Origin of the sequence: Kitasatospora sp. NPDC096147 (assembly GCF_044763225.1) — a bacterium.
GTDB lineage: Bacteria > Actinomycetota > Actinomycetes > Streptomycetales > Streptomycetaceae > Kitasatospora.
The window spans coordinates 15225-98820 of sequence record NZ_JBIWFX010000016.1 but is presented as its reverse complement, the minus strand read 5'-3'; the positions used below and the strand labels follow the sequence as shown (position 1 = coordinate 98820).

64 protein-coding genes are annotated in these 83596 nt (G+C 73.7%); 50 read left to right on the top strand and 14 right to left on the bottom strand.

Annotation, left to right across the window (positions count from 1 at the left end; genetic code table 11):
- The first annotated feature begins 138 nt into the window (after nucleotides 1–138).
- Complete coding sequence (locus tag ACIRBX_RS33200) at nucleotides 139–2379, top strand: RelA/SpoT family protein (RefSeq protein WP_402302933.1); 2241 nt, start codon at nucleotides 139–141, stop codon at nucleotides 2377–2379.
- A gap of 93 nt (nucleotides 2380–2472) precedes the next feature.
- Entirely contained in the window at nucleotides 2473–3972 is a 1500-nt protein-coding gene (gene hflX / locus ACIRBX_RS33195) for a GTPase HflX (protein ID WP_402302931.1), read from the top strand.
- 265 nt (nucleotides 3973–4237) lie between these two features.
- On the opposite strand, the gene ACIRBX_RS33190 is transcribed toward hflX, so the two are convergent.
- On the bottom strand, nucleotides 4238–5362 hold the full coding sequence (locus ACIRBX_RS33190) for a trypsin-like serine peptidase (protein WP_402302928.1): 1125 nt from the start codon (nucleotides 5360–5362) through the stop codon (nucleotides 4238–4240).
- Between the two features lie 309 nt (nucleotides 5363–5671).
- Here ACIRBX_RS33190 and ACIRBX_RS33185 point away from each other — a divergent pair, with 309 nt between their 5' ends.
- From ACIRBX_RS33185 to ACIRBX_RS33165, 5 genes are read left to right on the top strand one after another with little or no spacing between them, the layout of a single operon-like run.
- Nucleotides 5672–7501, top strand: coding sequence for an IucA/IucC family protein (locus tag ACIRBX_RS33185; protein ID WP_402302925.1), 1830 nt, complete (start codon nucleotides 5672–5674; stop codon nucleotides 7499–7501).
- Complete coding sequence (locus tag ACIRBX_RS33180) at nucleotides 7393–8016, top strand: GNAT family N-acetyltransferase (RefSeq protein ID WP_402303040.1); 624 nt, start codon at nucleotides 7393–7395, stop codon at nucleotides 8014–8016. The genes ACIRBX_RS33185 and ACIRBX_RS33180 overlap by 109 nt, the downstream gene beginning before the upstream one ends.
- Before the next feature lie 44 nt (nucleotides 8017–8060).
- Complete coding sequence (locus ACIRBX_RS33175) at nucleotides 8061–9443, top strand: lysine N(6)-hydroxylase/L-ornithine N(5)-oxygenase family protein (RefSeq protein WP_402302923.1); 1383 nt, start codon at nucleotides 8061–8063, stop codon at nucleotides 9441–9443.
- 55 nt (nucleotides 9444–9498) lie between these two features.
- Nucleotides 9499–11202 carry an IucA/IucC family protein gene (locus ACIRBX_RS33170; protein WP_402303038.1) on the top strand — a complete coding sequence of 568 codons (1704 nt, stop codon included), beginning with the start codon at nucleotides 9499–9501 and terminating at the stop codon, nucleotides 11200–11202.
- Between the two features lie 12 nt (nucleotides 11203–11214).
- Nucleotides 11215–13323: an ATP-dependent DNA helicase gene (locus tag ACIRBX_RS33165; protein WP_402302921.1), complete on the top strand. Its 2109-nt coding sequence runs from the start codon at nucleotides 11215–11217 to the stop codon at nucleotides 13321–13323.
- Between the two features lie 253 nt (nucleotides 13324–13576).
- Here ACIRBX_RS33165 and lexA read toward each other — a convergent pair whose 3' ends face one another.
- Entirely contained in the window at nucleotides 13577–14314 is a 738-nt protein-coding gene (gene lexA / locus ACIRBX_RS33160) for a transcriptional repressor LexA (RefSeq protein ID WP_402303036.1), read from the bottom strand.
- Nucleotides 14315–14687: 373 nt separating this feature from the next.
- Between lexA and nrdR the strand changes: the two genes are divergently transcribed.
- The 4 genes from nrdR (at nucleotide 14688) to ACIRBX_RS33140 (ending at nucleotide 19638) form a co-directional block, all read left to right on the top strand.
- A complete protein-coding gene (nrdR, locus tag ACIRBX_RS33155; RefSeq protein WP_402302918.1) occupies nucleotides 14688–15179 on the top strand; it encodes a transcriptional regulator NrdR in 492 nt (163 codons plus the stop codon).
- 131 nt (nucleotides 15180–15310) lie between these two features.
- Nucleotides 15311–18193: a vitamin B12-dependent ribonucleotide reductase gene (locus ACIRBX_RS33150; protein WP_402302915.1), complete on the top strand. Its 2883-nt coding sequence runs from the start codon at nucleotides 15311–15313 to the stop codon at nucleotides 18191–18193.
- Between the two features lie 114 nt (nucleotides 18194–18307).
- The gene (locus tag ACIRBX_RS33145) at nucleotides 18308–18853 is read left to right on the top strand and encodes an FHA domain-containing protein (protein WP_402302912.1); all 546 of its coding nucleotides are present in this window, start codon (nucleotides 18308–18310) and stop codon (nucleotides 18851–18853) included.
- Nucleotides 18854–19218: 365 nt separating this feature from the next.
- The gene (locus tag ACIRBX_RS33140; protein WP_402302911.1) at nucleotides 19219–19638 is read left to right on the top strand and encodes a hypothetical protein; all 420 of its coding nucleotides are present in this window, start codon (nucleotides 19219–19221) and stop codon (nucleotides 19636–19638) included.
- On the opposite strand, the gene ACIRBX_RS33135 is transcribed toward ACIRBX_RS33140, so the two are convergent.
- Nucleotides 19625–20449, bottom strand: coding sequence for a helix-turn-helix domain-containing protein (locus ACIRBX_RS33135; RefSeq protein WP_402302909.1), 825 nt, complete (start codon nucleotides 20447–20449; stop codon nucleotides 19625–19627). The genes ACIRBX_RS33140 and ACIRBX_RS33135 overlap by 14 nt on opposite strands.
- A 10-nt stretch (nucleotides 20450–20459) precedes the next feature.
- Complete coding sequence (locus ACIRBX_RS33130) at nucleotides 20460–20693, bottom strand: alpha/beta fold hydrolase (RefSeq protein ID WP_402302908.1); 234 nt, start codon at nucleotides 20691–20693, stop codon at nucleotides 20460–20462.
- Between the two features lie 484 nt (nucleotides 20694–21177).
- Here ACIRBX_RS33130 and ACIRBX_RS33125 point away from each other — a divergent pair, with 484 nt between their 5' ends.
- The 15 genes from ACIRBX_RS33125 (at nucleotide 21178) to ACIRBX_RS33055 (ending at nucleotide 38378) form a co-directional block, all read left to right on the top strand.
- Nucleotides 21178–21396, top strand: coding sequence for an RNA polymerase subunit sigma-70 (locus ACIRBX_RS33125; RefSeq protein WP_402302906.1), 219 nt, complete (start codon nucleotides 21178–21180; stop codon nucleotides 21394–21396).
- A gap of 3 nt (nucleotides 21397–21399) precedes the next feature.
- Nucleotides 21400–21963 (top strand): Clp protease N-terminal domain-containing protein, encoded by a 564-nt coding sequence (locus ACIRBX_RS33120; RefSeq protein WP_402302904.1) that lies wholly within the window; start codon nucleotides 21400–21402, stop codon nucleotides 21961–21963.
- A 205-nt stretch (nucleotides 21964–22168) separates the two neighbouring features.
- Nucleotides 22169–24040, top strand: a complete 1872-nt coding sequence (locus ACIRBX_RS33115; protein WP_402302901.1) for an ATP-binding protein — start codon at nucleotides 22169–22171, stop codon at nucleotides 24038–24040.
- Nucleotides 24037–24453 (top strand): roadblock/LC7 domain-containing protein, encoded by a 417-nt coding sequence (locus tag ACIRBX_RS33110; protein ID WP_402302898.1) that lies wholly within the window; start codon nucleotides 24037–24039, stop codon nucleotides 24451–24453. The genes ACIRBX_RS33115 and ACIRBX_RS33110 overlap by 4 nt, the downstream gene beginning before the upstream one ends.
- On the top strand, nucleotides 24450–24818 hold the full coding sequence (locus ACIRBX_RS33105; RefSeq protein ID WP_402302896.1) for a DUF742 domain-containing protein: 369 nt from the start codon (nucleotides 24450–24452) through the stop codon (nucleotides 24816–24818). Before ACIRBX_RS33110 ends, ACIRBX_RS33105 begins: the two co-directional genes overlap by 4 nt.
- Nucleotides 24799–25425, top strand: a complete 627-nt coding sequence (locus ACIRBX_RS33100; RefSeq protein ID WP_402302894.1) for a GTP-binding protein — start codon at nucleotides 24799–24801, stop codon at nucleotides 25423–25425. Before ACIRBX_RS33105 ends, ACIRBX_RS33100 begins: the two co-directional genes overlap by 20 nt.
- Nucleotides 25422–26666 (top strand): cytochrome P450, encoded by a 1245-nt coding sequence (locus ACIRBX_RS33095; protein WP_402302892.1) that lies wholly within the window; start codon nucleotides 25422–25424, stop codon nucleotides 26664–26666. The genes ACIRBX_RS33100 and ACIRBX_RS33095 overlap by 4 nt, the downstream gene beginning before the upstream one ends.
- Before the next feature lie 61 nt (nucleotides 26667–26727).
- The gene (locus tag ACIRBX_RS33090) at nucleotides 26728–27933 is read left to right on the top strand and encodes a cytochrome P450 (protein ID WP_402302889.1); all 1206 of its coding nucleotides are present in this window, start codon (nucleotides 26728–26730) and stop codon (nucleotides 27931–27933) included.
- Nucleotides 27934–28179: 246 nt separating this feature from the next.
- Nucleotides 28180–29541 (top strand): ABC transporter substrate-binding protein, encoded by a 1362-nt coding sequence (locus ACIRBX_RS33085; RefSeq protein WP_402302888.1) that lies wholly within the window; start codon nucleotides 28180–28182, stop codon nucleotides 29539–29541.
- A gap of 165 nt (nucleotides 29542–29706) precedes the next feature.
- Nucleotides 29707–30705, top strand: a complete 999-nt coding sequence (locus tag ACIRBX_RS33080; RefSeq protein ID WP_402302886.1) for a carbohydrate ABC transporter permease — start codon at nucleotides 29707–29709, stop codon at nucleotides 30703–30705.
- A complete protein-coding gene (locus tag ACIRBX_RS33075; RefSeq protein WP_402302885.1) occupies nucleotides 30702–31601 on the top strand; it encodes a carbohydrate ABC transporter permease in 900 nt (299 codons plus the stop codon). The genes ACIRBX_RS33080 and ACIRBX_RS33075 overlap by 4 nt, the downstream gene beginning before the upstream one ends.
- 112 nt (nucleotides 31602–31713) lie before the next feature.
- Entirely contained in the window at nucleotides 31714–34830 is a 3117-nt protein-coding gene (locus ACIRBX_RS33070; protein WP_402302882.1) for an Ig-like domain-containing protein, read from the top strand.
- A 306-nt stretch (nucleotides 34831–35136) separates the two neighbouring features.
- On the top strand, nucleotides 35137–36654 hold the full coding sequence (locus ACIRBX_RS33065) for a DUF4153 domain-containing protein (protein ID WP_402302881.1): 1518 nt from the start codon (nucleotides 35137–35139) through the stop codon (nucleotides 36652–36654).
- Nucleotides 36655–36942: 288 nt separating this feature from the next.
- On the top strand, nucleotides 36943–37626 hold the full coding sequence (locus tag ACIRBX_RS33060) for a ribonuclease HII (RefSeq protein ID WP_402302878.1): 684 nt from the start codon (nucleotides 36943–36945) through the stop codon (nucleotides 37624–37626).
- 365 nt (nucleotides 37627–37991) lie between these two features.
- Nucleotides 37992–38378, top strand: a complete 387-nt coding sequence (locus ACIRBX_RS33055) for a hypothetical protein (RefSeq protein ID WP_402302877.1) — start codon at nucleotides 37992–37994, stop codon at nucleotides 38376–38378.
- Nucleotides 38379–38591: 213 nt separating this feature from the next.
- Here the strand turns inward: ACIRBX_RS33055 and ACIRBX_RS33050 are convergent, their stop codons facing one another.
- Nucleotides 38592–39170 carry a hypothetical protein gene (locus ACIRBX_RS33050; protein ID WP_402302876.1) on the bottom strand — a complete coding sequence of 193 codons (579 nt, stop codon included), beginning with the start codon at nucleotides 39168–39170 and terminating at the stop codon, nucleotides 38592–38594.
- Between the two features lie 403 nt (nucleotides 39171–39573).
- Nucleotides 39574–41805 carry a DEAD/DEAH box helicase gene (locus tag ACIRBX_RS33045; RefSeq protein WP_402302874.1) on the bottom strand — a complete coding sequence of 744 codons (2232 nt, stop codon included), beginning with the start codon at nucleotides 41803–41805 and terminating at the stop codon, nucleotides 39574–39576.
- A 219-nt stretch (nucleotides 41806–42024) separates the two neighbouring features.
- On the opposite strand from ACIRBX_RS33045, the gene ACIRBX_RS33040 reads away from it, so the two are divergent.
- On the top strand, nucleotides 42025–44094 hold the full coding sequence (locus ACIRBX_RS33040) for a DUF4192 family protein (RefSeq protein WP_402302872.1): 2070 nt from the start codon (nucleotides 42025–42027) through the stop codon (nucleotides 44092–44094).
- 94 nt (nucleotides 44095–44188) lie between these two features.
- Here the strand turns inward: ACIRBX_RS33040 and ACIRBX_RS33035 are convergent, their stop codons facing one another.
- Nucleotides 44189–45502, bottom strand: a complete 1314-nt coding sequence (locus ACIRBX_RS33035; RefSeq protein ID WP_402302870.1) for an alpha/beta fold hydrolase — start codon at nucleotides 45500–45502, stop codon at nucleotides 44189–44191.
- A 1377-nt stretch (nucleotides 45503–46879) separates the two neighbouring features.
- Here ACIRBX_RS33035 and ACIRBX_RS33030 point away from each other — a divergent pair.
- The 7 genes from ACIRBX_RS33030 (at nucleotide 46880) to ACIRBX_RS33000 (ending at nucleotide 57009) form a co-directional block, all read left to right on the top strand.
- The gene (locus tag ACIRBX_RS33030) at nucleotides 46880–48973 is read left to right on the top strand and encodes a glycogen debranching N-terminal domain-containing protein (protein WP_402302869.1); all 2094 of its coding nucleotides are present in this window, start codon (nucleotides 46880–46882) and stop codon (nucleotides 48971–48973) included.
- Between the two features lie 247 nt (nucleotides 48974–49220).
- Nucleotides 49221–49970, top strand: a complete 750-nt coding sequence (locus tag ACIRBX_RS33025) for an NUDIX domain-containing protein (RefSeq protein ID WP_402302866.1) — start codon at nucleotides 49221–49223, stop codon at nucleotides 49968–49970.
- A gap of 263 nt (nucleotides 49971–50233) precedes the next feature.
- Complete coding sequence (locus tag ACIRBX_RS33020) at nucleotides 50234–51697, top strand: ATP-binding cassette domain-containing protein (RefSeq protein ID WP_402302863.1); 1464 nt, start codon at nucleotides 50234–50236, stop codon at nucleotides 51695–51697.
- Nucleotides 51694–52503, top strand: coding sequence for a hypothetical protein (locus ACIRBX_RS33015; RefSeq protein ID WP_402302862.1), 810 nt, complete (start codon nucleotides 51694–51696; stop codon nucleotides 52501–52503). The genes ACIRBX_RS33020 and ACIRBX_RS33015 overlap by 4 nt, the downstream gene beginning before the upstream one ends.
- A gap of 257 nt (nucleotides 52504–52760) precedes the next feature.
- Nucleotides 52761–53630 (top strand): FadR/GntR family transcriptional regulator, encoded by an 870-nt coding sequence (locus tag ACIRBX_RS33010; RefSeq protein WP_402302860.1) that lies wholly within the window; start codon nucleotides 52761–52763, stop codon nucleotides 53628–53630.
- Nucleotides 53631–54213: 583 nt separating this feature from the next.
- Nucleotides 54214–55845, top strand: coding sequence for an RNA polymerase sigma factor (locus ACIRBX_RS33005; protein WP_402302858.1), 1632 nt, complete (start codon nucleotides 54214–54216; stop codon nucleotides 55843–55845).
- A gap of 294 nt (nucleotides 55846–56139) precedes the next feature.
- Complete coding sequence (locus ACIRBX_RS33000; RefSeq protein ID WP_402302856.1) at nucleotides 56140–57009, top strand: S1 family peptidase; 870 nt, start codon at nucleotides 56140–56142, stop codon at nucleotides 57007–57009.
- 286 nt (nucleotides 57010–57295) lie between these two features.
- Here ACIRBX_RS33000 and ACIRBX_RS32995 read toward each other — a convergent pair whose 3' ends face one another.
- Entirely contained in the window at nucleotides 57296–57529 is a 234-nt protein-coding gene (locus ACIRBX_RS32995) for a hypothetical protein (RefSeq protein WP_402302854.1), read from the bottom strand.
- 503 nt (nucleotides 57530–58032) lie between these two features.
- On the opposite strand from ACIRBX_RS32995, the gene ACIRBX_RS32990 reads away from it, so the two are divergent.
- The 3 genes from ACIRBX_RS32990 (at nucleotide 58033) to ACIRBX_RS32980 (ending at nucleotide 62296) form a co-directional block, all read left to right on the top strand.
- Nucleotides 58033–60144, top strand: coding sequence for a type IIA DNA topoisomerase subunit B (locus ACIRBX_RS32990; RefSeq protein ID WP_402302853.1), 2112 nt, complete (start codon nucleotides 58033–58035; stop codon nucleotides 60142–60144).
- Nucleotides 60145–60308: 164 nt separating this feature from the next.
- Nucleotides 60309–60695 (top strand): DUF485 domain-containing protein, encoded by a 387-nt coding sequence (locus tag ACIRBX_RS32985; RefSeq protein ID WP_402302851.1) that lies wholly within the window; start codon nucleotides 60309–60311, stop codon nucleotides 60693–60695.
- Nucleotides 60692–62296, top strand: coding sequence for a cation acetate symporter (locus tag ACIRBX_RS32980; protein ID WP_402302849.1), 1605 nt, complete (start codon nucleotides 60692–60694; stop codon nucleotides 62294–62296). The genes ACIRBX_RS32985 and ACIRBX_RS32980 overlap by 4 nt, the downstream gene beginning before the upstream one ends.
- Nucleotides 62297–62489: 193 nt before the next feature.
- On the opposite strand, the gene ACIRBX_RS32975 is transcribed toward ACIRBX_RS32980, so the two are convergent.
- Complete coding sequence (locus ACIRBX_RS32975) at nucleotides 62490–63395, bottom strand: sucrase ferredoxin (protein WP_402302848.1); 906 nt, start codon at nucleotides 63393–63395, stop codon at nucleotides 62490–62492.
- 143 nt (nucleotides 63396–63538) lie between these two features.
- On the opposite strand from ACIRBX_RS32975, the gene ACIRBX_RS32970 reads away from it, so the two are divergent.
- Genes ACIRBX_RS32970 through ACIRBX_RS32955 form a run of 4 tightly spaced genes read left to right on the top strand, consistent with a single transcriptional unit; the run spans nucleotide 63539 to nucleotide 66578 of the window.
- Nucleotides 63539–63832, top strand: coding sequence for a WXG100 family type VII secretion target (locus ACIRBX_RS32970; protein WP_402302845.1), 294 nt, complete (start codon nucleotides 63539–63541; stop codon nucleotides 63830–63832).
- Nucleotides 63832–65289 (top strand): putative T7SS-secreted protein, encoded by a 1458-nt coding sequence (locus ACIRBX_RS32965; protein ID WP_402302843.1) that lies wholly within the window; start codon nucleotides 63832–63834, stop codon nucleotides 65287–65289. The genes ACIRBX_RS32970 and ACIRBX_RS32965 overlap by 1 nt, the downstream gene beginning before the upstream one ends.
- Nucleotides 65290–65859, top strand: a complete 570-nt coding sequence (locus tag ACIRBX_RS32960; protein WP_402302842.1) for a hypothetical protein — start codon at nucleotides 65290–65292, stop codon at nucleotides 65857–65859.
- Nucleotides 65856–66578: a hypothetical protein gene (locus tag ACIRBX_RS32955; protein ID WP_402302840.1), complete on the top strand. Its 723-nt coding sequence runs from the start codon at nucleotides 65856–65858 to the stop codon at nucleotides 66576–66578. The genes ACIRBX_RS32960 and ACIRBX_RS32955 overlap by 4 nt, the downstream gene beginning before the upstream one ends.
- Before the next feature lie 99 nt (nucleotides 66579–66677).
- Here ACIRBX_RS32955 and ACIRBX_RS32950 read toward each other — a convergent pair whose 3' ends face one another.
- Nucleotides 66678–69131, bottom strand: a complete 2454-nt coding sequence (locus ACIRBX_RS32950; RefSeq protein ID WP_402302838.1) for a DNA topoisomerase (ATP-hydrolyzing) subunit A — start codon at nucleotides 69129–69131, stop codon at nucleotides 66678–66680.
- 280 nt (nucleotides 69132–69411) lie between these two features.
- Between ACIRBX_RS32950 and ACIRBX_RS32945 the strand changes: the two genes are divergently transcribed.
- From ACIRBX_RS32945 to ACIRBX_RS32935, 3 genes are all read left to right on the top strand, one after another.
- Nucleotides 69412–70746, top strand: a complete 1335-nt coding sequence (locus ACIRBX_RS32945) for a M16 family metallopeptidase (RefSeq protein WP_402302836.1) — start codon at nucleotides 69412–69414, stop codon at nucleotides 70744–70746.
- Nucleotides 70743–72128 carry a M16 family metallopeptidase gene (locus tag ACIRBX_RS32940; protein WP_402302834.1) on the top strand — a complete coding sequence of 462 codons (1386 nt, stop codon included), beginning with the start codon at nucleotides 70743–70745 and terminating at the stop codon, nucleotides 72126–72128. The genes ACIRBX_RS32945 and ACIRBX_RS32940 overlap by 4 nt, the downstream gene beginning before the upstream one ends.
- A 298-nt stretch (nucleotides 72129–72426) precedes the next feature.
- Entirely contained in the window at nucleotides 72427–73620 is a 1194-nt protein-coding gene (locus tag ACIRBX_RS32935; RefSeq protein ID WP_402302833.1) for an RtcB family protein, read from the top strand.
- Nucleotides 73621–73709: 89 nt separating this feature from the next.
- On the opposite strand, the gene ACIRBX_RS32930 is transcribed toward ACIRBX_RS32935, so the two are convergent.
- Entirely contained in the window at nucleotides 73710–74024 is a 315-nt protein-coding gene (locus ACIRBX_RS32930) for a branched-chain amino acid transporter permease (RefSeq protein WP_402302830.1), read from the bottom strand.
- Complete coding sequence (locus ACIRBX_RS32925) at nucleotides 74014–74724, bottom strand: AzlC family ABC transporter permease (RefSeq protein WP_402302829.1); 711 nt, start codon at nucleotides 74722–74724, stop codon at nucleotides 74014–74016. Before ACIRBX_RS32925 ends, ACIRBX_RS32930 begins: the two co-directional genes overlap by 11 nt.
- 80 nt (nucleotides 74725–74804) lie before the next feature.
- Here ACIRBX_RS32925 and ACIRBX_RS32920 point away from each other — a divergent pair, with 80 nt between their 5' ends.
- Nucleotides 74805–75716, top strand: coding sequence for a glutaminase (locus ACIRBX_RS32920; protein WP_402302826.1), 912 nt, complete (start codon nucleotides 74805–74807; stop codon nucleotides 75714–75716).
- Nucleotides 75717–75802: 86 nt separating this feature from the next.
- Here ACIRBX_RS32920 and ACIRBX_RS32915 read toward each other — a convergent pair whose 3' ends face one another.
- On the bottom strand, nucleotides 75803–76081 hold the full coding sequence (locus ACIRBX_RS32915; protein ID WP_380149860.1) for an HPr family phosphocarrier protein: 279 nt from the start codon (nucleotides 76079–76081) through the stop codon (nucleotides 75803–75805).
- A 225-nt stretch (nucleotides 76082–76306) separates the two neighbouring features.
- Here ACIRBX_RS32915 and ACIRBX_RS32910 point away from each other — a divergent pair, with 225 nt between their 5' ends.
- The 4 genes from ACIRBX_RS32910 to ACIRBX_RS32895 all read left to right on the top strand — a co-directional run bounded on the left by ACIRBX_RS32910 (nucleotide 76307) and on the right by ACIRBX_RS32895 (nucleotide 81669).
- Nucleotides 76307–79081, top strand: a complete 2775-nt coding sequence (locus ACIRBX_RS32910) for a GNAT family N-acetyltransferase (RefSeq protein WP_402302825.1) — start codon at nucleotides 76307–76309, stop codon at nucleotides 79079–79081.
- 94 nt (nucleotides 79082–79175) lie between these two features.
- Nucleotides 79176–79766 (top strand): DUF5998 family protein, encoded by a 591-nt coding sequence (locus tag ACIRBX_RS32905; RefSeq protein WP_402302822.1) that lies wholly within the window; start codon nucleotides 79176–79178, stop codon nucleotides 79764–79766.
- 9 nt (nucleotides 79767–79775) lie between these two features.
- On the top strand, nucleotides 79776–80945 hold the full coding sequence (locus ACIRBX_RS32900) for an alkaline phosphatase family protein (protein WP_402302819.1): 1170 nt from the start codon (nucleotides 79776–79778) through the stop codon (nucleotides 80943–80945).
- 49 nt (nucleotides 80946–80994) lie between these two features.
- A complete protein-coding gene (locus ACIRBX_RS32895; protein ID WP_402302816.1) occupies nucleotides 80995–81669 on the top strand; it encodes a thymidine kinase in 675 nt (224 codons plus the stop codon).
- A 139-nt stretch (nucleotides 81670–81808) separates the two neighbouring features.
- On the opposite strand, the gene ACIRBX_RS32890 is transcribed toward ACIRBX_RS32895, so the two are convergent.
- Entirely contained in the window at nucleotides 81809–82516 is a 708-nt protein-coding gene (locus ACIRBX_RS32890) for a VOC family protein (RefSeq protein WP_402302814.1), read from the bottom strand.
- Between the two features lie 132 nt (nucleotides 82517–82648).
- On the opposite strand from ACIRBX_RS32890, the gene ACIRBX_RS32885 reads away from it, so the two are divergent.
- Nucleotides 82649–83488, top strand: a complete 840-nt coding sequence (locus ACIRBX_RS32885; protein WP_402302812.1) for a sulfurtransferase — start codon at nucleotides 82649–82651, stop codon at nucleotides 83486–83488.
- The last annotated feature ends 108 nt before the right edge of the window (nucleotides 83489–83596 follow it).

Genomic DNA, 83596 nt, shown 5'->3' with positions numbered 1-83596 from the left:
CGTACAGCGCGGAGTGCGCTTCCCGTTTCCAGGGGCGGCGAATCCGCCCGTTCGGGTGGTGGTGGTGACGGAGCGGCGGCGGGCGGGTGCGGAACGTGCTGTGCTCGGTAGCATGGACCATCGCTGCCGGAGGTGCGGATGACCGTCGATGCCGAGGTGGGCAGGCGCGCGTTGGTGCGCCTGAACCGGGCTGCCCTGGGCCGGGCCGGGCGGGCCGCGCTGCTGGCCACCGACCGGGCGCCTCTTCCGGATGCCATCGAACCGATCGTGCAGGCGCACCGCCGTCACCACCCGGGTGCCGACCTGGCCCTGCTCGGACGGGCGTACCGCACCGCCGAGGAGAGCCACCGCGGCCAGACCCGGAAGAGCGGTGAGCCGTTCATCACCCATCCGCTCGCCGTCACCATGATCCTGGCCCAACTCGGCGCCGGCACCACCACCTTGGTGGCCTCCCTGCTGCACGACACGGTCGAGGACACCGAGGTGACGCTGGCTCAGGTCGCCGAGGAGTACGGCCCGGAGGTGGCCTACCTGGTCGACGGCGTCACCAAGTTGGAGAAGGTGGACTTCGGGGCCGCCGCCGAGGCGGAGACCTTCCGGAAGATGCTGGTGGCCACCGGCGACGACGTCCGGGTGATGGTGATCAAACTCGCCGACCGGCTGCACAACATGCGGACGATCCGTCACATGAAGCCCGCCAGCCGGATCAGGATCGCCAAGGTCACCCGCGATGTGCTCATCCCGCTCGCCGAGCGGCTCGGGATCCAGGTGCTGAAGGCGGAGTTGGAGGACATCGTGTTCGCCACGCTCCACCCGGAGGAGTACGCCCGCACCAGGACGCTGATCGCCGCGTACGAGGAGCAGCCGGACGAGCTGCTGCAGCCGTTCGCCGAGGCGCTGTCCCGGCAGTTGGCCGAGGCGCGGGTCGCCGCCGAGGTCACCGTCCGTCCCCGGCACGCCGTGTCCGTCCACCGGGTGCTGCTGAAGCGGACCGCCGCAGCCGGCCCGGACGGGCTGCCCCAGCAGCTCCAACCCGCCGACTTCGGGCGGCTGTTGGTGGTGGTGGAGGAGAACGCGGACTGCTACGCGGTGCTCGGTGAGCTGCACACCTGCTGGACCCCGCTGCCGGGCGAGTTCAAGGACTTCGTGGCGGCGCCCAAGTTCAACCTCTACCAGTCGCTGCACACGGCGGTCGCGCTGCCCGGCGGCGAGGTGGCCGAGGTGCTGGTCCGGACCCGGCGGATGCACGGGGTGGCCGAGACCGGGGTGGTCGCGCTCGGCGATCCGCACCAGGCGGGGGAGAGCGGCGAGGAGACCGACCCGGGGCGGCCGGGTTGGCTGACCAGGCTGCTGGAGTGGCAGCAGGAGACCCCGGACCCGGACACCTTCTGGTCGGCGCTCACCTCGGACCTGTCGGGCGACCGGGAGGTGACGGCGGTGACCGAGCAGGGCCAGACGCTGCACCTGCCGGCCGGGGCGACCTGCGTGGACGCCGCGTACCTGCTGGGCGAGGAGACCGGCCACCGCTGTCTGGGGGCCCGGGTGAACGGGCGGCTCGCGGCGCTGCGCACCCCGCTGGCCGACGGGGACGTGATCGCGGTGCTCACCGACGAGACCGGGGAGCCTTCGGGGCCGGCCGCCGAGTGGCTGGAGTACGCCCGGACCCAGGCGGCCCGGCTGGCCATCGAGCGCTGGCTGGCCGGGCACCCCGGGGCGGACGAGCCGCCGGCAGCCGAGCCGCCCGTGCCCGAGCCGGTGCAGCCACCGGCGCCGCCCACGGCTCCGGTCCCGGCCCCGGGCCGGGACGAGGTGGTCGTGACGGTGCCCGGCCTGCCGCAGGCGCAGGCCCGACTGGCCCGGTGCTGCACGCCGGTGCCGCCGGACGAGGTGACGGGCTACCCGATCCGGGGCGGCGCGGTGGCGGTGCACCGGACGGGCTGTCCGGCGGCCGAGCAGCTGCGGGCCGAGGGCCGGACGGCGGTGCGCCCGCGCTGGGTGCCGGGCGCCCGCCCGGCCGAGGGCTTCCGGGCCACCCTGCGGGCCGAGGCGCTGAACCGGCCCCGGCTGCTGGCCGACCTGACGGCGGCGATGTCCGCCGAGGGCGTCGGCATCGCGGCGGCCGAGGTGGAGCCCCCGCAGCAGCTGAGGGTCCGGCACACCTACACGGTGGAGCTGCCGGACGCCTCGGTGCTGCCGGTGCTGATGCGCGCGATGCTCCGGGTCTCCGGGGTCTACGACGTCTACCGGGCGGGGGTGGCCGGGCGAAATGAGGGTGACCGGGTGGCGGCGGGCGTGCGACCATCGGGGGGAATTCACGGCCGGTCCGTGGCGTTCACCGGACGTAGTGGTTCCGGTGCCGGTCACGGCCTTGAGGGGTAGCTCGATTCGCCGCGTGGTACCGGGGCGACAAACGGGGCAGACTCCTCGGTGCGCGTACCGCACCGGCCCCGCCCGATCTACCTAAGGATGAGATTGACCTCCACGTTCGACAGCCGCAACGACAACAGCGAATCCGCCCGTCGGGTCGCTGACCTCCGGGCGGACGCCCTGATGGACGAGGACCTCGCGGCGAAGGACGAGGTCTTCGACCGGTACGACGGTGAGCAGTACGACCGCAGCGAGCGCGCCGCGCTCCGCCGCGTGGCCGGCCTCTCCACCGAACTCCAGGACGTCACCGAGGTCGAGTACCGCCAGCTCCGCCTGGAGCGCGTGGTGCTCGTCGGGGTCTGGACCGACGGCACCGCCGAGGAGGCGGAGAACTCGCTGGCCGAGCTCGCCGCCCTGGCCGAGACGGCCGGCTCCGAGGTGCTCGACGGTGTGATCCAGCGCCGTGACAAGCCCGACCCGGCGACCTACATCGGCTCCGGCAAGGCGAAGGAGCTGCGCGACATCGTCGCCTTCACCGGCGCCGACACCGTGGTCTGCGACGGTGAGCTGACGCCCGGTCAGCTGATCCAGCTGGAGGACGTCGTCAAGGTGAAGGTGGTCGACCGGACCGCCCTGATCCTGGACATCTTCGCCCAGCACGCCAAGAGCCGGGAGGGCAAGGCCCAGGTCTCGCTGGCCCAGATGCAGTACATGCTGCCCCGCCTGCGCGGCTGGGGTCAGTCGCTGTCCCGGCAGATGGGTGGTGGTGGCTCCGGCTCGTCCGGTGGCGGCATGGCCACCCGTGGTCCCGGTGAGACCAAGATCGAGACCGACCGGCGCCGGATCCGCGAGAAGATGGCGAAGCTGCGCCGCGAGATCGCCGACATGAAGAAGGGCCGGGAGACCAAGCGCCAGGAGCGCCGTCGTCACCAGATCCCTTCGGTGGCCATCGCCGGCTACACCAACGCCGGCAAGTCCTCGCTGCTCAACCGGCTGACCGGGGCCGGCGTCCTGGTGGAGAACGCGCTGTTCGCCACCCTGGACCCGACCGTCCGCCGGGCCCAGACCCCGACCGGCCGGGTCTACACCCTGGCCGACACCGTCGGCTTCGTCCGGCACCTGCCGCACCACCTGGTCGAGGCGTTCCGCTCGACCATGGAGGAGGTGGCCGAGGCCGACCTGATCCTGCACGTGGTGGACGGCTCGCACCCCGAGCCGGAGACCCAGCTGGCCGCCGTCCGCGAGGTGGTGGTCTCGGTCGACGCGCAGCACGTGCCGGAGATCGTCGTCATCAACAAGGCCGACGCGGCCGATCCGTTGGTCCTCCAGCGGCTGCTGCGCCGCGAGCCGCACGCCATCGTGGTGTCGGCCCGCACCGGCCAGGGCATGGACGAGCTGCTGCAGCTGATCGACCGGGAGCTGCCGCGCCCGGCCGTCGAGGTCCGGGCGCTGGTCCCGTACACCCGGGGTGACCTGGTCTCCCGGGTGCACACCGAGGGCGAGCCGATCTCCGCCGAGCACACCGCGGAGGGCACCCTGCTGCACGCCAAGGTGGCGGCCGAGCTGGCCGCCGAGCTGGAGCGCTACGCGGTCGTCACCAGCTGACACGTCCGTACACCGAAGGGCCCCGGGCACCGTGCCCGGGGCCCTTCGGCATGCGGTGGGGTGCCCAGGGCCGGCCGCGTCCCGCGATCCGGGAGGGGCGTGCCCGGTGGGCAGAGGGAGCGTTCGGCGCTGCCGGGGCGCGAGGGGCGGACGGCATCCGGTCGGCGGCTGACCCACCGTCAGCCGGTTGCGGTTGCCGCCGTTCACCCCGCGCGGTTCCCCGCAGCTTCCAGCAGCCCGGGCGCCTGCCCGCCGCGCCCCGGCGTCAGCCCTTGCGCGAGACGTACTCCAGGGCCTGCCGGGCCACCGACTCCAGGTACGGACCGTTCAGCGCGGTGTGGGACAGGTTCCCGATCGAGGTGTTGCTGACCAGGGCGGTGCGGCCGTCCGGCATGGTGGCGAACCAGCCGCCGCCGCTGGAGCCGGCCGTCATGGTGCAGCCGATGCTGAGCATGGCCGGCCGGGTCGGGTCGAAGGACAGCCGGGCCGGACGGCCGCCGTCGCAGCGGTTCAACTCCCGTCCGTCGTAAGGCTTCGCGGAGGGGTAGCCCCAGGCGGCGACGTCGGTCAGCAGGGCCCGGGGGGCGTCGAACCAGACCGGGACGGCGGTGCCGACCGCCTCCTCCAGGGAGCGGCCGTCGCCGTCCGGGTTGTGCACCCGGAGCACCGCGAAGTCGTACTGGTTGGCCGCGTTGCCGCTGTGGCCGCCCTCGGCGATCCACTGCGGGGAGCTGATCACCTGGTCCGCCCACCACTGCCCGAGCGGTGCCACCTCGGCCATGGTGGGCTTCTTCTTGGTGCCCGCGAGCCCCGAACTGTTGTAGGCCGGCACGAAGATGAGGTTGCGGAACCAGCCGCCGCCCGCGCCTTCGTGCACGCAGTGCCCGGCCGTCCAGACCAGATTGCTCCTCCCGGGCCTGGCCGGATCGGCGACCACGGTGGCCGAGCACTGGCCGGTGCCGCCGCCGGGGGCGGTGGAGAAGACCTTCCCGGAGGCCGGGTAGCGGGTGTACGGGCGGTCCACCGCGACGGCCTCGACGGCGGCCGGCTCCGGATCGCTCGGGCTCTGGGCGGCGGGGTCCTCGGCGGTGGCCGGTCCGGTGATCGGCGGGCCGGGCTGCTGGGGTTCGGCGGTGGTCATCTTCTCCGGTTCCCAGAGGCCGCGGACCACCGGGTTGCGGAAGACATGCTCGCGGGCCCAGCGGTCCCAGTCCTCGGGCCGCCAGGTCTTCAACTCGTCCCAGCGGCGGGTGAGTTCGCCCTTCCACTTGCCGGTGTCGGCGCTCGGCAGCCGCCAGTCGTGCGACGGCGCCCCGGCCGTGCTGCCGCACCCGGTCAGCAGGGCCGTGCCCACCAGCACCGCCGTCACCGTCCTGCGTATCCGTCCCATCGTCCCGTCCCCCCGTACGTCCCCCGCGCGTGCGGGGCGATTGTCCCACTGTCGGCCACCGGGCGGCCGGAGCCGGGCCCGTGTGTCGATCCGGAGGCGGCCACTCCAACGAGTGAGTGATCGCTTGAGGTTCACCACAACGAGTGAGCTGATCTTGTGATCACCCGGCAGCGGGCAGTTCGCTGGGCACGTCGGCGCCCTCGGACCCACGCGCCTCGGCCGTTCCCCCGACGCCGCATCCGGCGTCGCCCCGAAGCCGTTCTCCCGTACTCCCGGCGCCCGCACCTCCGCTCGCCCCAAGGAGCAGCCTTGAGCACCGTCCTGAGCACTGCCGCCCCCGCCGGAGCCCTGTCCGCCGTCCCCGTGGCCGCCCCCGCCGTCCCGGCTCCCGTCGTCCCGGCGCCCGCCGCCCCGCTCGACGGCGGGCCCGCAGCCCGGGACAGACTGCTCGACGCCGATCCGGCGGTGGCCGCCGCCCAGGCCGGGACGGAGAGCCTGCTGCGCTGCTGGGCCCGGGAGACCGGGGCCCGGCCGGGGGCCGACGGAGTGCTCCGGGTGCCGGTGCTGGGCGGGGCGGCGGAGCTGTCGGCGCCGGTCCGGTACTGGTCGCCGGCCGGGTACCACCGCTTCGGCGAGGTGACCCTGGCCGGGCTGCCGGTGGACGTGGTGACGGTGGCGACCCTGGTCGCCGGGGCCACCGCGGAGCGGCCGGAGGCCGGTCAACTCACCGACCTGGCGGCCCGGGTGGCCGATTCGGTGCTGCGCACCGGCGAGATCCTGGCGCACCGCCGGGGCGAGCCGCACGAGCCGGAGGCCTGGCCGTTCCTGGCGGCCGAGCAGGCGCTGCTGCTCGGGCACCCGCTGCACCCGACCCCGAAGAGCCGGGACGGACTCGGCCCGGCGCAGAGCGCCGCGTACTCGCCGGAGCTGCGCGGCGCGTTCCGGCTGCACTGGTTCGCCGTCTCCCGGGACCTGCTGGCCTCCGGGTCGGCGGTCGGGGTGCCGGCCGAGCAGCTCACCGCCCGGCTGCTCGGGGACGGCGTCCGGCTGCCCGAGGGCACCGCGGCGCTGCCCCTGCACCCCTGGCAGGCCGCCGAGTTGACGCTCCGTCCGGAGATCGCCGGGCTGCTGGCGGACGGCGCCCTGCACGACCTGGGCGAGCAGGGCGAGGCCTGGCACCCGACCTCCTCGGTGCGCACCGTCTGCCGCCCCGGCTCACCGTGGATGCTCAAGCTCTCGCTCGGCCTGCGGATCACCAACTCCCGCCGGGAGAACCTGCGCAAGGAACTGCTCCGGGGCCTGGAGGTGCACCGCCTGCTGGAGGCCGGCCTGGCCGCCGAGTGGCAGGCCGCCCACCCGGGCTTCGACATCGTCCGCGACCCGGCCTGGCTCGGCGTCGACCTGCCCGGCGGCGCCGACCCGAACGGGCTGGACGTGGTGCTCCGTCAGCAGCCCTTCGGCCTGCGCGACCGGGCGCTCTGCGTGGCCGGGCTGGTCGCCGAGCAGCTCTCCGGCGGCCAGGTCACCTCCCGGCTCGGACAGCTGGTGCGCCGCCTCGCCGCCGCCAGCGGGCGCCGGGTGCAGACCGTGGCCACCGAGTGGTTCCTGCGCTACCTGGACGCCGTGGTGCTGCCGGTGCTCTGGCTGGACGGCCGGGGCGGCATCGCCCTGGAGGCCCACCAGCAGAACAGCCTGGTGGTGCTGGACGCGGCCGGCTGGCCGGTCGGCGGCCGGTACCGGGACAACCAGGGCTACTACTTCCGCGACTCCGCCGCCGCCCGGCTGGAGGCCCGGCTGCCCGGCATCGGCCGGGAGAGCGACACCTTCCTGCCGGACCGGGTGATCGACAAGCACTTCGCCTACTACCTGGGGATCAACCACGTGCTCGGCCTGATCGGCGCCTTCGGCTCCCAGGGCCTGGCCGAGGAGCCGGTGCTGCTGGCCGCGCTGCGCGGCTTCCTGGCCGGCCCGCAGGCCGCCGCCACCGGCTCCGGGCTGCCCGCCCTGCTGCTGGGCTCCGACCACCTGCACTGCAAGGCCAACCTGCTCACCCGGCTGCACGGCATGGACGAGCTGGTCGGCCCGGTGGCCACCCAGTCCGTCTACGTGGACATCGCCAACCCGGTGGCGGCCCGGTGAGGACGGCCACCCCCGCCGGGGAGTTCGAGCTGCGCCCGGTGCGCCCGGACCGCGACCTGGCGCTGCTGACCGGCTGGATGAACGATCCGGCGGTCAGCCGCTACTGGGAGCTGGCCGGGCCACCGGAGACCACCGCCGCCCACCTGGCCCCGCAGCTCGCCCCCGGCAGCCACAGCACCCCCTACCTGGGGCTGCTGGACGGCGCCCCGGTCAGCTACTGGGAGCTCTACCGCGCCGAGGCCGACCGGCTGGCCGGGTACTACCGGGCCGAGCCCGGTGACACCGGGCTGCACCTGCTGATCGGCCCGCCGGAGCACCGGGGGAGGGGGCTCGGCGCGGTGCTGCTGACCGCCGTGGCCGACGCCCTGCTGGCGGCCCCGGGCTGCGAGCGCCTGGTGGCCGAGCCGGACCTCGGCAACGCCCCCTCGCTGCGCGCCTTCGAACGGGCCGGCTTCGCCGCCGTGGCCGAGCTGGACCTGCCCGAGAAGCGCGCCGCCCTGATGCTGCGTCAGTGACCGGCACCCCCGACCGCACCGAGACCCGCCGAGGCTAGGACCAGATGGACAACCCGCAGCCCGAACCGTACGACCTGCTGGGCGTCGGCATCGGCCCGTTCAACCTCTCGCTGGCCGCGCTGGCCGACCGGGTGGACGGGCTGCGCACGCTGTTCTGCGAGGCCCGGGAGGAGTTCCGCTGGCACCACGGGATGCTGGTGGACGGGGCCCGGATGCAGGTGCCGTTCCTGGCCGACCTGGTCTCGCTGGTGGACCCGACCAACCCCTGGTCCTTCCTCAACTACCTGCGCGAGCAGCAGCGGCTGTTCCCGTTCTACTTCGCCGAGCGCTTCCAGCTGGCCCGCCGGGAGTACGACCACTACTGCCGCTGGGCCGCCGAACGGCTGCCCAACTGCCGCTTCGGCGCCCCGGTGAGCGCGGTGCACTGGGACGCCGGGGAGCGGCTCTACCGGGTGACGGCCGGCGGCACCGAGCTGCGCGCGGCCAACGTGGTGCTCGGCGTGGGCACCGAGCCGGTGCTGCCCGAGGCCTTCGCCGCGCTGCGCGGCCACCCCCGGGTCTGGCACTCGGAGGAGTACCTGACCAACCGTCACCGCCTCGACGGTGCGAAGGACATCACGGTGGTCGGCTCCGGGCAGTCCGGCGCCGAGGTCTTCCTCGACCTGCTGCGGAGCCGGGGCGGCGACGGCACCCGGCTGCGCTGGCTCACCCGGACCAGGGCGCTGGCCCCGATGGAGTACTCCAAGCTCGGCCTGGAGCACTTCACCCCCGACTACACCCGGCACTTCCACGCGCTGCCCGGCGAGGTCCGGGACCGGCTGGTGCACGAGCAGTGGCAGCTGCACAAGGCGGCCAGCGCGGAGACCCTGGCCGAGATCCACGACCTGCTCTACGAGCGGACCATCGGCCGCCCGCTGGACGCCGAGCCGGTGGAGATCCGGCCCGGCACCGCCGTCACCGAGGCACTGGCGGGCCCCTGCGGCGGCTTCGAGCTCGGCTGCCGGCAGGGCGATTCGGGGGCCACCCACGTGGTGCGCACCGAGGCCGTGGTGCTGGCCACCGGCTACCGGGCGGTGCGTCCGGCGGCGCTGGACCCGGTGGCCGAGCTGATCGACTGGGACGGCCAGGGCCGGTTCAAGGTGGACCTGGACCACCGGGTGGCCACCCGGCCGGAACTGACCGGCGGTCTGTACGTGCAGAACGCGGAGCTGCACACTCACGGAGTCGGCACTCCGGACCTCGGGCTCGGCGCCCACCGGGCCGCCGTGATCCTGAACGCGGTGACCGGCCGCACCGTGCACCCGCTGCCCGACCGCACCGCCTGGACCAGCTTCGCCCCGCCCGTCCACCCCGCCCGCCCCGGCGGTGTGCCCGTCCCCGCGCTCCCACGCCCGCAGGAGGCGAACCGTGCCGCTGTCACCCACTGAGCTCCACCGGCCACCGCAGCTCACCGCCGCGCTCTGGCAACGGGCCCGACGGGCGATGCTGGCCAAGATGATCGGTGAGTTCGCCTACGAGGAGCTCTTCGCCCCGGAGCCGGACGGCACCGGCTACCGGCTCGAACTGCCGGGCGCGGTCTACCGGTTCACCGCGCGCCGGGGTGCGTTCGGCAGCTGGCAGGTGGACCCGGACTCGGTGGCCAGCGCGGCCGATCCGACCGGCGACCCGCTCCGCCTGCTCCAGCTGGCCCGCACCACCCTCGGGCTGTCCGGGGACACCGTGGGCCACCTGGTCCGCGAGCTGACCGCCACCCTGATGGCCGACGCCGGGCTGCTGGCCGAGGAGCTGACCGCCGCCGAGCTGGCCGACCTGGACCACGTCGCGCTGGAGGGGCGGCAGGGCGGCCACCCGTGGATCGTGCCGAACAAGGGCCGGCTCGGCCTGTCCGCCCGGGACGCGGCGGCCTGGACCCCGGAGGCCCGCCGGCCGCAGCGGCTGCCCTGGCTCGCGGTGCACCGCAGCCTGGCCGAGTACCGGGGGCAGGCGGACCTCTACGAGCAGGAGCTGAGCCCGGAGTTCCGGGCGCTGGCCGGCCCGGACTTCCTGCTGCTGCCGGTCCACCCCTGGCAGTGGGACGAGGTGCTGCTGCCGCTGTTCGCCCCCTGGATCGCCGAGGGCCTGATCGTCCCGCTGCCCAGCGACGGCGACCTGCGGCTGCCCCAGCAGTCGATCCGCAGCTTCTTCAACCTCAGCCACCCCGGGCGCTGCACCGTCAAGCTGCCGCTCTCGGTGCTCAACACCCTGGTCTGGCGCGGTCTGCCGACCGAGCGCACGCTGGCTGCCCCCGCCGTCACCGAGTGGATCCACGGCCTGCGGGACGCCGATCCCTTCCTCCGGGACGAGTGCCGGGTGATCCTGCTGGGCGAGATCGCCTCCGTCACGGTGGACCACCCGCTCTACCGCGACCTGCCGGAAGTGCCGTACCAGTACAAGGAGTTGCTCGGCGCGATCTGGCGCGAGCCGCTCGGCCGGTACCTGGGCCCGCGCGAGCGGGCCCGCACCCTGGCCTCGCTGCTCCAGGTGGGCTCGGACGGCCGGGCGCTGGCGGCCGAACTGGTGGCCCGCTCCGGACTGCCGCCCCGGGACTGGCTGCGCCGGCTGTTCGCGGTGATGATGCCGCCGCTGCTGCACTTCCTCTACCGGTACGGCACCGTCTTCTCCCCGCACGGCGAGAACGCCATCATCGTCTTCGACCAGCACGACGCCCCGGCCCGGCTGGCGGTGAAGGACTTCGTCGACGACGTCAACGTCAGCGAGACCCCGCTGCCCGAGCTGGCCGGGATGCCGGCCGAGGTGGACGGGGTGCTGCTGCGCGAACCCCCGGCCTTCCTCTGCCAGTTCCTGCACTCCGGCCTGTTCGTCGGCGTCTTCCGCTACCTGGCCCCGCTGTTCGAGCGTCAGCTCGGGGTGCCGGAGAACGAGTTCTGGGAGCTGCTCCGCGAGCGGATCACCGCCTACCAGCGGCGCTTCCCCGAACTCCGGGACCGCTTCCAGCTGTTCGACCTCTTCACGCCGAGGATCGACCGGCTCTGCCTGAACCGGAACCGGCTGCTGCTGGACGGCTACCGGGACCGGCCGGAGCGCCCGCACGCCGCCGTGCACGGTCAGGTGGCCAATCCGCTGCACCTCGGCGGGACGATCCCGGCCCCGGCTCGGCAGGACCGGATTGTCACTCCCACGCCGTAGGCTTGGCGGGCCATGACGAACGACTCCGCACCCCAGGCCCTGCCCGGCACCGCCGAGGCCCCGGCGCCCGTCACCCGCGCCGCGCTCCCGGAGCTGCTGCACACCGCCGTCCAGGCCGTCGGGGGGGTCGAGCGCCCGGGTCAGGTCGCGATGGCCTCCGCCGTCGCCGACGCGGTGGGCAGCGCCGAGCACCTGCTGGTGCAGGCCGGCACCGGCACCGGCAAGTCCCTCGCCTACCTCGTCCCCGCGCTCGCGCACGGGGACAAGGTGGTGGTGGCCACCGCCACCCTGGCGCTCCAACGCCAGCTGGTGGAGCGGGACTTGCCGCGCACCGTGGAGGCCCTGCACCCGGTGCTGCGGCGCCGCCCGCAGTTCGCCATGCTCAAGGGGCGGTCCAACTACGTCTGCCTGCACCGGGTGCACGAGGGCACCCCGAGCGACGAGGGCGAGGGCCTCTTCGACGCCGTGGACGCGCTCGGCGGCCCCACCGGCAAGCTCGGCCAGGACGTGCTGCGGCTGCGCGAGTGGGCCGAGGAGACCGAGACCGGGGACCGGGACGACATGTCGCCCGGCGTCTCCGACAAGGCCTGGGCCCAGCTCTCGGTCACCTCCAAGGAGTGCCTGGGCGCCACCAAGTGCGCCTACGGCCAGGAGTGCTTCGCCGAGCAGGCCCGCGAGCGGGCCAAGCTGGCCGACGTGGTGGTGACCAACCACGCCATGCTCGCCATCGACGCCATCGAGGGCGCCCCGGTCCTGCCCGAGCACGGCCTGCTGATCGTCGACGAGGCCCACGAGCTGGTGAACCGGGTGACCGGCGCCGCCACCGGCGAGCTCACCGTCGGCGCGGTCAACCGGGCCGTCAAGCGGGCGGCCAAGCTGGCCAACGAGAAGGCGGTGGACGCCCTCCAGGCCGCCGCCGAGAACTACCACGGCCTGATGGAGACCGCCCAGCCCGGCCGGGTCGAGGGCGAGCTCCCCGAGTACCTCGGCTACGCCGTCACCTCGATCCGGGACGCCGCGCGCCAGGTGATCACCTCGCTCGGCGAGACCAGGGACAAGGCGCTCACCGACGAGGACGCCGTCCGCAAGCAGGCGATGGCCTCGGCCGAGAGCCTGCACGAGACGGCCGACCGCCTGCTGGAGGGCTCCGAGTACGACGTCATCTGGATCGAGCGCACCGACCGCTTCGGCCCCGGCACCGCCTCCCTGCGGGTCGCCCCGCTGAGCGTCGCCGGCCTGCTGCGGGAGGGCCTCTACAAGGAGCGCTCGGTGGTGCTCACCTCCGCCACCCTCAAGCTCGGCGGCGACTTCGCCGGCGTGGCCGCCTCGCTCGGCCTCCCGGCCGAGGGCCGCCTCCCCGAGGTCCGCAGCGCGGACGAGCCGGAGCTGGAGCAGGACGAGAACACCCCGCCGTACTGGCGCGGTCTGGACGTCGGCTCCCCGTTCAGCTACCCCAAGCAGGGCATCCTGTACGTCGCCCGCCACCTGCCCGAGCCCGGGCGGGACCTCGAACGGCCGCAGATGCTGGACGAGTTGGCCGAGCTGATCGAGGCGGCGGGGGGCCGCACGCTGGGGCTGTTCTCGTCCATGCGGGGCGCCAAGGCGGCGGCCGAGGCCCTCCGGGAGCGGCTGGACCACCGGATCCTGCTCCAGGGCGAGGACACCCTGGGCGAGCTGATCCGGGAGTTCGCCTCGGACTCCTCGACCTGCCTGTTCGGGACGCTGTCGCTCTGGCAGGGCGTGGACGTGCCGGGCTCCGCCTGCCAGCTGGTGGTGATGGACCGGATCCCGTTCCCCCGCCCCGACGACCCGCTGATGAGCGCCCGTCAGAAGGACGTCGAGGCCAGGGGCGGCAACGGCTTCATGGCGGTCGCCGCCACCCACGCCGCCCTGCTGATGGCCCAGGGCGCCGGCCGTCTGGTCCGCGCCGCCGACGACCGCGGCGTGGTCGCGGTCCTCGACCCCCGGGTGGCGACCAAGCGCTACGGCAGCTTCTTCAAGTCCTCGATGCCCGACTTCTGGTACACCGACGACCGCAACCAGGTCCGCCGCTCCCTGGCCGCCATCGACGCCTCCGCCCCACCGGTCAAGCCGGTCCCCAAGCGCAAGGGCCAGGCCTGACACCTGCGGTGCCGCCGACGGCCGCCGGGGGCGCGGGGCTGTGTCGTTGTGCGGGTGCGCTGCCGGGTCGTGCGGGTCGGGGTGGGTCCTGCGGCCTGGGGTCGGTGGGCATGCGCCAGGGGCGCGAGGAACGGCGCGCTTCGGGAGGCGGCTCACCTGCATCCGACTCACTGTCAGTCGGTTGCAGGTGCTGCCGTTCCCCAGCGCGCAGTTCCCCGCGCCCCTGGTGGCCCGGGTGCATGCCCCCGCAGGGTCAGAGGCGGCGGAGGACCGCGACGACCTTGCCCAGGATGGTGGCGTTGTCGCCCGGGATGGGCTCGTAGGCCGGGTTGTGCGGCATCAGCCAGATCTTGCCGTCCTCGCGCTTGAGGCGCTTGACGGTGGCCTCGCCGTCGATCATCGCGGCGACGATGTCCCCGTTCTCCGCGACCGGCTGGCGCCGCACGGTGACCCAGTCGCCGTCGCAGATGGCGGCGTCGATCATCGAGTCGCCCCGCACGGTGAGCGCGAACAGCTCGCCCTCGCCGACCAGTTGACGGGGCAGCGGGAAGACGTCCTCGACCGTCTGCTCGGCCAGGATCGGGCCGCCGGCGGCGATCCGGCCGACCAGCGGGACGTAGGAGGTGGAGGGCCGGCCGGCCGCCTCGGCCGTGTTGGGCCGGGCCACCTCGACGCCGCGGACCTCGTAGGCGCGCGGGCGGTGCGGGTCACGCCGCAGGAAGCCCTTGCGCTCCAGGGCCATCAGCTGGTGCGCCACCGAGGAGGTGGAGGAGAGCCCGACGGCCTGGCCGATCTCCCGCATCGACGGCGGGTAGCCCCGCCGCTGGACCGAGTCCCGGATGACCTCGATGACCCGTCGCTGGCGCTCCGTCAGACCGGCCTCGTCGGTGCGGATGCCGGGCGGGCGGCCCGGCATGGCGCGGGTCGGTGCGGGCTGGCCGAGGACGTCGTCCTGGGCGGCGGAGTGCTCGATCGGCTGGCTCCGGCTCATGGTGTGGTCCACGCTCTCCTGGTCTGCGGTGCGCGCGGAACGCTCCTGCACCGGGATGGAGGTCTTGGCTTCGAGGGTGTTCACGGCGGTTCCTTCCGACTGCTGCGCTCTTTCCCAGCTCAACAGGGGCACCGATCGAAAGGTTGCGCCAAACACACGTTCGAGTGAATTTATTCGAGTCGGGCTGACTCGATCAAGCCCTTGGGTGTACATCGCTTAAGTGTTCGACTCGAAGCAGTCTATTTCATGGCCGACCGTGGTGGCGTGGCGACTGGTCAGTCACAACATGTAGGGGTAGGTTCCGGCGTTGGGCCTATCCCTAGTGGCTGAGGTAGGGTTCAGGTTGTCCGTTAATGCCCTGGAGGAGTTCCCGATGCACTGCCCCTTCTGTCGGCACCCGGACTCGCGTGTCGTGGACAGCAGGGCCAGCGATGACGGGAGTTCCATCCGTCGTCGGCGTCAGTGTCCCGACTGCGGCCGCCGTTTCACCACCGTCGAGACCGCCACGCTGATGGTGGTCAAGCGCAGTGGTGTCACCGAGCCGTTCTCCCGGTCCAAGGTGATCACCGGCGTGCGCAAGGCGTGCCAGGGCCGCCCGGTCACCGAGGACGCGCTGGCCCAGCTCGGGCAGCGGGTCGAGGAGTGCGTCCGGGCCTCCGGGAGTGCCGAGCTCTCGACCCACGACGTCGGGCTCGCCATACTCGGTCCGCTCAAGGAACTGGACCTGGTCGCCTACCTGCGCTTCGCGTCGGTGTACCGGGCCTTCAACGATCTCGAAGACTTCGAGGCCGCCATCGCGGAGCTCCGCGCCGAGCAGCCTCTCCCCGAGGACGACGGCGTCGCCGTCCTCTCCGCCACCCCCTGACCGACTGCACCTTCACCAGTAGGCCGGGTCTCCGGCATGCCCGGAAGCGGGTGTGCCGAACACTGCCGTCCACCCCCAGACCCATCTGATAATGGGACATTGGGGGATTTGCCCAAGAGGAGAAGCGAGAAGTGACCGACACCACGAGCGGGGCAGCACGCGGGTCGAAGACCACCAAGGGGGCCGGCAAGGCTCCCAAGGGCGGTCTGCGGATCGAGCGCATCCACACCACTCCGGGCCAGCACCCCTACGACCAGGTCACCTGGGAGCGCCGCGACGTCGTCATGACCAACTGGCGTGACGGCTCGGTCAACTTCGAGCAGCGCGGCGTCGAGTTCCCCGACTTCTGGTCGGTGAACGCGGTCAACATCGTCACCTCGAAGTACTTCCGGGGCGCGGTGGGCACCCCGCAGCGCGAGTGGAGCCTGAAGCAGATCATCGACCGGGTGGTGCTCACCTACCGCGCGGCCGGCGAGAAGAACGGCTACTTCGCCACCCCGGACGACGCCGAGGTGTTCGAGCACGAGCTCACCCACGCGCTGCTCCACCAGGTCTTCAGCTTCAACTCGCCGGTCTGGTTCAACGTCGGCACCAAGCAGCCCCAGCAGGTCTCCGCCTGCTTCATCCTGGCCGTCGACGACTCCATGGACTCGATCCTCGACTGGTACAAGGAAGAGGGCATGATCTTCAAGGGCGGCTCCGGCGCCGGCCTGAACCTCTCCCGGATCCGCTCCTCCAAGGAGCTGCTCTCCTCCGGCGGCAACGCCTCCGGCCCGGTCTCCTTCATGCGCGGCGCCGACGCCTCGGCCGGCACCATCAAGTCCGGCGGCGCCACCCGCCGGGCGGCCAAGATGGTCGTGCTGGACGTGGACCACCCGGACGTCGAGGCCTTCATCGAGACCAAGGTGAAGGAGGAGGAGAAGATCCGCGCGCTGCGGGACGCGGGCTTCGACATGGACCTGGGCGGCGACGACATCACCTCCGTCCAGTACCAGAACGCCAACAACTCGGTCCGGGTGAACGACGAGTTCATGACCGCGGTCGAGAACGGCACCGACTTCGGCCTGCGGGCCCGGATGACCGGCGAGGTCATCGAGACCGTCGACGCCAAGAAGCTGTTCCGCAAGATGGCCGAGGCGGCCTGGGCCTGTGCCGACCCGGGCATCCAGTACGACTCCACGATCAACCACTGGCACACCTGCCCGGAGTCGGGCCGGATCAACGCGTCCAACCCCTGCTCCGAGTACATGCACCTGGACAACTCCAGCTGCAACCTCGCCTCGCTCAACCTGATGAAGTTCCTCCGCGACGACGACACGTTCGACGCCGAGCGCTTCGCCAAGGTGGTCGAGCTGGTCATCACCGCGATGGACATCTCGATCTGCTTCGCCGACTTCCCGACCGAGAAGATCGGTGAGACCACCCGCGCCTACCGGCAGCTGGGCATCGGCTACGCCAACCTCGGCGCGCTGCTGATGGCCACCGGCCACGCCTACGACTCCGAGGGCGGCCGGGCGCTGGCCGGCTCCATCACCTCGCTGATGACCGGCACCGCCTACCGGCGCGGCGCCGAGCTGGCCGGCGTGGTCGGCCCGTACGACGGCTACGCCCGCAACGCGGCCCCGCACCAGCGGGTGATGAAGCAGCACGCCGACGCCAACGCGGCGGCCCGCTCCCACGACGACCTGGACGCCCCGGTCTGGGCCGCCGCCACCGAGACCTGGGCCGACGTGCTCCGCCTCGGCGCGCAGAACGGTTTCCGCAACGCGCAGGCCTCGGTGCTCGCCCCGACCGGCACCATCGGCCTGATGATGGACTGCGACACCACCGGCGTGGAGCCGGACCTGGCGCTGGTGAAGTTCAAGAAGCTGGTCGGCGGCGGCTCGATGCAGATCGTCAACAACACCGTGCCGCGCGCCCTGAAGCGCCTGGGCTACCAGCAGGAGCAGATCGAGGCGGTCGTCGCCCACATCGCCGAGCACGGCAACGTGGTGGACGCGCCCGGCCTGAAGCCGGCCCACTACGAGGTCTTCGACTGCGCGATGGGCGAGCGGGTCATCTCCGCGATGGGCCACGTCCGGATGATGGCCGCGATCCAGCCGTGGATCTCGGGCGCCATCTCCAAGACCGTCAACATGCCCGAGGCCGCCACCGTCGAGGAGATCGAGGAGATCTACTTCGAGGCGTGGAAGCTCGGCGTCAAGGCGCTCGCCATCTACCGCGACAACTGCAAGGTCGGCCAGCCGCTGTCGGCCAAGAAGAAGGACGCCCCGGCCGTGGCCGCCGCCGTCGAGGCCGCGCCGGCCCCGGCGCCGGTGGTCGAGTACCGCCCGGTCCGCAAGCGCCTGCCCAAGGGCCGGCCCGGCATCACCACCTCCTTCACGGTGGGCGGCGCCGAGGGCTACATGACCGCCAACTCCTACCCGGACGACGGTCTCGGCGAGGTCTTCCTGAAGATGTCCAAGCAGGGCTCGACCCTGGCGGGCATGATGGACGCCTTCTCGATCGCGGTCTCGGTCGGCATGCAGTACGGCGTCCCGCTGGAGACCTACGTCTCGAAGTTCACCAACATGCGCTTCGAGCCGGCCGGTCTGACCGACGACCCGGACGTGCGGATGGCCCAGTCGATCGTCGACTACATCTTCCGCCGCCTGGCGCTGGACTTCCTGCCCTTCGAGACCCGCTCCGCGCTGGGCATCCACTCGGTCGAGGAGCGCACCCGTCACCTGGAGACCGGCTCCTACGAGCCGATCGACACCGAGGACGAGGTGGACGTCGAGGGCCTGGCCCAGTCCGCCCCGATCGCGGCGGCCCCCGCGCAGGCGGCTCCGGCGGCCCCCGCGGCCAAGGCCGTGCCGGCGCCCAAGCAGGCGCACAACTCCACCGAACTGATGGAGATCCAGCTCGGCCTCAACGCCGACGCGCCGCTCTGCTTCTCCTGCGGCACCAAGATGCGCCGGGCCGGCAGCTGCTACCTCTGCGAGGGCTGCGGTTCCACCAGCGGCTGCAGCTGACCCGCTGCCCCGCAGAGCTGCCGACGGGCCCCGACCACCTGGTGGTCGGGGCCCGTCCCCGTGCGCCCACCCGGTGCTGGACAGGGCGGCCGGGTGGCACGGAGAATCGCTGACATGGCGTCAATCGAGTCCCGCACCGCGCTGGTACGGCCGTCCGAGAACGAACGGGACCGCGCCCTGCACGTGCTCCGCGAGGGAGTGGGGGCCGGGCGGCTGTCCCACGACACCTTCATCCGGCGGATGGAGCTGGTGCTCGCGGCCCGCACCCGGGCCGAACTCGCCGACGCGACCGGTGACCTGGACACCCGCGACCCGGTCTCCCGCTTCCTGCTGCGCACCGTCGCCAAGGTCTCGGCGCTCCGGGTCGGGCTGCGGCGGAGCTGGTACGACGAGCAGCTGCCCGGCCTGGGGCTGCCGGGCCCGGGAGTGACGGTGCTGCGGATCGGCCGGATGACCGGCTCGGGCCTGCGGCTCGGCGACGCGACCGTCTCCCGGCACCACGCCGAGCTGCGGCGGGAGGGCGACGGCTGGGTGCTGTACGACCTGGGCTCCAGCAACGGCACCTTCGTGAACGAGCTCCGGGTGGCCGGTGCCGTGGTGGTCCGGGCCGGGGACCGGGTCCGCTTCGGCAGCCTGGCCTTCCAGCTCACCGCGGTCTGACCGGCCGTCAGGCCGGCCCGGGCCGAAGCCGTCCGGGCCCGCCGCGGCGTCCGCCGGTACCGACCCGACCCGGTCGACGAGCGGGACCTCGCCGTCCTGCGGCCGGCCGCGACCGCGCTCGGCCCGGTCCGCCGGGTCGGCTCGCCGATGCACGGCTGGGCCGCCGGAGCCTGGACCGGGTGGTGTCCCGGGAGGTCCACCAGGCCGGCCGTTGAGGCGGGGCCGGGGGACGGGTAGGGGCGGGGGCGCTTTACCTCGGACGTAATCGACCCTCCGGGGCCCGGGCGGCAGAGTGGGTGTCAGCCGCCCGGGGGTCTCCCGGGAGGGGCTTCCAGGAGAAGGTGTCCCGAGAGGGTGGATTCGGCATGGCTGTGAACTCGGTTGCCGGTGTGGTCCGTTCGGCTGCTGCCCCGCAGCGCTGGCTGCGGCAGGTGCTGGGGCTGGACGCGGTGGTGACGGGCGGGAACGGGCTGGCGTACGCGGTGTTCGCCGGACCGCTGGGCGAGCTGCTGGGCGTCTCGGAGGGGGTGCTCCGGGAGATCGGGGTGTTCCTGATCGGGTACGCCGCGCTGGTCGCGGTGCTGGCCGGGCAGCGGCGGCCCGCGCCGCTCGGGGTGAAGGCGGTGGTCGACGCCAATCTGCTCTGGGTGGTGCTGAGCATCACGGCGATGCTGGTGTGGTTCGAGCCGACCACCGCCGGGCTGGTCTGGATCCCGATGCAGGCGGCCACCGTGGCCGGCTTCGCGGTGCTCCAGTGGCGGGCGCTGCGGACTACGTCGGCATGACGGAGTGGAGGTACGTGGCGGTCTCCGGATCGGCCGGGAGGAAGGTCTCCATGGCCAGCTCGGAGACCGTCACGTCGGTGGGGGTGTTGAAGGTGGCGATGGTGGAGAGGAAGGACAGCACCCGCCCGCCGTGCTCGATCCGCAGCGGCAGGGCGAACGGGAACACCTCGGTGGCGTCCTGCGGCTCGTCCACGGTGTCCGGGAGCGGGTAGGCGCGGACCTCCTCGAACAGCGCGCGCACCGTCTCCGAGCGGACCAGGGCGATCTGACGCTCCATCTGTTCCAGCAGGTGGGCCCGCCACTGCCGCAGGTTGCGGATCCTCGGGGCGATGCCGCGCGGGTGCAGGGTGAGCCGCATGGCGTTCAGCGGTTCGGTGAGCAGCTCCGGGTCGACCCCGTCGAGCAGCAGGGCGATGCCCCGGTTCGCCGCCAGCACCCGGTAGCCGCCGTCCACGATCAGCGCGGGGTAGGGCTCGTGCGCGGCGAGCAGGCGCTCCATGCCCTCCCGGAGCAGGTCGAGCGAGGGGTCGTCCAACGGGGTCTCCGTGTAGTGCGGGGCGTAACCGGCGGCCAGCAGGAGGGAGTTGCGCTCGCGGACCGGGACGTCGAGGTGCTCGGCCAGCCGGAGCAGCAGCTCCTGGCCGGGCCGGGAGCGGCCGGTCTCGATGAAGCTGATGTGCCGGGCGGAGGAGTCGGCGGCCAGGGCGAGCTGGAGCTGGCTCATCCCGCGCCGCTCCCGCCAGCTGCGCAGCAGGGCCCCCGCGCCGGTGCCGGCGCCCGTTCCGGTGTCGGTGGTCGCGGTACCAGTCATGCTTGGCAACCTACCCGATGAACTCCCTGATCAGCCGGGCGGTTTCGGCCGGGCGCTCCAGGTGGAGCAGGTGGCCGGCCGCCAGGTCGGCGGTGTGCGGGAGGGTGGCGAGCTCTCGGTCGAGGCCGGTCACCAGGGCGGTGGTCGACTCGGCCTGCCGGGGCGGCAGGTGGTCGACGGCGGGTGCGACGGCGCCCCGGACGAAGAGGGCCGGGCAGGTCAGCGAGCGGGCCTCGGCGAGCATGCCCCAGCCGTCCAGCCGTCCAGCCGGGCCATCAGAGCAATCAGGGACGGGAGTTCGGCGGGAGAGGGGCGGCTGAGGTCGTCGGCGGCGCGGGCCCGCAGGGCGGTGGCCGCCTCGGGCTCCGGGTCGGTGCCGAGGGGGCGGCCCTGGCCCGGGCGCGGGCGGCGCACTCCTCGGCGGAGAGCGGCTCGGCGGGCAGGGCGGCGTACCGGGCGAGTTGCTCGGCCCGGCGCTCCGTCACCTCGGCGGGGGTGAGGGGCCCGGGTGGAGCGAGGGGACGCCCGGGCCGAAGCCGTCCGGGGCGACCGGGCCCCGGACGGCGCCGGGGCGGGTGGCGCTGATCCGGGCCGCCACCGCTCCGCTGCACCCCTGCCTCTTCCTGACCGGCGAGCCACTCACCGGTGCGGATGCAGGTGGCCGGGCGGGCGGGCGCCTCTGTCAACCAAGGTTGACAATCGGGGATGCGTCAACCAGAGTTGACGTCATGAGCGACACCAAGCAGCTCGCGGCAGCCGCGAGCAGTCGTGACCCGGCCGTCGGCCTGCGCGCGGTGCGGGCCCTGCGGGACCTGGCGGACCGGCTGGAGGACATCCAGGTCGGGAACGCGCGCGGCCAGGGCTGGTCCTGGCAGGAGATCGCGGTCTGTCTGGGCGTCACCCGGCAGGCCGTCCACAAGAAGCACGCCAAGCGGGAAGGAGGCTGAGGGATGTTCGAGCGGTTCACGGTGGCGGCCCGTCAGGTGGTCGTGCGGGCCCAGGCCGAGGCGCAGGAGCTGGGCCACGGGTACACCGGCACCGAGCACCTGCTGCTCGGGGTGCTGGCCGACCCCGCCGATCCGGCGGCGGCGCTCCTGGTGGCGAAGGGGGTGGACCACGCGGCCGTCCGGGCCGGGGTGGTCCGGCTGGTCGGGGGTGGTGGCCGGGACGGCGACGCGGAGGCGCTGGCCTCGATCGGGGTCGACCTCGACGCCGTCCGGGCGGCGGTGGAGGCCGAGTTCGGCGAGGGGGCGCTCGCCGCTGCGCCGGAGGGGCCGAAGTGGCGCGGGCGGCTGTGGGGCATGGCCGACCGCAGCCCGTTCACCCCGCGCGCCAAGAAGGTGCTGGAGCTCTCGCTCCGGGAGGCGCTGCGACGGAAGGACAAGGAGATCGCGGTGCGCCACCTGCTGCTCGGGCTGCTCCGCGAGGGCGGTGGCCTCGGGGTCCGGGTGATCGCCGACCGGGGTGTCGACCTACCGCTGCTGCGTGCCGAGTTGGAGCACCTGCAAGGCTGAGGCCACGGGTCGTTCGGGCGCCGTCCAGGTCGGGTCACGGACGGTGCCCGAATGGCGGACGGTGCGTCAGAAGCCGTCTTGAGTACAAGGGGTGAACGGATATGATCTGTTGACCGCGTGTACTGATCAACCGCCCGGAGAGTGACGGGTGCGGTGCGCTGGTCGACAGCCCAGCAGCAGCCGTCCGCCCCCGAGGATCAGTCTGATGAGAGCTCAGCCCCGCCGCGCCACCGGCGGTAGCAGCACCGGCCGTTGGGCGGTGCTCGGCCTGGCGGCCGGCGTGCTGGCCGCCGTCGCCGCGATCGTGACGGCCCCGGCCGGGCACCGCTTCGCCGTGGAGCTCACGGTGGCCGGGGCGCTGGTGCTCTGGTCCGGCCTGCTCGCACTGAGCTGCCGTCAGGTCCGGGGCCGGGCCCGGGTGACGGCCGATCTGGAGGTCACCCGGTACGAGCTCACCGAGGTGACCGGCCGGGCCGCCGTGCAGCACGCCGAGCTCTCCGCCACCCACACCGCCGCCGCCCGGCTACGGGCCGCCCTGGCCACCGCCGAGGCCGAGCGCGAGGCGCTGCGCGCCGAGCTGCACGCCGCGGCCGAGGAGCTGCGGGAGGTCCGCGCCGACGCCGGGCAGCTGCGCGAGGCGGTCGAGCGGGCCGGTCAGGAGCGGGCCGAGCTCGACGAACTGACCGATCGGGTGCTGCCCGAGGTGCTCGGCCGGCTGCGCTCCGGCAGCTCGGTGGAGACCGCGCTGGCCGGCCGCACCGCGCTCCCGCACGCCGGGCTGCTGCGCACGGTGGCCACCGAGGTCGGCCGGGGCGAGCGGCAGCGGGCCGCCGCGCTGGCGGTCTGCGCGACCGCCGCCGGACGGGTCCAAGCGCTGGCCACCAGCATGCACGCGGAGCTGCGCGAGATGCAGCACCGGCACGGCGAGGACGTCCTCGGGGACCTGCTGACGCTCGATCACTCCACCGCCCAGGCCGGCCGGATGGCCGACTCGATCGCGGTGCTCACCGGAGCCCGGACCGGCCGTCGCTGGACCAGGCCGATCGCCGTGGAGTCGGTGCTGCGCGGCGCACTCGGGCGGATCGGCGGCTACCGCCGGGTCCGGCTGCACTCGGCCAGCACGGCGGCGGTGGCCGGCTTCGCGGCCGAGGGCGTGATGCACCTGCTGGCCGAACTGCTGGACAACGCGGTCAACTTCTCCGCCCCGCCGGCCGAGGTGCACGTCTACGTCGAGGAGGCGCACTCCGGCCTGGTGGTCACCGTCGAGGACGGCGGCCTCGGGCTCGGCGAGAGCTGGCTGACCCGGGCCGAACGGGCCGTCTCCGCCGAGCCCCTGGACCTCGCCTCGCTCTCCTCCGGCACCCGGCTCGGCCTCGCTGTGGTCGGCGTGCTGGCCCGCAAGCACGGGCTGCAGGTCTCCTTCCGGCCGTCCGCCCGGGGCGGCACCGGAGTGGTGGTGCTGATCCCCGAGCACCTGGTCACCCACCCGGCGGCCGAGCGCGCCCCGCTGCCCCTGCCGGCCGCCGCCGTCCCGGCCGTGGCCGCTCCCGCAGCTCCCGTCGTTCCCGTCGTTCCCGCCGTCGAGCCGTCTCCCGTGCACGAGCGCCCGGTCGCCCTGGCTGCCCCGGCCCTGGCCCCGGCGCTCCCGCCGGCCGCCGCGACCACCGAGAACGGCCTGCCGCAGCGGCGCCGGGGCCAGACCCTGAGCGCGGCCCGGGCGTCCGCCACCGCGTCCGCCCAGGCACCCACGCCCGCTCCGGAGACCGCTTCCTCCACCGCGCCCGCCGCCCGCCCCCGTACCGACGCGGCGGTCGCGGCGGCCCGGTTCGGGGCCTTCCGCCGGGCCGTCCAGTCGGCCGCCGGGCAGACCACCGGACAGCCTGCCGACCAGGTCGCCGACCAGGTCGCCGACCAGGCCGCCGGGCGGAGCACCGTGCGGCCCGCCGGGGCCGGGCAGTCCGCCGAGCACTCCTCCGCGCAAGCCCCCGAGCCGGTCGCCACACCGGCCCGGGAGACCGGGGCCGCCACCACAGCGGCCACCTCCGACGACGCTTCCCAGAAGGACGATCCGCGATGAGCAGCAGCACCACCACCGACCGCGACCTCGACTGGCTGTTGGAGAACCTGCTGGGCTCCACCCCCGGCACCCGGCACGCCCTGGTGCTCTCGGCCGACGGCCTCAAGCTTTGCCACAGCTCGGGCCTGACGGTCGATCAGGCCGACCAGCTGGCCGCCATAGCCTCCGGCATCCAGAGCCTGGCGCACGGGGCCTCGATCGAGTTCGGCGACGGCACCGGCGGGGTCCGGCAGTCGATGACCGAGTTCCACGGCGGCATCCTGTGCATCGTCGCGGCGGGCGAGGGTGCCCACCTGGCGGTGGTCACCGAGGAGAGCGCCGACGTCGGCGTGGTCGGCCACAACATGCAGGGGCTGGTCGAGCAGATCGGCGCGTACCTGACCGCTCCGGCCCGCGCAGCCTCCCCGGCATGAGCGCCGCCAGGGCGCTGCCCGGCCCGGACGACTCGCCGGACCGGCTGTACACGGTGACCGGTGGCCGCAGCCGCCCGCCGGAGAACGCCTTCGACCTGGTGACGCTGATCGTCGCCGAGCAGCCCCCGGCCCCCGGCATGCAGTCCGAGCTGGCCCGGATCCTGGAGCTGGCCGCCGCTCCGACCGCGGTGGTCGAGCTGGCGGCCGAACTCGCCCTGCCGGTCAGCGTGGTGAAGATCCTGCTGGGCGACCTGCTGGAGGGCGGCCGGATCACCGCCCGGCACCCCCGGTTCGCGCCGAGCAAGGCCCGGCTGCCCGACCTCGACACCCTGGAGCAGGTGCTGCATGGCCTCCAACGGCTCTGACCCGGTGCTGCTGCGGCCCCGGTCGGCCGCTCCGCTGGGCTCCACCGCCAGCACCGGTCTGAAGATCGTGGTGGTCGGCGGCTTCGGGGTCGGCAAGACCACCCTGGTCGGCGCGGTGAGCGAGATCCGCCCGCTGACCACCGAGGAGACCATGACCCGGGCGGGGGAGGGGGTGGACGACCCCTCGCTGGTCGGCTCCAAGCGGTCCACCACGGTGGCCTTCGACTTCGGCCGGATCACCCTGGACGAGCGGAACGTGCTCTACCTGTTCGGCGCACCGGGCCAGGAGCGGTTCTGGTTCCTCTGGGACCGGCTGTTCAGCGGGGCGCTCGGCGCGGTGGTGCTGGTCGACACCCGCCGCCTGGAGGAGTCCTGGTACGCGATCGACCGCCTGGAGCAGCACGGCACCCCGTTCGTGGTCGCCCGCAACAACTTCGGCCCGCCCGCCCACGACCTGGCCGAGGTGCGGGCCGCCCTCGACCTGCCCGAGCACGTCCCGCTGCTGGACTGCGACGCCCGCGAGCGGGCCTCCGGCAAGCAGGTGCTGATCGGACTGGTCCGCCACATCCAGCAGTTGGCCGCCGAAGCGTACGAGGAGACTCCGTGACCGAGCCCCTGACCACCCCGCCGCCGGGCTGCCCGGCGCACGCCGGGGCGGCTCCGCTGTACGGCCCGCGGTTCCAGACCGACCCGGGGGCGGTCTACCGGGAGCTGCGCGAGAAGCACGGCCCGGTGGCCCCGGTGGAGCTGGCCGGGGGAGTGCCGGCCTGGCTGGTGATCGGCTACCGCGAGCTCCAGCTGATGACCGGTCAGCCCAAGCTCTTCGGGCGGGACTCCAGCCGGTGGAACCAGTGGTCCGAGATCCCGGCCGACTGGCCGCTCAAGCCGATGATGGCCCCCGTCCCGTCGGTCCTCTACGCCGAGGGGGCCGAGCACCGGCGCCGCAAGGCCGCGATCACCGAGGCGCTGGCGGCGGTGGACCAGTACGAGCTCAAGCAGTACTGCGAGGAGGTGGCCGACCGGCTGATCGACGGCTTCGCCGCCAAGGGCGAGGCCGAGCTGGTCGCCGACTACGCGCACCGGCTGCCGCTGCTGGTGCTCTGCCGGCTGCTCGGGCTGGACGAGGACGAGGCCCCGGTGCTGATCGCCGCACTGGTCGCGATGCTGGACGGCGGGGCGGACGCCCAGGCCGGGGCGCAGCGGCTGCTGGACGTGATGCTCAAGCTGGTGCTGCGCAAGCGTGGGCAGCCCGGCCCGGACGTCACCTCCCGGCTGGTCGGGCACCCGGCCGGGCTGACCGACGAGGAGGTGATGCGCGACCTGCGGGTGATCCTGATCGCCGGTCACCAGCCCTGCGCCTACTGGATCTCCAACGCGCTGCGCCTGATGCTCACCGACGAGCGTTTCGCCGCCTCGCTCTCCGGCGGTCGCCGCTCGATCGGCCAGGCCCTCGCCGAGGCGCTCTGGGAGGACACCCCCACCCAGATCTTCGCCGGCCGCTGGGCGACCCGGGACACCCAGCTCGGCGGCCGGCGGATCGCGGCCGGGGACATGCTGCTGCTGGGCATCGCCGGGGCCAACACCGACCCCTCGGTGCGGCAGCCCGACGGTACCGCCGCCGAGGGGAACCGGGCCTACCTGAGCTACTCGCACGGCCCGCACAGCTGCCCGTTCCCGGCCCAGGAGACGGCCGAGGTGATCGCCGCCACCGCGATCGAGGTGCTGCTCGACCGGCTCCCCGACCTGCGGCTGGCGGTCACCGAGTCGGCGCTGGTCTGGCGGCCGTCCGCCTGGGTGCGCGCGCTGGTCGCCCTGCCGGTCGCCTTCACCCCGGGCCACCCGGGCTGACCCGCCGTCAGCGGCTGCATCCTCCCTCCCCCGTCACCTCCCCCGAACCACCGGAGCACGCATGACCACCGCCGTCGTCACGATGGACCCGCTGGCCACCGACAACGCCGCCGAGGGTGCGCTGCTGCGCGCCGCCGGACCGGTGGTGCCGGTCGAGTTGATGGGCGGGGTGCGCGCCTGGGCGGTCACCCGGCACGAGGCCGCGCGGGCGCTGCTGACGGACGAGCGGCTGGTGAAGAGCGCGGAGCACTGGGGTGCGTACCGGCGCGGCGAGGTGCCGGCGACCTGGCCGCTGATCGGGCTGGCGGTGCCGGGGCCGTCCATGGTCACCACCGACGGGGCCGAGCACCGGCGGCTGCGCTCGATCGTGGCGCAGGCCTTCACCCCGCGCCGGGTGGAGGCGATGCGGCCGGGCATCGAGCGGATGACCGCCGAACTGCTGGACCGGGTCGCGGAGTCCGGCCCCGAGCTGGACCTGAAGACCGCCTTCGCCTTCCCACTGCCGATGACGGTGATCGGCACCCTGCTGGGCGTCCCGGTGGAGGACCACGGCCGGATCCGGGACCTCTACGAGCGGTTCTTCAGCAGCGTGAAGGACCCGGCCGAGGTGCCCGCGATCATCGCCGGGCTGAACGCCTTCGTGAACGACCTGGTGGCGAAGCGGCGCGCGGAGCCGGGCGAGGACCTGACCACGGCCCTGCTGGCGGCCGACGTGGAGGGCGGGGCGCTCACCGACCAGGAGGCGGCGGCCACCCTGCGGGTGATCATCGCGGCCGGTCACGAGACCACCGTCAACCTGATCACCAACGCCGTCCGGGCCCTGCTCACCCATCCGGATCAGCTGGAGCTGGTCCGCAAGGGTGAGGTGGAGTGGGCCGCCGTGGTCGAGGAGTCGCTCCGCTGGACCCCGCCGACCTCCAACTTCCTGTTCCGCTTCACCGCCGAGGAGGTGGTGTACGAGGACGTGGTGGTGCCGGCCGGCGAGGCGGTGCTGATCTCGTACAACGCGATCGGGCGGGACCCGGCGCGGCACGGTCTCACCGCCGAACTGTTCGACGTCACCCGGGAGCCGTCCCGGATCCTCTCCTTCGGCCACGGCCCGCACGTCTGCCCCGGGGCGTCGCTGGCGCGTCTGGAGGCGGGCATCGCGCTGCCCGCGCTGTTCGCGCGCTTCCCCGGGCTCCGGCTGGCGGTCGGGGACGGTGAGCTGCGGCCGAGCCCGTCGATGGTGGTCAACTCGCTGCGGGAGCTGCCGGTCCGGCTCTGACCGGGCGTCAGCGGTGACCCGGCCGCGTGACACGGCCGGGTCACGACTGCGGCACCGGGCGATGAAGGTCGAACGCGCACCTTGGCGGGGGGTGCGGCTTGGGTTAACGTCTTCGAGCCAGCCCGACCCCCGGGTACGCACCGATCTCAGGTACGGCGCAGCGCTCTTCGTCCCACCGCTGGCATGTCATGCCCTGGCTAGGAGGACCTCGTTGACCACCACCCTGATCGCGACCGGAGGCCGCCGATGACGCTCCGCCCCCGGCAGTTGGCCGTCCCGGCCGCCCTGCTCCTCGCGCTCACGGCCGCCTGCTCCAACTCCTCCTCCTCGGGCGGCGGTGGCGGCGGCAGCTCGTCCGCCGCGCTGACCGGCGACTGCGCCAAGTACCAGGCCTACGCCGGGCACTCGGGCACCAAGGTCACCATGTACGCCTCCATCCTGAGCCCGGAGTCGGACTCGCTGGAGAAGTCCTGGGCCGAGTTCAGTTCTTGTACGGGCATCAAGATCGCCTACGAGGGCTCCAGCGACTTCGAGTCCCAGCTCCAGGTGCGGGTGAGCGGCGGGAACGCCCCGGATTTCGCGATCATCCCGCAGCCCGGCCTGCTGGCGCAGATGGTGAAGACCGGAAAGGTCGTGAAGCCACCGGCCGAGACCGTGGCCAACCAGGCCAAGTGGAGCCCGGTCTGGAAGACCTACGGCTCGGTCAACGGCACCTTCTACGCCGCGCCGATGAGCGCCAACATGAAGTCGCTGGTCTGGTACTCGCCCAAGTACTTCAAGCAGGCCGGGTACGAAGTGCCCAAGACCTGGGCCGAGTTGACGGCGCTCAGCGACAAGATCGCCGGAGCGGGCGGCGGCACCAAGCCCTGGTGCGGCGGCATCGGCTCCGGCACCGCGACCGGCTGGCCGGCCACCGACTGGCTGGAGGAGGTCGTGCTCGGCACCCACGGCGGCGAGGTCTACGACCAGTGGGTCAGCCACCAGGTGAAGTTCAGCGACCCGAAGATCACCGCCGCCATGCAGACGGTGGCCGGCTGGATGCAGAACCCGGCCTGGGTGAACGGTGGCATCGGCGACGTGAAGTCGATCGCCACCACCACCTTCCAGGACGCCGGGGCGCCGATCCTCACCAACAAGTGCGCCATGCTCCAGCAGGCCTCCTTCTACGCGGCGCAGTGGCCGAAGGGCACCGCGGTCGGCCCGGACGGCGACGTCTTCGCCTTCCGGCTGCCGGCGGTGAACCCGGCGGTGCCCAGCCCGGTCGAGGGCGGCGGCGAGTTCGTCACCGCGTTCAGCGACCGGCCCGAGGCGCAGGCGGTGCAGAACTACCTCTCCAGCAGCGAGTGGGCGAGCAGCCGGGTGAAGGTCTCCAAGGGCTGGGTCTCCGCCAACCAGGGCGTGGACAAGAGCCTCTACACCGACCCGATCGACCGCATCTCGGCCGACGCGCTGACCGACCCGGCGGCGACCTTCCGGTTCGACGCCTCCGACCTGATGCCCGCCGCCGTCGGCTCGGGTGCGGAGTGGAAGGCGCTCACCGCCTGGTTCGCCGAGGGACAGGCCATCTCGAAGGTGGCGGCGGACATCGACGCGGCCTGGCCGCAGTAGGACGCCGTCACGGGCGGCGCGGGTCCACCCGCCCGCGCCGCCCTCTCCACGCCCCCTCCGAGCCCCTGCACGCCCCCGTGCGCCGCCCCGCGCCGCCCTCCTGACGCCCCGTGAGCCCCTCCCGCCCGCAACCCCTCCAAGGCCCGCTGAGGGAAGGACACCTGAATGACCGTCGGCCTGGCCGCCTCCGCGTGGACCGACGCCGGGATCAAGTTCGGCAACAGCCTGGGGGCCGTGGCCGGCTTCCTCGGCATCCTGCTGGTGGTCTTCTTCGCCGCCGGGCGGGCGAGCGGGCGCTTCGGCAGACCGCTGGCGATCGCGGTGATGCTCGGCCCGGCCGTGCTCCTCCTGCTGGTCGGCCTGGTCGCACCGCTGGTCCGCACGCTGTTCCTGAGCCTCTACGGCGCGGACAGCTCCCGCTTCACCGGCTTCGACAACTACGCCTGGGCGTTCACCACCGAGTCCGTGCACAGCGTGCTGCTGAACACCGCGCTCTGGCTGCTGGTCGCCCCGCTCGCGGCCACCGGCCTCGGCCTGGTGCTGGCCCTGCTGGTGGAGCGGATGCGCTGGCAGGCGGTCTACAAGTCGCTGGTCTTCCTGCCGATGGCGGTCTCGCTGGTCGGGGCCGGGGTGATCTGGAAGTTCGTCTACGAGTCCCGGGGCGCCGGCCAGCCGCAGATCGGCCTGCTCAGCCAACTGGCCGTCTCGCTGGGCTGGGAGCAGCCGCCGAACTGGATCCTCAGCCAGCCGCTGAACAACTTCCTGCTGATGGCGGTGATGATCTGGGTGCAGACCGGCTTCGCCATGGTGGTGCTCTCGGCCGCCATCAAGGCGATCCCGGACGAGGTCACCGAGGCGGCCCGGCTGGACGGCGCGCAGGGCTTCCGGATGTTCAAGGACGTCACCGTGCCGATGATCCGGACCACCCTGGTGGTGGTGCTGACCACGGTGATGATCACCACGCTGAAGGCGTTCGACATCGTCCGCACCATGACCGGCGGCAACTTCGGCACCCAGGTGCTGGCCAACGAGATGTACTCGCAGTCCTTCGTGCAGTTCGACGTCGGCCGGGGCTCGACCCTCGCGGTGATCCTCTTCCTCGCCGTGCTGCCGCTGGTGGCCTACAACATCGTCCAGTTGCGCAAGGAGCGTGAGACCCGGTGAAGGCGGTGCGCAAGGCGTTCGGCGGGCCGCTCGGCTCGCTCTTCGTGATCGTGGTGACGGTGCTCTGGACCGTGCCCACCCTCGGACTGCTGGTCACCTCGCTGCGCCCCAAGGAGCGGGTGGCCACCACCGGGTGGTGGGAGGTGTTCTCCGACCCGTCGATCGGCTTCGGGAACTACCACGCGGTGCTCTTCGAGGGCGGCTTCGGCAACAGCAACGGCCTGATGCCCTTCCTGGTCAACTCGCTGGCCATCGCGGTGCCGGCCACCGTCTTCCCGCTGGTGCTGGCCGCGATGGCCGCCTACGCGCTGGCCTGGGTGCGGTTCAAGGGCAGTGACACGGTGTTCTTCGTGATCTTCGCGCTCCAGGTGGTGCCGCTGCAGATGGCGCTCATCCCGCTGCTCCAGCTGTTCTCCGGAGGAGCCCACCTGGGCTCGGTGACGATCATCCCGGCGGTGGACCTGAGCGACACCTACGTGCCGGTCTGGCTGGCGCACACGATGTTCGCCCTGCCGCTGGCCACCTTCCTGCTGCACAACTTCATCTCCCAGCTGCCCCGGGACCTGATGGAGGCCGCGATCGTGGACGGGGCCTCGCACTTCAAGATCTTCCGCTCCATCGTGCTGCCGCTCTGCACCCCGGCGCTGGCCTCCTTCGCCATCTTCGAGTTCCTCTGGGTCTGGAACGACCTGCTGGTCGCGCTGACCTTCTCCGGCGGCCTCGCCGAGGTGGCGCCGATGACGGTGCGCCTGGCCCAGCTGTCGGGAAGTTTCGGCGGGCGGTGGGAGCTGCTGACGGCCGGCGCCTTCCTCTCGCTGGTCGTTCCGCTGATCGTCTTCTTTGCGCTGCAACGGTACTTCGTACGGGGCCTGTTGGCCGGTTCTGTCAAGGGTTGACCGCCTGACGAACTGTCATGGCGCAGGAATGTGTGGATTCTGCGGACATGCGCCCGCTCGACCAGGTACACAGGTGGCGGCATTTCGCCGTTGACAGACCTGGGGGCAGTGCGTGCGGTACAGAGAACGACTTTCGGGCCTACTGGTGGCCCTGCTCGCGGCGGCCACCCTGGCCACCCCGACCAACGCGTCCGCCCTGGACGCAACGGCGAAGCTCGGCAACACCACGACGGGCACCGCCACCGACTCCGGCGACTCCAACCACCTGAACGCCTCCCGCTACGTGATGGGCAGCAAGGGCGGGCAGGTCACGAGCATCTCGGTGTTCGTCGGCGACGTCGGCGCCGCTCCGAACAACCAGTACCAGGTGGCGGTCTACGGTGACGTCGGCGGCAAGCCGGGCCCGTTGGTCGCCAACAGCGCGGCGGGCACCCTGACCGCCAACTCCTGGAACTCGCTGCCGGTTTCGGCCAACCTGAGCCCGAACACCGCCTACTGGCTGGCCTACAACAGCAACGGCGTCAGCCAGGCGGTGAACAACCTGCGCTACTCCACCGGCGGGAAGGGCGCCTACAGCAACTCCTCGACCGCGTACGGCAGCTGGCCGGCCTCCTTCGGCCCGTCCACCACCACCGGCCTGGACTTCTCGATCAACGCCACCTACACCGTGGCGAACACCCCGGTCTGGACCCCGGGCGCCGGGCCCGGCGCCAGCGGGCCGGTGCTGGTGGTCACCACGGCGGCCAACCCGTACTCCAAGTACCTCGGGGAGATCCTCGAGGCCGAGGGCCTGAACAGCTACAAGACCGTCGACCTCTCGCAGGTCAACAGCCTGCTGCTCACCCAGCACAGCCTGGTGCTGCTCGGCGAGACCCCGCTGACGGACGCCCAGGTCACCATGTTCTCCAACTGGACCAGCACCGGCGGGCGCCTGGTCGCCATGCGGCCGGACAAGAAGCTGGCCCCGCTGCTGGGCCTGACCGCCTCCGCCAACACGCTGGCGGACGCCTACCTGAAGATCGACACCTCGGCGGCTCCCGGCGCCGGCCTCACCGCCGACACCATGGGCTTCCACGGCGCCGCCGACCGGTACGCCCTGAACGGCGCCACCGCCGTCGCCACGCTCTACGGCGACGCCACCACCGCCACCGCCAACCCGGCGGTCACCCTCCGGACGGTCGGCTCCGGCCAGGCCGCCGCCTTCACCTTCGACCTGGCCCGCTCCGTGGTGCAGACCCGGCAGGGCAACGCCGCCTGGGCCGGCCAGCAGCGCGACGGCGTGGACGGCTACGAGGCCAGCGAGATGTTCTTCGGCGGCAACGGCCAGGCGGACTGGAACGACCTGGACAAGGCGCTGATCCCGATCGCCGACGAGCAGCAGCGGCTGCTGGCCAACCTGGTGACCCGGATGAACCTCGCCAAGGCCCCGCTGCCGCGCTTCTGGTACTTCCCCCGGGACGTCAAGGCGGTCGTGGTGATGACCGGTGACGACCACGGAGTGGGCGGCACCTCCGGGCGCTGGGACAACTTCATCGGCCAGAGCCCGGCCGGCTGCAAGGTGGAGAACTGGGAGTGCGTGCGCGGCTCCTCGTACCTCTACAGCGGTGGCCCGCTGACCGCCGCCCAGGCGCAGGCGTACTCCGACGAGGGCTTCGAGGTCGGCTCGCACATCACCACCGACTGCCGCCCGTGGGGCACCACGGCCGCCCTGCAGTCCATGTACACCAGCCAGTTGAACGACTGGAAGGCCAAGTACCCGGCGCTGCCGACGCCGTCGAGCAGCCGCACGCACTGCGTGGAGTGGGACGACTGGGCGACCCAGGCCAAGACCAAGCTGGCCAACGGCATCCGGATGGACCACGACTACTACTACTACCCGTCCTCCTTCGTGAACGACCGGCCGGGCTACTTCAACGGGACCGGGCTGCCGATGAAGTTCGCCGACACCGACGGCAGCGTCATCGACGTCTACCAGGCCACCACCCAGATCACCGATGAGTCCGGCCAGTCCCACCCCGGCACCATCAACACCCTGCTGAACGCCGCCTACGGTGCCCAGGGCTACTACGCCGCGGTGACCGCCAACATCCACACCGACTTCGCCCCCTCGCAGACCGCCGACCAGATCATCGCGGCGGCCAAGGCGAAGGGCGTGCCGGTGGTCTCCAGCCGCCAGCTGCTCAACTGGCTGGACGGGCGCAACGGTTCGGCCTACTCCGGGATCAGCTGGAACGGCACCACGCTGAGCTTCTCGATCACCGGCGGGGTCAACGGGCTGCGCGGCATGCTGCCGGTGCAGGCCTCCAACGGCACCCTGCTCGGCATCAAGCAGGCCGGCGTCCCGGTGCCCTACCGGGTGGAGACCGTGAAGGGCGTCAACTACGCCTTCTTCAACGGCAACGCGGGCTCCTACACCGCGACCTACGGCCAGGACACCACCCGGCCGACCGTCACCGGCACCACCCCGGCCAACGGCGCCACCGCGGTGCCGGGGCAGAACCCGGTGCGGTTCGCCTTCAGCGAGCCGCTGGACGGCTCGTCGGTCGGCCCGACCGACGTCACCGTGGTCCCGACCGCCGGCGGCGCGGCGGTGAGCGGCACCGTCTCGTACGACTCCACCACCAACGGCGTGGTCTTCACCCAGGCCTCCCCGCTGGCGGTCTCGACCTCCTACCGGGCCACCGTGCAGGGCGTCCGGGACGTGGCCGGGAACACGCTGGCCGCGCCGTACGCGATCACCTTCACCACGGCCGCGCCGCCGCCGCTGACCGTCGGCAACGCCGAGATCGGCACCCAGGAGGACGACAACTCCTCCAACCACCTGAACGGCAGCCGGTTCGTCACGGGCGCCTCGGCGATCACCCTCAAGCAGCTGAGCGTGCACGTCGGTTCGGTCAGCGCGGCACCCAACAACCAGTACCAGCTGGCGGTCTACACGGACGTGGACGGCGTGCCGGGCACCCTGGTGGCGAGCACGCCGTCCGGGACCCTGACGGCGGACTCGTGGAACTCGCTGCCGGTGAACCTCGCGCTGTCCGCCGGGACGGCGTACTGGCTGGTCTACAACACCAACGGCACCGGGCCGGCACTGAACAACATGCACTACAACGTCGGGTCCTACGGGGTCGGGGCGTACCAGGGGGCGGCAGCGCCGTTCGGCACCTGGCCGGCCAGCTTCGGGGCGGCGAACCGGACCTCGCTGTCCTACTCGCTGTTCGGGACGTACTGACGTACCGGCGTACTGACGTGCCGGCGTGTCGGCGTTCTGACGTACCGGCGGCCTCTGGCGTACTGAGGCTTCGTCATGGCTCGGTAACAGAAGACGCCGATAGTTTTGAACCTGTTCAGAAAGGTGGATAGTCTCCTCGCGTCCCGGGCGCGGCGCAGCACCGTTCAGGGTGCTGCGCCGCGCCCGCTCGTTCTCTGAGGGGGCGTCATGTCCACACCACAGCCGTCGTCATCGTCATCCGGTTCTGCCCCTGGCCCTGGCCCGGCAGCGGGAGGCGCACACCTTCCCAAGCAGCCGTCCCCCGACGTGTGGGCTCCACCGGCGTCCGACCCGAAGCCGCACTGGGTCACGGCCACCACGGCCGAGCGACCGGCCCCGCCCGGTGTGCGGGTCCTGCTCGGGGCGCTGCTGACCGGAGCGGTGGCGGCGGCGGTGCTGGTCGAGGGCGCGGGCGTGAACCTGCTGCTGTTCGCGCTGGCCGCCGCCGTGGCGGCCGGCTCGGCGGCGGTGGCCCGGGGGCGGCGGCCCCGGCCGTGGACCCTGGTGTGGGGCTTCTCCGCCTTCGCGCTGCTGCTGGTGCCGGTGCTCAGCGACGCGGGCTGGCCGAGCTTCCTGGCCTTCGTGGCGGCAGTCGGCTCGGCCGCCCTGGCCCTGCACGGCGGCCGACGGTGGCCGGCCGTGCTGCTCGCCCCGCTCGGGCTCGGGCTGCACGCCTTCTCGGTGCTGCCCTGGCTGGTCCGGGGGCTGCGCGCGCGGCCCGTGCCGTCCGCGCGGCGGGTGCTGCCGGTGGTCAGGACGGTGCTGGTGACGGGCGGTCTGCTGGTGGTCTTCGGTGCGCTGTTCGCCAGCGCCGACGCGGCGGTCGGCGAGCTGGTCGACTCCCTGGTGCCCAGCATCGACCTGGGTGAACTCCCGGTCCGGGCCGTGCTGTTCGCCTTCGGCACCGGCGTCGCCCTGGTCGCCGCGCACACCGCTGCCGCACCCCGCCGCTTCGACCGGCTGCCGCTGTGGCCCGGCCGGGAGCGCGGCCGGGCGGAGTGGGCCGTCCCGATGCTCGCGCTCAACCTGCTCTTCGGCGGCTTCGTCGCCGTCCAGGCCGTGGTCTTCTTCGGTGGCTACGAGGCGGTGATGAGCAAGCCCGGCCTGGTGCCCGCCGAGTACGCCCGTCAGGGCTTCTGGCAGCTGCTCTGGGTCACCGTGCTGGCCCTCGCGGTGGTCGCGCTGGCCCAGCGCTGGGCGCCCCGCCGGACCGCCTCGGACCGGCTGCTCGGCAAGGGGCTGACCGGTCTGCTCTGCGTGCTCACCCTGGTGGTGGTCGCCTCCGCGTACTACCGGATGCAGCGGTACGTGGACGTCTTCGGGCTGACCAGGCTTCGGGTCACCGTGACGGCGGCCGAGCTCTGGCTCGGGGCGGTCTTCGTCCTGGTGCTGATCGCGGTGCTGGCCGGTGCCCGGGTGGCTCGGCTGCTGCCCCGGGTGGTCGCGCTCAGCGCGGTGGCGGGGGTCGCCGCCTTCGGCCTGGTCCGGCCGGACGCGCTGATCGCCGAGCAGAACGTCACCCGCTTCGAGCGCCTCGACACCATCGACCTGGCCTACCTCAGCAGCCTCTCCGCCGACGCCGTCCCGGCGCTGGACCGGCTCACCGGCGAGCGGCGGACCTGTGCCCTGCAGGCCATCGCCGTCTCGCTGGAGGGGCGGCCCACCCCCTGGTACGCGGCCAGCCTGTCGGAGGGCCGGGCCCGGGAGCTGCTGCGGGAGCGGCCGGTGGACCTGCGGGCCGACTGCGACAGCAGCCGCTACCCGGCGGGTGGGGAACTGCCGTAGCGGGTGGGGTGGTTGCCGCTGATGCCGCGGGGGCGGTGGGTGCGTGCCGTGGCGGGACCGGCCGTGCGGCGGACGGGCGGTGGACGGGCGGCGGGTGCGGGCGTGCCGGGGGGGCACGTCGGTGGCCGCCGGGCGTCCGTCGCACGGTCGCGTCGCGCGGTGCGGGCCGTGGGCGGGCCGGCTCCGGTGGTCGCGCTGCGACCGTCCTGGCGGGGGTGGCGGGTGTCCTAGGCTGGACAGTGCGCGGGGCCGGTCTCCGTCGAACCGCTCCGAACCGAAGGACCCGCCATGCCGTACGAACCGCCCAGCCACTCGGTCGAGCGCTCGCTGCGCCGGGCGGGCGCCCAGGTGGTGGTCGGGCTGGACGAGGTCGGCCGGGGTGCCTGGGCCGGGCCGGTCACGGTCGGGGCCGCGGTCACCGGCCTGCGCAAGCCGCCCGCAGGGCTCACCGACTCCAAGCTGCTCACCGAGAAGCGCCGGACCGAACTCGCCCCGGTGCTCGCCGACTGGGTCACCGCCTACGCGCTCGGCCACGCCTCCCCCGAGGAGTGCGACGAACTCGGCATGACCGCCGCGCTGCGGCTGGCTGCGGTGCGCGCGCTGGAGGCACTGCCGGTCCGGCCGGACGCGGTGATCCTGGACGGCAAGCACGACTACCTCGGAGGCCCCTGGCGGGTCCGGACCGTGATCAAGGGCGACCAGTCCTGCATCTGCGTCTCGGCCGCCTCGGTGCTCGCCAAGGTGCAGCGCGACGCGATGATGGCCGAGCTCGGCGAGGAGTACCCCGCCTTCGCCTTCGCCGAGAACGCCGGCTACCCCTCGCCGGTGCACCGCGCCGCGTTGGAGGAGCACGGCCCGACCCGCCACCACCGGACCTCCTGGGCGTACATGGACGGGTTGACCCGGTGGAGCCACCTCAAGCGGGTGCGCGAGCCCGAGCCGCAGGACGAGCAGCTGACGCTGGGCTTCTGACCCGGTGTCGGAAGGGTGACCACTCGATCCCAACTCGTGGGGTGCCCGTGCGCGTTCGAGCGCCATTTGATAGACATCGGGTCATGCCTGTTTCCCCCGAGGAGCCGGAGGTCCGCGTGAGCGCGGAGCCGGAGATCCACGAGAGCGTTCCGGGCCCCGGTGTCCCCCTCCCGCGAGAGTCCTCCCTCCGTATGCCTGATGCCCAGTCCGCTGGTGTCCCGTCCGTCTCCTCCTCCGCTGCCCGGCCCGTGCCCGGGCCCCGGCCCGGTCCCAAGCCGGGGCCGCGTCCCGGTCCGCGTCCGGGCCCCCGTCCCGGCCCGGCACCGGGCGCCGCACCCGGACTCCCGGGCACCACGGTGCAGTTGGTGCCCGCCACCGCGCGCGACGCGGTCGAGCGGGCGGACGACGCGGTCGACCGGCTGCTCGAGTCGGGCCGGGGTCCGGAGGCGGTGCTGGTCCTGACGGTGGGCGAGCCCCACCCCTGGCAGCAGCACGAACTCTCCTTCGGGGAGGAGCGTTACTGGGCCCAGCTCACCGAGGGCGGCGACGTCTTCTACGCCGACGCCGGAGCGGCCAGGCTGGCCGCCCGCCCGGTGGTGGTCCTGGTGGTCAACGCGGCGACCGGCGGTGAGCGGCTGGCGAAGGCCGCCCGCACCGCGCGGGAGCTGGCCGGCGAGCTGCTGCTGGTGTGCGGCGAGGCCGGTGCGGTCAACCCGCTCTTCCCGGACGCCCAGCGCCCGGTGGGCGTCTGACGTTCCATCGGCACGGTGGCCGCTCCGAGGTTCCGGGGGCGGCTGCCGTGCCCTGCCCGGCCGGGCCCGCTGACCGGGAGGGCCGCTTCCGCCGTGCTCCGGCCGCCCTGGGCGCTCGCGCTCCGGACCGCCTCCGTTCCGCGTTCCTCCGGACGGTTACCCCCGGAGGAACGCGGTGGTGCGGTGCCCGGCGTGGTCGTGCCCGGTGGTGCGTCAGCCGGCCGCGGTACGGCGCAGTGGCCTGACCGGGTCGGCGGTGCGGCCGCTCCGGGAGGGGCGGCTGCGCGGGGTGGTGCGCGGCGCGAGTTCGGTGACGGTGTGCACCGGGCCGTCCGACCAGGAACCCGAGTGCGGCGTCCGGCCGTTGCGGCCGTCCCCGAGGGACTGCCAGCCGCTCGGGGTGAGCGCGATGTACGAGCCGCAGCGCAGGCCGTGCAGTGCGGCGGCGTCGCGCAGCGCCCACATCCAGGCACCGTCCTGCTCCGTCCAGCCGGGCGCGCCCTCGCGGCAGCGCAGCAGGACCGCCGTCCGGCTCGGCCGGGCCAGCCGGAGGTCGTGCGGGGTGACCAACCGGAGGTGGGTGAGGATCTCGTTCCGGTACTGCCAGCCGTCCTGGACGTGCTGACGGGAGGGGAACGAGGCGGAGGCGGTGACCTGGTGCAGGGCGTCCAGCACCGCGACCACCGTGGTGCCCGGCTGCGGGAGGTGACGCTGGTGCAGCTCGGCGACGAACTCGCGCGGCGTACGGAGCAGCGGGACGTCGGCCTCCGCCCAGCCCTCGAGGTCGAGCATGCGTCTCCGGGAGAACCGGGGTCGGTCGCTGCCGCTGATCACGATCCTCCTTCCCGGCCCGTCGCCCGCGTGGTGCGGGGCAGGCGGGTAGCTGCGTACGCCGAAGGCCGGGTCCTCCGGACCGGGCTCTGGGTACCTCCCAATTCTCAGGTCAGAACGGCCGAGCGGCAACGATGAAATGACGAACGCCGCCCGAATGCCTATGGTCTGCCGGATATATTCCACCTCGGGTCGACTGCCATTCGGCTGACGGCGGGTCGGATCCGTCAGGTTCGTCCTCACGGGTCGTCAGGTGTCGCCGTCACGGGTCGTCAGGCCTCCCGTCCGTCGCCTTCCGTCACCCTCCTCCGCCGCGTCCCCTCGCCCTCCTCCGTCCCGGCGTCCTCCCGGGGGCCGGCCCCGATCACGCCTGGACCGCGAGGGTCAGCGGGAGCACCGGGCCGGTCCCCGCGCGGCGGAGCAGCCGGGCCGCCACCGTGACCGTCCAGCCGGAGTCGACCAGGTCGTCGACCAGCAGGACCGGGCCGGGGTTGGCCGCGATCGCCTCCTGCAGCTCGCCGGGGACCACCAGGGCGCCTGCCAGCGAGTGCAGGCGCTGCGCGCTGTTGCTGCGCGGGCCGTGCGGCGGGCGGCCGTCGGCGTAGGAGACCCGGCCGAGCAGCGGCAGCCGGCCGACCTCCGAGATCCGGGCGCCCAGGGTGGCCACCAGCTGCGGTCGGCGGGCCGAATCCACCGTGACCACCCCGACCGGACGGGCGAGCCGCCCCCCGTCGGCGTCCTCCGGGCCGGCCCAACCGCCGGGGCCGCGCGCCCAGTCGGCGAGCACGCTGACCATCGCGTCCAGCACCTCGGCCGGGACCGGACCGTCCGGGGCTTCGTCGGCCAGCAGGCCGCGCAGCCGGGTGCCCCAGCCGATGTCCGACAGCCGGCCCAGTGCCCGGCCGGTCTCGGCCTGCTCGCCGGCCGGGATGCGGCCCTTCAGCGGCACCCCGATCGCCTCCATCCCGGTCGGCCAGAGCCGGCGCGGCTCGAAGCTGACGCCGGGTCGGCCGAGCGCGGCCCGGGCGGCGGCCATCGCCTCCTCCGAGACCTCGGCGGAGCGGCGCTGCCCGGTGCAGTTGTCGCACCGGCCGCAGGGCGCGGCCTGCTCGTCGTCCAACTGCCGGCGCAGGAACTCCATCCGGCAGCCGCCCGTGGTGGCGTACTCCCGCATGGCCCGCTGCTCCGCGGTGCGGGACTCGGCGACCTTCGCGTAGCGGGCCGCGTCGTACGTCCACTCCTGCCCGGTGGAGGTCCAGCCGCCGCGGACCCGGCGGACCGCACCGTCCACGTCGAGCACCTTGAGCATGGTCTCCAGCCGGGCGCGGCGGAGGTCCACCCGGGTCTCCAGCGCGGCGGTGGAGAGCGGGCGGCCGGCCTCGGCCAGCGCGTCCAGGGTGCGCCGCACCTGCTCCTCGGCGGGGAAGCCGAGCGAGGCGAAGTAGCGCCAGATCGCCTCGTCCTCGCGGCCGGGCAGCAGCAGCACCTCGGCCCGGTCCACCCCGCGCCCGGCGCGGCCGACCTGCTGGTAGTAGGCGATCGGCGAGCCGGGCGAGCCGAGGTGCACGACGAAGCCGAGGTCCGGCTTGTCGAAGCCCATGCCGAGGGCGGAGGTGGCGACCAGGGCCTTCACCCGGTTCGCCAGGAGGTCGGCCTCGGCGGTGCGGCGCTCGGCGTCCTCGGTGCGGCCGGAGTAGGAGGCGACCGGGTAGCCGCGCTGGCGGAGGAAGGCGGTCACCTCGTCGGCGGCCGCCACCGTGAGGGTGTAGACGATGCCGGAGCCGGGCAGCTCGGCGAGGTGGTCGGCCAGCCAGGCGAGGCGGTGCGCGGGGTCGGGGAGGTCGAGCACGCCGAGGCCGAGGCTCTCGCGGTCCAACGGGCCGCGCAGCACCAGGGCGGTGCCGTCGGACCCCTCGCCGCCGCCACCGGTGCCCAACTGCTCGGCGACGTCGGCGGTGACCCGGGCGTTGGCGGTCGCGGTGGTGGCCAGCACCGGGACGCCGGGGGAGAGCTCGGCCAGCATGGTGCGCAGGCGGCGGTAGTCGGGGCGGAAGTCGTGGCCCCAGTCGGAGATGCAGTGCGCCTCGTCGACCACCAGCAGGCCGGTGGAGGCGGCCAGCTTGGGCAGCACCTGGTCGCGGAAGTCGGGGTTGTTCAACCGCTCGGGGCTGACCAGCAGGACGTCCACCTGGCCGGCCGCCACCTCGGCCTGGATGTCGTCCCACTCCTCCGGATTGGCCGAGTTGATGGTGCGGGCGTGGATGCCGGCCTTGGCGGCGGAGTCGACCTGATTGCGCATCAGGGCGAGCAGCGGGGAGACGATCACCGTGGGGCCCGCGCCCCGGGCCCGGAGCAGTGCGGTCGAGATGAAGTAGACGGCGGACTTCCCCCAACCGGTGCGCTGCACCACCAGGGCCCGGCGGTGGTCGACCACCAGGGCCTCGATGGCCAGCCACTGGTCCTCGCGCAGGACGGCGGCCGGACCGGCCAGCTCGCGGAGCACGGCCTCGGCCCGGGCCCGGACGGCGGCGCGGTCGGTCGTCGGGGCCTCGGCGCGGCCGGGGGCGGTGGCGGGGTGCTGCGAGGGCTCGGTCATGGCTCATGGATACAGGCTCGGAGCGACAGGGCGCGAACAGCCCGGGTGGGCGGACCGCAGTCGGTTCATCAGGACATCATCCGAGTGCGGTCCATTTGTACCTTTTGGTCGGTTTCGGCAATGGGCCGAACGGGGGAGCACATGCTGGACCCCCCGACTTATCCACAGGAAATGGCTGTTCGACGGGGTCGGTGCAGCTCGCGCGGGACGCTTCCGGACATGAACAACGAGGAGCACGTCATCCAGTCCGCCACCTCGCCGGCAGGCCAGTACCCGCTCCGGATGCGCGGCCCGGCCGACATGGCCGAGATGCTTCCCTACCTGCTCGGGTTCTTCCCCGACGACAGCATCGTCGCGGTCGGCCTCCAGGGGCCGATGCTCCAGCAGGGCGGAGTGATCCGGCTGGACATCCCGGCCGACCCGGCCGTCTGGCCGGCGGTCGCGGCCGACACCGCCAGGCTGCTGGTCGGGCTCTCCGAGCAGCGGGACCAGCGCCCGGAGCAGGTGCTGATCTACCTCTGCCGGGACGTCGAGGACCCGGCGGACCCGGCCGGGCGCGGGACCGGACCGGCCGGTCCCACCGCCGCCCACCGGCCGGGCTCGGGGCCGCCCCCGTCACCGCTGGTGCTCCCCCGGGGCGCGCCCGGCTTCGACCGGGTGTGGCCGCCCGGGGCGGACCGGGGGCAGCCGGCGGATGCCGGGGGGTCGGGGCGGGGAGCACCTCCTGACGGGCCGTCGGCGGAGCCCGTGGACGGTCCCGGGGTGGTGGCACTGCTCCGGCCGCTGGCCGATCTCCTGGCACAGGAGTTCCGGGCGGCGGGGGTGGCGGTGAAGGAGTCGTTGTGCGTCTCGGACGGGAGGTGGTGGTCCTTCCTCTGCGGTGAGGCGGGCTGCTGCGATCCGGAGGGCGTGCCGATCCGGTCGATCCGGCTGCCCAGCCCGATCGCGGCTGCGGCTGCCTACGCCGGGGTGGCACCCCGCGGCAGTCGCAAGGCGATCGCCGCCGGGCTGGCACCGATCGGGCCGCCGGGCGAGGACGTCCACCGGGAGGCGCTCGAACTGGCCGGCCCCGAGCTGATCGGTGAACTCGCCGGGCCCGGTGGCCGGTTCGCGACCCTGGAGCAGACCGCCGAGCTGCTCGCCGGAGCCCTGGCCGACTTCGGCGGCGGAGCCCGCGAGCTCGACCCGGCCCGGACGGCCCGCCTGCTGGTCGGCCTCCAGGACAAGCTGGCCCGGGACCGGGGAGCCGAGTACGCCGAGCCGGACGAGCTGGTCCCCGCCCAGCGCCTGTGGCGCTACCTCGCCCGCCGCTGCGTCCCGCCCTTCGAGCGGTACGCCGCCCCGCCGCTCACCCTGCTCGCCTGGACGTCCTGGCTGGCCGGTGACACCGCCACGGCCCGGGTGGTGCTGGCCAGGGTGCTCGACCTCGACCAGACGTACACCCTGGCGCAGCTGCTCTACGAGTCGCTGAACGGCGGCTTGCACCCGGGCGAGCTGCTCGACCGGGTCCGCGCGGAGCGCGAGGCCCGCCGCCAAGTGGACGCGCTCCACCGCCCGGGCGTGGGGACGCCTCCGGGCACCGGAGCCAGGGCAGGGGCCGGTCCGGCGGACCCCGGGGAGGGGACGGAGCCCCGAGAGGGCCATGGTGCGGCCGGTCCTGACGGTCCGTCCGTTCCGCTAGGTGAGGGACCTCCGAGGGCCGGCCAGGGGCAGGGGCAGGGGCAGGGGCGGCAAGGAGGGCGGGGAGCAGCCCGTCCCGGCGATCCGCCCGGCTCAGGTGGAGGGGAGCCCGGGCGGGCGGGGCCGGGCCAGGGGGAGGCGGGCGGGGGTCGGAGGCCCGCCCCCGGAGCTCCCTCCGTACGACCTGGCGGGAGCTCTCCGGACGGCGGGGCCGACGTCCTTGACGATCCGTCCGCGTCGCGCGGTGATCGGCCGTCTCCGCCCCCTTCGGGAGACCAGGGGCCCGAGCACGGGGAGGGCGGCGGCCGGAGGGGAGGTGGTCCGGGGGCGTCTGCGGGCGCGGCCCGGCGGCGGGGTGGCCGGGGCTCGCGGGGCCGTGCCGGCCGGGGCGGGTACGGTGGCGCGGCCCCCGTGCCGGAGCCCGGTGACGAGCCGCCCGGCGGCCGCCGGACGGCTCGTCGGCAACCGCGCTCGGCCCGCCGCGGGGGCCGCCTCCAGGGTGAGCGCCCGCCGGGTGGAGACCCGGGGTTCGGCGACGAGCCGGCGGGCTCCGGCCGAACCCACCCCGAGCCGGCCCGCCGCACCCGCCGGGCGGGACGGCCCGGCTGAGACGCCCCCGGCCGACGGTCCGGTCGCCGGAGGTCTGGCCACGGTCCTCGGCCCCGGCTCCCCGACCTTCGGCCCTGACCGCCGGGCCCGTGGGCTAGAGCTCGCCGCGCGCCATCCGGATCAGCCGGTCGAGCACGGCACCACCACTCACCCGGAGGCCGTCGTGCTCCCACTCGTTGGTGACCCAGACCCGCGTCCCCGCCACCGCGTCCGCGGTGGCCAGCGAGTCGGCGGTGTCCACGTAGAGATCGTCGTGGTAGACGGCCGCGTACACCGGCACCCGGTTGGCCGCGAGCCGGGCCGGGTCGTAGAGGTCGGGCCAGTCGGTCCGGTCGGCGAGCAGGTGGGCGGTGTCCCGGAGCGGGCGCAGCGCGGGGTCGTTCTCGAACAGTGCGGGGTAGATCATCTCCCCGGTGAAGAGCACCGGCTGACCGGCGGTCAGTGCCGCCGCCGCGTCGAACTCGGGGAACTCCTTCCGCACCCGCTCCGCCGCCCAGGCGGTGCCCCCGGCGTCCACCGAGCGCTGCCCGTAGATGGATTCGTGCAGCACCGCGTACATCGGCCCCTGCGCGAAGGAGAGGTGGGACTGCACCCCGGCCAGGAAGGTGTCCGAGAGCTCCGGCCCGTCGACCCCCTCCACCCAGGCCTCCTCCAGCAGGTAGTGCAGCACCTGAGCGCCGCCGCCGGAGCCCAGCAGCAGCCCGAGGCCCTGGAACGCCTCCACGGTGAGCACCCCGCCGTCCGGCAGCTCGGCCGGCTGCCGGACCAGGCTGCCGGCGATCCGCTGCACCGCCGCCACGTCCTGCGGGTAGCGCGCGTAGTAGGCCTTGTTCTTCCGGACGTTGCGGGGGTAGGCCGCCCGGTAGACGTCCTCGGCCGAGCTGCGCAGCCCCGCCAGCCCGCCGGTCACGAAGGCCTCGCGGACGCCGTCGGGGGCGATCGAGAGGTAGGTGAGGGTGCAGAAGCCGCCGTAGCTCTGGCCGAGCAACGTCCACTGCCCCTGCTCACCGAGCAGCTGACGACGGATCAGCTCGGCGTCCCGGACGATCGAGTCGGCCCGGAAGCGGGTCAGGTACTCGGCCTGCTCGGCGGGGCCACCGCGCCGGGCCAGCGTCTGGCGGTTGGCGGGGGTGGACCGGCCGGTACCTCGCTGGTCGAGCAGCAGCACCCGGTAGTCGTCCAGGGCCCGGTCGACCCAGGCGTCCCGCCCGGCCGGCCGGTTGGCCTTGCCACCCGGCCCGCCCTGGAGGAAGAGCAGCCAGGGGAGGTCGTCCTGCTCACGGCCGGCGGCGACCACCTCGCGGGCGTACACCTCGATCTGCTCGCCCTCGGGCGCCTGGTGGTCGAGCGGGAGCCGGAAGACGTGGTCGGTGGTGACGATCCCGGGCAGTCGGGTGGGGGTGGACATACAACTCCTCGGTACGCACTGGTCACGGACGCGGAGCGGCGGGCGCCCACGCTGTTCCCGGTGCGCCCGCCGTTGCCCCCGCACCGTATCCTGACGCGGGCCGTGAGTGACCTGGCGCCGGCCGGTGGCCACCGGCCGGACGGGTCCTCCGCGGTGGGACTCGCGGTCCGCTCCCCGGGGGAGGTGCGGGACGCGGCCGACCAGGGAAGACCTGTCGGCGGACCGGTACGGCGTGACCTGTGGGAGGGGCGGTGCGTTCAATCTGCTGGGCGGCACCTGCGACCGGAGGTCCGGGCCGACGCCGCGCGGGCGGCACCGGCGCCGCCCGGGACGACCGCAGCAGGGGAGCGACCTCCTGCGCACGGCCGGGCGGTGGACGGCCTGCGGCAGCCGTGGCAGGCACCGGCGCGGCCGGGGACCGGGGGGCGGTTCCGGCCGGGGCGGAGGGGGGCCCGGCGGGCGGTCCCACCGGGGCCGGAGCCGTCCGCAGCGGGGCGGTGGCATCCGGCCGGAGGGCACGGACCGGCCACCGGGGGCGGGGGACGGCGCGGGGGAGCGCCGCGTCCCACCGATGTCGGCTCCGGCCGACCTGCCGACGGGCGGCCCGCCCGGAGGCTCGAACGAGCAGCACGAGACCGTGATCGAGGACATGTCCGGCCGACCGGCAGCACCGCCGTCGTCCGGTCGAAGAAGGAGCATCAGGTGAACGACCCGAGGCAGTTGCGGGACGCACCGCCCACCCCCGGGTCTGCCGCACCGTCAGTTCCCGTTCCCGCCCCCGCCCCGGTCACCGCCGGGGACGGGGGGACGGTGAGCTCCTTCGCCCCGCCGCCGGCCGTCGGCCGGTACGGGACCGGACCACTCGGTGCGGAGCGCTCGGACCCGACGGCTCCGGCCCTCTCGGACGCGTCGGCTCCGCTCTCCGCGCCAGCCGCAGGGGGGCATGCGCGGGCGCTGCGCGCCCCCGGCGCAACTCCACCGGCAGCCTGGCCCACCGACGCCCCTCTGGCCGCCGCGCCGCCCGCACCCACCACAGCACCCTGGGGGCCACCGCCCGCCCCCGGCACATCCGCTGACGCCCCGTCCGGATCGGCCCGCCCGCACCCCGAACGCCTGGCGGCCCCGCCCCCCGGCCCGGGTGCCACCGGGCTCCCGCACACCTCCGGCGGGGCCCCCGGGACGCCCTACGGCCCACCCCCGGGTACGGTCCCCGGTGGTCCTCCCGGCGGTCCTTCCGGTGGTCCCGGCGTCCCTGCCGGGGCGTCACACACGCCGCCCGGCGGGGTACAGCTGCCCGGCACCGGGGCAGCCGGGGCGGGGCGCCCGCCCGGCCCGTTCCGCCCGCAGCCGCCCGCCACCCATGCCACGGTGCTCTGCGTGAGCGCCCCGGCCATGGCCATCTCCGGTCTGGACGGCCAACTGCGCGGTCAGGCCCTGCACGGCTTCTACCGCTCCGGAGTCCGGGCCCTGGCCCGGATGGAGCTGCGCCTCGGCGGCATGGAGCCGCTCTCCCTCCAGGGCACGCTGACCTCGGCGGCGGAGGCCCGCTTCGTGGGCGCCGTCCGGGTGCCCGGCGATCCGGATCCGGATCCGGCCCTGACGGTCGAGCGGCTCCGGCACGCCAACGGGGTGGAGACCGTGACGGTGCGGAACACGGGCCTCAGGCCGGCCCGGATACCGCTCGAGATCACCCTCGGCACCGACCTCGGCCAGCTCGCCGAGATCTCGGCGGGGCAGCGCCTGGCCGACCTTCCAGGGCAGGTCCAGTCGGCCGGGCTGCGCTGGGCCGGTCCGCAGCACAGCGCCACCGTGGCGGCCCGTCCGTCGCCGCACGCCGTGCTGGCCGGGGCCGGGGTGCTGCGCTGGGACCTGGAGGTGCAGCCGGGGGCCCGCTGGTCGGTCGAGCTGACCACCGCGTTGGAGACCAACGCGGCCCAGGGCGCCCCGCGCCCGCCCACCGGCCGCGGGGCCGGTGTGCCGCTGCCCTGGTCGGAGCCCGAGGTCCGCTGCGACGACGCCCGGGTCGGGCTGCTGGTGCCGCGCTCGTTGGACGCGCTCGGCGGGCTGCTCCTGGCCGATGCCGACCGGCCGACCGACCTCCACGCGGTCTCCGGTGCACCCTGGCGGTTCGGGCTGACCGCCGCGGACGCCCTCTGGGCGGCCCGGCTCACCCTGCCGCTCGGTACCCGCCTCGCGGCCGGCACCCTCCGTGCGCTGGCCCGCCGTCAGTCCGCCACCGGTCCGCAGGCCGGCGTCATCCCCGGGCCGCTCCGGCACGGTGGCCCGGAGCTACCGCCCTCCTGCACCGCGACCGAGGCCACGCTGCTGTTCGTCACCCTGCTGGCAGAGGCGTGGCGGTGGGGCCTGCCCAGGCAGGAGGTGGCCGAGCTGCTGCCCGCCGCCGAGCGGGCACTGGCAGCCCTCCGGAGCAACGTCACGGACTCCCCGTCCCGGTCCGCTGCCGACGGTGCGTCAGTCGGCGGCCCGTCAGCCGCCTTCACCGGCTCGCCGTACGGCGGCCCGCCCGGTGGCCCCTCCGGTGGCCCGGTGGGCGTCGAGGCCGACGGTGCCCCGGCGGGGCCGGTCGGGTTCGTGACCGACCTCGGTCGGTCGGCCGAGGAGCGGGCGGCCCGGCCGGTGCCGGCCCGTTGCGAGGTACAGGCCCAGGCCCATCGGGCGGCCCTGCACGGGGCCGAGCTGCTGGAGGCGTTCGGCCGCCCGGGTGCCGCCGCGTGGCGGTCCTGGGCGGCGGGGCTGCGCGAGCGGTTCCGGGAGCAGTTCTGGATCGACGACCTGTCAGGGGGGCGCCCGGCGGCGGCCCTGCTCGGTCCGGGCCGCCCGCTGCCCGCCGTCGCCTCCTCCTTCGTCCACCTGCTGGACCTCGGCCTGGCCGCCGAGGGCGACCGCCACGAGGGTCTGCTCGACCGCGAGCAGACCCGGGTGCTGGCCCAGCGTCTGGTCACGCCGGAGTTCGACTGCGGCTGGGGCCTGCGGACGCTCAGCGCCAAGTCGCCCCGGTTCAACCCGCTCGGCCACCGCAGCGGGGCGGTCCGGGTGCACGAGACGGCGCTCGCGGTCGTCGGCCTCACCGAGGCCGGGTTCGAGCGGGAGGCGGGGCTGCTGCTGGAGGGCCTGCTCGACGCCTCCACCCACTTCGACGGTCGGCTGCCCGAGATGTACGCGGGGGAGCAGCGGGTCACCGGATGCCCCCCGGTCCCGCACCCGGCCGCTTGCCGCCCGGCCGCGCTCTCCTCGGCCGCCGCCGTTCACCTGGTCACCGGGCTCGCCGGGGTCCGCCCCGACGTCCCGGCCGGCCGGGTCGCGGTCCGCCCGGCCAGCACCGCCCCGCTCGGCGAGCTGGAGCTCGGTGGTCTGCGGGTGGCCGGGGAGCCCTTCTCGGTGCGGATCAGCCGGATCGGCGTCGCGGTGGTGGAGGAGGCGTCGCCCACCCTCCAACTCGGGACCCGCTGAGCCGGCAGGACGGGCTGTCCGCCGACCCGGACCGCCGCCCCGGGTCCGCTCGGAGCGCTGTCCACGGCATCGCTCCGAGCGGGTTCCCCGACTGCTGCCCCGGGCCCGTTCCCGGCAGTGCCCCGAGCGCCGTACCGGGCCGTTCCGAGGGCGCCGCCGGGACGGTCGCTCCGTGGACGCAGCACGGTCCGACGCACCCCGTCGGGGCCCTGTCCTTATCGTCAAAGAGACGACTATGATCGTCCCCATGTCGCGTTATGACCCGTCGGCCTTCCCCCCGTTCGCTGTCACGGTCGACCTGGTGGTGCTGACGGTCAGGGAGCACGCGCTCTGTGCCCTGCTCGTCCGCCGGGGCGAGCCGCCGTTCCAGGGCTACTGGGCGCTGCCCGGCGGCTTCGTCCGGCTGGACGAGGGGCTCGGCGAGGCGGCCTCCCGGGAGTTGGCCGAGGAGACCGGCCTGCGGGCCGTCTCCGCCCCCGGCCAGGGCCCGAGCACGGTCGGCGCCCACCTCGAACAGCTCGCGACCTACGGCCACCCGCAGCGCGACCCCCGCATGCGGGTGGTCAGCGTGGCCCACCTGGCACTGGCCCCCGACCTCCCGACGCCGCGCCCGGGCGGCGACGCCAGCGGAGCCCGGTGGGCACCGGTCGGTGACCTGCTCGGCCCCAGCCCGGCCGAGGGCGTGCCGCTCGCCTTCGACCACGGCAAGATCCTCGCGGACGGCGTCGAACGAGCCCGCTCGAAGATCGAGTACTCCTCGTTGGCCACCGCCTTCTGCCCGCCGGAGTTCACCGTCGGCGAGCTCCGCCAGGTCTACGAGGCGGTCTGGGGCGTGGCCCTCGACCCCCGGAACTTCCACCGGAAGGTCACCGGCACCCCGGGCTTCCTGGTCCCCGCAGGAGGGACGACGACCCGTCAGGGAGGCCGCCCCGCCCAGCTGTTCAAGGCCGGTGGTGCCACCGTCCTCAACCCGCCGATGCTCCGCCCGGAGTCCTGAGCGGCACCGCGGCGGCTCCGTCCCAGTTCCGCCCCCCGTGGCTCCGTCCCTCGCAGCCCCGTCTCCGCTCCGCACGCCCGGGTACCACCCGGGCGTGCGCCCGGAGCTCCGTACGTCCACTGTCCCCTGATCGAGTGAGGTGGGCGGCGACGCTGCCCGCCCCGCGTCCGTAATGCCCGATTTCCCTGCCTGCTCGCCCTACTGTGCTCCAGCGGGGCGGAAGAGCTCCGCTGCCCGGTCGGCCGAGACAGGAGCAGGCAGCGATGATCCAGATCACCGGACTGACCAAGGTCTACCGCCGGGGCCGCCTGCCGGCCCTGCTCGATCTCACCTTCGACGCCCGTCCGGGTGTGGTGACCGCCCTGCTCGGTGCCGAGGGGGCGGGCAAGACCACCGCACTGCGGCTGATGGTCGAACTGGAGCGTGGCCAGGGCGTCACGCTGTTCAGCGGCCGGACCTACCGCAGACTCCGTCACCCCGAGCGCGAGGTCGGCGTGCTGCTGCCCGAGGGCGGTCAGGGCAGCGGCCACCCGGGCATGCGGGCCCGCGCCCACCTGCGGATGCTCGCCGCCGCTGCCGGGGTCCCGTCCTCCCGTGCCGACGAACTCCTGGAGCAGACGCGGCTGGCGGGCGTGGCCGGCCACCGCCTGCGCTCCTTCTCGCCCGGCATGCACCGTCGGCTCGCCCTCGCCGCCGCCCTGCTGGGCTCGCCCGGCACCCTGCTCCTGGACGGTCCGACCGAGGGCCTCTCGCCGCGCAACACCGAGTGGTTCCACTCCTTCCTGCGCTCCTTCGGCGTCTCCGGTGGCACCGTCCTGGTCACCACCCGGACTCCGCAGGAGGCCGCCGCACTGGCCGATCGGGTGGTGACGCTCGATCAGGGGCGCCTGGTGGCGGACCAGCCGGTCTCCGAGTTCCGCCGCACCCGTCTGCACCCCGAGGTCTCGGTCCGGGGGCCGCAGATGGCCCGGCTCGCCGACCTGCTGACCGAGCAGGGCCACCAGGTCCGCCGGGACGGCGGCACCGGCATCGCGGTGAGCGGCCTGACCCGCACCGAGATCGGCGAGCTCGCCTACCGCCACGGCATCCTGCTGCACGAGCTGGCCGACCGGGTGGTCGAACAGCCCGTCCCGTACCCGGTGCTTCCCGCCTCCTCCGGCCGCTCCGGCCAGGTGCACCCCATCCCGGTGCCCGCCACGCCGTCCGGCCTGGTCCCCGGCGCGGCCGACGCCCCGGGTGCCCCGGCCACCACCTCGGCGGCCCGGGCCACGGTGGCCGCAGGCGCTGCCGTCGGTACCGGGATCCCGCAGCCCGCGGAGCAGGACCAGGAGCAGACCGCCGTCCTGCTCGCGCGCCCGATCGCCCCCGGCGTCCACCCCGTTCCGGCCCCTGCCCAGGCCTCCGGTCAGACGCTCGCCCAGGCTCCGGCTCCGGCTCCGGCCCAGGCCCAGGCGCCCGCCCAAGCCGGAGCCCCGGCCGGAGCCCAGGCGAAGGTCCGACCCGAAGCCGTCCCCCGCACGATCACCCTGAGTGGCCGTCAGCTGTTCCGCGACGAGCGCCCCGGTGCGGCCCCGCGGCCGGCCCGCCGCACCGCCCGCCCGGACCTCCCGGGCAGCGCGGCCGCCCAAGGCCCCGAGAGCGCCCAGGGCCCCGAGCGCACCCAGAGCACCCCGACCGCTCGGACGGCCCCGACCACCCCGACCACCCACGAGCCCCGGAGCGAGTGACCGTGCGCGTACTGGCCTACGAGCTGCGCCGCCTGCGCGGCCTCCGCTCCACCTGGCTGATCCTGGCCGCCGTCCTGCTGGTCGACGCGGCGGTGGCCGCCGTGCTGGCCCGTCAACTGCCGGGCGGGGAGCTGGGGCCGACGGCGGCCGTCCGCTGCCTGACGGCGGTCGTCCCGCTGCTGCCGCTCCCGATCGCCGCCCTCGGCGCGGGGGCCCTCGGGGCACTCTCCTACGGGCACGAGGTCCGGTACCCGGGGCTGGTGGCCGGCCGGGTCTCGTTCGGGCGGAGGTGCCGGCTGCTGATCGGGAAGCTGGCCGTCACCGGCCCGGTGGCGGCGCTGCTCGCCACCGCCACCGTCCTGCTGAACGCGGCGGTCGTCCTGGCTGGCGCCGCCCCGGGTGCCGGGACGGCCGTGCTGACCGACCCGGCGTCGGCGGCCTTCGCCGAACTGCTCCGTCCGCTCGGGCTGTTCGTCGGCCTGACGGTGCTGGCCGCCTGGTCCGGGCTGCTGCTGACCTCGCTGCTCCGCAGCGCGGCGGCCGGCCTGCTGGTGCTGTGCACGGTGCCGGCCCTGCTCGAACCCGCCCTCACCCTGCTGCTGCGCCGCAGCGGTCGCGGCTGGCCGGCCCAGGCCCGGGAGCTGCTCCCGTTCCAGTACGGCCTCGACCTGGTGCGGGGCGTCGATCCGCAGCGGCTCGGGACCGGCCCGGCAGTGGACGGCACCTTCGCCGCCGCCGTCCTCGCCCCGATCGCGCTGCTGCTGGTGGTGGCCGTCCTCGCCCAGGTACGCCGCCGCGCGCTCTGAGGTGGGGCCCGCCCGGATCCGGGCGTGCCCGGCCGTGCCGGACCGGACCTCCCGGCACCGCGCCGGGGCCCTCCGCAGCCCGAACGACCGTCCTCCGCAGTGCTGGTGACACCCCGTCACCAAGATCGACCGGACCGCGATGATTTGGGGGATTCTGCCTGATAAGAAGTCAATTATCCGGTCACGGGCGATCACCCTTTCGTGTGCTTTTCACGAGAATTCTCAAGGCGGGCCCGCCGATCGCCGACAAAGGAGCTGTGAGTACCCTTGCGCACCCCACCATGAACGCAGCTCGCCCCTCCGACGCAGTCGCCCCCGGCGAGCTGGACCGCTTCTCCTACGCCGAACGGCCCACCCCGCCCGCCCCCCGCTGGGAGGGCTCCGAGGTCGACCTGCGGGTCGGCCGCAAGACCACCAGCAGCCGGGGCCGGGGCCTGCACGGCCAACTGGTCCAGCAGCTCGGCCAGATGATCGTCTCCGGTGACCTGGGCGCCGACCGCCCGCTGGTGCCGGAGGAGATCGGTCAGCGGTTCGAGGTCTCCCGCACCGTCGTCCGCGAGTCCCTCCGGGTCCTGGAGGCGAAGGGCCTGGTCAGCGCCCGGCCGAACGTCGGCACCCGGGTCCGCCCGGTCGCCGACTGGAACCTGTTGGACCCGGACATCATCGAGTGGCGCGCCTTCGGCCCGCAGCGCGACGAGCAGCGGCGTGAGCTGTTCGAGCTGCGCTGGGCGATCGAGCCGCTCGCGGCCCGGCTGGCCGCCGGCCACGGCCGCGAGGACGTCCAGCAGCGGCTGACCGAGCTGGCCGAGGTGATGGGCCACGCCACCGCCCAGGGCGACATGGTCAACTACGCCCGGGCCGACGTCGAACTGCACGCCCTGGTCCTGCAGATGGCCGGGAACCGCATGCTGGAGCACCTCTCCGGCATCGTCGGCTGCGCCCTCCAGGTCTCCGGCGGTCCGGCCACCGCCTGCGAGCGGCCGTCCGACGCGGCGGCCAGCCTGCACGCCCGCCTGGTGGACGCCCTGGGCACCGGCGACGGCACCGCCGCCGAGGCCGCCGTCCGTGCCCTGCTCACCGTGCACCCCGAGGTCGAGCACTCCGTCCCGGCCCCCCGCGAGCACTGAATCCCCCGCCGGACTCCTCTCCCGAGTCTCGGGCGGACCCCCGGTTGACCCTGGTTGACCCCCGGTTGACCTCCGGCTCGTCCCCGTCCGGTCCCCACCCGATCGCCGGTTGATCCGCACGCCGTCCGCAGTCCGCCCGCCGTCCGGTCGTCCTCCAGGGGCGAGCGGCCGGAGGGCGTCGAGCGGGGTGCGGGAGGCCCGGAAGACAACGATCCGAGCACGGAAATCCGTCGGTACCCAATGGCCCTTCAGTCGCCGACCCCCGCGACTGAGGGGCCATGGCCGTCCCCGGACCTCCCGGCGCCCCCGTTCCGGCCCTCCCCGTGCCGTCGGTGTGACGGGCGCCACCAAGGGCATGCGTAACACTTGAGGAGCGGCGGCGATGTGTACGGAGCGGAAGCGGCTCCGGAATACCACCACCGTGTCAGAATGCTGTGTTGGTCTGCGGCGCCGCTGCCGTCCTGCACACCCCAGTCCCCAAGCCCGAGCCGGTCGGATCCGGATCCGTGCGCCTTCCGCGCGGGACCGCTCCCGTCGGCTCGGCGGCCGGTACTGGTGTCGAGTTCACTCATCGTCCGAGAGGTTGTTCGTGTCGGCCAGCACATCCCGTTCGCTCCCCCCCGAGATCGCCGAGTCCGCGGCTCTGCTGGCGCTCATCGAGCGGGGCAAGGCCCAGGGGCAGATCGCCGGTGACGACGTGCGTCAGGCTTTCGAGGCGGACCAGATCCCGGTCACCAAGTGGAAGAACGTCATGCGCAGCCTCAATCAGGTGCTGATTGAGGAGGGTGTGGACCTCATGGTCAGCGCGGCGGAGCCGTCCGCCGCGAAGCGCAAGGCGACCGCGACCAAGAGCGCCGCCAAGCGCACCGCCGCCAAGACGGTCACCACGCGGACCCCGTCGGCCCCGTCCAAGCCGCCGGTGCGGATCGCACCGTCCGCCACCCCGGCTCCGGCTCCGGTGGTCGCCGAGGTCCGGGTGATCGAGTCCATCGCGGGCATCGCCGAGACCACCGAGGCGCGCGCCGCGGTGGCCAAGAAGGCTGCCGCCCCCGCGAAGAAGGCGGTGGCCAAGAAGGCTGCCGCCCCCGCCAAGAAGACCGCCGCCAAGAAGACGGCCGCCACCAAGACCACCAAGGACGGCGAGGAGGGGCTGCTCGGCGAGGAGGAGCTGCTCGAGGACGCCGCCCTGCCCGGTGACAAGGAGGCCGGCGGCGCCGAGACGCCGGAGGAGGAGACCGACCAGGGTTTCGTCCTCTCCGACGACGACGAGGACGACGCCCCGGCCCAGCAGGTCGCCGTGGCCGGTGCCACCGCCGACCCGGTCAAGGACTACCTGAAGCAGATCGGCAAGGTCCCGCTGCTCAACGCCGAGCAGGAGGTCGAGCTCGCCAAGCGGATCGAGGCCGGCCTGTTCGCCGAGGACAAGCTCTCGGCCGCCGACAAGCTCGCCCCGAAGCTCAAGCGCGAGCTGGAGATCATCGCCGAGGACGGCCGCCGGGCCAAGAACCACCTGCTGGAGGCCAACCTCCGCCTGGTGGTCTCGCTGGCCAAGCGCTACACCGGTCGCGGCATGCTCTTCCTGGACCTGATCCAGGAGGGCAACCTCGGTCTGATCCGCGCGGTCGAGAAGTTCGACTACACCAAGGGCTACAAGTTCTCGACCTACGCGACCTGGTGGATCCGGCAGGCCATCACCCGCGCGATGGCCGACCAGGCCCGCACCATCCGCATCCCGGTGCACATGGTCGAGGTCATCAACAAGCTGGCCCGCGTGCAGCGCCAGATGCTCCAGGACCTGGGCCGCGAGCCCACCCCGGAGGAGCTGGCCAAGGAACTCGACATGACCCCCGAGAAGGTCATCGAGGTCCAGAAGTACGGGCGCGAGCCGATCTCGCTGCACACCCCGCTCGGCGAGGACGGCGACAGCGAGTTCGGTGACCTGATCGAGGACTCCGAGGCGGTCGTGCCGGCCGACGCGGTCTCCTTCACCCTGCTCCAGGAGCAGCTGCACTCCGTCCTGGACACGCTCAGCGAGCGCGAGGCGGGCGTGGTGTCGATGCGCTTCGGTCTCACCGACGGTCAGCCGAAGACCCTGGACGAGATCGGCAAGGTCTACGGCGTGACCCGCGAGCGGATCCGCCAGATCGAGTCCAAGACCATGTCCAAGCTGCGCCACCCCTCGCGCTCGCAGGTGCTGCGCGACTACCTGGACTGATCACCGGTCAGGTACCAGGACACCCCGGAAGGCCCGGAGCGGTTCACCACCGCTCCGGGCCTTCCGGCGTTCCCGGCCCGCCCTCGTCCCGCGCCCCGGGGCACACTCACCGGGGCACAGTCACCGGTGCGCCCGCGCGACGGTCGCCGTACACCGCCGGTGCACGGCACTGCGTCAGCCGGAGGACCGCGCGGTCGCCCGTCCGGGTACACCCGGCGCGCGCGGCCCCACGGTAAGTGATCACTCCACTACGCTGTGCCGGTTGCTGCCCGCCGACCGACCTTGGAGAACTCGGTGCCGCCCACCCCGGACGCCCGCCCGACCCCGCCGTCCCGTCGTCGCCACCGCCGCGCGGTCGCCCTGGCGCTGCTCGCCTCGATGCCCGCCCCGCTGATCGCGCTGGGCGCGGCCGCTCCGGCGAGCGCGCAGCGCCGGATCGTCGGCGGGCAGAACGCGAGCACCCAACAGCTGCCCTGGATGGTCGCCCTGGCGAGCCGTCAGCAGTTCGGCAACTCGCGGTCGGGCCAGTTCTGCGGCGGCGCGCTGATCTCGCCGACCAAGGTGGCCACCGCCGCGCACTGCTTCTACGACGAGTCCAACGGAGCCCGGGTGAACCGCCCCGGCCTGCGGGTGGTGATCGGCCGGGACGACCTGGGCCGCACCGGCGAGGGCCGCGAGGTCGAGGTGCGCGAGGTCTGGGTGCACCCGCAGTACGACTTCAGCCGGAACCTCAACGACGTGGCGGTGCTCACGCTGGCCGAGCACCAGGGCGACCGCCCGGTGATCGAGCTGCTGCACCAGGGCGAGACCGAGCCGTACGCGCCGGGCACCCGGGCCACCGTCTACGGCTGGGGCGACACCAAGGGCAACGGCAGCTACTCCCGCACGCTGCGCGGCGTGGACGTGCCGATCGTCTCGGACCGGGTCTGCGGGGACGCGTACGCGCACGGCAAGGACGGCTCCTACGACCCCCGGGTGATGGTCTGCGCCGGGGAGCAGAAGGGCGGCAAGGACGCCTGCCAGGGCGACAGCGGCGGCCCGCTGGTGGTGCAGGGCCGGCTGGCCGGACTGGTCTCCTGGGGCACCGGCTGCGCGGACGCCCGCTACCCCGGGGTCTACACCCGGATCGCCGCCGTCTCGGACGCGGTGCGCTCCCGGATCTGAGCGGTCCGGCGCGGGGCGGCACCCTCGCGCGGACGCGCTCCGCATCCACGCGGCGACGCTCCGTCAGCTGTACGGGCCCCGGGAGCTGACGGAGTGTCGGAGATCACCCGGCCCCGGTCGGCCGGTGGTGGCTCCGGCGCGCGGCCGAGCCGATCGGCCGGGTGTGCCCGCCACGGGTGCGGACGCGCGGTGCGCAAACGCGACGGAGCCGGACGATCACCCCTGGTAGGGGCCTCGTCCGGCTCCGCCGGTCGGCCTGCGGGGCCCGCCTGTGCGGGCCGCAGGCTCAGCGCTCGTCGTCCGGCGCGCTGTTGCTGCTGGTCTCGGTGAGGCGACCGGTCTCGTCGTGTATCTCGGTCGCGATCTTCTTCAGCTCCGGCTCGAACTTCCGCCCGTGGTGGGCGCAGAAGAGCAGCTCTCCGCCGCTCGCGAGTACGACGCGCAGGTAAGCCTGGGCGCCGCAGCGGTCGCAGCGGTCAGCCGCGGTGAGCGGGCTCGCAGGGGTCAGAACAGTAGTCACGTCGCCTCTTCTCTAGCTCGACGAGCTGTCGTACCAGGGTCAACATCCAACCAGGCCGAAAACGTTCCCGCTCGTGGCTTTTCTTCTCTGAGGATTCTGCTGTGTTGTTGATGAGGACGTGCCCAGGGCGTCGGCGGTTCATGCCTGTCGACTTCCAGGACTCGCCATTCGGCTCGAACTCCCGAACGGGCCGGGGGTCGAGGTCCGCGTAGCATAATCCTCTGCTGGGTTGGAGCATAAGCCCCGTCCGCGACACCGGTAGCCTGCATAACGCCTGCTCCGCAGCCCCTCCGGGGGCCGACGGTCCGACAGGAGCCGTGGTGGCGGGAGGAGATGGCGCTCCGGTGTCACCGGAAACGGCCCGGCCCGTGTTCGCGCAGCGCGTACAAGCTGCGGAGGGCGGACCGGATGTGTCTCAGGCATTGGGAACACTGTGGGGGTCGGCCGTCAGGCAGCGGGCCGAAGTAAGACGAGTCAGAACGTCATTGAGGAGTGCACACCGCGTGAGCGCCGAACCGACAGCGTCGTCCGCCCTGCTGGCCGGAGACGACGGCTCCAACTACACCGCTCGGCACCTGCTCGTCCTGGAGGGGCTGGAGGCGGTCCGCAAGCGCCCCGGCATGTACATCGGGTCGACCGACAGCCGCGGACTGATGCACTGCCTGTGGGAGATCATCGACAACGCGGTGGACGAGGCCCTCGGGGGGCACTGCGACAAGATCGACGTCGTCCTGCACGAGGACGGCTCGGTCGAGGTGAAGGACAACGGCCGCGGCATCCCGGTGGACGTGGAGCCCAAGACCGGGCTCTCCGGCGTCGAGGTCGTGATGACCAAGCTGCACGCCGGCGGCAAGTTCGGCGGCGGCTCGTACGCCGCCTCCGGCGGCCTGCACGGCGTCGGCGCCTCGGTGGTCAACGCGCTCTCCGCCCGGCTCGACGTCGAGGTGGACCGGGGTGGGGTGGTGCACGGCATCAGCTTCCGGCGCGGCACCCCCGGCATCTTCACCGAGCTCAGCCCGGACGCGCCGTTCGAGGCCGGCAGCGGGATGACCAAGAAGGGCAAGGCCCCGCGCGGCCGGACCGGTACCCGGATCCGCTACTGGGCCGACCGGCAGATCTTCCTCAAGGACGCCCGGCTCACCCTGGAGACGCTGCACGCGCGGGCCCGGCAGACCGCCTTCCTGGTGCCCGGCCTGACCATCGTGGTCCGCGACGAGCGTCTGACGGAGAGTGAGAAGGTCGTCACCGACACCTTCCGCTACGACGGCGGCATCGGGGAGTTCTGCGAGTACCTGGCCCCGGACAAGCCGGTCTGCGACGTGCTCCGGCTGCGCGGCGAGGGCAGCTTCAAGGAGACCGTCCCGGTGCTGGACGAGCTCGGCCACATGACCCCGACCGAGGTCACCCGGCAGCTCGGGGTGGACATCGCGCTGCGCTGGGGCGCCGGCTACGACACCACCCTGCGCTCCTTCGTCAACATCATCGCCACCCCCAAGGGCGGCACCCACGTCACCGGCTTCGAGCGCTCGCTGGCCAAGACGGTGAACGAGGCGCTGCGCGCCGCCAAGGTGCTCCGGGTGGCCGAGGACGACGTCACCAAGGACGACGCCACCGAGGGCCTGACCGCGGTGGTCACGGTCCGCCTCGCCGAGCCGCAGTTCGAGGGGCAGACCAAGGAGGTGCTGGGCACCTCGGCGGCCAACCGGATCGTCGCGGCGGTGGTGGCCAAGGAGCTGAAGAACTTCCTCTCCTCCACCAGGAAGGACGAGAAGCTCCAGGCCCGCGCCGTGCTGGAGAAGGTCGCGGCGGCGGCCCGGACCAGGGTGGCCGCCCGGCAGCACAAGGAGGCACAGCGCCGGAAGACCGCGCTGGAGACCTCCTCGCTGCCGGCCAAGCTGGCCGACTGCCGCAGCGACGACGTGGAGCGCAGCGAGCTGTTCATCGTCGAGGGTGACTCCGCGCTCGGCACCGCCAAGCTGGCCCGGAACTCGGAGTTCCAGGCGCTGCTGCCGATCCGCGGCAAGATCCTGAACGTCCAGAAGGCCTCCGTCTCGGACATGCTGAAGAACGCCGAGTGCGCCTCGATCATCCAGGTGATAGGAGCGGGCTCCGGCCGGACCTTCGACATCGACCAGGCCCGCTACGGCCGGGTCATCTTCATGGCCGACGCCGACGTCGACGGCTCGCACATCCGCTGCCTGCTGCTCACGCTGTTCCAGCGCTACATGCGCCCGATGGTGGAGCAGGGCCGGGTGTTCGCCGCCGTGCCGCCGCTGCACCGGATCGAGCTGACCAGCCCCAAGCGCGGCCAGGAGAAGTACCACTACACCTACTCGGACGGCGAACTCCGCTCCACCCTGCTGGAGTTCCAGCGCAAGGGGCAGCGCTGGAAGGAGCCGGTGCAGCGGTACAAGGGCCTCGGCGAGATGGACGCGGACCAGTTGGCGGAGACCACCATGGACCCGCGCCACCGCACCCTGCGCCGGATCAACCTGGGCGACCTGGAGCAGGCCGAGCGGATCTTCGACCTGCTGATGGGCAACGACGTCGCCCCGCGCAAGGAGTTCATCGTCGACTCGGCGGCCACCCTGGACCGCTCGCGCATCGACGCCTGAGCGCCGCAGCCGCCGTGAGCCCCCGTCAGCTGACGGGGGCTCACCTGTTTGAGTGAAGGTATCTGCAATGCCTGCGGGCGCCGGACGGACCGTCCCATCCTGGAACGATCCGGGCGTACCGGAGGGTCACCCTCCGGCCGCCGACGCCGATCCTGGAGCAGCTCGTGGCACAACAGCAGACGGCCCCCGTCCCCCCGGTGGAGGTCCGGCCGGGCACCGAGCGGGCCGAGGTGTTCCGGGCGGTCCAGGACAGCGAGGCGTTCCAGCGGATCCGCCGGGGCTACCGGGGGTTCGTCTTCCCGGCGACCGGTGCCTTCCTCGCCTGGTACCTGCTCTACCTGGTGGCCCAGGCCGCCGCACCCGGCCTGATGGCCCGCCAGCTGGCCGGGCCGCTGAACGTCGCCTGGCTGCTCGGCCTGCTCCAGTTCGCCTCCACCTTCCTGCTCACCTGGCTCTACGTCCGGCACGCCCGCACCTGCCGGGACGCCGCCGCGCTGGAGCTGCGCTGGGACACCCAGGACCAGCTGCGCCCCTCGGACGGCCTGCGGTGACGGGCACTCAGCACCACCTGGCCATCGGCCTGTTCGCGGTGATCGTGCTGGTCACCCTGGGCATCACGCTCTGGGCCGGCCGCCGGGGCCAGGCCGCCGAGGAGTTCTACACCGGCGGCCGGGAGTTCAGCCCGCTGCAGAACGGCTTCGCGCTCTCCGGGGACTACCTCTCGGCCGCCTCCTTCCTCGGGGTCACCGGCCTGATCGCGCTCTACGGCTACGACGGCGTGCTCTACAGCGTCGGCTTCCTGGTGGCCTGGCTGGCCGTGCTGATGCTGGTCGCCGAGCTGGTGCGGAACGCCGGGCGGTACACCCTGGCCGACGTGCTGGCGGTCCGGCTGCGCCGCCGCCCGGTGCGGGCCGCCGTCGGCAGCGCCAGCGTGGTGGTCTCGCTGCTCTACCTGGTGGCCCAGATGGTCGGGGCCGGCAGCCTGGTCGCGCTGCTGTTGGGCACCGGCAGCGGGGCGGCGAAGACCTGGGCGATCGTCGCGGTCGGCGGCCTGATGATCGTCTACGTCACGGTCGGCGGGATGAAGGCCACCACCTGGATCCAGATCGTCAAGGCCGTGCTGCTGGTGGCCGGTTCGGCCCTGCTCACCCTGCTGGTGCTGATCCGCTTCCGGGGCGACCTGGCCGGGCTGATGCGCTCCGCCGCCGAGCACAGCGGGGCCGGCCCGGCCTACCTGCGGCCCGGCCTCAAGTACGGCGCCACCACTGCCAGCCGGCTGGACCTGATCTCGCTCGGCCTGGCCCTGGTGCTCGGCACCGCCGGGCTGCCGCACATCCTGTCCCGCTTCTACACCGTGCCCACCGCCCGGGCCGCCCGGCGCTCCACGGTCTGGGCGATCGGCTTGATCGGCGGCTTCTACCTGATGGCCATCGTGCTCGGCCTGGGCGCCGCCGCCCTGGTCGGCAGCGCCGTCGTCCGGGCCGACAACCCGGCGGGGAACACGGCGGTCCCGCTGCTGGCCCAGGTGCTCGGCGGCGGCTCCTCCTCCACCGGCGGGGTGCTGCTCTTCGCGTTCATCTCGGCCATCGCCTTCGCCACCATCCTGGCGGTGGTGGCCGGGCTGACCCTGGCCTCCTCGGCCGCCTTCGCGCACGACCTCTACCTCGGGGTCTGGCGCCGGGCCCGGGGCGGGACGGAGCTGACGGCACGCCAGGAGGTGGTGGTGGCCCGGGGCGCGGCGGTGCTGATCGGTGCGGTGGCGATCGTGCTCAGCCTCTTCGCCCAGCAGCTGAACGTGGCCTTCCTGGTCGGCCTGGCCTTCGCGGTGGCCGCCTCGGCCAATCTGCCGACGCTGCTCTACAGCCTGTTCTGGCAGCGCTTCACCACTCGGGGCGCGGTCTGGTCGGTGGCCGCCGGGCTGACCACGGCGGTGCTGCTGGTGGTCTTCTCCCCGGTGGTCTCCGGCACCCCGGCCTCCGTCCTGCACGGCGTGGACTTCCACTGGTTCCCGCTGGAGAACCCGGGGCTGGTGGCCATCCCGGTGGGCTTCCTGGCCGGCTGGCTCGGCACCGTCACCTCCCGCGAGCCGGCCGACCGGGACGGCTACGCCGAGCTGGAGGTCCGTGCCCTGACGGGGGCGGGCGCAGCCTGAGCGGGCCGGTCCGGCCGCCCGAGTCGGCACCGGGGCCAACGCCAGGGTGGATCGCCGGGGTGGATCGACCTCGTCCGCACCTCCACCACCGGGATCGTCGCGGTAGCCGCGGAAGTCGCCGACCGACGGCCGGGCCGAGCGGGTCCGGCGCCGGTGAGAGCCGAGGCCGGGCCCGGGAGCGGCGGGGCTCCGGTCAGCCGAGGGCGGTGAGCGAGGTGACGTCCATCCGGGACGGGCTGGCCGGGGTCTTGCCGCAGCTCTCCGCCCGCGGCGGCTCGCTGACCCCGGCCGCCACCTCGACCAGCCAGGACCGGCCGTCGCCGTGACGGACCGTCACCCGCCAGCCGCCGCCCTCGGCCGGCTGCTGGCTCAGCGTCAGCGCGTCGGCGGCGGTCTCGCCGGTCACCTGCCGGACCGCCTGCTCGGCGGCCTGGCCCGGCCGGTCCCAGTACGAGCGGCCGCGCGAGAACTCCGGCACCACGTGGCCGTCGGCGGTGGCCGCCAGCACCTCCTTGGCGCCGGTCGGGCTCAGCCGCCCGTAGGCGTAGCCGTAGGGGAGCACCAGCATGGTGGGGGAGAAGCGGTGCCCGCCGAGGTGGGTCACCTCCCAGACCTCCGCGTGTCCGGCGGCGGCCAGCTCCGCCGCCAGCGGGCGGCCGAGCAGCGCGCAGCAGCGGTCCCGGCGGCCGTTGGTGCACACCAGGGCCAGTGGGTCGCCGGTGTGCTCGGCGCCGAAGCCGCCGTGCTCGCCCGCACCGAGGGCGGCGAAGTCCAGTGCCAGCAGCTCCGCCGGATCCCCGACGCTGCTGCGACGGACCCAGGACCGGCCGGGGGCGGTGTGCGCGACCACCACCTCGTGCCGGGCGCCCGGCAGGCAGTCCGCGTGCCGGCCCGGGCGCCGGATCAGTGCCACCCGCACGCCGGTGCCGGCGGCGGCCGCGTCCAGCGCACGCCCGACGGCGGGTGCCAGGTGACTCTCGGTCAGGGCCTTGGCGCCCCACGGGCCGGTCTGCTCCACCAGCAGCCAGGTGGTGGCGGTGGCGGCGGTCGCCGAGAGCGGCTCGGTCAGTTCGCGGGACAGCGTGGTACAGGTGCTCACGGGGCCAAGGCTACGCGCCCGGCGGGTCCGGCCCCGCTGAGCACGGCCCTCGTCCGTGTGATCCCCGGGGCGGACGGGCCTGGAGGGGCTGACTATGCTGATTCGCATTCGCACGGCCGTGTGAGTCGAGCCACGGGGGAGTCATGGGGAGTCAGTTCAAGGTCGAGACCGGCCGCCTGGATCAGTTGATCAATGATCTGCACCGCAGTCAGGACGAGATGCGCACCGCCCTGAACGCGATGCGCGACACCGGCCCGAAGACCACCGGGAGCAAGGCGCTGGACCACGCCTGCGACGAGTTCCACGACAGCTGGGACGACGCGATCAAGAAGATCGCCGACGGCACCCAGCAGATCGAGGAGGGCCTGAAGATCACCAAGCAGGCATACGAGGAGACCGAGCAGGCCATCCGCGACGCCCTCACCGGAGGCAAGTGATGAGTGACGCCGCCGACTTCCCGGCCCTCGGCTTCGACCCCGCCCCCGGCAACCCGGGCAACGTCGACGCCCTGGTCACCCGCCTCAACACCGCCGCCAACGCGCTGTCGAGCGCCCACCAGAGCCTCTCCTCGCTCACCCGGACCGGCGGCTCCTGGCAGGGCGACGCCGCAACGGCCTTCGCCGGCAAGGTCGGTGAGCTGCCCGCGATGCTGCGGGACAGCGACGACGCGATCCGGGCCGCCTCCCAGCAGCTGAACGCCTGGCAGACCCAGCTGCTCTCCTACCAGTCCACCGCGCGCAAGTACGAGGCCGAGGCGCAGGCCGCCAAGCAGCGCTGCGAGCAGTGCGAGAGGGCCGAGGACCAGGCGAAGTCCCGCTACGACTCGGCCGCCGACGCCCCCGCCTTCCGGCTGGCCGGGCAGATGTTCACCGACGACGCCGCACTCCAGGACGCCCAGAACCGGATCGACTCCGCCCAGCGCGAGCTGACCCGGGCCGGCGACGAACTCAACGACGCCAAGCGGTCGTTGGAGGACGCCAAGGACGCCTTCGAGGCCATCGTCAAGCAGGCCAAGGAGCTCAAGGAGGACCATCAGGACTCCGCCGCGAAGATCGCCAAGGCGCTCCGCAAGGCCAACCAGAACGCTCCCGAGACCAGCATGTGGGACAAGTTCAAGGACTCCCTCAAGCGGGCCGGCCACGCCATCAAGGAGTGGGCTACCAAGCACGCCGACCTGCTGAAGAAGATCGGCGACTGGATGTCGATCGCCTCCGCCGTGCTCGGGGTGGCCGCGCTCTGCACCGTCTGGTTCCCCCCGCTGTCGGGCGCGCTGGCGCTGGCGGGCGGCGCGATGTCGGCCGGTGCGCTGGCCACCCACGGACTGGCCAAGCTCGGCGGTGCCAACGTGAGCGCGATGGACCTGGTCGGCGACGGCCTCGGGATCCTCCCGATCGGCAAGCTGGTCGGCACGGCGGCCCGCCCGGTCATGAAGGTCACCACCAAGCTGGTCCCCAAGGTGGAGCAGGCGGTGGTGAACGGCAGCCGGGTGCTGCGCCAGTCGCCGACCGAGATGGTGCGTCAGATCGGCAAGAACCAGGTGGTCCAGCACATGGACGACGCCACCCGGGGCATGGCGGTCCGGGCCTCCCGCCTCGCGGACGGCGCCACCGACGTGGTGACCGAGTTCAAGGCACTGCCGGGGATGGGCAACCGGCTCAAGTTCGCCTGGGAGAAGCACGTCGCCGAGACCGCCTACGGCACGGCCATGGACGGCTTCAAGTCGACCAAGATCGCCAACCTGCCCGGGCTGCGGAGCATCCCCTCCTTCCAGAACGCGGTCCGGGCCGACGGCAGCCTCGATCCGATGTCCTGGTGGAGCCGGGGCATCAACGCCGGGCCCTCGGTGCCCGGGATCGGTCTCTCGATCTACAACCAGCTCACGGGAGAGAACTAGATGTACGGAGCTCCGCCGGCCCGTCCGGTGCTCACCCCGTCGGCCGGGCAGCGGTCCAGGACCGGCCTGCTGCTCTGGTGCCTGGCCCAGTGGGTCCTGGTCCCGCTGGACCTCCTGCTCAGGCTGTTCTGGGTGCCCGTGCTCGCGGTTGTCAACGCCTTCGACGACCTCAGCCTGGACCGGGGCTGGCTCCGCTCCCTGGTCGCGCCGCTCACCCGCTGGGTCGGCCCGGGTCGGCTGGCCCGCGAGTGGGGCAGTGGCGGCCCGCGCTGGGACGCGCACATGGAGCACCTGTGCGCGGTCGCCCTGCGCGCCTACGAGCGTCAACGCACCACCGGGCGAAGGGACTTCGCCGGCTGGACCTACCTTCGGTACGGCTCGGAGGGCAACGCCCTGCTGCTCTCGCCCAAGGACTACCGGGGCCTGAGCAGCGAGCGGATCCACGAGATCGCTGCGCACCGGGGGCTGGTCGCCCGCTCGTCCGGCCCATTCGGGATCACCCTGACGCCGGCCACGGGTTGGACCTCCACCATCATCCAGCCCAACGGGCCGACGGGAGCAGCGGCATGACGAACCTTGAGCAGCCCGAGGTCGCGGCCGGGGCCACCTCCGAGACCGGGGTCACCCCCGAGACCGGGTTCACCTTCGACGTCCCGGTGCACTTCCACGACCTGGGCATGCACCTCTCCGACGAGGAGCGCTGGGCCCACCTGGGTGAGCTCGCGGCCGAGATCTGGTCCGGCGGGACCGAAGCCCAGCGCGAGGGCGTCCAGCGGTTCTACGCCGAGGTGGCCGACTCGGCGGCGGCCGACGGCGCCACCTACGCGGGCATCTGCCTGATGGCGACCGAGGACGACCGGGTCAGCACCGCCTCGTTGATCGCCCGGAGCGAGACCCTGGAGGGCGGCGACGTCGAGCTGATCACGAGCACCCTGATGGAGACCCTCTCCCTTGACCCCGCCTGCGACGTCCACCGCACCGAGGTCGAGGCCGGCCCGGCCGTGGTGGTGTTCGCCGGCGTCGAGTGGCTGCCCGGAGCTGCAGAGGAGGGTGCGCCCGCGCCGGAGCCGCTCCAGCTGGTGCGGGTGGACACCTACCTGCCGCTGCCGGAGATCTCCGAGCTGCTGGTCTTCTCGCTCACCACTTCCTCGCTGCCGGACCTGCCGGTGTACGTGGAGCTGATGGCCCAGACCGCCGAGTCCGTCCGGCTGCTCGGCGACGACCGGCCGGTGAGCCTGCCCGGACAGCCCGACCCGGCCGCCGAGCGGCTGGTGGCGGCCTTCGGCTGAGCGGCACCCACCGCCTGGCGAACCCAACGGGCCCCCGAGGTACGTGTCCTGAATCTGTGACGCGTACCCCGGGGGCCCGGGTGGTTCCACGGGGTCCCGCTAGGCCGTCGGCCCGCTGACGGCCGCGATCTTCCCGGTGACCGGGGTGCCCGAGCCGTCGCGGCGCGGGTCACGCTCGGGCAGCGTGACCGGCGTGCCGTTGGCCGTGCAGGCGCGGGCCGGAGCCGGGCCGGCCCAGGCGAAGGCCAGGCCGTCCTCGCCGCGCAGGAAGCGCTGCACCCGGACCCCACCGGTGGCCCGGCCCTTGCGCGGGTAGAGCTCGAACGGGGTGACCTTCCAACTGGTGTGCTCCGCACCGGTCAGCGTGCCGGAGGCGGCGGCCACCGAGACCACCACCGCGTCCGCCGCCGGATCGACGGCGGTGAAGGAGAGCACCCGGGCGGCGTCGGCCAGCTTGATGCCGGCCATGCCGCCCGCCGGGCGGCCCTGCGGTCGGACCTGGCCGGCCGGGAAGCGCAGCAGCTGGGCGTCCGAGGTCAGGAAGACCAGGTCCTCCTCGCCGGTGCGCAGCTCCACCGCACCGACCAGCTCGTCGCCGTCCTTGAGCGCGATCACCTCGAACTCGTCCTTGTTGGCGGGCCATTCGGGCACCACCCGCTTCACCACGCCCTGCACCGTGCCCAGCGCCAGCCCCGGCGAGGACTCGTCCAGGGTGGTCAGCGCGATCACCCGCTCGCCCTCCTCCAGCCGGAGGAACTCGCCCACCGCCGCACCCCCGGCCAGCGAGAACGACGGCGAGGGCGGCAGTGCCGGCAGGTCGATCACCGGCAGCCGCAGCACCCGCCCGGCCGTGGTGACCGCACCGACGTCGGCCCGCGCGGTGGCCGGCACCGCCGAGACCACCACGTCCTGCTTGGACCGCGACTCGGAGAACTCCACCGGCTCGCCGTCCGCCGTCCGGGCCAGCAGCCCGGTCGCCGACAGCAGCACCCGGCAGGGGTCGTCCGCGACCTCCAGCGGCACCGCCAGCGAGGCCGACGGCGCGGCCCCGGCCTCCAGCAGCACGGTGCGCCGCTCGGTGCCGAACTGCTTGGACACCGCCGCGAGTTCGGACGAGACCACGTTCCGCAGCTTGGTGTCCGACTCCAGGATCTCGGTCAGCTCGGCGATCTCGGTCAGCAGCTTGGCCTGCTCGTCCTCCAGCTCCACCCGGTCGAAGCGGGTGAGGCGGCGCAGCGGGGTGTCCAGGATGTAGCCGGTCTGCGTCTCCGACAGCGAGAAGCGCTCGATCAGGCGCTCCTTGGCCTGGGTCGCGTTGTCGCTGGAACGGATGATCGCGATGACCTCGTCGATGTCGACCAGCGCGATCAGCAGGCCCTCGACCAGGTGCAGCCGCTCCTGGCGCTTGCGGCGGCGGAAGTCGCTGCGCCGCCGGACCACGGTGAACCGGTGGTCGACGTAGACCTCCAGCAGCTCCTTCAGGCCGAGCGTCAGCGGCTGGCCGTCCACCAGCGCCACGTTGTTGATGCCGAAGGTCTCCTCCATCGGCGTCAGCTTGTAGAGCTGCTCCAGCAGCGCCTCCGGCACGAAGCCGTTCTTCACCTCGATGACCAGCCGCAGACCGTGCTCACGGTCCGTCAGGTCCTTGACGTCGGCGATGCCCTGGAGCTTCTTCGCGCCGACCAGGTCCTTGATCTTGCCGATCACCTTCTCCGGGCCGACGCTGAACGGCAGTTCGGTGACCACGATGCCCTTGCGGCGCGCCGACACCGCCTCGATCGAGACCGTCGCCCGGATCTTGAAGGTGCCGCGCCCCGACTGGTACGCGTCCCGGATGCCCGACAGGCCGACGATCCGGCCGCCGGTCGGCAGGTCCGGGCCCGGCACGAAGCGCATCAGCGTCTCGAGGTCCGCCTGCGGGTGCTTGATCAGGTGCCGGGCGGCGGCCACCACCTCGGCCAGGTTGTGCGGCGGCATGTTGGTCGCCATGCCGACCGCGATCCCGGTCGCGCCGTTGACCAGCAGGTTCGGGAAGGCCGACGGCAGCACCGTCGGCTCCTGCTCGCTGCCGTCGTAGTTCGGCCCGAACTCGACGGTGTCCTCGTGGATCGACTCCACCATCGCCATCGAGGCGGCCGTCAGCCGCGACTCGGTGTACCGCATCGCGGCCGGCGGGTCGTCGTTCCCCAGCGAGCCGAAGTTCCCGTGCCCGTCGATCAGCGGCAGCCGCATCGAGAACGGCTGCGCCATCCGGACCACGGAGTCGTAGATCGAGGCGTCGCCGTGCGGGTGCAGACGGCCCATCACCTCGCCCACCACACGGGCGCACTTGACGTGCGCGCGGTCCGGGCGCAGGCCCATCTCGTTGGCCTGGTACAGGATCCGGCGGTGCACCGGCTTCAGGCCGTCCCGCGCGTCGGGCAGCGCGCGGGAGTAGATGACCGAGTAGGCGTACTCCAGGAAGGAGCCCTGCATCTCGTCCACCACGTCCACGTCGAGGATGCGCTCCTCGAAGTCTCCGGGCGGCGGGGTGGGCGAACTGCGGCGGGCCATCGCGGCTTGGCTCCCTTGCGTCTCTGACGGTGCTTCGGTAGGCGTCCGGAGTGAACGTCCGGGCCGGGCGCCCGGGTACGGCGCCCCCCATTGTGGACCCTACGTCGGACAGCCTCCGTCAACCCCCTCCCCCCGACGTCACTTCCGCCCGTGGCGAACGCCCTGTTGGCGCGGGCACAACCGGACGCGCCGTGCGTTGGACCAGAATGGGGAACGGCATCCCCGCCCCTCCGGACCTGCCATCCGGACCGTGACCCACCGACGACGGGAAGGACCCAGCATGGCCAACCCGGCCCCCGCCTCCACCCGAGGCCTCGCCATCACCGAGCACCGCCTGGCCAACGGCCTGCGAGTGGTGCTCTCCGAGGACCACCTCACCCCGGTGACCGCCGTCTGCCTCTGGTACGACGTCGGCTCCCGCCACGAGGTGAAGGGGCGCACCGGCCTGGCCCACCTCTTCGAGCACCTGATGTTCCAGGGCTCCGCCAACGTCTCCAACAACGGCCACTTCGAACTGGTCCAGGGCGCCGGCGGTTCGCTCAACGGCACCACCAGCTTCGAGCGCACCAACTACTTCGAGACCATGCCGGCCCACCAACTGGAGCTCGCCCTCTGGCTGGAGGCCGACCGGATGGGCTCCCTGCTGGCCGCCCTCGACGACACCTCGATGGAGAACCAGCGCGACGTCGTCAAGAACGAGCGCCGCCAGCGCTACGACAACGTGCCCTACGGCACCGCCTTCGAGAAGCTCACCGCGCTCTCCTTCCCGGACGGCCACCCCTACCACCACACCCCGATCGGCTCGATGGCCGACCTGGACGCGGCCACCCTGGAGGACGCCCGCGCGTTCTTCCGCACCTACTACGCGCCCAACAACGCGGTGCTCTCCATCGTCGGCGACCTCGACCCCGAGCAGACCATCGCCTGGGTCGAGAAGTACTTCGGCACCATCCCGGCCCACGACGGCAAGCAGCCCCCGCGCGACGGCACGCTGCCCGAGACGATCGGCGCCGAGGCCCGCGAACTGGTCCGCGAGGACGTCCCGTCCCGCGCCCTGATGGCCGCCTACCGCCTGCCGCACGACGGCACCCGGGAGGCCGACGCCGCCGACCTGGCGCTCACCATCCTCGGCTCCGGCGAGTCCAGCCGGCTCTACAACCGCCTGGTCCGCCGCGACCGCACCGCCGTCGCGGCCGGCTTCGGCCTGCTCCGGCTGGCCGGCGCCCCCTCGCTCGGCTGGCTCGACGTCAAGACCTCCGGCGACGCCACCATCGCCCAGATCGAGACCGCCGTCGACGAGGAGCTCGCCCGCTTCGCCGCCGAGGGCCCGAGCGCCGAGGAACTGGAGCGCGCCCAGGCCCAGATCGAGCGCGAGTGGCTCGACCGGCTCGCCACGGTGGCCGGCCGCGCCGACGAACTCTGCCGCTACGCCGTGCTGTTCGGCGACCCCAAGCTGCTCAACGAGGCGCTCGGCAAGGTGCTCGACGTCACCGCCGACGAGGTCAAGGCGGTGGCCGCGGCCCGCCTGCGTCCGGACAACCGGGCGGTCCTGGTGTACGAGCCCACCACCACCGACGACGCTGCCGACACCCAGGACGAGGAGGCGGCGGCATGACCGACCCCACCCCCACCATGACTTTCCACCCCAAGCCGACCGCCGGCGACCCCACCCCGTGGGCCTTCCCGGCCCCCGAGCGGTCCGTCCTCGGCAACGGCCTCACGGTGCTCGACTGCCACCGCCCCGGCCAGCAACTGGTCGCCGTGGAGCTCCAGTTGGACGCCCCGCTGGCCGCCGAGCCGGACGGTCTGGACGGCATCGCCAACATCCTGGCCCGGGCCCTCAGCGAGGGCACCGACACCCTGACCGCCGAGCAGTTCGCCGGCGAGCTGGAGCGGGCCGGCGCCACCCTGGACGCGCACGCCGACCACCCCGGCATCCGGGTCTCGCTGGAGGTCCCGGCCTCCCGCCTGGAGCGCGGCCTCACCCTGCTCGCCGACGCGCTGCGCGCCCCCGCCCTCCCCGAGGACGAGATCGAGCGCCTGGTCGCCAACCGCCTCGACGAGATCCAGCACGAGCAGGCCAACCCGGCCCGCCGCGCCGCCAAGGCCCTCTACGCCGACCTCTTCGAGGAGGCCGACCGCCTCTCCCGGCCGCGCAGCGGCACCGCCGAGACGGTCAAGAACATCACCCGGGCCGCCGTCCGGGCGTTCTACGCCGAGCACGTCCGCCCCGGCACCGCCACCGTGGTGGTGGTCGGCGACCTCACCGGCGTCGACCTGCCCGCCCTGCTGGAGGCCACCCTCGGCCGCTGGACCGGCGAGCCCGGCGAGGCCACCCGGCACGCCGCCGTCACCGGCGACGACACCGGACGGGTCGTCATCGTCGACCGCCCGGGCTCGGTGCAGACCCAGCTGCTGATCGGCCGGCTCGGCCCCGACCGCCACGACCCGGCCTGGGCCGCCCAGATCCTCGGCACCTACTGCCTCGGCGGCACCCTCACCTCCCGGCTGGACCGGGTGCTGCGCGAGGAGAAGGGCTACACCTACGGCGTCCGCTCCTTCGCCCAGCCGCTGCGCTCCAACGCCGACGGCACCGGTCGCGCCCTGCTGGCCATCAGCGGCTCGGTGGACACCGCCTCCACCGCCCCCGCCCTGGCCGACACCTGGACCATCCTGCGCACCCTCGCCGCCGAGGGCCTCACCGACGCCGAGCGCGACGAGGCCGTGCAGTTCCTGGTCGGGGTCGCCCCGCTCAAGTTCGAGACGGCCGGCTCGGTCGCCGCCACCCTGGCCGACCAGGTCGAGCAGTACCTGCCCGACGACTACCAGGCCGAGATCTACCGGCAGTTGGCTGAGCTCGGCACGGACGCCGCCACCGCCGCCGTGGTGGCCGCCTTCCCGCCGGACCGGCTGGTCACCGTGCTGGTCGGCGACGCGAGCGAATTCGCGGACGCGGTGCGGGAGTTGGGCATCGGCGAGGTCACCGTGGTGAGCTGACGCCCGGTCGTCAGGCGGCCCGGTGGAGCTTCGGCTCCGCCGGGCCGCTTTATTGCGTTGTGCGGGTGCCGGTGGCTGTGGCTAGATTGCTCCCGTCGCCACCAGGGCGGCCATCGAGCACGGGAGAGGAGGCGGTCACCATGCGGGTCGAGCGACGAACTGGCTCCCCGAGACTGCCGCGCGCCCCCCGTGCGGCTCGCTGAGCCCTCTCGGTCTTCCCCGAGCCACGCCGGAAGCTTCGCGTGGCGGTTCGTCCCCCTTGACGCCTGAACTCACCGACCCGTGGAGGTCGTTCACCATGTCGTACACCGAAGTACCCGGCATCCGCGTCCCGATCCGGATGTGGACCAACCCCTCGACCGTCGAGGGCGCCGCGATGCAGCAGCTGCGCAACATCAGCTCGCTCCCGTGGCTGCACGGCCTCGCCGTGATGCCCGACGTGCACCTGGGCAAGGGCGCGACGGTCGGGTCGGTCATCGCCATGCAGGGCGCCGTCTGCCCGGCGGCGGTCGGCGTCGACATCGGCTGCGGGATGAGCGCGGTGAAGACCTCGCTGACGGCGAAGGACCTGCCCGACGACCTGTCGCGGCTGCGCTCGAAGATCGAGCAGGCGATTCCGGTCGGGCGCGGGCTGCACTCCGACCCGGTCGACCCGGGGAAGCTGCACGGCTTCGCGACGGCGGGGTGGGACGACTTCTGGCAGCGCTTCGACGGGGTCGCCTCGGAGGTGAAGTGGCGGCGGGAGCGGGCCATGCAGCAGATGGGGACGCTCGGGGCCGGCAACCACTTCGTGGAGGTCTGCATCGACAAGTCCGGATCGGTGTGGCTCATGCTGCACTCCGGATCGCGCAACATCGGCAAGGAGTTGGCGGAGTACCACATGGGCGTGGCCCGTGGACTTCCGCACAACCAGGGCCTGGTCGACCGCGACCTGGCGGTGTTCATCGCGGACACCCCGCAGATGGGCGCCTACCGCTCGGACCTGTTCTGGGCGCAGGAGTACGCGAAGAAGAACCGTGCGGTGATGATGGCGCTCTTCAAGGACGTGCTGCGGCGTGAGTTCCCGAAGGCCAAGGTGGCGTTCGAGAACGAGATCAGCTGCCACCACAACTACGTGGCGGAGGAGCGGTACGACGGCGTCGACCTGCTGGTCACCCGCAAGGGGGCGATCCGGGCCGGCTCCGGTGACTACGGCATCATCCCGGGCTCGATGGGCACCGGCTCGTACATCGTCCGGGGCCTGGGCAACGCGGCGGCCTACAACTCGGCCTCGCACGGCGCCGGCCGGAAGATGAGCCGGACGGCGGCGAAGAGGAAGTTCACCGCGCAGGACCTGGCGGAGCAGACCAAGGGCGTCGAGTGCCGTAAGGACTCGGGCGTCGTGGACGAGATCCCGGGCGCCTACAAGTCGATCGAGAAGGTCATCGAGCAGCAGCGGGACCTGGTCGAGGTGGTCGCGCAGCTCAGGCAGGTCGTCTGCGTGAAGGGCTGACCCGTCAGGTCGGGGTGTGCGGAAGGCGCACCCCGACCTGCTGCGTTCCGGAGCCGGCGGCGGCTCGTGGGGCGGGCGGATCGTCCGGCTCAGCCGAGCTGCAGCGCCACCATGTACACCGCCGTGCCCGCCAGGACGCTGAGCAGCGCGCTGCCCCGCCAGAGGTGCAGCCCGACCGTGGTGGTCAGGCCGGCGGCGGCCGGGACGGCGGTGGCGAGGGTGGTGTCGTGCAGGGTGTAGACGGTGAGGATGAGCATCACGCCCGTCGGCATGGTGGTGGCCAGGTGGCCCAGCAGGGGAGCCGAGCGCAGGCGGCCGAGCAGCAGGAACGGGGCGGCGCGCAGGGCGAGCGTGACGACGAGCATCACCAGCAGGCCGGTCAGCAGGTAGCGGTCACTGGGCACGGCGGCGGCTCCGGAGGGTGTGACGGATGATCAGGACGGCCACGAACAGGGCGAGTGCGACCACCAGCAACTGGTCGGGGGCGATCAGCAGCGCCGCCAGCGCGGAGAGCAGGGCCAGCACCGGGCCGGGTACGTCGCGGGTGGCGCGGTAGCCCTCCACCGCGAGGACGGCGAACAGCGCGGTCAAGGTGAACTCCAGACCGTCCAGGCCGGGTGGCAGTGCGGCGCCGAGGAGGGCGCCGAGCAGACCGCCCGTCACCCAGTAGGTCTGGCAGAGGACCTGGATGCCCAGCACGTAGCCGGAGGAGAGCGACTCGGCCGGTTTGGTGGCGGTGAGCGCGTACGCCTCGTCGGTGAGGGAGTAGACGCTGTAGGCCTTGCGCAGCGGGCCCCGGACGCGGTGCAGCGGGAAGGACAGCCCGTAGAAGACGTGCCGGAAGTTGACCAGCAGGGTGGTCAGGGCGAGTGAGGCGAGCGGGGTGACGGCGAGCAGCAGGCCGATCGCCAGGAACTCCACCGAGCCGGCGTAGATCAGGACGGAGAACAGCGGGGCCCACCACCAGGCGAAGCCGCTCTGGGTCAGCAGCACGCCGAAGGCCAGCCCGAGCGGGAAGATTCCGAGCCCGACCCCGAGGGTGTCTCGGAAGGCGGCGCGGGGTGGCACGAGGGGTGGTGCGGACGGTGGTGCGGTGCTGGTCATCCCGGCACCGTAGGCGCTCGCCCGTGCTGGGGTCGAACGCCGTTTCGCCTGGTGGGACGGGCACTGGGCACAATGGCCGGGTGGACTACCAGCGACTCCTGCACCAGGCGATGGACAGCGCGCTGAGCGCGCCCGAGCGCGGCCGGCCGGCCGACTACATCCCGGCCCTGGCGGCGGTCGACCCGACCGCGTTCGGGATGGCGATCGCCACCGTGGACGGTGAGGTGTACGGGGCGGGGGACTGGGAGACGCCGTTCTCGGTGCAGAGCGTGTCGAAGCTGTTCACCCTGGCGCTGGCGCTCGCCGAGGGCGGGGATCCGCTGTGGCGGCGGGTGGGGCGGGAGCCGTCGGGTAATCCGTTCAACTCGCTGGTGCAGTTGGAGACGGAGCAGGGCATCCCGCGCAACCCGTTCATCAACGCCGGGGCGCTGGTGGTGACGGACCGTCTGCTGGAGCTGACCGGGGACGCGGTGGGCGCGGTGCGGGACTTCCTGCGCGCCGAGTCGGGGAACGGCGCGATCGAGGTGGACGACGCGGTGGCCGCTTCGGAGGCCCGGCACGGGCACCGGAACGCGGCGCTGGCGCACTTCATCGCCAGCTACGGGAACCTGCGCAATCCGGTGGAGAGCGTGCTGGCGCACTACTACGCGCACTGCGCGATGACGGCGAGCTGCCGGGACCTGGCGCTGGTCGGGCGGTTCCTGGCCCGGCACGGGGTGCGGGCGGACGGCTCGCGGCTGCTGACCCGGAGCGAGGCGAAGCGGGTGAACGCGGTGCTGCTCACCTGCGGGACGTACGACGCGGCGGGGGAGTTCGCGTTCCGGGTCGGGCTGCCGGGCAAGAGCGGGGTGGGCGGCGGGATCCTGGCGGTGCTGCCGGGGCGCGGCGCGGTCTGCGTCTGGAGCCCGGGGCTGGACCGGCAGGGGAACTCGGTGCTGGGCGTGGCGGCGCTGGACGCGCTGACCACGGCCACCGGGTGGTCGGTGTTCTAGGCGGCGGTGTGCTGGGCCGGACGGGCCGGGCGGGTACGCGTGAAGGGGCGCACCGCAGGCGGTGCGCCCCTTCACGTGACGGTCGGTCAGGCGGCGGGGAGCTCGTCCAGGCCCTCCTGGACCAGCTTCGCGAGGCGGTCCAGCGCCTCGTCCGCGCCCTCGGCGTCGGAGGCCAGGACGACCGGGTCGCCGCCCTGGGCGCCGAGGCCCAGCAGGGCCAGCATGGAGGCGGCGTTGACCGGGTTGCCGCCCTCCTTGGCGATGGTGACGGGCACGCCCACGGCGGTGGCCGCCCGGACGAAGACCGAGGCGGGACGGGCGTGCAGGCCCTCGGCCCAACCGATGGTGACGCGGCGCTCAGCCATGTGACGTGCCTTTCAGGTGGTGCTGGTGGAGCTGGGTTGTCTAGACCAGTGTTGCATGCAAACGGCGAGGTCGCGCCGGTGCGGGCGGCTTTGGTGGCCAAAGTCCCACCCTGCCCGGGACGGTCGGCGGTGCCGGTGAGGCTCGCCGGGCCGTCGGGGTGAGTCGGGGCGGAAGGTGCGCTCCCGGTCCCGCTCGTGGCGGCCGGGAGCGTCTAACCTGACGCTGTGGAAGACGGTGCGCCGCGCGGCGACGAGCACAGCTACCCCCAGCACTGGGAGGCGGACGTCCTGCTGCGCGACGGCGGCACGGCCCGGATCCGCCCGATCACCGAGGCCGACGCCGACCGGCTGGTGGAGTTCTACGAACAGGTCTCGGACCAGTCGAAGTACTTCCGGTTCTTCGCGCCGTACCCGCGCCTCTCCGACAAGGACGTGCGCCGCTTCACCCACCACGACTACGTGAACCGGGTCGGCCTCGCCGTGGTCGTCCGGGACAGGTTCATCGCCACCGTCCGGTACGACCGGATCGACCCCGACGGCCGGCCGTCCACCACCGGGACCGACGCCGAGGTGGCCTTCCTGGTGCAGGACGCGCACCAGGGCCGGGGGGTGGCCTCGGCGCTGCTGGAGCACATCGCGGCGGTCGCCCAGGAGCGCGGCATCCGCCGCTTCCAGGCCGAGGTGCTGCCGGAGAACCGCAAGATGGTGAAGGTCTTCACCGACGCGGGCTACACCCAGCGCCGCTCCTTCGCCGACGGCGTGGTGCACCTGGAGTTCGACCTGGAGCCCACCGACTCCGCGCTCGCGGTGATGCGGGCCCGCGAGCACCGGGCCGAGGCGCGCTCGGTGGAACGGCTGCTGACGCCCCGTTCGGTCGCGGTGATCGGGGTCTCCCGCAGCCCGCGCTCGGTCGGCCGCTCGCTGCTGGGCAACCTGCGGGCCGGCGGCTTCACCGGGGAGCTGTACGCGGTGAACCGGAACGCGGAGCGCGGCAGCGGGATCGACGGGGTGCCCGCGTACCGCTCGGTGCTGGAGATCCCCGGCCCGGTCGACCTGGCGGTGATCGCCGTCCCGGCGCCCGCCGTGCCGCAGGCCGTCGCGGACTGCGGGGCGCACGGGGTGCAGGGCCTGGTGGTGGTCACCGCCGGGTACGCGGAGACCGGCCCGGAGGGGCGGGACCACCAGCGGGCGCTGGTCCGGCAGGCCCGGGCGGCCGGGATGCGGGTGATCGGGCCGAACGCCTTCGGGCTGGTGAACACCGACCCCGAGCGGCCGTTGAACGCCTCGCTGTCGCCGGCCCTGCCCGGCCGGGGCCCGTTCGGGCTGTTCTGCCAGTCCGGTGCGATCGGGGTGGCGCTGCTGGAGACCGCGCACCGCAGGGGCCTCGGCGTCTCCTCCTTCGCCTCGGTCGGCAACCGGGCCGACGTCTCGGGCAACGACTGGCTGCAGTACTGGGCCGACGACCCGGCCACCGAGGTGGTGCTGCTCTACCTGGAGTCCTTCGGGAACCCGCGCAAGTTCACCCGGATCGCCCGGCGGCTGGCCGGCAGCAAGCCGGTGGTGGTGGTCAAGGGGGCCCGGCACACCGGCAGCCTGCCGCCGGGCCACGCGGTGCAGCCGGCCTCCAGCGGGCTGCGGGACGAGACCGTGGACGCGCTGTTCCAGCAGGCCGGGGTGGTCCGGGTGGAGACCATCACCGAGCTGTTCGACACCGGGGAGCTGCTGGCCCGTCAGCCGCTGCCGGCCGGCGACCGGGTCGCGGTGGTGGGGAACTCGGACTCGCTCGGGCTGCTCACCCACGACGCCTGCCTGAGCGCCGGGCTGCGGCCGGGCACCCCGGTCGACCTGACCACCGGCGCCACCGGGGAGAACTTCCGGATCGCGCTGGACACCGCGCTGGCCGACCCGGCGGTGGACGCGGTGATCGCCGTGACCATCCCGCCGATCGCCACCCACCGCCCGCCCACCGAACGCGGTGCCGAGGAGCCCGAGTTCGCCGACGCGCTGATCGAAGTGTCGGGCCGGGCGCGGGAGTTGGGCAAGCCGCTGCTGCTGGCGCACCTGGCCCTGACCGACCTGCCGGAGCGGCTGAAGGCGGCCGGCATCCCGGCCTACCCGGCTCCCGAGCGGGCCGTGCACGCGCTGGCCAGGGCGGTCGGCTACGCCGACTGGCGCCGCCGCACCGCCGAGGCCGAGCAGACCGCCCGGGTGCCCGAGCTGGACCGGATCGCCGAGGACGGGGCCCGTGCCCTGGTGGAGGCCGCGCTGGAGACCAGGACGGCGGTGGCCGCCCGCACCCAGCCCGGCGGGGCCCGGATCACCCTGGACGACCGGCAGGCCGCCGAACTGCTCGGCCACTACGGCATCGACGTCCAGCGGGCGCTGCCCGCGCCCGACGAGGAGAGCGCACTGCGGGCCGCCGCCGAGCTCGGCTACCCCGTCGCGCTGAAGGCCACCGCCGAGCACCTGCGCCACCGCGCCGACCTCGGCAGCGTCCGGCTCGACCTCACCGGGGAGCCCGGACTGCGGCGCGCCTTCCGGGAGTTGGACGCGCTGCTGGGCGGCGCGGCGAAGGCCCGGCTGGTGGTGCAGGGGCTGGCCCCGCGCGGGGTGGACACCGTGATCGGGGCCACCGTCGACCAGGCGGTCGGCGCGATCCTCACCTTCGGTCTGGCCGGCGCCCCCTCCCAGCTGCTCGGCGACGTCGCGCACCGGCTGATCCCGGCCACCGACCAGGACGTCGCGGCGCTGGTCCGGGAGGTCCGGGCGGCCCCGCTGCTGTTCGGCTGGCGGGGCGCCGAACCGGTGGACACCGGGGCCCTGGAGGAGCTGCTGCTGCGGGTCTCCCGGCTGGTCGACGACCTGCCGGAGGTGGCCTCGGTGGACCTCGACCCGGTGGTGGTGGCACCCCGGGGGCTGGCCGTGCTGGCGGCCCGGGTGCGGATCGCCCCGCTGCCGGTCCGCAGCGATCTGGGACCGCGTGCCATGAGCACCCTGTAACCTTCCTTGGTTGTGTCCGACTCCGGACGCGAGAGGGCCAGAAGCTCGGCGCAGTGCCGCCCGCTTCGTCGGCGCGACATGCCAGGATGGAGCTATGGCGAAGACCGGTACCACCACCACCCAGGACCTGCGGTCGGCTATCGAACGCAGCGGCTACTACCCCGCCCTGGTGTCGGAGGCCGTGGAGTCCGCGGTGGGCCCCGAGCCGATCGTCTCCTACCTGGTCCACCAGGAGACCACCTTCGACTCCAACGAGGTGCGCCGGCACGTGACGGTGCTGGTCCTGACGCCGAGCCGGTTCGTGGTCAGCCACACCGACGAGCAGAACGCCGACGGGTCCAATCCGGTGCCGTACGCCACCACCTCCACCGAGTGCGTCCGGATCGACCGGATCAACTCGGTGGTGCTCTCCCGGATGGTGGCCAACCCGGAGACCTACACCCCCGGCACCCCGCCCCGCGAGGTGGTGCTCACCATCGGTTGGGGCGCCGTCCAGCGGATCGACCTGGAGCCGGCCGGCTGCTCGGACCCGAACTGCGAGGCCGACCACGGCTACACCGGCTCGGCCACCGCCGACGACCTCTCGCTGCGGGTCAGCGAGGCCGGGGACGGTCCGGAGACGGTCGCGCAGTCGCTGGTCTTCGCCCGGGCCCTGTCCGAGGCCACCATCGCCGACCGGGGCTGACGCACCTTCATGACCACGCACCCCGGGTACGACGACTTCGAGATCCTCGACCCCTCCGACGCCCCCGCGCCGCAGTACGGCACCGGCTCGCTCGCCGACCTGCTGCCCGCCGTGGCGGCCGGCTTCGGCCTGCCCGGCTTCGAGACCGGCCTGACCCTGGAGCCGGCCGACCGGGTCTGCGTCTTCCTGGTCGACGGCCTGGGCTACGAGCTGATCCGGAGCCACCCGGACTACGCACCGTTCCTGAACGGCCTGATCGCCGCCGGCGGACGGTCCGTCACGGCCGGCTTCCCGTCCACCACCGCCACCTCGCTGGCCTCGGTCGGCACCGGCCTGCCGCCCGGCGCGCACGGCCTGGCCGGGTACACGGTGGCCGTCCCGGGGCGGAACCAGCTGATGAACCAGCTGCGCTGGCAGCCCCCGGTGCCGCCGCACGAGTGGCAGCCGCACCCGACCGTCTTCGAGCGGGTGCACCGGGCGGGCGTGGCCACCGCGCAGGTCTCCTCCCCGCTGTTCGCCCAGACGCCGCTGACCAAGGTGGCGCTCTCCGGCGGCACCTTCCTCGGCCGCAGCACTGGAGAGGAGCGGATGGACCTGGCCGCCCAGTGGCTGGCCGAGCACGACCGGGCGCTGGTCTACACGTACGTCAGCGAGCTGGACGGCACCGGCCACCGCTACGGCGTCGACTCCGACGAGTGGCGGATGGCGCTGTTCGCGGTGGACCGGCTGGCCAAGCGCCTCGCCGAGCAGCTGCCGCCGCGCTCGGCGCTGTACGTGACGGCCGACCACGGCATGATCGACGTCCTGCCGGAGAACCGGATCGACTACGACGAGGACTGGGAGCTGAGCGCGGGCGTGGCCCTGCTCGGCGGCGAGGGCCGGGCCCGGCACGTCTACGCGGTGCCCGGTGCGGCCGGCGACGTCTTCACGGTCTGGAGCGAGGTGCTCGGCGACCGCTTCTGGGTGGCCACCCGGGACCAGGCGATAGCGGCCGGCTGGTTCGGCCCGGTGGTCGAGGACCGGGTGTACCACCGGATCGGCGACGTGGTGGCGGCGGCCCGCGACGACTTCGCGGTGACCGCCTCGCGCAGCGAGCCCGGCGAGTCCTCGATGATCGGCCTGCACGGCTCGATGACGCCGGTCGAGCAGCTGGTGCCGCTGCTCGAAGTGCGTAGCTGACCGACCGCCCCGCCCACCGCCTCCTGACCGAAAGGCCCCCGTTCCACCCATGGCTGACCTGGTGTTCTTCTCGGGCACGATGGACTGCGGCAAGTCGACGCTCGCGCTCCAACTCGACCACAACCACGCCGCCCGGGGCCGACGGGGCATCATCTTCTCCAAGCACGACCGGGCCGGCGCCTCCACCATCTCCAGCCGGCTGGGCCTGCGGGCCCACGCCGAGGAGGTGACCGACGGCTTCGACTTCCACGCGCACGTGGTGCAGCTGCTCTCGGCCGGCGGCAAGGTCGACTACCTGATCTGCGACGAGGCCAACTTCTACACCGCCGAGCAGGTCGACCAGCTGGCCCGGGTGGTGGACGAACTCTCCATCGACGTCTTCACCTTCGGCATCACCACCGACTTCCGCACCCGGCTGTTCCCCGGCTCGCAGCGCCTGATCGAGCTGGCCGACCGGGTCGAGGTGCTCCAGGTCGAGGCGCTCTGCTGGTGCGGCGCCCGGGCCACCCACAACGCCCGCACGGTCGGCGGCGTGATGGTGGTCGAGGGCGCCCAGGTGGTGGTCGGCGACATCGCCAAGAACGAGGCCGAGGTCGGCTACGAGGTGCTCTGCCGCCGCCACCACCGGCGTCGGCTCACCGCCGCCACCGCCCGGGCCTCGGTGCTCTCGCCGGACGTGCTGCCGTTCGGCGAGACCGGTGCGGCGCAGCAACAGCCTTCCTGAGCCGACCCCCTGACGGTGACTCAGCCCGGCAGTGGCGTGAGGCGGCACCTGGCGGCCTCCGGTGCCGGGTCGTGCCGACCCGACGGCATCCGGTGGCGGGTCGTGCCCACCGCGAACGGCCTCCGGAGTCACCGCCCCGTCAGGGGACCGCGACCACCGAGAACCGGGCGCCCTGCGGATCCGCCAGCCGGGCCACCCGGCCGTGCCCGGTGTCGTGCGGGGCGACCAGCACCCGCCCGCCCAGCCGCTCGGTCTCCCGGGCCGCCAGGTCCGGGTCGGTGACGCCGAAGTGCACCCGCCAGCGCGGCGGCCCGTCCCGCAGCTCCTCGCCGCCCCGCAGGGTCCGCTCCGGCCCGGCCCCGAAGACCGCGTCGTAGAAGTACCCGGCGCCCTCCCGGTCGGCCGTCACCAGCTCCACCCGGGCCGGGGCGCCCGGCACGCCGACCAGCTCCCACCCGGTGTGCTCCTCGCCCTGCCAGAGGCCGAACACCGCGCCCGTGACGTCCGAGGCGATCGCCACCCGCCCGGCCCGCTCGGCCTGCACCGGCCCGACCGCGACGGTGCCGCCGCACTCCCGGATCCGCTGGGCCACCTCGTCCGCGTGGTCCACCGCGAAGTAGGTGGTCCACTCCACGCCGTGCCCGGAGCCGGGCGGCGTGGCCCCCAGCCCGGCCACCCGGGCACCGCCCAGGGTGGCCCGCACGTAGCCGCCGAACTGGGCCGGTCCGGGCTCGAACTCCCAACCCAGCAGGGCGCGGTAGAACTCCTGCGCGCCCTCCGGATCACTCGTCATCAGGCTCACCCAGCAGGGCGTGCCCTGGGCAAGTCGGGCCTTCACCGCGGTCATGGCGGTCCTCCTCGGAGTGCTCCGGTCGCAGGGGAATGGTTCCACCGCGAGGGCGGACTCGGGGTACACATGCCCCGGCGAGCCGCGCAAAGACCGTACAAAGGAGGGAGTTTCGGAGGAAGAATGGCGTGCATGAGCGCCCCTTCCCCCCTGATCGACGTCGCGGAGCTGGCCGCCGCCCTCGACGCCGCCACCCCGCCCGCGCTGCTGGACGTCCGCTGGGCCCTGGGCGGCCCGCCCGGCGCCGAGGAGTACGCGGCCGGCCACCTGCCCGGTGCCCACTACCTCGACCTGGACCGGGAGTTGGCCTCCCCGCCCGGCGCGGGCGGGCGCCACCCGCTGCCCGACACCGAGGTCCTCGCCGCCGCGCTGCGCCGCGCCGGGGTGCGGGCCGACCGGCCGGTGGTGGTCTACGACGCGGGCCCGGCCACCTCGGCCGCCCGGGCCTGGTGGCTGCTGCGCTGGGCCGGCCACCGGGACGTCCGGGTGTTGGACGGCGGTCTGGCCGCCTGGACCGCGGCCGGTCGGCCGCTCGACTTCACGACCCCGCAGGACGGCGGCGGCGACTTCGTGCCCGAGCCGGGTGCGCTGCCCACCGTGGACGCCGCCGGGGCCGCCGAACTCGCCCGCACCGGGCTGCTGTTGGACGCCCGGGCGGGGGAGCGGTACCGGGGCGAGGTGGAGCCGGTCGACCCGAGGGCCGGGCACATCCCCGGTGCGGTCTCCGCCCCGACCACCGAGAACCTGGCCGCCGACGGCCGGTTCCGTCCGGCCGCCGAGCTGGCCGAGCGGTTCGCCGCGCTCGGGGTGAAGGACTCGACCGAGGTCGCGGTCTACTGCGGCTCCGGCGTCACCGCCGCGCACGAACTGCTCGCCCTCACCGTGGCCGGCCACCCGGGGGCCGCGCTCTACCCGGGCTCCTGGAGCGAGTGGTCCGCCGACCCGGCCAATCCGGCCGAGACCGGCGCCTGAGAAAGCGGCCCCGAGAAGCGCCCTGAGAAGCGGGGGGGGGGGGGGGGGGCGGCCCCCCCCCCCCCCCCCCCCCCCCCCCCCCCCCCCCCCCCCCCCCCCCCCCCCCGC

Excerpts from the sequence above, each read along its gene's own strand:
- ACIRBX_RS33200 (WP_402302933.1), top strand. The coding sequence starts at position 139 with ATGACCGTCGATGCCGAGGTGGGCAGGCGCGCGTTGGTGCGCCTGAAC.
- ACIRBX_RS33190 (WP_402302928.1), bottom strand. The coding sequence starts at position 5,362 with ATGGGACGGATACGCAGGACGGTGACGGCGGTGCTGGTGGGCACGGCC.
- ACIRBX_RS33175 (WP_402302923.1), top strand. The coding sequence starts at position 8,061 with ATGGACAACCCGCAGCCCGAACCGTACGACCTGCTGGGCGTCGGCATC.
- ACIRBX_RS33170 (WP_402303038.1), top strand. The coding sequence starts at position 9,499 with ATGCTGGCCAAGATGATCGGTGAGTTCGCCTACGAGGAGCTCTTCGCC.
- ACIRBX_RS33165 (WP_402302921.1), top strand. The coding sequence starts at position 11,215 with ATGACGAACGACTCCGCACCCCAGGCCCTGCCCGGCACCGCCGAGGCC.
- lexA (WP_402303036.1), bottom strand. The coding sequence starts at position 14,314 with ATGAGCCGGAGCCAGCCGATCGAGCACTCCGCCGCCCAGGACGACGTC.
- nrdR (WP_402302918.1), top strand. The coding sequence starts at position 14,688 with ATGCACTGCCCCTTCTGTCGGCACCCGGACTCGCGTGTCGTGGACAGC.
- ACIRBX_RS33145 (WP_402302912.1), top strand. The coding sequence starts at position 18,308 with ATGGCGTCAATCGAGTCCCGCACCGCGCTGGTACGGCCGTCCGAGAAC.
- ACIRBX_RS33140 (WP_402302911.1), top strand. The coding sequence starts at position 19,219 with ATGGCTGTGAACTCGGTTGCCGGTGTGGTCCGTTCGGCTGCTGCCCCG.
- ACIRBX_RS33135 (WP_402302909.1), bottom strand. The coding sequence starts at position 20,449 with ATGACTGGTACCGCGACCACCGACACCGGAACGGGCGCCGGCACCGGC.
- ACIRBX_RS33130 (WP_402302908.1), bottom strand. The coding sequence starts at position 20,693 with ATGCTCGCCGAGGCCCGCTCGCTGACCTGCCCGGCCCTCTTCGTCCGG.
- ACIRBX_RS33125 (WP_402302906.1), top strand. The coding sequence starts at position 21,178 with ATGAGCGACACCAAGCAGCTCGCGGCAGCCGCGAGCAGTCGTGACCCG.
- ACIRBX_RS33120 (WP_402302904.1), top strand. The coding sequence starts at position 21,400 with ATGTTCGAGCGGTTCACGGTGGCGGCCCGTCAGGTGGTCGTGCGGGCC.
- ACIRBX_RS33115 (WP_402302901.1), top strand. The coding sequence starts at position 22,169 with ATGAGAGCTCAGCCCCGCCGCGCCACCGGCGGTAGCAGCACCGGCCGT.
- ACIRBX_RS33110 (WP_402302898.1), top strand. The coding sequence starts at position 24,037 with ATGAGCAGCAGCACCACCACCGACCGCGACCTCGACTGGCTGTTGGAG.
- ACIRBX_RS33105 (WP_402302896.1), top strand. The coding sequence starts at position 24,450 with ATGAGCGCCGCCAGGGCGCTGCCCGGCCCGGACGACTCGCCGGACCGG.
- ACIRBX_RS33100 (WP_402302894.1), top strand. The coding sequence starts at position 24,799 with ATGGCCTCCAACGGCTCTGACCCGGTGCTGCTGCGGCCCCGGTCGGCC.
- ACIRBX_RS33090 (WP_402302889.1), top strand. The coding sequence starts at position 26,728 with ATGACCACCGCCGTCGTCACGATGGACCCGCTGGCCACCGACAACGCC.
- ACIRBX_RS33085 (WP_402302888.1), top strand. The coding sequence starts at position 28,180 with ATGACGCTCCGCCCCCGGCAGTTGGCCGTCCCGGCCGCCCTGCTCCTC.
- ACIRBX_RS33080 (WP_402302886.1), top strand. The coding sequence starts at position 29,707 with ATGACCGTCGGCCTGGCCGCCTCCGCGTGGACCGACGCCGGGATCAAG.
- ACIRBX_RS33060 (WP_402302878.1), top strand. The coding sequence starts at position 36,943 with ATGCCGTACGAACCGCCCAGCCACTCGGTCGAGCGCTCGCTGCGCCGG.
- ACIRBX_RS33050 (WP_402302876.1), bottom strand. The coding sequence starts at position 39,170 with ATGCTCGACCTCGAGGGCTGGGCGGAGGCCGACGTCCCGCTGCTCCGT.
- ACIRBX_RS33045 (WP_402302874.1), bottom strand. The coding sequence starts at position 41,805 with ATGACCGAGCCCTCGCAGCACCCCGCCACCGCCCCCGGCCGCGCCGAG.
- ACIRBX_RS33040 (WP_402302872.1), top strand. The coding sequence starts at position 42,025 with ATGAACAACGAGGAGCACGTCATCCAGTCCGCCACCTCGCCGGCAGGC.
- ACIRBX_RS33035 (WP_402302870.1), bottom strand. The coding sequence starts at position 45,502 with ATGTCCACCCCCACCCGACTGCCCGGGATCGTCACCACCGACCACGTC.
- ACIRBX_RS33025 (WP_402302866.1), top strand. The coding sequence starts at position 49,221 with ATGTCGCGTTATGACCCGTCGGCCTTCCCCCCGTTCGCTGTCACGGTC.
- ACIRBX_RS33020 (WP_402302863.1), top strand. The coding sequence starts at position 50,234 with ATGATCCAGATCACCGGACTGACCAAGGTCTACCGCCGGGGCCGCCTG.
- ACIRBX_RS32970 (WP_402302845.1), top strand. The coding sequence starts at position 63,539 with ATGGGGAGTCAGTTCAAGGTCGAGACCGGCCGCCTGGATCAGTTGATC.
- ACIRBX_RS32965 (WP_402302843.1), top strand. The coding sequence starts at position 63,832 with ATGAGTGACGCCGCCGACTTCCCGGCCCTCGGCTTCGACCCCGCCCCC.
- ACIRBX_RS32960 (WP_402302842.1), top strand. The coding sequence starts at position 65,290 with ATGTACGGAGCTCCGCCGGCCCGTCCGGTGCTCACCCCGTCGGCCGGG.
- ACIRBX_RS32955 (WP_402302840.1), top strand. The coding sequence starts at position 65,856 with ATGACGAACCTTGAGCAGCCCGAGGTCGCGGCCGGGGCCACCTCCGAG.
- ACIRBX_RS32950 (WP_402302838.1), bottom strand. The coding sequence starts at position 69,131 with ATGGCCCGCCGCAGTTCGCCCACCCCGCCGCCCGGAGACTTCGAGGAG.
- ACIRBX_RS32945 (WP_402302836.1), top strand. The coding sequence starts at position 69,412 with ATGGCCAACCCGGCCCCCGCCTCCACCCGAGGCCTCGCCATCACCGAG.
- ACIRBX_RS32940 (WP_402302834.1), top strand. The coding sequence starts at position 70,743 with ATGACCGACCCCACCCCCACCATGACTTTCCACCCCAAGCCGACCGCC.
- ACIRBX_RS32935 (WP_402302833.1), top strand. The coding sequence starts at position 72,427 with ATGTCGTACACCGAAGTACCCGGCATCCGCGTCCCGATCCGGATGTGG.
- ACIRBX_RS32925 (WP_402302829.1), bottom strand. The coding sequence starts at position 74,724 with ATGACCAGCACCGCACCACCGTCCGCACCACCCCTCGTGCCACCCCGC.
- ACIRBX_RS32915 (WP_380149860.1), bottom strand. The coding sequence starts at position 76,081 with ATGGCTGAGCGCCGCGTCACCATCGGTTGGGCCGAGGGCCTGCACGCC.
- ACIRBX_RS32905 (WP_402302822.1), top strand. The coding sequence starts at position 79,176 with ATGGCGAAGACCGGTACCACCACCACCCAGGACCTGCGGTCGGCTATC.
- ACIRBX_RS32900 (WP_402302819.1), top strand. The coding sequence starts at position 79,776 with ATGACCACGCACCCCGGGTACGACGACTTCGAGATCCTCGACCCCTCC.
- ACIRBX_RS32895 (WP_402302816.1), top strand. The coding sequence starts at position 80,995 with ATGGCTGACCTGGTGTTCTTCTCGGGCACGATGGACTGCGGCAAGTCG.
- ACIRBX_RS32890 (WP_402302814.1), bottom strand. The coding sequence starts at position 82,516 with ATGACCGCGGTGAAGGCCCGACTTGCCCAGGGCACGCCCTGCTGGGTG.
- ACIRBX_RS32885 (WP_402302812.1), top strand. The coding sequence starts at position 82,649 with ATGAGCGCCCCTTCCCCCCTGATCGACGTCGCGGAGCTGGCCGCCGCC.